Raw genomic sequence first — 103,239 nt, 5'->3', positions numbered from 1 at the left:
TCTCATCTTCGCTTCCTTTGAATGAGCTACGATGAGCCGAAAATCCTCTCTTCTCAATTAAACCAATTCTGTCTCATGGGCGCTGATGTCGGACAGTTCGCGATGAAATTTGATGAACTCCTCGTTCCGCTTTATCCGCTGCTCAATAGTCATCGGCCACCCTCCTCTTCCGCGCGGTAGTCTTTACGTTCTTATGATTTCATTTCGAGAGGGTTAGGTTCAATAGAGAATATGGATGCGGTATGTCCCCGTCTTTCACCCTTGCTCCTCCTAGAAGTTAGAAGAACGCAACTCGGCCAATTCCCTGAGAACGAGTGCGGGAGGCAGTTCCATTAGGTCAAACAGGGCGTAGAGCGGCTCTAGGAACGGAACCACAATCTCGGGCAAGTTCGTCTCGATCGATTGCCCGTCAATCGTGGTAACCAACTCGATAGCATCTTGCCGTGCAACTCGCTCCGTCACATAGCGGCTTCCATCAATACTTGTCAGCTTTCGCCCGGCGAGGCCGTCGAAACGCGCTCTGAAAGTGATGGAAGTTGGCCCCTCGAACATATTCTCCGCTAGGCGCGAGGCGTGAAGAAGTATCTCTCCAAATCGCCAAACAGGAAGGGTAATATCGAACAGCTTAGCTCCACCCCTCCGCTCTTTAATTTCCGGGTTGTCTTCTTGATAACCCCTCATCAAGAAAGCTAAGCCATCGGGGGATATTCGCCAAAAATCACAGTGCGCGGCGTCAGTAAAGCTTGTCGACGTGGTGGGATCGCCCAACCAACACTGCATCGCGTCGTTCATCCAATAGGGCGCAATTTCCGGGCGAGTGGGGTACCAGAAAGGCGGCCATCCCGTATGGCGAACAACGCTCTTCTGGAGGAGATGCGCCATCTGCGCTGGCGTAAACGAGGGGCGATCTCCGCTGATCTCATAGGAATACCAATATTTCCCCTCCGGGAAACGGGCTGGCGAGTTGGGCGGCAAGGGCGCAACGAGTTTCTCCCATTCAGAGAGGCTCGCCTCAATGAAACGTTGCAGCGTGTCGGCTTTCGGCTGCATGTCGCCAACAAGTGTGGCGAGCGTAGTCCCTGAGAGTACAGCCCGGAGGTGATCCGCAAGTTCGTCACGACGATTTGCAATGCACCGCGCCAGAACCTCGTCCCATTCAGCTGAGGTCAAGGGGATCTCACTCTTAGGCCCCGGCTTGCGCATGTAGATTGCGTGGTTGTGGACTGTGTTTCCATTCGGCCCGGCACGGCGGGCCTTCACAGGCACTTTGTGCCCCCCTGGGACAATTACGATAGGATAGTGCAGTCCTGTCGAATGGCGAAGAACAACATAAACTTGGCAGTGGAAATGCGGATCCGCGTAGTTCTTAACGATCCCATTTATCAAATCTTGCGAATACCTATCGAACGTAGCCGGCCGTCCGATAGCCTCAATCATTTGACCGTTTTCTTCGGAAAGTCCTAGTATGACTACGCCGCCGCCGTGATTAGCTAGTGCAAGGATCGCTTTAGCCAAGTTGGCCTTATCTTCTCCGTTATCGGAAAGATCGAGCCAGTTTTTGATTTCAACTCCAAGGTGTTCAACGGGATCAATCAAAAGATCCTCTAACCGCTGACGCGTGAATTCGCTCATGCCCTACCCCTCTATAAGCTAGCGTCAGCGTATATCGACTTCGACGCGGAAAACATCCCCGCTATCCGCGCTGTCCCTCGTTCCTTTAAACGACGCGTGCCTTAGTATTCCGTCATGGGTCCATGCCCGGAACTCTACTTCGGCGACAATCGTCGGCGGCACGAACACGGCCTTGCGTTTCCCGACATCGATCGCGGGCTTCGGGATCGCGATTGCGTCCAGCTGCCGGCGCAGCGCTGCGCCCGAGCGCGCGGTGAAGCCGGTCCCGACCCCGCCCACGTAAACGAGGCTGTCCCCTTTCCGCGCAGCGAGCAACAGCCGGCCGATCCCGCCGAGAGCGTTTCGCGATGGCTCATAGCCGACGATCGCGAACCCCTCGCTCTGCACGCATTTGACCTTCACCCAATCCCCCAGGCGACCGGAGCGGTACGGCTTGTCGCCGTTCTTGCCTATGATGCCTTCGAGCCCCAGCCCGCACGCGGTCTTGAGGAGTTCGGCACCGTCGTCACCGATGTCCTCGGAAAACCGAATGGAGCCGCCTGGCACGTGGAGGATAGCGTCGAGCATCGCCCGGCGTTCGGACTGCGGCATCCGCGTCAGATCGTGCCCGTTGAGGTAAAGGAGGTCGAAGGCGAGGAAGAGCGCGTCCCCTGCCAGGCGTTTGCCGCCCCGCCCGCCGAGTGATTGCTGCAAAGCCCCGAAGTCGGATCTCCCTTGCTCGTCGAGGACAACGGCCTCGCCATCCAAGATCATCGTGTCGCAATCCATATGGCCGGCCGCCGCCGCGATCGCCGGAAAGCGATCCGTCCAGTCGTGGCCGCCTCGGGTGATGACGCGCGCGCCGGTCGGCTCTTTATGGACCGCCAACCGGTACCCGTCCCATTTCACCTCGAATGACCACTGCGGACCCGACGGGGGCTTGCTCACCAGCAGCGCGAGACAAGGCTCGATGCGGGCCGGCATCGGGTCATGGTGGACGGACGATTGGGACGCGCTACGTTTTCCCATAGGAACATTATCGCGCGATGCCGCCTTTCGTTCCATGGAGGAGTTATGACCGATATTCGTTCGCCCAGGTCACCCGATACACCGGATCGCCTACTCGAATGCGAGGAAGCCCTCGAAGCTGCTTTTCAGCAACTCGTCTGGCACGCCGTGCAAGCCGGCTGGGATGAGGAGGAGGCTACCTCCGCGCTCGCGATGCTGGCTGACAACCACGTTCTGGCGATCGAGGAGAACCGTCAAGCCGAAGCCGCGTTCAGGCGCAGGCCGACGAAGCACTGACCCGGCGAAAAGCCGCCTGCTGCGCTCTTGACTTTCTAACCGAAAAGAGAACATTCGCGGAACATGAGCAATCATGAATACCGCATCGAAGTTTGGGATCGGGACGGCGGCGCGTTGCTTGAAACGTGCTGCCGGGCGAAGACAGACCGCCTCATCCGAGCCGCATGGCCGGCCGCGATCGAGGATTATCCCGGTCGCTTTCTCATCTGCTACAACGGAGCCCATGTCACAGACCGCGCCGAGGTCCCGCTAGCCCCCCGCAGCGATACCGAGCCGGCGCCGGTGGGGCGGATCTCCCTTTTCGACCTTCCCGAATGGTACCAGCTGTTCGCGTACTGCGCGGACTGCGGTCGCATGGAGGAGGTCGACAGGCGCTCCCCCAAGCTAGAGGAAATGAGACTGCGGCCACTCGCCGATCTGGCGATAAGGTTGAAATGCGGGTCGTGCGGATCGCACGGCCGGAGCAAGTTCATGGTGCGGAAGATACCGCGCTAGATCCGGAAGAACGCGGCCGGCCCGATGATCCGGTCGTAGCGCTCCCGGCGGAAGCCAAGCGCCGTGCAGATGGCATGGCACGGGAGCCCCTTCCGCCTCATTCCCCGAGCAGCGGACACCCTCTTCGGCCGGAACTGGAAGACGCGAACATGCATAGCGGATTTGCCGGCACGCTTGATAAAGATCGTCCGCATCAGTGCTGCCCCCTAACCACGCCATCGCGGGTAAGCCCCATAGCGATCGTCGCGAGCGCCTTATCCCGTCCCCGATATGCGGTAGCCCTGCTCCACCCACGGATCTCAACGGCCCTGTCGAACTTGAGCCCCTGGCTGATTTTGCAGCGAACCCACAGGTTGAGCACCCGCGTCGGCCCAGGGATCTTCCCGAGGTACAGCGTTGGCCAGCGGATCACGCGCTCCATTTGCGAGACCTTCGCAGGAGAATAGGACTTCGGCCGCTTCGGCGGATCGAGCTCACCGATCGTGGGCCAGCCTTCGAATTCCCGCTCGCCGGCGAACATTTCCAGGGCAGGCATGCCGCTCTTCATGTCAGCCGGCAGCACCCGCCCAGCGGCGTATTCCGACCAACGCACCGCCTCGACGAGGCATTCGCCGACGAATTTCGGCGTCCACGGCTCGCTATCGTGCGTCATCAATTCCCCCAAAGCTCGTCGCTCGGCTCGACAAAGTCGGAGCCGTCATGATGATTTTCCTCAGTGTTTGATTTCCGGGGCTCCGGCTGCGGTGCTGTCTGGCGGTACTCGGAGCGGTATCCCTTGATGCGACGGCCCGTGAGCCAGACATAAGGGTTATCGCGTCCGATGATGTTCTTCCGGAGTAGGTTTTCGCCCGAGCGTTTCAGCCGCTTGAGACGCGCATCGAGGCGCTTGTCGCGCTGCTCCGGGGTCTCGTCGTCAGGGACATCGTCGAATTCGATCTTGTCGAATTCGCTGATCACGTCTCGCCAAAGCACAATCCGAGCGCCAGCAGGGATGCCGCGGCCGGATGGATGCTCGTGGCTGCTGAAAAGCTCCGCGCGCTCGATCGCGCGGACAATATTCGCCTCATTGTTGGAAACGCCAGGGCGCTCAGGCGCGGGCTGATCGGACCCCTCGCCTTCTACGTTCGCCACCACGCACGATGTGATCGGATCGCCATCCTCGTCCGCGCCGATCTGCACCGATCGGAGGGTGAAGCGGAAGCGCGCGCCATCTTCGCCGTCCTTGTTCTTGTCGACGACCGCCTCTCGGATCTGCCGACCAGCGTCATCGCGAAGTCCCTCGCACTGCCGCACGATCAGCACGTTCTCAAGATTACCCAAGATGGAAGTGTGGCCGCGGACCTTCGAACCGTCGGCATTCATGTGGTGAACGATAAGTACCGCGGCGCCTGTTGCCTGCGACAGCTTGGCGGCGCGCTGTAAGACGACCGAGACATCCTTGCCGTCGTTCTCATTGGCGCCGGGCGTAGCCGTGGCCCACGTATCGATGACGATCAATTCAAGGGGCGCCCGGAAAGTGCCCGCCCAATGACGGCATTCTTCTATCAGCGCGTCGGTGTGGTCATCGGAATGATAGAGGTCGATGCGCGCAGGTAGCAAAACGAAGTCGAGCGGATCAGCGGGGGAGATCCCATTGTCCTCCCTATATGCCCTGATCCGCTTCTTGAGGCCCTTCTGCCCCTCACCGGCCTGATAAATCACGCCACCTTTGACGACGCGCCGGCCAAACCATGACGTGCCGCGCGCGATCGCAAGCGCCGCGTCGATCACGAGGAAAGACTTTCCGGATTTCGACGGCCCGGCGCACATGCCCACTTCGGCCCGGGTGAGAATGCCTTTGATCAGCCATTCGTGCTCCGGGCCAGGCTTGTCCATGTCAGCCCAAGTCACCGCGTGGAACCGGGACCGATAGGGCTCTCGCTCGAAGCGGGGGGCCGCCTTAGCGATCCGGTAAAGATCCTCGATCGTGCCGCCCTGATTTAGCCAGTCGACGACATCCTCTTTCATCTTGCGGTCGGTTAGTTGCACCATGCGGACGTCTTCGGCGATGCCCGACAGAGCGCTGGCGACAAATCGCGCGTGGTCGAGCCCGACGAAGATGGGGCGGCCATCTTCGTGGAAACGAAGCTGACCGTCTTTCGTCGCCGCCTGCGGGTCATCGTCCGCAAGGACAACTGCGCGGGCCCCGCGGAAGAACTCGTTCAGTTCTGGCGCCCACTTGCCGGCGCCGCGTGCGTTAGTCGTCGCCGGCACACCCAAATCGATCAAACGATCGGCTGCCTTCTCCCCTTCGACGATGAAGATGGGCAGGCCTTGTTGCAGCGCTTCGAGCAGATCCGGCAGCCGATACGGCACCTGCCGGACGCCCTTTGTCGACCAATCCCAGCCCCCGGCTTTGCTGGCATCTGGCCGTCGCTGCCGATAGGTCTTCTCCGGCTTGCCGTCTTTGCCTATCAGCCCGTTCTCCATCCGGACGACCTGAAAAAGCAATCCGCCGGTCTCGTCGACATAGTCCCAAGTCGCGACGGCTCGGAATGGCGGCCCGTCATCACGGCTGCGCGGGCTGTCGGTGTTGTCCGGCCCATAGTGCCGATTGCTGTCGCTCGCCCTGTCCTCGACAGAAAAGCCATGCTCTCGCAGCCATTCGACAGCTTCACGCCCCTTGCGGCCGGTCTGCTTCTCAATGAACCAAAGCACGCCACCGCCTTCGTCGGCGCCATGCTCGAAGAACGTCCCCTTTTTCAGATCGACCGATAGCGATCCCTTGTTCCCGAACCGGAGCTCATCCTTGGAGGATAGCTTCTTGTTGGGCTCACCAAGGATCTCGATCGCCACCGGCCCCGCGAACTTCGCGAACTGGTCGCCCCCACCTGCCATGTCCCGCCTCAATTCTCTGAATATTCATGTTCGGTTTCGGCGGGCGGGGCCGCTTCACGGTCCCGCTCGAATTTTTCGGCTGTGGCCATGGCTCTCATGACAGGTGCGAGCACTTCGCGGACGCGATCCGGAACATCCATGATCGCGATGATCAGCCGCTCGATGTCTTCGAAAACCTCGGCTCGGCGGATCTGCGTCGCGCTGGTTGCCGCCGCCCCGCCGTCCTTGGCGAGGGCGGCCTGCACCGTGCGGATACGGGAAGCCTCGGCCCCGGCAACTCGGGCCATTTCAGAAAGGCCGGCGCGCTTGCGGGGCCGGATCATTCTGCCGCCTCGCGCGCGCGGGCGAGATGCCCGCAGTTCGCCGCGACGAGGGCTTCGGCAAGATCGGGGGCGACCGAATTCCCGACGCATGAGCCCTGCTCAGTGGTGGTGAGCGGGCGGCCATCGACTTGGCAGTCGATCACGTAGTCGGAGCCGAACCCCTGGGCGAGGAACTTCTCCCGCTCGGTAAGCATCCGCATTCCGATATCGGCGATGAAGTAATTCGTGTCGTCGATCGTGACCGTAACAACTGCCTGCCGGTCCTCGACCGTGACAGTGTGGAGCGGCTCGCGAAGCGGCTGGCCAACAGCGGTGCCGTAATATTTGACCATAAAGGCGGAGACGAGCGCCGCATGGGTGGCCGATGCGCAGATCGTTGGGACAGGCGCCCGGATGTCTTTCGCCTGGCGCTCGCTGCCCTTCATGTTCAGGAGATGGCTGACAACGACGGCCTGCTGTGTGCCGCGAGCCGTCAGCGTGCTCAAAGGCTCCCGTGCGGAGCGACCGGGGTTGACGCCCCCGATCCGACGGCTGTCGTTGTTGTGCTGCGCGAGGAAGGCCGCCACGAGCGCGTGCTTCGAGCCGGAGGCCACTATCGTGCCGAGGGGCTTATGCAGATCCAGCACGCGGGGCGATTGCCCCTCCCGCTCGCCATACCCGGTTTGGATCAAGGTCGGTATGACCACCTGATTTTGATCTTTCGGACTAGCCGTGATCGTGTGAATTGGCGAAAAGCCGGAACGGACCGATCCGCCGTGCTGCGCGGCGGTCACGAAGAAGGGCTGACGATCGTCGATCACGTAGCGCTGAACGCCCCTGGCGATCCGGCGGAGAGTGTTGTCGGCGAGCGGCCGGATCGCCCGGAGGCCGTATTTCTCTTTGATCTGAGCGGAGGTGTCGAAGATTGAGGGGCACGGAAGCGAAAAGTCGATGATGTCGGCCGCCGTGCGCCACGGGCGCTTTCTCCCGGCAATCACATCGACGTCGTCGGCCGGCCCATGCGTCGGACGCGGCCAAACGATCGGCTTGCGATCGCGGCGAGCGATCACGAAAAGGCGCCTGCGGATGGTCGGGGCGCCGTAGTCGCACGCCCGGAGCTCGCGCCATTCGACCTTGTAGCCGGCGCGGCGAAGGCGCTTCACCCACTCGTCGAAGGTCTGCCCCTTCAACTGCGGAATGATCGCCCCGTCTTCATAAACCGGGCCCCAGGTCCGAAATTCTTCGACGTTCTCAAGAATAATGACGTCCGGCTGCGCCTCCTCCGCCCAGCGAACCACGACCCACGCCAGATCGCGGATATTCCGGTCGAGTGGCTTTCCACCCTTGGCTTTACTGAAATGCTTGCAATCGGGCGAAGCCCATAAAAGGCCGACGCGCCGCCCTTGGCAGACCGTCTGCGGCGAGACATCCCATATGTTGCTGTCCAGATGGATCGTCTCGGGGTGGTTCGCCGCGTGCATCGCAAGCGCTGCGCGATTGTGGTTGATCGCCACGTTCGGGGAGCGGCCGAGAGCCCGCTCGATCCCGGTCGATGCACCGCCGCCGCCGGCGAAACTGTCGATGATCAGGAGTTCGGGGGCCATGGTCAGAACCCCCGATACGGATCGTATTGCTCATTGGGCTGCCGGACATGGATCGGCCGGACAGCTTGCGCGGGGGCGATGATGCTGCACGAATAGAGCCAGCCTGCGAGGGCGTCGGCCGCATCGGGATCGCGCACGCCGTATCCGAGCGCCTGAAGCTTCGCGGTGACGAGTTGCTTGGCTTCCGCCTTCTTCGGGCGCTTGCCGATCAGAAATAGGCGAATGTCGTCCGCCCGGGCTTCGTGAAAATCGTAGACCTTGCAAAGGTAAGCGGCGGCCTCGATCACAGCGGGAAGGCCGATCAAGCGCAGGCCGGTGTCCCGCGTCGTTCGCCCACCCATATGCCGCGGATCAAGGGTGGCCTCGATCACGATCTGTCGGTAGGCCGTCGCCTGGCACCGCTGCGCCATCCATTTGAATGCTCCGCCGAAGACGGCGCCGCTGCCCGCGCCTTCCGGCGCAAAGCGTTCGCTGCCGAAGCTCGGCTCTCCGCCGGGGACGCCTTCGCACCACCCGAATTTCGTTGCGAGATCGAGGAAGAGGATCGGGCGGGGGTCAGCCATTGTGTCCGACCTCCTCAATCCACTTGTAGTCGAAGTGGCAGGGCGCGACGAAGGCGATCCCATTGAGGCCGACCACCATGGGAACACGCCGTGTGGCGACCTTTTCGCCGTCGGGGGTGTCCTCCGTCCAGATCCGCCAGCCCTTTATGCAGCCATCCTCGGCCAGAGCTTCATGGACCTCGTCGAGCGTGCGACCCGAAGCCTCGAAAGGGAACTGGATGTACTTGTAGGGATTGGATTTCGAGGGGACGACAGAGGTAACGAAAAGCTTGATAATTGCAGACTGATGCATTGAAGCGCTCCACAAAAAAAGTCGGAGCCGGTTTGACCCGGCTCCGTTCGTTGGGCGGCCGGCCCGTCCTTCGAACCGGCCGCCCCCTGCGTGGCGCTCACCGCGTTGACGGGAGCAGCCGATCAGTTGACCGTTTGGGAAACGACAGGGTCAGCGCTGCGCGCACCTCCCCGTTCGCGAACCTCGGTCACGATGTTCTCCATGCGATCGAGGATGTCGTCGAAGGCGTCGGTATCGGAGAACATGTCGAGCTTGTGCGCGTATTCGAGGAGGCAGCGGAGCGTCGTCTGGCGCTTCGCGGGGTCCATCTTGGCAAGGCCGAGCGTGAAGCGCAGGGCTTTGCGATTGAGGTTGTGGCGCTCGATGGCGCTTTTGACGACCTGGCCGGCCGCACCGGCCGCCTCGACTGCATCTGCGGCGTTGGACTGATAGTCGCGAAGGACGCGCTTGATCTCTTCTTTCGAGATCTCGCTCGTAGTCGTGACAATGCTCTTCTTGGGTCGGCCTCTGGCCATGCGCGGAACCTCCTCGGGTTACGACTGCGAGTTGACGGTCTCAGGCTTCGGGATGTCGGCGGGCCAAGGCACGCCCTCGGGCCATTCGGGGTGAATGGTGGGTTGCAGGCGTCCCCGGGCCGGTGCCTGCGCATCTATCGCAGGCGCCGGGCGATCCACGCCGTCCGGCCAGGCTGCCCCTTCGGGCCAGATCGCGGAGAAGCGCGAAGTGACCAAGTCATAGGTCCCCACGCGCATGTCCCTTTCCCGAAACGTCTTCACGAACTTGTTGTCGTTCGACACGGCGACGGACACGGCCGACGGCGAGGCGCCTGTTGCCGCGCAATAAGCGTCGAAGAGCCGAACGATGTTCGATCTAAGGATTTCGAGTTGAGACATTCCGAGCCCGATGGTTGCGAGTTCATGCCGAAGCAGCACGACGCAAACCATAATAGGGATTTAATCCCTAATCAAGATTTCAACGGATGTGATTTTGCGCGAAATCAAAAGACTTGAACTTTGAAATGTGTGGGGATAAGTCCGTCGCAGAGGGTTGAAAATCTCGGATTTTAGTACGGAGTGATGAGATGGGACAAAAGCTTCTTTCCCGCGTGCGCCGCAGAATGGCGGTGCTCGGCCTGAACAATACGCAGGTCGACAAGCAATCAGGACTTCCGGTTGGCTTCACTAGGGATTTGCTCGATGGACGCAAAGCGCAGCCTCGGGAAGCAAATCTCGCCAAGCTGGCAAAGGCTCTCGACTGCGATGTCGAATACTTGATGCTTGAACAGAGCGCACCCCGAAAGTTCGGCATTCCGGAGGACGGGCTGCCACTCCTGGGCACCTGCCGCGCAGGCGTTTTTCTCGAAGCCGTTCCGGAACAGGAAAACGACATTCGGACGCCCTTCGAGCCGGACCCACGGTTTCCCGCGGAATACCAGGGCGTTTATGAAGTTCGTGATAGCCACGCGGCCGGTCTGGGCATCCTGCAAGATAGCATGATCATTGTGCTGAGCTACCCCGGGATGCTCGCGATGAGCGTATCTCCCGACAGGCAAATCGTTGTCATCGGCAGAACCAAGGATGACGTTACCGAGATTTCCATAGCGCAGCTACGCGAAGATTATGACCCCGTTTATGCTGTTCGAAATTCGGGGGACAAGGAAACAATCATCGAGGGCAAGTGGGATGTTCTAGGACTGGTTCTCACGTCAATTAAAAGTTTCGCATAAACTTACACGAAAATCGCGTTTAACATTATCTATAATTAGTATCTCAATAAGAGACACATATACAACCATTTAGATATAGTATCACAATGGGCAGTCCTTAAAGGACTGCCCATTTGTGTATCTGAGGGAGTATATTATTAAGTTTATACAATAAACGCTGCGCGCAGATATCCCGAAACGGGGGAAATCGCAATCAAAAAATTTCCGCAAATTAGGGATTAAACCCCTAATTGGCACTTGAAAAGAGCATGGATTGCGGATTATTTCCCTATGCGTTGATTTGATCCACGCAACTCAAGGGACATCCGCCCATGCACAGCACAGCATTCAAGGTTGGAAATTTTGATAAAGGCATTATGCGCACAGATCTAACGCGCCAGTGGATGGCGCGGCCCGCAGACCAACGGTTCCTGTCCCTTTCATCCCTAAAGAGCTCCGTTCTAGCGCGAGCAGAACGCAGCGCGACGCTGACGATCGACACCCGCAAGATCGACGTAATCGCCCCTTCTGCCCCGAACACTGCCGCGGAAATGCATGATCTTTGGCTCGGCCTTCCCGGCGGCGATCAGATCGCGCCCTCGCATTGGAGTTTCGGCCAGCTATGCAGCCTCGCGAAGGCTCCCGCATCCCACTACCGCACCCTTCCCTCGCAGATCACGGCCGACGCCCTGGCATACGGCCTGCGCTACAACCGCAACGCGGATGAGGTGAAGCTCTACTCCAGCGACCAGAGCCTCCTTGCCGCTACCGGTCCAGACTACGGCCGGATCTTCGATCACGAGGTCGTCGATGCGGTAATGCAGGTAGCCGGCGACGGCATCGGCGATACGCGGTGGAAGGTGCCTGGCGTGTTGGATTGGGGCTCGATGACCTACAACCCGGAGCATCCAATCAGCCTCGATACCACGACGCTCTTCGCCAGTGATCGCGACGTCTTCATCTTCCTTGTCGACGATCGCAACCCGGTCGAAGTCGGGAAGCTTCCAAGCGGTGACCCGGATCTCATGTTCCGCGGTTTCTACATCACCAATTCCGAGGTCGGCTCGGGCTCCCTGCGCCTGGCGGCATTCTACCTTCGCGCGGTTTGCTGCAACCGCATCATGTGGGGCGTCGAAGGCTTCGAAGAGATCACGATGCGGCACAGCAAGCACGCGCCGAGCCGCTTTATGGAGCAGGCACGGCCCGCCCTGAAATCCTTCGCCGATGGCAGCGCACGCAAGCTCGTCGAGGGCGTCGAGAAGGCAAAGGCCGCAAAGATCGCGGCTGATGACGACGAGGCGCTCGCCTTCCTTTCTAGCCGCGATTTCAGCCGCAAGAGGGCGCTTGAAATCATGGAAACCGTCGAGCGCGAGGAGGGAAGAAAAGCCCGAACCGCGTGGGACTTCGCGCAAGGGATCAGCGCGTTCGCCCGCAACGTCGCCAATAACGACGACCGGGTACAAATCGAGGTCGAGGCGCGCCGCATCCTCGATAAAGTTTCTCGATAAATCAAAGTGTTGGCGCGGCATTGGGGGCCGCGCCAACGACCCCGTTATCCCCGCCCGTGGCCGGCGCCCATAGGTTGCGGAACAGAACAAATGCAGAATGCTTGAGGGAGTTTAAAATGATTGCACAGCGCAAACAGTCGGTTCGGGAATGGCACAACGAATTGCGCATCGGCCAGATGGCAGCGGCCCTTGTCGCCCGCCGGGTCGACCTGACGAGCGCCGGTGCTGTTCGCGCTGCGCTCCAAGCGGAGAGCTTTAGCGCTGACTGTATCGCCCGACTGACTGACGCCGCTGTAGATGAGGCTGCAATCCGCCTCACCGCTGTCTGAGGCCGCCATGATCGAAGAAATCAAGATCCGATCAACGGTCGACTGGCATCGGCAGCGCGCTCGGGATGTAACCGCATCCGTCGTTGGCGCACTGCTCGACTGCCATGAATTCGTGACCCGATTTGATCTGTGGGCGCAGAAAGCCGGCGTCGCGGGGGACGCTGATCTTGATGAAAACGAAGCGATCCGCCGCGGTCGCCTGCTTGAGCCCGTCGGCGTGCAGATCCTTCGCGAACTGCGGCCCGATTGGCAGATCACCCACAATACCGGTCGATCGACGGTCTATTTCCGCGATCGCGAATACCGCCTGGGGGCAACGCCCGACGTCATCGCGATCGACCCGGTGCGTGGCAAGGGCATTGTTCAGCTTAAGAGCGTCGAGCCATCGGCGTTCCGCCGGAAATGGCAGCCCGACGACGGTCCGATCGAGCCGCCGCTCTGGATCGCGCTGCAAGCCACGATCGAGGGATATCTAACCGGAAGCTCGTGGGCCGCGGTCGCCCCCATCGTGGTCGGCCACGGCATCAGAATGCCGATCATCGACGTCCCTATACTTCCCGGTGTCGTCGAGCGACTTCAAGACGAAAGCCTCGCCTTCTGGCAATCGGTTTCCGACGGCCAGGCGCCGGCGGCGAACTATAGCCGGGACGCCGATACGATCGAGCGGATGTATTCCAGCGATGACGGCGAGGAAATTGATCTCAGCCGGGACAATCGAGTTCTCGATCTGATCGCGAAGCACCACGAATTGCGGCAGGCGGCCAAGGCGACCGCCGCGGAGCTTGCCGCAGTCGACGCGGAAATCAAACACAAGATGGCCGGAGCCACCATTGGGCATCTGGCAGGCGGGCAGAAAATCACATGGCGCCAGCAGCGTCGTGCGGCCTTCCACGCGCCAGCCTCCTTGATCCGCGTCCTACGCGTGCCGCCGCCCGAGTAAGCGGCCAACAAGACGCCCGGCGGCGATCGGGCTGCAACCCATACGCACGCCGCCGGACGACAGCCGACCCAGCAACCTAGCAAGCCACAAGGAGGCCGCGTTGAACGTAGCCGCTGAGAATGAACGCGCCGTTATTGGCGGGAATAACCCACCAATCCCCGAGGTGCTCGCCGCACAATACGCGGACTTGATCTCAAAGATTGAGCCGATCGCAGAGCGCGCAAACGCACTGCCGAAGAAGATCCAGAGCGATCAGGATCTCGAAACGGTGGCGCCCGTCATCGTTGACGCGAACGAGCTTTCGAAAAAGCTCGAAGCCACCCGGAAGATCGAGAAGGAACCTCATCTCTCCGCTGGTCGCGAGGTGGACGCATTCTTCAATCCCCTCGTCGATCGCCTCGATCGCATCGCGGACACCTTCGAAGAACTGTCGACATCCTATCAGCGCGAGAAGATCGCACGAGAGCGCCGCGAGCGCGAGGCGGAAGCCGCCAGGCTTCGGGAGGCCGAGGAGAAGAAGCGCGCGGAGGCAGAGAAGGCGAAGCGGCCCGACACCGTCGAGCGCAAGCACGACGAGGCCGACGAGCTTTCTTTGCAGGCAGCCCAGGCGGAAGAAAAGGCCGCGGCTGCGAACAAGGATCTCGGCAGGATGCAGACGGCGACGGGGGTCAAGGTCGGCGTCCGGACTACTTGGGATTTCCGCATCACGGATTACGAGGCGATCCCGCTCGAAAAGCTCCGCCCTTACCTCAAGCGCGAGCACGTCGAGCAGGCGATCCGCTCCTTCGTGAAAATCCAAAAGGGTTCAACCGGCCTCGCGGGCGTCGAAGCCTTCGAGGATGTCTCCACCAATTTCCGCCGCTGATTGCGCGCGGGCATCCTGAAAGGATTGCCGCAGTGAATTATCTTGTCATCGATACAGAAACGAGCGGGCTCTTCGACTTCAAACAGCCGGCAGATGCCCCCGGCCAGCCCCGCCTCGCCCATCTCGCCATGATCCGCGTGAACGCCGATCTCGTCGAAGAGGATCGCACCGATCTTTATGTCCTGCCGCGGGGCTGGACAATGCCGCAGGGGCCGGGGTCTGCCGGCGCCGTCAATGGGCTCACGGACGAATTCCTTGAGGCTAATGGGCTTCCGATCAGCCACGTCCTCGACACCTACATCGACGAGATCCGGGCCGGTCGCGCCGTCGTTGCCTTCAATGCCCAATACGATTGCAAGGTAATGCGCGGGGAGCTTCGTCGCCTCGGCCTTCCCGATCTCTTCGAGGAGACGCCCAACATCTGCGTCATGCGCCCGCTGACCGGCATCTGCCGTATCCCGCGGCCGAACGGACGGGGCCTCAAGTTCCCGAACCTCACGGAAGCGCTCGACCACTTCAAGGTTCGCCCCTCGAAGTTCAAAGCACATGGCGCGGTGGACGACGCGCACGGCGCCCTCCTGATCATGCGGCAGCTGCATCGCATCGGAATGCTGCCTGATCCGGCCGTCCACTACGCCAAGGAAAAGCCGGCTGAAAAGCCCGCGGCTGCACCCAAGCGCGGGCGCCGGCTCGTGCCCAACGACCAACCTTTCTGATCCAGCCCCCTAGAGGAGCCACCGAACAATGGCAGAGAACGAAATCATTACCGCCGACGGGGAAATCATCACCGGCCCGGCAACCGAGCAGACCAGCCTGGCGATCGGCCTGACCCGTGCAGAGATCGACCAGCAAATTGCCACCGCGCATGCCTTCCCCAGGAGCATCGCAAAATCGTCGAAATCGATCTTCGAACTCGTCACGATCGATGAGCAATCCGCCGAGGAGTGCAATTATGCGCTTCCGCGCGGGGGGAAGCCGATCACCGGCCCTTCGATCCGCCTCGCCGAGATCATCGCCGGCCAGTGGGGCAATTGCCGCGTCGGCGCCCGCGTCGTCCATGTTGATCGCGCCGAGAAATACGTCGAGGCCGAAGGCGTCTTTCACGATCTCGAAACCAATGCCGCAACTACGGCCCGGGTCCGCCGCCGCATCGTCGACCGCAATGGCAAGCTCTACAACGACGACATGATCATCGTCACTGGCAACGCCGCGTGCTCGATTGCAAAGCGCAACGCCATCTTGTCAGCGGTGCCAAAAGCCGTCTGGCGCAAGGCATATGACGCCGCCCTTGCCACGATCAAGGGCGACATCAAAACCCTTTCCGAGCGCCGCGACAAAATGCTGAAAGCCTTTTCTGCTTTCGGCGTGAAGCCCGAGCAGATCTTCGCCGCCATCGAGGTCGGCGGCCTCGAAGACATCAACCTTGACCATATCGGCCTGTTGGCCGGCATGCATGCAGCCTTGAAATCGGGCGAGGCAACCGTCGAGGAAATGTTCGCCGTCGCCCCTGCCGCCGGCAGCGCAGGCGGCGAAAAGAAAAACCTCAAGGGCAAGCTCGACGACATCGCCGGGGGGAAGAAGGCCAAGGGCGGCGAGCAACCGGCGGATGACGCCGGGAAGAAGCAGAAGGAAGCCAATAAGCCTGCTGCCAGCGGCAAGCCAACCGAGAAGCCAGAGGGGCCCAACACCGGCGCCGGCGATGCGCGGGATGATGACGACGGCTTCCCCGGAGACACACCCGCGCCCAGCAGCGATGAGATCGAGGCCGCGCGCGACCGCGGTGCCACGGCCTACCATTCCGGTATGAGCCGGAAAGCCCTACCGGGCGAATACAAGGACGTCGCGGCGCTCGCCGAGGCCTGGCTCGCTGCCTACGACGAGGCCAAGGACGAGGAGGAAGGGGGCGACCAGAGCTAGTCGCTACCACCCCTCCTCCCCATCGATCCCGAGAACCCCCTGAGATAGGTGCACTTTGAAAACGGAACGCAACACCTTCGAGCGACTGCTTACCGAATGGCGCGATGCACAAGCGCGTGTCGACGCTCTCAAGATTTTTGAGGAAAATGGCGGCAGCCACCGGCTGCGCGTCATCGCCGATGATGAAAACCATCACATCCAGGCCGGCATTGTCAGCGATCTGATGCACGGTACCGGATACCGGGTTCTGCTCACGACGGCGATCAAGGAGGCCACACTGCGCGCCGAAAAGGCCCGCCAGAGGTTCCTAAACGAGGCAGCCTCCGAAGCCGTCGGCCTAAGCCTGGCCGACAACGGAAAGGCGGCCTGATCATGGCGGTCGTCCGTGTATTCGATACCGAGACGACAGGGCTTCCCGAGGAAGGGAAGCCCGCAGGTCTCCTTGAGGTTGGCTGGACTGACGTGGTCGTCGATGACGGCGGCGCGGTGGTGACCATCACCGATCCGATCGCCCATCTCTGCAATCCGTTCGTCGCAGCGCCCGGTTTGGAGATCGATCCGGGAGCGGCAGCCGCGCACCATATCGAGAAGGAAGATGTCGCCGGCTGCCCCACTCCGGAGGTGATACTGCGGCAGTTGATGGCGGGTGCCGACGTCTTCGCCTGCCACAATCGCGAGTTCGATCGCCAGTTTTTCACCGGCGGCGAGAAGCCGATGATCTGCACGCTCAAGGCAGCGAAGCGCATCTGGCCGACGATGGAGCGCCATTCAAACCAGTATCTTCGATATGCGCTCAAGCTCCCGGTCGACAGATATATCGCCTCCCTCGCCCATCGTGCGGGGCCGGATACGCACGTCACCGCGCATCTCCTTGCGCGCATGATCGAGGAAGGCGCCACGCTGCCCGAAATGATCCGCTGGGCAGACGCTCCGGTTCTACTCGTCCGGATGCCATTCGGCAAACACCGAGGCAGCCCCGTCATGGAACTGCCCGCCGACTATCTGCGATGGCTGAACGGCACCGAACTTGATCGCGACATGCGCCACACCCTACGCCACATCATGAAGCAGCGAGGGCTCGCCTGATGGAAACGACCAAGCCCAATAGGTTCTGGCTAGTCTGTGACGCCACGACAAAAGACGTCGTAAGCACCCACAACCGCGAGCGAGAGGCCGAGGATGCAGCAAAGCAATGCGCCTTGCAGGCAATCGGCACGACCTTTGTCGTGATGCAAGCACATGAGGCCTACGTCGCTTCGGCGGCGGTATCGCGCACCTTCCTTGAATATCCCACCACGGATGAGGAGGCGGCGAATGTCTAAGGCGACCGACACCGACATGCAGATAGCGCACCGCATCCGCGCAATGCGACTGTCGCGCAATATCTCGAAGCAAGAGATCGGCGAGGCGATCGGAACCGCGAAGCACACGATCACCCGGATCGAAGAAGGGCGATCGACGCTGACGGCCGCGCAGCTTGTCGCCGTGGCCGCCCTTTTCGGCGTCCTCGTTTCAGTCCTTGTCGGCGAATTGCCGGCCTCACCGGAAAGCGGCGACGCCGCGGGCTAGCCCAGTCTCCACCCCGAATTCGAATGCGCTGCCGCGCCACATCGGCGCGGCAAACGACCCCTTGCACCCCGAAACAAGAGGCGCATCCCTATGACCAACAAACTTGCCGGAACCCTGGAATATCTGAGGTGGGACCATCCCTGGAAAGTCACGAGCGCCGCCGGTGACCTCGATCTTTCGCCCCCTTTTTGGGAGGCCGCTCAGATCATGCAGGGCCACCCGGCGGTCCTATCCTACACCCGCGATAGCTTCACCCTCGCTCTCGACGAAAGCGCGGAACACATCATCACGATGAGGGCCGTCGGAGAAGGCATCCTCCTCACGCGGAAAGATGGCGATTTCGGCTTCCAGAACGTCCTTGCCTACGCCGAGGACGCCTTCATTCGGCTGAACGGCCGCCGGATCATCGCAACCATTGACGCCGACCGCTTCGACATCATTGCCGACCCGTTCGCGCCACCCGTGCCCGATGTGAACTACTTTGGCAGCGGAAACATGGGGCGCATCCCCGATCCCATGCCCTGCCGGCCTGGCGATGGCGCCGAGACCTGCATCTTTCTGGTCGGCGGCCCTTCCGGCTTCGAGTGCGCAAAGTTCTCTTCGATCGCGCGCACCGTTCTTTCGCGGAAGGCGGACGGCACCATGCGCGCCGGCCGCATCGGCAATTGCCGGCTCAACGGGCGGGAGGGCGCACATTGACCGCCGCCTTCCCCCTAGCATGGCCGGACACGATCCCTCGCTCGAAGGCGCGGGAAAAGGGCCAGTTCCGCACATCGCTCGCCGGCGCCCTCAAGAACGTGGAGACCTCGGTCACCGCATTCGGACGCGACAGCGGGAAAGCCGTCGCGAGCTTCGTGATCTCGTCGAACGTGACGCTCGGCGCTGTTCGACCGCACGACCCCGGCGTCGCGATTTGGTTCGTCTGGGACGGAATGCAGGTCTGCATCCCGGTCGATCGGTACCAGACCGTCGAAGCGAACTTGCAGGCGATCCACCTGATCATTGAAGCCAGGCGCACCGAACTCAGGCACGGCACGCTCGCGCTCGTCCGCGCAACCTTCACCGGCTTCCTTGCACTGCCGCCCGGCGCCAACAGGCGCCATTGGCGAGACGTTCTAGGTCTCAACACCTTTCACAAGGGCATCCGTAATCCGGTCAGTCGGAGCAGCATCGAGGAAGCCTTCCGGCGCCTTTCCAAAGAACGGCACCCCGACACCCCCACCGGCTCGCACGAGGCGATGGCCGAACTCAATCGCGCCCGCGACGAGGCGCTCGCAGAAGTAAGGATCTAGAACGATGGCTGGCAGCGTAAACAAGGTGGTTCTCGTTGGCCGCGTAGGCGCCGACCCCGACTATCATCGCTTTCAACATGGCGAATTGGTCGATTTCAGCCTCGCCACATCCGAAACATGGCGCGATCGCACGACAGGCGAGCGCAAGGAAAAGACGCAATGGCACAAGGTCAAGGTGTCCGCGGAAGGACTAGTCAAGATCGCCAAGGACTTCATCCGCAAAGGGTCGCACGTCTATGTCGAGGGCATGGTCGAATATGAAAGCTGGGAGAAGGATGGCGAGCGCAAGTATGCCACCAAGATCCATGTGAAAGCCTTTCACGGCTCGATCCAGCTGCTCGACAAGCGCGATGGCGACAACGGTGGGGAACGGCGGCAGTCCGACAGCCGCGGCTCTTCCTCTGGCGGCCGTTCCGCCAATTCGGGCGGGTCGAGCAACTACGGCGGCTCCGGCGGCAGCCCAGGCCGCGGATCCAGCTTCTCGCGCGATCTCGACGACGACATCCCGTTCGCGCCGGAATGGAGGTGACGCCATGACCAACGAGCAGAAGATTGCCCGCCTGGCCTGCTGTGTGCCGTTCTGCCGTCGCACGCGCCACAATCGCGAGGGTTACAGCGAATGGATCTGCGCTGTTCACTGGCCTCTGGTTTCGAAGACGCTGAAGCGACGTCGGATGAGGCTCGACCGGCGCTATCGTCGGCTTTTCGGGAGCAATCCTTTCTGGGCATACAAAGGCGGCTCACCGGAGCGCCTAGAGGCCGTGAAGCTTGATCGGCTGCGCGGTAAGGCATGGGACGCATGCAAGCGCCAGGCAATCGAGAGGGCGGCAGGGATATGAGCGAACTAACACAAGGACAAGAGCAGCTTTGCCAGCAATCGGCCGGCCTCGTAACCGCCTTCGAAGCCCTTTCGACCGGGGCGGATAGCCTAGCGGTCGATCTCGCACTCGCTACCGTCTTCGGCCGGAGGGCGGCAGCATCGGGGTGCCACTTCTCGACATCGTTCGCCATGTTCAAGGTCGCCTCTTTTGAGGCTTTCCTCGAAGCTCGTCGGGAGGCTCGCCGTGGCTGACCGCCCTATTCTCTTCTCCGCTCCGATGGTGCGCGCGCTCCTCGACGGCCGAAAGACCCAGACACGGCGGGTTATCAACTTCGCCAACATCGAGAAAGTGCTCGACTTCGTGAAGGTCGCCACCGACGCCGCCGGGCATGCCGTCTACGAGATGAAAGGTGCGGACGACCAGTTTGTCACCCGCCCCGCGAGCAAAGGCTTGGTCGACTATCATTTCTCGCCTCGCATCGCGGTCGGGGATCGCCTCTATGTTCGCGAGGCTTGGCGCGTCGCGCAGCGGTGGAACGGAACCGCTCCCCGGGATCTGTCACCGCGCACTATGACGGTATTCGGCGAAGCCGGCGGCTCGATCGCAAATCAGGACAGCCGCGACGACTGGCGCCCGTCCGCCTGGCCCGAGCTCGGGAACCTTCCAGCGTGGGCCGGAAAGTTCCGGCAGGCGATGCATATGCCCCGCTGGGCATCGCGGATCACGCTCCTCGTCGACGACATCAAGGTCGAGCGGTTGCAGGACCTCAGCGAGCAGGATGCTTTCGCAGAAGGCGTATGGCACGGCGGGACGTTCAACCGCTTCGCAGACGACCTCGCCGCGTCGGCAATCCCCGGGAGGTGGTTTCCTACCGCGACCGATTGGTATCGTGACTTATGGAAGCGACTGAACGGCCCCGGCTCGTGGGCTGCGAACCCGTGGGTCGTCGCCTACACCTTCCGCGTCGTAATGGGCAACATCGACGAGATCGGCTCGGGCGATGGCTAACCGCATCCTGCCGAACGGCACAGTGATCGTTGAGGAGAGGACGCCTGCGGAGGAAAAAGAATTCCTCGAATTCTACGCTGCCGTCCTTGAGCGGGAGGCGGGCGCCCGCATCTCCCGCCAACCCGATTTCGCCGCGACGCTGCAAGCCTGGGCGGACAAAGCCAGCGCGAAAGCCGCGGCGATCAATACCCGCCCGGCCCAGGGCGACCTTTTCGGAGATCCGCATTGAACCCGAAAGAACAACGTTCCGACCTTTGCCCCGTTCTGCTTAACATCATCGACGCCCTTGTGAAGATGCCCCTAGCTCCGGGCGATGAAGCAAAGAACGAAAATGACGAAAGCACTGAGCCATGCGAACAAATCGAAAGTCAGCCGCAGGAAAGCGAGCGGTCTTCTACGCCCGGTACTCGACGGACCTCCAAAAAGATCGATCGATTGACGATCAGGTGGCACTTTGCCGGGAATATGCGGGGAGAAACGGCCTGCTCGCTGGCCGCGTCTATTCTGACCGGGCGCAAACGAGCTCGTCGCTGATCGGCCGCGACGGGATAATGCAACTCATGGCGGATGCCCGGAACGGCGATTTTGATGTCGTCGTGGTCGAGGCGCTCGATCGCATATCGCGCGATCAGGAAGATCTGGCAGGTATCTTCAAGCGGCTGTCGTTCGGCGGTGTCGAGATTGTCGCCGTCCATGAAGGGGTCGCCGATGCGATGCAGATCGGCATCCGCGGCCTGCTTGGCACCATGTTCCTTGCCGATCTTAAGCATAAGGTCCGGCGTGGGATGGCCGGGGTCGTCGCCGACGGCCGCACGGCAGGCGGCAACGCCTATGGCTACGATCTCGTCCCCGGGAAGCCTGGCGAGCGGACGATCAATGAAGAGCAGGCCGCCATTATTCGCAGCATCTTCGAAATGTATCTCTGCGGGATGAACCCCCGGGAGATCGCGCGGCGCCTGAATGCGGACGGCGTCCTTCCGCCTCGGGGCTCGAAGTGGAATGCGAGCACCATCAATGGCAACAAGGGCCGAGCCTACGGCATCCTGCAAAACGCGCTCTACAATGGCCAGATCATTTGGAACCGCGTCACGATGGTCCGCGATCCGGATACCGGCAAGCGTGTGAGCAGAGAGAACCCACCCGAGGAATGGAAGTTTTCGGAAGCCCCGCACCTTGCGATCGTGCCGCGAGATGTCTTTGAGGCTGTCCAGAAGAGGAAAGCCGATAGGTCCATCGCCCACGGCGATCATCGGCGGGCGAACAAGCCGAAACGGATCTTTTCCGGCCTCCTTCGCTGCCGCAAGTGCGGCGGGGGCATGGGCTCCAAGGGGGTGCACGGCGGCGCCATCCGCATTCGCTGCTCCCGCTATTCCGAAAGCGGATCTTGCGACAACAAGAAATCCTACCGCCTCGATCGCATCGAGACCGGCGTGATCCACGGCATGCTCAACCTCTTGCAGAAGCCCGAAGCAACGCAAGAATATCTGGCTAGATTTTTCGCCCAGCAGCGCAGGACAAATGACGGCGCGGCCAAGCGCGCCGGCGAGATCGAGCGCCGGCTTATCAAGATGACCGGAGAGCAGGATCGCCTCATCTCGCTCTTCACCAATGGAACGCTCCCGATGGAACGCGTCGAGGGACGGCTCAAGGAATTGCAGGCGGAGCGGGATCGCTTGGGCGAAGAATTGAAGGACGCGCAGAAGCTCGTGCCCGCCGTGGAAATTCATCCGGCGGCCCTGCGGCAATTTGTTCGGAAGCTTGAGCGCGTGAAGCAGACGATCGAGAACGAGGGCACGATCTTCGATCCCGACGCATTTTCATCGTTTCGGGCTGCTGTCTCTCATATCGTCGTGGGCGATGGGAAGGATGACAGCGCTTATGAGGTCGATGTCGTTACCTATATCGCTGCGCTCACCGGCCAAACCGACCTCGTCGGTTATGGGGGGAGGCTGCTGGTAGCGGAGGAGGGATTCGAACCCCCGACACAAGGATTATGATTCCTCTGCTCTAACCTACTGAGCTACTCCGCCGCCGGGCGAAACGGAAAATTTGAGTTCGTTTTCCGTTCGGGACGGGCGGCTTATAAGGTGCCCTTCCCTTCAGTGTCAAGCGCCGTTTCCCGCAAAAATGCACGGCGGCGCAAAGGCTTGTGAATAGTTCCTCTTCAGGCAGCCGTCGGGATGGAAAGAACGCGCTTCAGCGCCGCTTCTGCCGACGATTCGCGCTCGGAGCGGGCGATGAAGCCGCCGCCATAGATGCGCGCGTCCTCGCCTTCGCCCGAATAGAGCGCGCAGGCCTGGCCCGGCGCCACGCCGGCCTCGCCTTCCTCCAGTTCGACGTAGAGGCCGCCCTGGTCGGCATTGAGCCGCGCCGGCCGCGGCGGGCGGGTCGAGCGCACCTTGGCAAAGCAGGAGAAGCCGGCAGCGGCAACCGTGTCGAGATCGCCGTCGCCCAGCCAGTTCACGTCGCGCAGATAGAGGCGGCGCGTGTCCAGCGCCTCCTTCGGCCCGACGATCACCCGGCGCGAGCGCGCGTCGAGATAGACGACATAGAGCGGCTCGCCGGTGGCGATGCCGATGCCGCGCCGCTGGCCTATTGTGTAGTGCAGGATGCCTTCGTGCTGTCCGAGCACGCGCCCGTCGATATGCACGATATCACCCGCCAGCGCTGCGTTCGGCTTCAGCTTGGAAACGATGTCAGAATATTTGCCCTGCGGCACGAAGCAGATGTCCTGGCTGTCCGCCTTCTTGGCGACGACGAGGCCCATCTCCTCGGCAAGCGCCCGCACCTCCGCCTTGCTGAGATGGCCGAGGGGAAAGCGCAGGTAGTCGATCTGTTCCTGCGTGGTGGCGAACAGGAAATAGCTCTGGTCGCGCTCGGCATCCACCGGGCGGTAGAGCGCGCGCCGGCCGGGATCGCCCGGGACGGGATTGGGTCTTGAGCGGATGTAGTGGCCGGTCGCAAGCGCGTCGGCCCCCAGTTCCTTCGCCGTGGCAAGCAGGTCGGCAAACTTGACCGTCTGGTTGCAGGCGACGCAGGGGATCGGCGTTTCGCCGGCGATGTAGCTTTCTGCAAAGGGATTGATGACCGTCTCGCGGAAACGCTTTTCGTAATCGAGAACGTAATGCGGAATGCCGAGCGTCTCGCAAACGCGGCGCGCGTCCTCGATGTCCTGACCCGCACAGCAGGAACCGGCGCGATGCACCGCCGCGCCGTGATCGTAGAGCTGCAGCGTGATGCCGAGCACATCGTAGCCTTCGCGCTTGAGAATGCCGGCGACGACGGACGAGTCCACGCCGCCCGACATGGCGACGACGACGCGTGTATCTTCCGGCTTCCTGTCAAAATCGAGACTGTTCACGACATCCATCCGATGGTTCTTGCGCGGGGCATTTGCGGCCGCGGCGGCGGCAACGACACAAGCGCAGCTCGGCGCCGCGCGGACGCCCGTCGCCGACATATAGAAACTTGCGCCCTTTTGGGCAAGGCGGGCGCGCATATGCGACGTCCGCCGCGCCTGCGAAAGCAGGCCTGCCGCTGATTTTCCGCCCGGAGCGCTGCACAGCGCCGTTGCACGCGGCCCGCAAATGCCGCGCGCAACCGCGGGCATCGTTGCGGCTACGACATGGGCCTAGATGATCTTCAACCGCAGGGCCGAGGCTATGGCCTGCATCCGATTGACCGCGTCCAGCTTCTTCGTCGCCGACTTGAAATAGCTGCTGACGGTATAGGCGGATATCCCCAAGATAATGGCGATCTCGTCACCGCTCTTGCCGGCCGCGGCCCAGCGCAGACACTCGATCTCTCGGCCCGACAGGCGTTCGCGCGCGGCGGGTCGCGGCGCAAAAGTCTGCTCCAGGCATTCGAACACCTGCACCGAGGTGAAATAGAGGCCAGGCAGCTTTTCCGGGTCCGGCTCGGCCGATTTCCCGGAGTAGACGACGATAAAGGGCTCGGCCGCGGTCGTGTGGAGGAAAAACGCGACCGACGTGGTAAAGCCGAAGCGTTCCGCAAGCCCCGATGCGGTGTCGGCGGCATGCCGGGGCGCCAACAGTTCCGCACCGCCTGTGACCGGCCGCTTCGTCTGCGCCACATCCGCGACGAGGCGGCTTTCATGGAACACGCCAAGGCCGTCATAGCTGCGCACCATCTCGGTCGGCCAGTTGCTGATCACCAGCCGTTCGGCAAAGCCCAGCCGTTCGCTCTCCGGAAACCGGGCGACAAGAAAGTGGCTGAAGCCGAAATGATCGGCACAGCGGCGAAAGAGGCGCAGCACCTCATACTCCGTGCGCACCCCTTCCAGCGAACGACCGCTCAGGAAATCGGCCGGACGCTGCTGGTTCATCAATAAATTGTCGACGTATGTCATCGATGGACCTCAAGCCCCGGCTCGGCTGAAGCTGCTCTGCACCGTTGCTCATGTTGAAAAGAAGGCATCTCCAGAAACCCCGGAAGGACAAGAGACATGACGCTTGCACGGCGACGATACGCAGCTACGACCGGCGCGGCACGGCCACTGATCACAAGGCATGTAGCAGAGGCAACATCTTGCTGGATATAGCGAATTCTCGTGGTGCAGACTTGTATAGCACGCCCCGGGCCGCAAGCTGCGGAGTGGATCCCGGCTACAGCGGCCACATGCATTGCCACAGTCTTGTTCCGCCGGATCGTTTCAATTGTTAGCGAATTGTTACGATTAGCTTAGGCAAATTTTAAATGTGGCAAACTACAGTCCGATCATATGGTCTTGTGTGTAGTAGAGAGTCCTATGACCGAAATGATACGACCCCGCGTTAAGTATGTCATCGGCCCCGATGGCAGCCCCTTGACGATCGCCGATCTGCCGCCCGCCAATACGCGGCGCTGGGTGATCCGCAGGAAGGCTGAAGTGGTGGCCGCCGTACGCGGTGGCCTGCTGAGCCTCGAGGAAGCCTGCGAGCGTTATACGCTGACGGTCGAGGAATTCCTTTCCTGGCAGTCTTCCATCAACGATCACGGTCTGGCGGGTCTGCGCACCACGCGCATCCAGCAGTACAGGCACTAGTCAGGCACTGGCCGCCTTGCACCCTCCCCTTCTTCACTGCGGCCGCACTCGTTGCGGCCGCAGTCGCATTTGCAGCAGCCCCGTCATGACCGCCGAGGCGGCATAGAACCACAGCCCCGGCTGCGTGAAGGCTTCCGCAACGCCGCTCGTCTTTGCTGCGAAGATGACGAGCGCGACCAGCATGACGTCCACCATCGACCACCGCGCCAGCAGCGGCAGAAGCCTAGCAAACAGCCGCTCGTGCGCTCCCCCTTCGACCGGCACCGTCGCCTCGAAGGCGATCGCGATCAGCTTGACCACCGGAAAGACGATCGACAGCAGCCCGACGATCGCGGCCAGAGCCCGGTTCTCCTCCGCCCAGAGATAGGCGATGATGCCGAGGAGCGACGGCGTCTCGCTGAAAAAGTAGAGCTTCTCGAACAGCACCAGCGGCAGAACGATGCCGAACGCCAGCGACAACGTCGAGAGAATGAGCAGGACGGGTACGATCAGCGTCATCGATTGCCTCGCGCGAATTTTCCGCCATGCATAACATTGCGCCATGACCGTTGCAGCATCAGCAAGCCCTCCCGCGGCGCCCGGGCCCATGCGGGATGCATTTTTTCTTGCGCGGGACTATGCGGAGGCGGGCCGCGCCCCTACGTCCCCCTGATCGATGGCGAGAAACAGACAGGGAGAATGCACGCGATGGAGATTCGCAGCACGGAAAACGGTTCACACGGGCGCTACGCCGTCACCGTCGACGGCCATGAGGCGGAAATGACCTATTCCCGCACCTCGCCGCAATTGGTCATCATAGACCACACCGGCGTTCCCGACGCGCTGCGCGGCCGCGGCGTCGGTCAAGCCCTCGCCCTGCACGCCGTCGAACAGGCGCGCGCCGGAGGCTGGAAGATCATGCCGCTTTGCCCGTTCTTCCGCGCCCAGGCGACGCGGCATCCGGAATGGAGCGATGTGGTAACCCTCTGATCCGTCGAACCTCTGTGACAAACGAGAAGAACCCTCAGGACCGCAAACTCGTTCGGTCATGAGGGTTCTTCCTGATGCCCGCGCGCAATGTCAATGCCGCAATGCGCGTCATCGGCATGAGCCGGCCTGATGGCCGGAGCAGACAGGTCGTATCGGCGTCAGGCGCGGATGCGCACCGCGTTGTCACGCTCCTCCAGCGCGGATGCCTTGGCAAAATCTGCCTCCGCCTCTTCGAGCGCCAGTTCGGCGGCGTCCTGCTGCACCTTCAGTTCCCGGATGGAAACCAGCAGGTTGTCGGCACGCTGGCGTGCGGCCTTGGCAAAGGTCGGATAGGCAAAATGACTCGGGTCCGAGATGCCGGACCTTTTTTCTTCGATAGCGATCTGGCTTTCCAGTTCCTTCGACATCCGCTCGAATTCGGACATCATCATCTGCAACTGGTTCAGCTGTCGCCTTTTTTCCTTCACCTGAAATTCCTTCAGGCGAACTAGGCTCTCACGTGACTTCATACGCAATACTCCCGTGGATAGCGAGACCCCGGCACTTGGCGGACGGTCGGCGCAGGCGCGCAAAACGTCCAACCAACAAGCTTAAGGCATGCTTCGCTTGGTAACAGAACGAAGCAGACCGACATTTTCACCCGACCAACGAACCGGTTGGACCGGAACCGGCAAAAAAATCTGCCGATATTAACGAAACCCTACCGCTGGTAACCTTTCGTTTACGGGCATCGTTAATCATAGGTCGCATGATTTAAGGGTCGGTAAATGCAAAACCCAAAATGCCGCATGCCTTGTAATCACGAGTCGAAAGAGTCGGTTAGCGCAATTTCCTCACAATGTGGGTGAGGTGTGTGCTTTCAAATTTCTTCATAAATTCAGGGAGCTGCTAAAATTATTTAACAATTTCGATACATCTTGCCAGAGTGAATCAGAATTTGTTAACCATTCGGTGGCAGCCTCAAATCAGGCAACGACTGGATCCGTATCGTGTAGAGGGGCCAGGACACCTTGAGCGGCGGAAAAGGGGACATAGATGCGGGTACTACTCATTGAGGACGATAGCGCGACAGCGCAGAGCATCGAGTTGATGCTCAAATCCGAAAGTTTCAATGTCTACACGACTGATCTGGGCGAAGAGGGCGTCGATCTCGGCAAGCTCTACGACTACGACATCATCCTGCTGGACCTGAACCTCCCGGACATGTCCGGTTACGAGGTTCTGCGCACGCTGCGCCTGGCCAAGGTCAAGACTCCGATCCTGATCCTCTCCGGCATGGCCGGCATCGAGGACAAGGTACGCGGCCTCGGCTTCGGCGCCGACGACTATATGACCAAGCCCTTCCACAAGGACGAACTGGTGGCCCGCATTCACGCCATCGTCCGCCGCTCCAAGGGCCATGCGCAATCGGTCATCTCCACCGGCGAACTCATCGTCAATCTCGACGCGAAGACCGTCGAGGTCGGCGGCCAGCGGGTTCACCTGACCGGCAAGGAATACCAGATGCTCGAGCTGCTCTCGCTGCGCAAGGGCACCACGCTGACCAAGGAAATGTTCCTCAACCACCTTTATGGCGGCATGGACGAGCCGGAGCTGAAGATCATCGACGTCTTCATCTGCAAGCTGCGCAAGAAACTCGCGAACGCCGCCGGCGGCGCCAATTACATCGAGACCGTATGGGGCCGTGGCTACGTGCTGCGCGAGCCCGACGGCGACTATCTCGAAAGCGCCTGATCGCGCTCACAACCACCCGCAGAATACAGAACCCGCCTGTCGAAGGCGGGTTTTTTGCCACCCGGGAGCCGGTCCGGAATTCATCGCATCGGTTGCTCCGGAGCCCATGGTGGCAACATGCAAAACGCGGCAGCGAGATCCGCTACCGCGTTCAGGATTTCCAGAGAACCGACCGGAGCGGTCAGGCTGCGATGGAGAGATTGGCGAAGACGCTCGTCAGGATCTTGCGGTCGAACGGCTTCAGCAGGAAATCGTCGGCCCCTGCCCGCTTGCCCATCATCATCTTCTTCAGATCGGCCTCGACGACGCAGTAGAAGATGCGCACCGTCTCGCCCTTGGGCAGCATGCGGATATTGCCGATCAGCTCCAGCGCGCCGTCCATGGTGGAATCGACGATGACGACGTTTGGCAGTTCGGCCTCGCAGCGCACCAGCGCCTCAAGCGAGTTCGACGCTTCGAGCACAAGGTAATCCAGGCCTGAGAGGATTCGTTTTCCGACCTTGCGGACGACGTCCGAGCCGTCCGCAATCATGATGCGCCGCATCGCCTGCTCCACTTCCCCGCTCGCGGGAGCGGTCAATCATGAACTAAGTGTAGCGGTATCTGGCAAATAAAAGGTTACCGCCCGGCGCAGCATGGCCGCCGGGCCGCTCCCTCAGCCGGCGACGACCTTCGCCACGAAGGTGATCTCCTCGGGCGAGGAGACGATGTCGAGTTGCATCCCGGCTTCATCTGCCAGAAGTACCGTGTAGTAGGGCTGGATGCTATGGGCGTCGACGGCTTCTTCCAGCTGGCCCGAAAGCATCTCGTTGAACTTCGGCGGCACGCGCAGCATGCGCCCCTTGGCGGTCAGGCGGAACTCGGCGTCGAGTTCCGGGCGCTCGAGCGTCACGTCGATCGAGCCGCCGCGCGGGATCGCGCCATAGGCGACAAGGAACAGGTTGAGAAGCAGCTTCACGCGGTTCTTGGCAATGATGGCGCGCGGCCCGCTCCAGGTGATTTCGGTCTTCTTCTCCGCTGCTGCAAAGTCGCGGGCGGCCTTCTCGGCTTCTCCGGTATCGATCGACGCCCCGACCGAACCGGAGGCGCCGAACGCAAGGCGCGCGAACTTCAACCGCACCGAAGCGTTCAGTGCGCTTGTGCGGATCAACTCCATCGCATCTTCGTCTGCCCCGCCCTCGTCGAGCAGTTCCAGACCGTTGTTGATCGCACCGACGGGCGAAATGACGTCGTGGCACACGCGGCTGCACAGCAGCGCCGCCAGGTCTGGACCGCTCAGAGTGAGGTTCGGATTCTTTGCCATGAAGGTCTCCAAAATGCCGGCAGCCGCCAAGGCTCCGTTTGCAACCGGCGGGCTTTGCGCACAGTCCCAATCGACACTTAACACGCGAAAATAACGCGAAGCAGTTTCAATTAGAAGTCAGCCATAAAGACACCACATTTGGTAAACCGATTGTTAACACGATCCGGTCAAATTGACAGTCATGACGATGTCCCGAACCACGACGAGGGAATAAACATGCGTGTTTCGAATTTGACCCGGCGCTCGGCGCTGCTTTCCGCAATCGGCGCGATGATGGCCCTCGCAATGCCGGCCGCCTCCCATGCCCAGGGCACCGGCGGCTCGACCTATAGCGTGCAGGAGATCGTCGATGCCGGCCACAGCTTCTTCGGCTCAACCACCGGGGGCCTTGCCAAGGTCGTCGAGCGCGCCTTCGAGTCCTATGGTCTGCCGAACGGCTACATTCTCGGCCAGGAAGGCTCGGGCGCCTTCGTCGCCGGCCTGACCTATGGCGAAGGCGAGATGAACACCAAGAACGCCGGCAGCCATCCGGTGTTCTGGCAGGGCCCGTCCCTCGGCCTCGACTGGGGTGGACAGGGCAGCCGCACCATGATGCTCGTCTACAACCTCCCCGACGTGAACGCGCTTTACACGCGGTTTGCCGGCGTCTCGGGCGCGGCCTATGTGGTCGCCGGCGTCGGCATGACGGTGCTGACCGAGCAGAACATGGTCATCGTACCGATCCGCACCGGCCTCGGTGCACGGCTCGGCGTCAATGCCGGCTATCTGAAGCTAACCCGTAACCCCACCTGGAATCCGTTCTGAGTGCAGTTTACCACCGTAACCGAAATTGCTCGCGCAGCCTCTGTGCAACGGGGCTGCGTCGGCTATAGTGGCCCAAAGTCACGGGAATGACCGAAGAACGGGATCTGCAGCGTCGTGATTGAATATGCCCTGCTATTCGCCCTCGGCTTCCTGGCAGCCACGCTGGTCGGGTTGCTCGTCGCGCCTGCGATCCAGCGCCGCATCGTCGCCTACACCGAGAACCGGATGAAGGCGACAACCCCGCTGAGCCCGCAGGAAGTCCGCGCCCAGACCGACATGGCCCGTGCCGCATTTGCGGCGGAGAACGCCCGGGTTTCGCAAAGCCTGGTTCGTGAACGGGAAAAGGGCACGCGCCTTGCCGTGCAGAACGAGGCGCTGAAGCGCGACGTCAGCCGGCTGGCCGCCGACAATGCCGACCTAAAGGCGCACATCGAGGACATGAACGTCGACGCCGGCGACCTGCGCTCGTCGCTCCGCCTGGATGAGCAGAAATTCGCGCAGTTGAAAGCCCAGCTTGACGCAGCCGACCGGGAAATCCTGCACAAAAAGCGCGAGATAGAGATCCTCAACGCCAATCGCGACCTCGTCCAGAGCGACCTGAACGACCATATGATCGCCCTTGCCGCGAAGGACACCGAGATCGAGAACCTCGGAAGCCGGCTGCTGGCCCTGCGCCACGAGCGCGACAAGCTGGTCGAGGGCCTGCGCGCCGCCCAAGCGAGCCTGAAGGAAACCAGCCTCAAGCTCTCGCGCGAGGAAAACAGGGCCCGACAACTCGAAACCAAGCTTGCCCGCGAGCAGAACCAGAGCGCCGGCACGGACGCAGCATTGGAACGCCCCGTTGCCGAAATCGGAAGGCTGCGCGAAAAGCTGAAAAACCCCAGTCCCGACATCAGGCCCCAGGCCCGCATTGCACGCACACCGGAAATGAAGCCTCTCCTCGCCGCCCCTGCCGAAATCCCTCTCATCGAACACGGCCGCGAAACGGCGTCTGGAAACGGCGAAAACGTTCTGGACCTGCTGTCCCTGGAAGCCGACGTACGCGACCGCAGTGCCGCAATCACCCAGCGCCTTTCAGAGGCGCCGTCTGCGGCAACCGATGCGGCACTGCGCGAGGAGATGGCAGTCGTTGCGGCCAAGATGATTGTCCTGACCGATGCGCACGAGGGCGACGCCTCGCCGATCCGCGGCCTGCTGGACCAGGCACCTCCGGCAAACGGAACGGGCAGGCTGAGCCTCGCCAGCCGCGCCAAGGATATGCTTCCGCCGCGGGGATAAACCGCCCCCGTCAGCCCCTCTCAGCCGATCCGCCCCTTTGACAGGGCCATCTGATAGAGCGCGATGCCGCAGGCTGTGGCGACGTTGAGGCTGTCCAGGCCGGGCGCCTGCGGCACCCTTGCGGTATGAAACTGCGACAGGATCGCATCGGGCAACCCTTCGCCTTCCGTGCCCGCAACCAGCGCCAGCCGTGCGCTCGGGGCAATCTGCCCAACGGCTGTCTCGCCGCGCGGCGAAAGCGCCCATATCGCAAATCCGGTCTCGGTGAGGGACTGCAGCAACTCCCGCGCTCCCTCGCCCTGCGCATAGGGCAGGCTCAGCACTGAGCCGACCGAGACCCGGATCGCCTTCCTGTAGAGCGGATCGCAGCAGGTTTCGTCGAGCAGGAAGGCGTCGACACCGAAGGCTGCGGCGTTGCGGAACAGGGCACCCATGTTGTCATGGTTGGAAATGCCGCAAGCGGCAAGCACGAGACTGTCGGCCGGCAGCGAGGCGATCAGCCCCGCGACCGAAGGCGGCTCCTCCCGGCGTCCGATCGCAACGACGCCGCGATGCATGTCGAATCCGGCGATCCCGTTGAAGATCGTCTTGTCCGCGACATAGCCCGGGACGTCGGCCGGAATATCCGCCAGGATGGCGGCGAGCCCTGCGAGCCTGTTCTCAAGGATCAGGATCGCTTCCGCGCGAAATCCCCCACCCCGGGTATGCGCCTGCGCCAGCATCCGCAGCACCACGGTTCCCTCGGCGACGAAGCGGCCCTCCCGCCCGACGAGATCGCGCTCGCGGATCGAGCGGAACGCCGCGATGCGGGGATCGTCGCTCTCGGTGATACGGATCGCTGCGCCGGCCACTGCCCCGTTACCGGCCGCTAACGTCGATATCGGCGATGACGCGTCCGGCGGCGATGTCGAACAGGATCGCCTTGCGGGCACCGTCGGAGAGGGTGCCGTAGAACAGGATCTGGCCATCCGACTGCGATACCGACGACACGGTGAAGCCGTCCGGAAGCGTTACTGAACCGCTGACGGGCGCATCGCTCGGAACGCTGAGGCCTGCGGAAATACGGCTTTCGGGCTTGCCATCCGTCCGCGTCACCTTATAGACAATGGCCGCAAGCACCGCCATGAACATGACGAGCATGATGCCACCGGAGACGAGCTGCAGGCGAACCATCTTGCGCCGGACATTCTCCATGGCCGGATCAAGCGGCTTTTCTTCCTGTTCATCTGCATCAAACTTCGACATAGGCGGTAGCGTCTCCGACAGTCAGGACAATCTTTGAATGAGCGCCCCCTTTAAACAAGCCGACGACACAAGGAAAGTCCTGACAGCGGACGAGGATGCCGCAGGCCGCATTGACGCGTGGCTTGCAGCGACCCTTGGTGGCGAATATTCGCGGAGCCGCATCAAGGCGCTGATCGAACAGGGCGCCGTGCTCGTCAACGGCGCCGCCGTGAACGAGCCGAAGCGCAAGATACATCCGGGCGATACGATCGCGATCGAACTGCCAGAACCGGAAGATCCCGAACCGCAGGGCGAGGACATTCCCCTGGAGGTTCTTTTTGAGGACGACGACCTGATCGTGCTGGTCAAGCCCGCCGGCCTCGTCGTGCATCCGGGCGCGGGCAACTGGACCGGCACCCTGGTCAATGCGCTGATCCACCACTGCGGCACCAGCCTTTCCGGCATCGGCGGCGTCCGCCGGCCCGGTATCGTCCACCGGCTCGACAAGGAAACGAGTGGCGTCATGGTCGCCGCGAAGAATGACGCCGCACACAGGCATCTGTCCGCCCAGTTCGCCGACCACGGCCGCAACGGGCCGCTGGAGCGCGCCTATCAGGCCGTCGTTTGGGGCCGGCCGCGCCAGTTGCGCGGCACGATCGACGCCCCGCTCGGCCGGTCCGGCGACCGCACGAAGCGCGCAGTCAAGCGGGAAGAGAGCGACGACGCCCGCGAAGCCATCACCCATTACGAGGTCATCGAGCGCTACGGCGAGAAACCGGACGCCACCTGCCTCGCCTCGCTGGTGGAATGCCAGCTGGAGACCGGGCGCACCCACCAGATCCGCGTCCACATGGCCCATATCGGCCACCCGCTGCTCGGCGATCCGGAGTATGGCGCCGCCTTCCGCACCAAGGCCAACCTCCTGCCCGATCAGGCGCGCGCCGTGGTCAACGGCTTCCACCGGCAGGCACTGCACGCCTACATGCTGCAGTTCGAACATCCGACGACCGGCGAGGTCATGCATTTCGAGGCGCCCGCCCCGGCCGATCTGGAGTCTCTTCTGGATGCCCTTCGGGCGATCGGCTGACCGCCGCAAAGCCTGGTTCCCCTTGAAAACGCTGGCTTTCGGCACGACATATTGCCGTGTCGCGCAAGGCTGCCCTCCTCCCTCCGGTTTTCACGGTCCCGTGAAAGCACCGGCGCTTGAACCATTGTTTCGCCATACCTATCTATCATCGTGGCGGGGTCGACATGTCTCGCCCCGGAGCCTGATCCGCAAACGGAGAACCATTGCGGGATAGGGCTCCGATCAAGGCTTGCCTGACAAGGAAGCCGCTTCAAGGAAGGGGTGCTCGATGGCCCGAAATACATTGCCGTCCATCACGGCCGGCGAAGGCGGTCTCAACCGCTATCTCGACGAAATCCGTAAATTTCCGATGCTTGAGCCGCAGCAGGAATACATGCTGGCCAAGCGTTACCAGGAACATGACGACCGCAACGCTGCCCATCAGCTTGTGACGAGCCACCTGCGCCTCGTCGCGAAGATCGCCATGGGCTATCGCGGCTACGGCCTGCCGATCGGCGAAGTCATTTCCGAGGGCAACGTCGGCCTCATGCAGGCGGTCAAGAAGTTCGATCCCGAGCGCGGCTTCCGCCTCGCCACCTATGCCATGTGGTGGATCAAGGCGGCGATCCAGGAATATATCCTGCGCTCCTGGTCGCTCGTGAAGATGGGCACCACCGCCAACCAGAAGCGGCTGTTCTTCAACCTGCGTCGCATGAAGGGCAAGATCCAGGCGATCGACGACGGCGATCTGCGCCCCGATCAGGTCACCGAGATTGCCACCAAGCTGCAGGTGTCCGAGGAAGAAGTCGTCTCGATGAACCGCCGCCTGTCGGGCGACGCTTCGCTGAACGCGCCGATCAAGGCGAGCGAGGGCGATTCCGGCCAGTGGCAGGATTGGCTGGTCGACGATCGCGACAGCCAGGAAGAGACGTTGATCGAACAGGACGAACTGGAAACCCGCCGCGCCATGCTGGCGCGTGCGATGAGCGTCCTGAACGACCGCGAACGCCGCATCTTCGAGGCCCGCCGCCTTTCCGAGGACCCGGTGACGCTGGAAGAGCTATCGACCGAGTTCGACATCAGCCGCGAACGCGTGCGCCAGATCGAGGTCCGCGCCTTCGAGAAGGTTCAGGAAGCGGTACAGAAGTTCGCTGCCGAACAGGCCGTGCGCGTGATCGAACAGGCTTAAGCCCCCTCGACATCCGCAAGCCGACACTAACGCAAAAGAGAACCCCGCACGGCGCTTGCCATGCGGGGTTTTTCTTGTCTGCCCGACGGGCGCTACTGGCTGTCTGCCGGGCCCAGCGCGTTCCAGGCGTTCATGACGGTGTTGAACACCTCCGCACCCGACGCGCCCTTCTCCAGCGTGATCAGCGCGCGACGGCCGTTGCGATAGGTGATCGGAATGTCGATCCAGTCGCGGCTTTTCAAAAGCTCGTTGTTGCGGCTGATCGCATCCGGAAAATCGTTCAGCGCGATCATGTGGAAGTCTTCCGTGATCTTGGCGGGAACCGCGATCAGCGGGTCGCCGCGATCCTGCTCGGTGCGCTTCATCGCCACGCGCTGGACGCTGTCGATGCTGCCGCCCTCGAAGTTCGGCGGCAGCGCGAAGACGATCTCCACCAAATGGCTTGCCGGCAACGACTTGTCGGCATTGCGGCGGATCGTCACCTGCGCCGTCAGGCCGTTGGAAGGTGCGTTGATCTGCGCACGGATCACCGGCTCGGCCTTGGCATCGCCACCGGGTGATTCTTCCGCCTGAGACCACACCACCGTTCCGTCGATCGCCGTCGGAGCGGACTGGCCGAGCCTTTCCTCATAGAGGAACATCTTCTGCGTCACGCCGAGCGGCGCCTGTTCCGCCGTCGGGTTGGCGGTCGGTCCGCCGGCCGAAGCCGGAGCGGTCTGCGCCGCATCCTGCGAAGGCGTCGGAGCCGGTTCCGTTCCAGAAGCAGCAGGCGCGGAAGCGTCGTCGGCCGCATTGGTACCGTCCGTCGCCGGCGTTGCGGCGCCGGGCTCGGCCGAGGCCACTTCGGTCGACTGCTCGGCCACGGACTTGCCCTCCTCAGAGGAGGCCTGGCCTACGACAGGCGCCGGGCCCTCGTCGGATTCCGTTCCGTCCGGCAGCAGTCGCTGCGTAAACTTGCTGCTGGTCGGCTCCGCAGAGGCAACTTCGGTGTCGCCCGGCTGGCCTGCACCGTTCGCGCCTGCCGTCGGCGTACCGGAACCATCCGTCGCGCCGTTTGCCGGTGCATCGTCAGTGGCGGCAGGTGCGGTGAGATCGGCAACCATCTGGTCCACCGCGTCCCGGTTCAGCCAGTAGGCAGCGCCAGCGCCGCCGACGACAGCGAGAACCGCGGCCAGCGCACCGATCTTGGCAAGGCTGACGCCGCGTTTGCGAGGTTCTGCCCGGTAAGGTCGCTGGCCGTTGCGCACGGCAGCCTCGGTAACGCCTGAAGCGTCAAACGTGTCCTCGACGGCAGCAGGCTTCTCCGGCTCTGCCGCGCCCCCCTTCGGCTGATACCCGATAAGGTCCTCGAGATCGCCCCAGGCGTTTTCGGCAGGCTTTTTCGCCTGATCCGGGGTCTTCGTCTCTTCCGGCCAGTTCCAGTCGTTGGCGAACTCGCCGCTGGCCTCGCCTGCGGTGGGAGCAGGCGCCGGCTCGCTGCGCGGGCTCTCTTCCCAAGCATTTTCGGAAGGCGGCGTTTGCGAGGGGAACTCGTGAAGCGTAAAGCCCGAATCGGACCGCTCCGCCGTCCAGTTCCCCGGTGCCGCAGCAGCAGGCATTTCGAAGGACGCCTCGACTGCCGGCGGTTCCGCCCGGTTGACCGGCGCGACGGCGTGCTCTTCCCGGTAAGCAGGTTCTTCGTATGCCGGTTCTTGGTAGGCAGGAGCGCCCGCCTGCTCGACGAACGCGGTATGATCGTAGGCCGGATCCTGAACGGGTTCGAGACCGATGTAGGCCGGCACCTCGGACGGCGCCTCCGCGACATCAGGATGGGCCGATGTCTCGACGAAAGTCTGATGCGGCGCCTCGACGGGCTCGGCCTGTTGTGCAGGAGGGGCCTCATGCACCGGCTCGTATGAAGTCTCCGCCTGCCAGCGCTCCTGCTCGGGTTCTGGCTCGACGGTCGCCGAGGTCGGCGGAACATATTCCACCGGCTCGTCATATTCGACGGCGGCAGGCGGCGCCTCGCGCGCAAACTCGGGTTCCGCTGCCGGATGAACGGCATTAACTTCTTCTGCAGGGCCGGTTTCAGTGGGGCCACTCTCGGCAGGGCCAGTCTCGGCAGGCCCAGTCTCGGCCGGCGTAGGTGCCGGAAACTCCGCGGGAGCGGCTTCGACGGTTTCGTCATAAGTCGCAGCAGGCGCAGGCTCCTCCGAGGAAGCGGCGGCAGCCTGCGGAGCCTCGGGCTCGGGCTCGGGCGGCGCATACGGAGCAGGCTCCTGGAACGCCGACGCATCGTCTTCGACGGCCAGATCCTCCGCTGGCAGGGCGATTGCGTGCTCGCTCTCGACCTCCGAGATCGCGGCTTCGAGCTTGTCCAGCTGGCGCTGCACAAGTTCGTCCGACGGACGGGGATTCATGGCCTCCAGCTGCCTGCGCACCGCGCCGCGAGCCTTGTCATAGACCTTGACGCGCATGTCCGGAGAATTGTCCGTGAGGCCATCAACGGCCCTACGAATGACTGCTACAAAATCCGCCATAAGAACTTTCTCGTGATCTCCGGCCTTATATGGTCGCGAATCCGGTCCGGAAGAAGTGTCAAATCAAATCTTAGTCCTCGAAGGGATCGGTCACAAGTATCGTATCGTCACGCTCGGGGCTCGTCGACAGCAGAGCGACCGGCGCGCCGATCAGCTCTTCGACCTGGCGGACATACTTGATGGCCTGCGCCGGCAGGTCGGCCCACTTGCGGGCGCCCACCGTCGATTCCTTCCAGCCTTCCAGCGTAATGTAGATCGGCTCAACCCGGGCTTGCGCGGCCTGGCTGGCCGGGAGATAGTCGATTTCCTTGCCGTCGAGCTTATAGGCGACGCAGATCTTCAGTTCGTCGAGCCCATCAAGAACGTCGAGCTTGGTGAGTGCTATGCCAGTGATGCCCGAGGTCTTCACGGTCTGGCGAACCAGAACCGAATCAAACCAGCCGCAGCGACGCGGGCGGCCGGTGTTGACGCCGACTTCGCGGCCGACGGTCGCAAGATGCTTGCCAATCTCGTCCTTCAGCTCGCACGGGAACGGCCCTTCGCCGACACGGGTCGTATAAGCCTTGGTAATGCCGAGGACATAGCCGATCGCCGTGGGCCCGAGGCCGGAACCTGCGGCAGCCTGCCCGGCGACCGTGTTGGAGGACGTCACGAAAGGATAGGTGCCGTGGTCGTTGTCGAGGAGTGCGCCCTGCGCGCCTTCAAACAGGATGCGGGCACCCGCCTTGCGCTGATCGTCGAGGATACGCCATACCTGATCGACATAGGGCAGCACCTGGTCGGCAACTTCGTTGAGTTCGGCCTCGATCGATTCAACGGAAATTTCCGGCAAGCCGAGGCCGCGGCGCAGCGCATTGTGGTGGGTCAGCAGCCGGTCGATCTTCCCCGGCAGCGCTTCCTTGTCGGCCAGATCGATGGCGCGAATGGCGCGGCGTCCGGCTTTGTCCTCATAGGCCGGGCCGATGCCACGCCGTGTCGTGCCAATCTTCGTACCGCTGCTGGAGGCGGCATCTTCACGGAAACCGTCCAGATCGCGGTGGAGGGAAAGAATGAGCGGTGCATTGTCGGCGATGCGCAGGATCTCCGGCGTGATGTTTACACCCTGCCCGCGCAGCTTCTCGAGTTCGGCGACGAAGTGATGAGGATCGACTACCACGCCGTTGCCGATGACGCTGAGCTTGCCGCGGACGAGGCCGGAGGGCAGCAAGGCGAGCTTGTAGCTCGTGCCGTCGATGACAAGGGTATGACCCGCGTTGTGGCCGCCCTGATAGCGGACGATGACATCCGCCCGCTCCGAAAGCCAATCGACAATCTTGCCCTTGCCCTCGTCACCCCATTGCGATCCGACCACCACGACGTTCGTCATTTCTTATTTCCTGCTTCTTGCGCACGGCATGGCGCGCACTGTGAAAACCCGCGCATCTATACTGTGTAGTTTTGGCGAAAGCGACCCTGTTGTACCGCCGCAACCTGCTTTTTGCATGGCGTTCACGGCGATTTCGGCCTATTCCTGCGCTTGCCTCAAGCTCCGCCTGTCCTCAACGCTTCCCGCAAGATGCATCTGAACCGAAAAGCTTACGCCTATCTCAGCATCACGTCGCTCTTCTGGGGCGCGAATTCCGTTGCCGGCAAGATCGCCGTCGGCCACGTCAGCCCGATGATGCTGACGACGCTACGCTGGGTAGTCGCCCTTTGCGTCATTCTTGCGTTCATGACCCCGCAAATCAGGCGCGACTGGCCGAAGATCAAGCAGCACTGGCTCCAGCTCTTTCTCTACGGCGCCTTCGGCTTCACGCTCTTCAATGCCCTGCTTTACTCGGCGCTTAACTATACCAGTGCCATCAACGCCGTCATTGTCCAGGCGGGCATCCCGATGCTCATCTTCGTGATGAACTTCCTGCTCTTCCGCATCCCGGCGTCGCCAGCACAGATCATCGGATTTTCGGTCACTCTCATCGGCGTGCTGGTCACCGCCGCGCATGGCAACTTCGCGACGCTGATGCAGCTGGAATTCAATTTCGGCGACGTGCTCATGCTTTTCGCCTGTCTCGTCTATGCCGGTTATACGGTGTCGCTGCGCTGGAAGCCGACGCTGCACTGGCAAAGCTTCATCGCAGCCCCCGCCTTCGGCGCCCTGCTAAGCTCGCTGCCGCTGCTGTGGTGGGAGATCGGCTCGGGCCACGCCATCGCGCCGGACGGGCTCGGCTGGATGATCGTGCTCTATGCCGGGATTTTCCCCTCGCTGATGTCGCAGGTGCTCTATGTTCGCGGCGTGGAGATGATCGGGCCGAACCGCGCTGGCCTCTTCATCAATGCGATACCCGTCTTCGGCACGCTTCTCTCCGTTGTCCTGATCGGCGAAGACTTCCACCTTTTCCACTTCGTCGCACTGCTGCTGGTGCTCGGCGGCATCGCCATTGCCGAGATCGGCCGGCCCAAGCAGGGGTGAGAGCCGAGGCTGACAAGACGGGAAAAAGGGGCTGGTCCGTCCCCCCCCCCCCGCCGGCCATTTGTTCCAGCCCGGCAAAGGTCATTGTGCGTTCTGCAGCGTGCCGCTTTGCAGACCTGCACGTTATTCTGGCCACCACAGAACAGGAGACTGCCATGACCAGCTATAGAGAAACCATCACGCTTAGCCACAAGGGCGCCCTGGACATGCTTGGCGCAGCCGTGGCGCATGCCGAACAGATCGGCGTGCCGCAGTGCGTCTTCATCGTCGATGCGAGCGGGGAGACGATCGCCAGCATCCGCATGGACGGCGCCAAGTATCTCAGCATGCACACCGCTCGCTCGAAGGCGCGCACCGCCGCCTCGATCAACAACGCCACGGGCGCCATGCCGGCGGAATTCGGCGTCGCCGCCGGCATCGCTTCGCAGGGCGGCGTCACCCACCTTCCCGGCGGCCTGCCGATCCGCTTCGGCGGCAAGCTCGCCGGCGCCATCGGCGTCGGTTCCGGCACCGGCGACCAGGATTTCGAAGTCGCGCGTGCCGCGCTGAAGGCGGTCGGTGCGGACGCCGTTTGACAGCGACAACATCTGTCGACTACTGGCGAATGCCCCTTCTCCGGTTCCGCCATTCGCCAGATTATGTGACCGCATCTCGACCGGCCCTGCCACGATCACCCCGTCCCCCTCATGCAGAAAGCCCGCCCCGGATCGCTCCGGCGCGGGCCCCTGTTATCGTCTTGGGAGGAGACGAGATCAGTCGACGTTGAAGACCAGCGGCTTGGCCTGGCGGATCGCCGGATTGGCGCGAAGCTTGTCGAGCACGTCCTCGGATACGGGGCCGTCGACATAAAGCAGCGCGATCGCGTCGCCGCCTTCCTTTTCACGGCCGAGCTGGAAGTTGGCGATGTTGACGTTCGCCGCACCCAGCGTCGTTCCGATGAAGCCGATCATGCCGGGAACGTCGGTGTTGGTCAGGTAGACCATGTGGCTGCCGACGTCGGCGTCGAGGTTGATGCCCTTGATCTGGATGAAGCGCGGCTTGCCGTCGGAGAACACCGTGCCGGCGACCGAGCGGGTCTGGTTGGCGGTCTTGACCGTCAGCTTGATGTAACCGTCGAACACGCCCGACTTGTCGCGCTTGACCTCGGAGAGGATGATGCCCTTTTCCTTGATCATGATCGGTGCGGAGACCATGTTGACGTCGGCCACCTGCGGACGGATCAGGCCGGCGAGAACGGCACTCGTCAGCGCCTTGGTGTTCATCGACGCGGTCTGACCGTCGTAGAGGATCTCGATTTCCTTGATCGCGCTTTCGGTAACCTGGCCGACGAAGGCGCCGAGAACGTCGGCCAGCCGGATGAACGGCTTCAGGATCGGTGCTTCCTCTGCGGTGATCGAAGGCATGTTGATGGCGTTGGAGACGGCACCCTTGACGAGGTAGTCCGACATCTGCTCGGCCACCTGCAGGGCCACGTTCTCCTGCGCTTCCGTCGTGGACGCGCCGAGATGCGGCGTGCAGACGACGTTCGGCAGGCCGAACAGCGGGCTTTCGGTGGCGGGCTCGACCTCGAACACGTCGAAGCCGGCGCCGGCGACGTGGCCCGACTTCAGGGCCTCGGCCAGCGCCTTCTCGTCGACCAGGCCGCCACGGGCGCAGTTGATGATGCGCACGCCCTTCTTGGTCTTGGCGAGCGCCTCGGCATTGAGGATGCCGCGCGTCTTGTCGGTCATTGGCACGTGCAGGGTGATGAAGTCGGCCTGGGCCAGGAGCTCGTCGAGCTCGACCTTGGTCACGCCCATCTCCTCGGCGCGCTCCTTCGACAGGAAGGGATCGTAGGCGAGAACATGCATGCCCAGCCCGATCGCCTTCTTGCAGACGATGCCGCCGATATTGCCGGCGCCGATGACGCCGAGCGTCTTGCCGGTGATCTCGACGCCCATGAACTTCGACTTCTCCCACTTGCCAGCCTGGGTAGAGCTGTCGGCGGCGGGAAGCTGGCGGGCGACGGCGAACATCAGCGCGATCGCGTGCTCGGCGGTGGTGATCGAGTTGCCGAACGGCGTGTTCATGACGATGATGCCACGGCGGGAGGCAGCCGGGATGTCGACGTTATCGACACCGATGCCGGCGCGGCCGATCACCTTCAGGTTGGTTGCAGCCGCAATCAGCTTTTCCGTCGCCTTGGTGGCGGAGCGGATGGCGAGGCCGTCATAATTGCCGATGATCTCGGCGAGCTTTTCCTTGTCCTTGCCGAGCTGCGGCTGGAAATCGACTTCGACGCCGCGGTCGCGGAAGATCTGGACGGCGGTTTCCGACAGTTCGTCGGATACGAGAACGCGAGGTGCCATGGAAGGCCTCCTTGAAAGATCGGATCTGGAACGGGAAGCGGATTGGGGCCTCGCCCCTCGAAGGAGGCGAGGCAAGTCACGCAAAGATCAGGCCGCAGCCTTCGAAAGCGTCGCCTTCTGGGTCTGATAGGCCCAGGTCAGCCAGGGCATCAGCGCCTGCATGTCGGCGGTGTCGATCGTGGCACCGGCCCAGATGCGAAGGCCGGACGGCGCATCGCGGTAGGCGCCGATGTCATAGGCGACGCCTTCCTTCTCGAGCAGCGCCACCATGCCCTTGGCGAAGGCAGCCTGCGCTTCGGCGTCGAGTGCGAGCACGTCCTTGTCGGCGATCGTGAGGCAGACCGAGGTGTTGGAGCGGTTCGCCTTGTCCTTTGCGAGGTTGGCGATCCAGTCGTTCTTCTCGACGAAGTCGAAGATCACCTCGGCATTGGCGTCTGCGCGCGCCATCAGGCCCTTCAGCCCCCCGACGGACTTCGCCCACTGCAGAGCGTCGATGTAGTCCTCGACGCAGAGCATCGAAGGCGTGTTGATCGTTTCGCCAGTGAAGATGCCCTCGATCAGCTTGCCGCCCTTGGTCATGCGGAAAATCTTCGGCAGGGGCCAGGCCGGCACGTAGCTTTCCAGACGGGCGACGGCACGCGGGGACAGGATCAGGACACCGTGGCCGCCCTCGCCGCCCAGCACCTTCTGCCAGGAGAAGGTGACGACGTCGAGCTTGGCGAAGTCGAGGTTCTGCGCGAAAGCGGCAGACGTCGCGTCGCAGATCGTCAGGCCCTTGCGGTCGGCCGGGATGAAGTCGGCATTGGGAACACGCACGCCAGACGTGGTGCCGTTCCAGGTGAAGACCACGTCGCGGTCGAAATCGACGGCGGAAAGGTCGGGAAGCTCGCCATAGGCCGCTTCGAACTTGCGGGCGTCGAGCTTGAGCTGTTTGACGACGTCGGTGACCCAGCCGGCGCCGAAGCTTTCCCAGGCCAGCATGTCGACACCGCGCTCGCCGAGCAGCGACCACAGCGCCATCTCGACGGCACCGGTATCGGAGGCGGGCACGATGCCGATGCGGTAATCGGCCGGCACGTCCAGAATTTCGCGGGTGAGATCGATGGCCTGCTTGAGCTTGGCCTTGCCGACCTTGGCGCGGTGCGAGCGACCGAGTGGGGCATCAGCAAGGGCTTCGAGCGACCAACCGGGACGCTTCGAGCAAGGGCCAGAAGAGAAATGGGTATTGTTCGGACGCACGTCCGGAGCGGTGACGGTCTTCGTCATGTTGGCTATCCTTCCAGATAGAAAGCCCTTCGTTGGGGAAGGGTGTCCCGCCGCCGGAAATATGCGAGGTCGGAATCGAAGTCAAGCCGGATATGTCGCGCTTTGGAAAATATTGGGCGCAGCGTGGATGGTCGTGTGCGCTTGTCCGTTTGGACAACAGGTGCCCTGGGCAAGCGTTCGGAACGGTCGTCTTCGGAAGTCACCAGCATTTTCCTCCGTCACCCCGGCCTTGAGCCGGGGTCCAGCGGCGTCGCGTCTGCGACGCGGGAAGTGCCTTATCGCGCAAAGACTTGCGCGGCGGGATGCCGGATCAAGTCCGGCATGACGGGGCATTGTGGATGCGCCGGAGAAGCTGTCGAGGCTGCGGCATCGCCGAGACGTTACCGCATAGCTCCCGCAACCGTACCAAGGCATGAAAAAGATGTCGCGCGCGAGCCCTCAATCAGCCTTCGCCGATCCCGGTCCTACCACGTCGTAACGCGGATGCCGGCGCGGATCTCGTGGCGCTGGAAGCCGTCGTCGCGCGCCTTTGTGCCCGAGGCGCCCAGCGCCTTCTCGGCGCTGCTGTAGCCGAACATCTTGCCGCCATCCACGTCGGAATAGCGGTAGCCGATGTCCAGCTTGATGCGGTTGGTCAGGTCGTAAGAGGCGCCCGCCATCAGGGCGTAGGTGAAGCGCCAGCTCTCCTCGCCCGGGTTGCGGACGACATCGCCCTGCTCGGTGCTGCCGCAGGCGCCGGTCCCGTCGACGCAGGTCGCCCGCGTCTTCAGGTCGTCCCACTGCACGTTCGTCGCGCCGACGCCGCCGCCGATGTAGGGCGTGAAGCCGGCATAGGTGCCAAGATCGATATAGCCGTTGGCCATGACGCTGATGGCGTTGAAGCCGCTTTCATGGGTGAAGTCGCAGCCCGTTCCGGCATTCTCACCCGGGCAGGCGCGCCCGATCGACGAATCGGCGTCAAAGCTGGAATTGAAGAAGTCGGTCGTGAGATCCGTGCGCACGAAGTTGTTGAACTGGTAGCCCATGCCGACGCCGTAGGAGAACGGCTTGGAGAAGCGCGCGTCGTCGAAGCGCTCGCGGCTCTCGTCCGCCCCGCCCTCGCCGATGTAGTTGTAGCTCCCGTCGCCGCCCTTGATCGAGGCGGCATAGCCGAGGTCGCCGCGGATGTACCAGCCCTGCGCGACCGCCACGGTCGACATGTCGACTTCGGGCGCCTCGATGACCGGGTAAAGTTCGCCGCCGGCGAATGCGGTGCCGGCCGACAGGCTGGCCAGGAATGCAGCACCGAGAATTGTCTTTCGCACGATCATATCTCGCCCCCACGACGGCGGCCGGGATTGCGGCCGATTAACTGACGCGAGTATCGCAAGGGGAAGTTAAGACACGGTTAAGCATGTTTGTTAACCACGACGCCGGCGCCGATCAGGCAGTCTCGAACGCGGAAAGCCGCCCGGCGAGGCACCGGGCGGCTTTCTTGAAGGAACTTCGGACGAAGGGCTTACTTGTAGATGGCCGGCTCGACCGGTGGCGGAACGTAGGGCACTTCGCAGGTGTTGAAGGTGTAGCGCAGACCGACGCGGGCTTCGTGGACGAAGAAGCCGTCATCCTCGCCAGGGCCGCCGTTCATCGCATAGCCGAACATGTCGCCGCCGCTGATCTGGCGGAAACGGTAGCCGGCATCGGCCTTCCAGTTGCAGGTCAGATCGACGGAGGCGCCGGCCATCAGCGCGTAGGTGAAGCGCCAGCTGTCCTTGCCGTTGTGGCTGACGCTGTCGTCGCAATCGTCGGGATTGTCGACCGAGCAGGAGGTATTGCGCAGATTGCCCCAGTTGACGCGGGTCGCACCGATACCGGCGCCGACATAGGGCGTCACGCCGTAGTAGGTGCCGAGGTCGACATAGGCGTTGGCGAGCAGGCTGAGCGCCGACCACGAGGCGCGGTCGGTGGAAACGCAGTCGTCGGAGACGCCGCAGCTGCCGCTGGTGGAACCGTTGAAATCGCCGTCGAACAGATAGTCCAGTGTCACGTCCGTGCGGAAATAGTCGTTCCACTGGTAGCCGACACCGCCGCCGAGAACGACGCCGCCGTCGAGATCGGTGTCGTCGAAGTCGGCCTTGTAGCCGCCGGGACCGCCCTGGTAGTAGCTGGCACCGCGCATATGCGTCCAGCCATAGCCGACGTCACCGCGCAGGTACCAGCCGCTCGTTGAAACGGGCGCAACCTCCACCGGCGCCGGCTGGACCGGTTCCGGTTGAAAAACGTCAGCCGCATACGCCGAAGAGCTCGCAATCAGAGCTGCAAGGGCGCCACTCAAAAACTTCCGCATGGCCCGACTCCATAGTCATGTTGACCGGCACTGCATCAGCCCGCAGCGCCAAAATCCTCGATTGGCCATGGATAATGATCGGCAAAGGTTAAGTTGCAATTAACTACGACTATTTACTCTGGTTGTTAATCTTGGGGTAAGACTTGCGGCGCGCACCCTGCTTCTGGAAGCGGGCACAGCCTGTGATTCGCGTTCAGAATGACGGTCCTCGAAAGCAGGAAGGGCCTCGCACAGGATGCGAGGCCCTTCGAAACCTGTACGATCTTGCTCCCGGTCAGGCGGCGTTGCGCACCGATCCGATGACGGCGACGAGTTCGTCGACGATGCGCTCCACCATAGCCCGGTCGTCGCCTTCCGCCATGACACGGATCAGCGGCTCGGTGCCCGAGGGGCGGATCAGAAGACGGCCGGTCTTGGCAAGCGCATTTTGCGCCTCAGCGATCGCCGCTCCGACAGCGGGATCCTCCAGCGGCTTTCCGCCGGAATAGCGGACGTTCTTCAAGACCTGCGGCACCGGCTCGAAACGGTTGCAGACCTCACTGACGGTGCGACCGCTGCGCTTGACGCAGGCGAGGACCTGCAGCGCCGCCACGAGGCCGTCGCCGGTCGTGCCGAAATCAGAGAGCACGATATGGCCCGACTGCTCACCGCCGACATTGAAGTCGCGCTGGCGCATGTGTTCCACGACGTAGCGATCGCCGACCTGCGTCCGCTCCAGCCCGAGCTTCTTGCTCTTGAGGAAACGCTCAAGCCCGAGATTGGACATGACGGTCGCTACCAGTCCGCCACCCTTGAGCGTGCCGTCGGCCGCCCAGGTCTCGGCAATGACGGCCATCAACTGGTCGCCGTCAATCAGCTTGCCGTTCTCGTCGACGATCTGCACCCGGTCGGCATCGCCGTCCAGCGCGATGCCGATATCCGCCCGCACTTCGTCCACCTTGCGACGCAGCGCATCCGGGTGGGTCGAGCCGCATTCCAGATTGATGTTGGTGCCGTTGGGATCCGCGCCGATCGTCACCACGTCGGCGCCAAGTTCCCAAAGCGCTGCCGGTGCGACGCGATAGGCGGCACCATTGGCGCAGTCGATCACCACCCTCAGCCCATGCAGCGTCACGTCGCGCGGCAGGGTGCGCTTTGCGTGTTCGATGTAGCGGTCGTGCACGCCGTCGATGCGCTTTGCCCGGCCGATGTCGTGCGCCTTTGCCAGTTGCGGCACGATGTCGTCGTCGAGCATCGCCTCGATCTGCGCCTCGAGCTCGTCGGAGAGCTTGTAGCCGTCGAGCCCGAAAAGCTTGATGCCGTTGTCCTGGAAGGGATTGTGCGAAGCGGAGATCATTACGCCGATGTCGGCACGCAGCGAGCGCGTCAGCATGGCGACGGCAGGCGTCGGAATCGGGCCGAGGACGAAGGCATCGACGCCGGCCGCGGTGAAGCCGGCGACCATGGCGTTCTCAAGCATGTAGCCCGAGAGGCGGGTATCCTTGCCGATCACGACCCGATTGCGGTGGGTGCCGCGGCGGAAGATCGTACCGACGGCGATACCGACCCGCATGGCGAGATCCGGGGTCATCGGGAAAACGTTCGACTGGCCCCTGATGCCGTCGGTGCCGAAATAGCGACGCTTCATATGCGCTCCTGATATGTCTGGTTCGGACAGCGCGCGCAGGGCAAGAAAAGCTGCCTGCCGCAACGGCATGTCCCATTCCGTGCCTGTTTGCCACAGATCGCGCGGCAGAGCACCTGAAATTCGGTTCTTGCCCGTTACAGCCCGTTACCATTTCGAACGAAGAGGGCCGGCCGCATGAACGGCCGGCCCTCTTCGTTTGTCGTAAAGGCTTGTTATTGCGGCTGCGGTTCCAGGCCGCCTTCCGCCTCGCCGCCCTTCTTCTGGCCGGCCTTGGGCACGGCCGAGCCACGGTGCGGCGGGCTGTCGTCGCCGAGGTCGCGCGCGGGCTTCTCGCCGCGGATCAGCGCTTTGATCTCTTCGCCGGTCAGCGTCTCGTATTCCAGCAGCCCCTCGGCGAGCGCCACAAACTCGTGGTGCTTCTCGGTAATGATGCGTTTGGCTTCCGCATAGGCCTCGTCGATTAGGCGGCGGATCTCGTTGTCGATCTTCTGCGCGGTCGATTCCGACACGTTCTTCGACTGGGCGACGGAATGGCCGAGGAAGACCTCCTGCTGGTTCTCGCCGTAAGCGACCTGTCCGAGCTGGTCGGAGAAGCCCCACTGGGTGACCATCGCACGCGCAAGTTTTGTGGCCTGCTCGATGTCGGAGGAAGCGCCCGACGTGATGTTCTCCTTGCCGAAGGTGATCTCTTCTGCAACGCGGCCGCCCATCATGATGGCGAGGCGAGAGACCATCCACTTGTAGCTCATCGAGTAGCGGTCGCCCTCGGGAAGCTGCATCACCATGCCGAGCGCGCGGCCGCGCGGGATGATCGTCGCCTTGTGCAGCGGATCGGCCGCCGGAACGTTCAGCGCCACGATCGCGTGACCAGACTCGTGATAGGCGGTCAGCTTCTTCTCCGCCTCGGTCATCGCAGACGAGCGGCGCTCCGCGCCCATCATGATCTTGTCCTTGGCGTCCTCGAACTCCTGCATGGTGACGAGGCGCTTGTTGCGGCGCGCCGCCATCAGGGCAGCCTCGTTGACGAGGTTCATCAGGTCGGCACCGGAGAAGCCTGGCGTACCGCGGGCGAGCACCTTGAGGTCGACGTTCGGCGCCAGCGGCACGTTGCGCACGTGTACCTTGAGGATACGCTCGCGGCCGACGATATCCGGGTTCGGCACCACGACCTGGCGGTCGAAACGGCCGGGACGCAAGAGTGCCGGGTCGAGAACGTCGGGACGGTTGGTGGCGGCGATCAGGATGATGCCTTCGTTCGCCTCGAAGCCGTCCATCTCGACCAGCAGCTGGTTCAGCGTCTGCTCGCGCTCGTCGTTACCGCCGCCGAGGCCTGCGCCGCGGTGACGGCCGACGGCGTCGATTTCGTCGATGAAGATGATGCAGGGCGCATTCTTCTTGGCCTGCTCGAACATGTCGCGGACGCGGCTTGCGCCAACGCCGACGAACATTTCGACGAAGTCCGACCCCGAAATGGTGAAGAACGGCACGTTGGCTTCGCCGGCAACGGAGCGGGCGAGCAGCGTCTTACCGGTGCCCGGAGGGCCGACGAGCAGCACGCCGCGCGGAATTCGCCCGCCGAGACGCTGGAACTTCTGCGGGTCGCGCAGGAACTCGACGATCTCCTCGAGGTCCTGCTTGGCCTCGTCCACGCCCGCCACGTCGGCGAAGGTAACGCGGCCGTGCGCCTCGGTCAAAAGCTTGGCCTTCGACTTGCCGAAGCCCATCGCCCCGCGCGATCCACCCTGCATCTGGCGCATGAAGAAGAGCCAGACGCCAAGGATCAGCAGCATGGGCAGCAGCGTACCGATGTAGCTCAGGAAACTGTTGGAACCGTCGGTCTCCGGGCGCGCGTTGATGACGACGTTCTTGGCTTCCAGCCGCCCCGTCAGAGCATCGTCGATCGCCGGTGCGTAGGTCTGGAAGGTCGTGCCGGTTTCCACATAGCTGCCGACGATCTTGTTGCCCGTGATCACGACTTCCTTCACCCGGCTGCCGTCGACCTCTTTGAGGAACTGCGAGTAGGGAATGTCACGCGAACCGGTCTGGGCCGGGCTCGTCTGGAACATGCTGAAGAGAGCGATCAGCAGGAGCGCTATGATGGCCCACAGGGCGACATTGCGGAAGTTTGGGTTCATCGGGCTTTCCGGGCACTTTCTCGGCTGCAAGGTTACGCCGTTTCATTTGCACCTAACATAGGGTCGTCGTCACGCCTTGCCAAGGCAAACCGAACGCGGCGCGGGCATTTATCAGGATCATCGTTTACGCTTATGGCGGTTTTGCGGATCGCCAGGAACGCGCCTCGGCACTCACGCTTGCACTGCCGCTCAGTCGCTCTCCGCCATCATGGCGGGCGGCTCGGAAAACACAGGAAGCCCGAACAGTCCGGCAATGGCGTTTGCCAGCGGCAGATCGAACAGCGGCAGATGGCTGTCGAAGGGCGCCAGCACCGCTTCGGCCGAGAACCCCGACGTCACCGGCTCGCCGCTGCCGGAACGCAACCGCGGTCGCGTGCGGAACGCGCGGGCGACAACGCCGGCGGGCACGCCGTCCCAGCGAGATGTCGCCGTGCCCCCGTCCGCATCGACGAAGAGCGCAGAGCTGCCATGATTGCCGATGCGCCAGCGGCCGTCCCATACAGCCTCGCCGCCTGCAGCGATCTCGAGCGCACCGATCCCGCGCATCTCCCGATACATAAACAGCCCCTCGCGGCGGCGGTCGAACGCCACGCGGCCAGCCGTCATCCGTGTCGGCTCGCCCCCGCGCAGAAATGCGGCGAGACGATCTGCCGCAGCCCTTTCCAGCCGATGCTCGCGTCCGCCGAGCACGGCGACGACGCTCAGAAACGCCTGCCAGTTGGCCCGCTCCTCCAGTGCAGCGATCGAAGCAGACGGAAGCTGGGCGAGCGATGCGTCGAACACCTGCATGTGGCGGGCAAGGTAGGCCGCCCCTTCGCCTGCGTGCCGGATGCGCACTGCCGCGGCGGACTGCGCCGTCTTGTCCAGAAGCTCGTCCGCCCCGTCCTTCCGGATGCGGACGCGCTCGAAGGCGCGGTTCTCGTTGCTGGGATCCTCAAGCCAGGGCTGGTCAATGCCCTTCAGATAGGCCCGGATCTCCTCGCGCGAAACGCCGAGAAGCGGCCGCAGCACCCAGATGGAGCGAAAAAGCAGCGTCGCAGGCGCAATGCCCGCAAGCCCCGCCCCTTCGGTGCTGCGTGCCGCCCGCATGGCAACGGTCTCGCGCCGGTCATCGCGGTTGTGCGCAGTCAGGATGGCGTCGGCGCCGATGGCGCGGGCTGCCTCGGCAAGCAGCGCATGGCGCACAGCCCGCGCCGCCGCCTGGATGCCGCGTGCGGGCTTCTCGCCGGCCCAGCGGCGTGTGACATGCGCGATCCCGCGGCGCGCGCACACGTCCGCGACCCAGCGCGCTTCTTCCGCCGAGGCGTCGCGCAGCGCATGGTCGACGGTGCAGGCTGCGACCGTGAAGCCCGGATGCCGGCCGGACTGCAACGCCGCATCCAGCGCCATCAGCAGGCCAATGGAATCGCCGCCGCCGGACACGGCGACCAGAAGTTTCGCGGGTTTGGAAAAGTTGTTCAGAAAGCGGGCGATCGCATCGCCGATGCCCTGGCCTTGTGGGCGCATCGCGAAATCGCTCCGTGTGCGGTTCAGCAGGCCAGGCGGCTCTGTTCGCTGGAAACCTTCGCTTTCACGGCCTTGGAAGCATTGGGATAGCGCTTGCCGACTTCTCGCAGCGTCGCGCACGCGGTGTCGCGATTGTCGAGTGCGGCGAGCGACATGCCGAGCTTGAGCAGCATTTCCGGCGCCTTCTTCGACTTGCCGTAGGTCTGGTGGGCGTTCAGGAACGTCTTCGCAGCATCGTTGAAATTGCCCTGCGAATACTGTGCTTCACCAAGCCAGAAGCTGGCATCGGCGGCCTTGTCGCCTTCGGGGAAAATGTCGAGATAATCGCGGAAGCCCTTCTCGGCCTCCTGATAATCACCCTGCAGCACGTGCCCGTAGGCGGCGTTGTAGATGTCGTCCGGCCTGTCGAGCCCGCTTGTGGCCGTGCCGCTCGCAGACGGCAGGCTGGCGCTGAGGTCGGGAGCGGCACCACTGCCGATCGACGCGCTTTCGTTCATGTCGGTGCCGACCGGGTTGCCCTGCTCGTCGAAGCGGATCGAACCGAGCGTCGTCTCCTGCTTGCCGAGATCGTCCGCAGCCGCAGTGTCGGAGGTGCCCGCGGCGGATGTATCCGCCGGGAGCTGGTTTGCCGCCGTCTGGCTGTTCTGTCCGTCCTGGCCGAGCGGCTTCTGCAGCGCACCGCTCTTGCCCGAGCCCTTGCCGCTTTCGAGATCCTGGAAGCGGTACTCGTTGTCTTCCTGGGTCTTGCGAAGCTGCTCCTGCATTTGCAGCAGCTGGAAGCTCATTTCCTCGATCCGGCCGTTCAGCGAGCGGATCTGCTCCTCGAGCTGGCCGATGCGCATGAGCGAGTCATCGGATTGCGCCAGCACGATGGTCTTGTCCCCCTTCCCGCCGCCAGGCGAAAAATGGTTTGCCAGCGCCGAGAGCGGAGACGCGTGCAGCGCGCTCACCGGCCCTGCGAGGGCTGCCAAGCCGATGAGGCTTGCCGCGAAGATTTTCTTCATCCTTGCTTGTCCTGTTGGTCCAAAATCGCGCATCGGTGCGCCGCCGCAGGTTTTTCCATATGCTTTCAAAAAGCAACGGAGTTCGGCCAAAGTGTGATAAAAAACTGCGCCCGCAAGGGCAATGCCGCATTTCCCGCAAACCGCCCGGAGAAACGAAAAAAGCCCGCCATCTCTGGCGGGCCCTGCAGATCGACAGCGAGGCTGCCGGCCTGATTACATGCCCGCGCCACCGAGGACGGTGACGGCGCGCCGGTTCTGCGACCAGCACGAAATGTCGTCGCAGACGGCAACCGGCTTTTCCTTGCCGTAGGAGATCGTCTTCATGCGGCTGGCCGGGATACCACGGCTCGAAAGGTACTGCTTCGTCGAAGCGGCACGGCGCGCGCCGAGCGCGAGGTTGTATTCGCGCGTGCCGCGCTCGTCGGCATGGCCTTCGATCGTGATCGCATAGTTCGGGTACTTCTGCAGCCACTGCGCCTGCTTGTCGAGGGTCGCAGCCGCATCGGCCCGGATTGACGTCGAGTCGGTGTCGAAGAAGATGCGGTCACCGACGTTGACGGTGAAGTCCTGCGGCGAGCCCGGGGTCGCATTGTTCAGGCCAAGTTCGCCTGCGCTGTTGGGCATATTCTTCTTGTTGGCGCAACCTGCGAGCGCCAGGCCCATGAACAGGGCTATGATCGCGGGGTTGCGGGCGAGGGTCTGCATGCGGCCAGCGGCCGGGACTTCAGTGCGGCTCATGAGCCGGTCTCCTTAGCATCAGTTCAACAGGGCTTGGGTTTCAATCAGGGTTGCCAGACTGTAACCGCACGCGGTTAATCGGCATTCAACGATCATGGTTAATGAATGGTTACGCAAATACCCCCTGTCGTCCGCCTCAGAATGACGAACGCCGCCGAATCCCTCGTCTTCCAGCCCTGATTTAACGGACTTTGAGGCGAGAAAGCGGCGGCGACGTCACAATTGGTTGCAGCTGGTTACAATGCAGATCGATTACTCAAGCAGCGGCGACCATGCCGGGTCGGACGCGTAACCGGCAGTCGGGATCTGCTGCTCGTTGTAGCCGGTGAGGTCGATCGAGAAGAGCTGCGGGCCGCCGGCGCCTGCCGGCTGGCGGAAGAACATCAGCACGCGGCCGTTCGGCGCCCAGGTCGGGCCCTCGTTGTGGAAGCCCGTCGTCAGGATGCGCTCGCCCGAACCGTCCGGCTTCATCACGCCGATGGAAAACTTGCCGCCCGACTGTTTGGTAAACGCGATCAGGTCGCCGCGCGGCGACCAGACCGGCGTCGAGTAGGAGCCGTCGCCGAACGAGATACGGTTCTGCCCTGATCCGTCGGCGCCCATGACGTAAAGCTGCTGCCGGCCGCCGCGATCGCTTTCGAACACGATCCGCGCGCCATCGGGCGAATAGGACGGGCCCGTGTCGATCGCCGCCGTCGAGGTCAGGCGGGTGGTGGTGCGCGAGCGCAGGTCCATCGTGTAGATGTTGGCGTTGCCGTCCTGCTGCAGGCTCATGATGACCCGCTGGCCGTCCGGCGAGAAGCGCGGCGCAAACGTCATGCCGGGGAAATTGCCGACGACCTCGCGCTGGCCCGTCTCAAGCTGAAGCAGGTAGACGCGCGGCTGCTGCCCCTCGAAGGACATGTAGGTGATTTCCTGCCGGCTCGGCGAAAACCGCGGCGTCAGCACGATCTCGTTGGAGTTGGTCAGCGCGCGCGCATTGGCGCCGTCCTGATCCATGATGGCGAGCTGGCGCTTGCGGGCGTTCTTCGGGCCGCTTTCGGCGACATAGACGACGCGGGTGTCGAAGTAACCCTTTTCGCCGGTGATGCGCTCATAGATCGCGTCCGCGATGATGTGGGCGACGCGACGCCAGTTTTCCGGCTGGGTGTAGAACTGCTGGCCGGTCATCTGCTGGCCGGCAAAGGTGTCCCACAGGCGGAACTCGGCGCGAAGACGGCCGTCGCCTTCCTGCGAGACGCGGCCGGTGACGAGCGCCTGCGCATTGATGACCTTCCAGTCCTCGAAGCGCGGCGGCTGGTCGGGATTGCTGATCTTCTCGATGAAGGCCTGCTTGTTGACCGGCGCGAACAGGCCGGAGCGCTTGAGGTCGGCCGCGATCACGTCGGTGATCCGCTGGCCGAGGTCCCCGCCGGCGACGAAATCGGTCACGGCGATCGGCAGCGGCTCGACGTTACCCTTGTTGATGTTGATCTCGACGAGCGCCATGGCCGGCGACACGGTCGCCGCCAGGCCCGTCAGGCCGGCTGCGGAATGAAGAAAAGTGCGTCTCAGCATGCGTTCTAGGCCTTCCTAGTTTATGCCACCTGGCATCACATCATCTCGCTTGGATCGAAGTTCACCACGACTTCGCTCCAGGCGTCGTATTTGTCCTTGGGCAGCTTGTCGAACGGCGCGGACTTCAGGATCGCCCGGCGCGCGCCGCCGGCAAGCGCGCGACGCGCCGCCTCGGATCCGCCCGTCGCGACCACGTCCGGCTCACCGACGATATTGCCGTCCTGATCGAGCTGCATGGTCACCTTGATCCGCACCTCGGTCGCATCCGCCATGCCGGGGATGATCGACCAGTTGTTCTGGATCAGGCCGCGCAGCGCATCCATCTCGCTCATCGAGAGCTTGGAACCGCCGGTCGTCTTCTTGCCGCCGAGCGAGGCCGTCTCCGTCGAGCGCTTGGCGCCGCCACCCTTGCTTTCCGTCTTGTTCAGAAGGGCAGCCACCTCGTCGGCGTTGAAGTCACTTTCCTTGGCGGAAGCCGACTTCTTCTGCTCCTTCTTCTTTTCCTCGTTCTTGCGGTCCTCGGTCTTGGCCGTCTGCGCCTGGGCGGGCTTCGGCTTGGCCTCGGGAACGGGTCCCGTCTCCGGCAGGGCTTCGGCCTCGGCTACCTCGGCGGGGGCTTCTTCGGGCGGCTTTTCCTCTGGCGTGGCGTCCGGCTTCACGTCCTGCTTGGGCTCGGCCTCGGCGGCGACCTCCGTCGCCGGCGTCGTTGCCGGTTCGGTCTTCTGCACCTCTTCCACCGGTTCCTCGGCCGGCTCGGGCGTCGGCACCGGCTTGTCGGCCTTCGGCGGCGCGGCGGCCGTCTCCGTGCTTTGCGGCTTCTCGTCCGGCGTCGGCGGCGTCTTCAGGTCGATGTCGTTGTCGCCCGCGTTTTCAGCGTTCTCGACCACGTCCTGCCGCTTGGTCGGAACCGGCGCGGACTTTTCGGCCATCGGGGCCTTCTTGTCGCCCTGCTGGATCTGCGTGAGTTCCTCGATCGGCACGATGTCGACCGGCATCGCCTCTACGTCGGCGACGTCGAAACTTTCCGGGCTGCCGATCGATACCAGTGCCCAGGTGAGCACCAGTACGTGCAAGGCGGCGGATGTGGCGAGGCTGCCCTTCATCGCGGTCTTCAGTTATCCGGTTTCTGCTCTGTGACGAGGCCGATATTGGTGAAGCCAGCCGACTGGATCCGCGACATGACGTCGGCGATCACGCCGTAGGGCGCTGCGCCGTCGCCGCGAACGAAGATCCGCTCGGTATAGCCCGTCGTGGCGACCGCCTCGAGTTTGGCAGCGATCTCCTCGACCGGGATCGCGGTTTCCTGCAGGAACACCGCACCGTCCGCCTTCACCGAAATCGTGATCGGCTGCGTCTCGGAGTTCAGCGCCTTGGCCGAGGTCTTCGGCAGGTCGAGCGGCACACCGACAGTCATCATCGGCGCGGCCACCATGAAAATGATCAGGAGCACAAGCATAACGTCGACGAACGGCGTGACGTTGATTTCACTCATCACGGCCTTGCGACCGCCGCGCCTGCGGCGTCCGCCGCCGCCCTTAGCTCCACCGACTGACATGCCCATGGATGGATCTCCTGCTGAGGCCGGTTACTGCGCCGCCTGACGCGGCTGCAGCTTCTCGTCGATCTGGCGCGAAAGGATGGCGGAGAATTCGTCGGCAAAGCCTTCCATGCGTGCGGTCAGCTTGCCGGCGTCGGCCGTGAACTTGTTATAAGCGATAACGGCGGGGATAGCGGCCAGGAGGCCGATGGCCGTCGCCAGCAGCGCTTCGGCGATACCGGGCGCCACGACGGCGAGGTTCGTCGACTTCGAGCCGGCGATCGCCTGGAACGAGGTCATGATGCCGACGACGGTGCCGAAAAGACCGATGAAGGGACCGGCCGAACCGATCGTCGCGAGCGAACCCAGACGGGCTTCGAGTGCCTCGGATTCCCGTGCCAGCGTCACGTCCATGGCCCGGTCGATACGCATCTGCAGCCCGATCGGAGAACGCGCACCGCGCTCGAAGCTCTTCTTCCATTCCCGCATGGCCGCCACGAACATCGCGCTCATGCCGGAGGTCTGCCGGTCGGACAGGGTGCGGTAAAGCTCCTCGAGCGACTGCCCGGACCAGAACACCTGCTCGAAGCTGTCGAGTTGCCGGCGAGCCTTGCCGAATGCGAGCGTCTTGTCGACGACGATCGCCCAGGTCCAGACCGATGCCGCGATCAACCCGATCATGACCAGCTTCACGACGAAGCCGGCCTGCATGAACAGCGACCAGAGGCTCACGTCCGTCGATGCTGCTGCCAAACCTACCTGTTCCATAGACTTCCGTCCCCGAATCCAAACACCCGGCACGGGCTTCTGGCCATCGCACCGGGTCTTCATCCCTTTGCCGGACCGGCATCAGAACCACTTTCGGGTCTGCCGGGGCCGACGTTTCGCCAAGCCTGGGTACCTGCGTCCGCCTTAGTCCGCAGCGGTTTCCCGAGCTCTTCAAGAATGTCCGGTTGATGTTGCCGGCTGCCACGCCGATCCAACGCTTTCAACTGCCTTCTTGCCGTCAATTTTGGTTAAAGGATGACGTGCAGCGCACAAAATCCAGTGCGTTCAGTAAGACATCATTATGGTTAAGGGAGTATTACCGGCGGCGAATCTTCGGGGCCCGGCCGCTTCTTTGGTCGCCCGTCGCGGAACCTGTGCCCGCAAGGTGACGTCCCCCGGTTCAGCTTTCCGGCTTCGAAGCCCGCTGCAGGAACTGCTGTGCCAGCCCGTCCGGCAGCCGGCGCGGACGCCCTTTGGCATTAACGACCGCAATCACCACCTTGGCGGCGAGGAGGATCTGCTCGCCGCGCCGCACCTCCTGCTGCAGCACCATCTTGGCTCCGCCCGCCTTTTCCGTCCGTGTCAGGATGGTAACGATGTCGTCCATCTTCGCCGGCGCCTTGAAGTCGATTTCCATCCGGTGGACGACGAACATCAGGCCTTCCGAATCGCCTTCTATTGCAAGCGATCCCTGCTCGACGCCGAGGCAGCGCAGATAGTCGGTTCGGGCTCGCTCCATGAAATGGAGATAGCGGGCATGATAAACGAAACCGGAAAAATCGGTGTCCTCGTAGTAGACCCGCTGCACCAGCCTGTGGCCGTCCGTGGTCAGTTCGCCCGAAAGCGCATGGTCCAAGGTCGTCATTCAACCATCCGATGTCTGCCGGCCGATGCCGGCCAAATTTCGCCTTCTGTGAAGGAACCGGAAGACAAAATCAAGAATTGTACTCCTGTCACATTCGGTCACTATGAGGGGACCGGTCTCAACGCAGAGAGGAAATTCCATGGCGTCGGCGATGAAGATTGCGGTACTGGGCGGGGATGGTTTCGTCGGCTGGCCGACAGCGCTTCATCTTTCGAATGCCGGCCATGAGATCCACATCCTCGACAATCTCTCGCGCCGCTGGATCGATACCGAACTCGGCGTCCAGTCATTGACGCCGATGGATTCGATCCAGGAACGCACCCGCGTATGGCACGCCGTCACCGGCCGCCGCATCCACTTCCACCTGATCGATCTGGCTCGAGACTACGAGCTTCTGAAGAACTGGCTGCGCCAGGAACGGCCCGATGCCGTCATCCACTTCGCCGAACAGCGCGCGGCCCCCTACTCAATGAAGAGCGACCGCCACAAGAACTACACCGTCAACAACAACGTCAACGCGACGCACAACCTTTTGAACGCGCTCGTGGAAACGGGCATCGACGCCCATCTGGTCCACCTCGGAACGATGGGCGTATACGGCTACTCCACCGTGGGCGCCGCCATCCCCGAAGGCTATCTGCCGGTCGGCGTCCAGACGATGGGCGGCGAGACGGTCAACCAGGAAATTCTCTATCCCGCCAATCCCGGCTCCGTCTATCACATGACGAAGTGCCTGGATCAGCTGCTGTTTCAGTTCTACGCCAAGAACGACGGCATGCGGATCACCGACCTGCACCAGGGCATCGTCTGGGGTACGCACACGCGCGAGACGCGGCTGCATCCGCAGCTCGTCAACCGGTTCGACTATGACGGCGACTACGGCACGGTGCTGAACCGCTTCCTCATACAGGCGGCGATCGGCTATCCGCTGACCGTGCACGGCACCGGCGGCCAGACCCGCGCCTTCATCCATATCCAGGATTCGGTGCGCTGCATCGAGATCGCGCTCAACAATCCGCCCGCCCGCGGCGCGCGCGTCGAGATCTTCAACCAGATGACCGAGACCCATCGCGTGCGCGACCTCGCCCAGATGGTGGCCGGACTGACGGACAGCGACATCGCCTGGCTGCCGAACCCGCGCAAGGAAGCGGCTGAGAACGACCTCGTGGTGGAGAACGCGAAGTTCCGCGAGCTCGGCCTCGAGCCGATCCGCCTCGCCGACGGGCTGCTGGGAGAAATCGTGGATGTGGCGAAGAAATTCGCCTACCGTGTCGATCGTTCGCGGGTGCCGGCCGTTTCCGCCTGGACGCGGGACATCGCAGCCACCGTGAACCACGACCCCGAAGGCCGGAGACTAAAGTCCGTATCATGACGGAAGAAGAGCGCGCGCAGCATGGTATCCGACGGCATGACGCCGCGGGAGAAAAGCGCGCCTATGTGACGCTGGTCACCAACGACGACTATGGCAAGGGCGCCGTCGCCCTCATCCGCTCGCTGCGCATCACCAAAACGACGGCGGACATCGTCGTGCTGCATACGCCGGCGCTGGGCGAAGCAAGCCGCGAGACGCTTGCGAAGCTGGGAGCGCGCCTCATCGAGGCGGACCTGCTGCCGCTTTCGGACGCGTTCAACGCGCGTCACGCCCGTCGCACGCTGCACGAGGTGGCACCGTTCACAAAGGGTGGCAAGCCCGCCTTTCACACCCCGCTCGACAACTTCGTCAAGCTTCGGCTCTGGCAGCTCATCGAATACGAAAGCTGCATCTTCATCGACGCCGATGCGGTCGTGCTGCGCAACATCGGCCGGCTGTTCGCCTACCCCGAATTCTCCGCAGCACCCAATGTCTATGAGAGCCTGCGCGACTTCCATCGCCTGAATTCCGGCGTGTTCGTCGCCCGCCCGTCTGCGGCGACGTTTGCAGCCATGCTGCAGCGCCTGGACTGCCCCGACGCCTTCTGGCCGCGCACGGACCAGACGTTCCTGCAGGCCTTCTTCCCGGAATGGCACGGCCTGCCGGTGTTCATGAACATGCTCCAGTACGTCTGGTTCACCATGCCGGAACTTTGGAACTGGAAGAGCATTCATGTCCTGCATTACCAATATGAAAAGCCTTGGGAAGCGAATCATCCGAAGACGGAGGCGCTGATGCCGTTGATTGAGCTGTGGCATGCCTTCCATGAGGGAGACCCGTTGCCCGACATCGACAGCCTGCCCGATCCTGCAAGCCCTTTGCACCCGCAGCAACCGGCCGGCCAGGTCGGCGGATGACGCGGGTCCTCGTCTCGGGCGGTGCCGGCTATGTCGGCCGCTTCATCGTCGAGCACCTGCTTGCCAGCGGCTACAAGGTCACTGTGGGCGGACGCACGCCGCCACCAGCCGGGTTCTTCAGTCGTGACGTTGCCTTCGTCCCCCTCCATCTCGATCCCGATATCGACCAGATCGACGCTTTCGAGAACATCTACTACTTCGTCCACGCCGCCTTCGCGCACATCCCGGGCAAGTATCGCGGCGGCGAAGGCGACGACCCGCAGGGTTTTCGCCGGGCCAACCTGGACGGCTCGGTGCGTCTGTTCGAAGCCGCAAAGGACGCAGGCGTCCGCCGCTGTGTGTTCCTGTCCAGCCGCGCCGTCTATGGTCCACAGGCGCCGGGCGTGCCGCTTTCCGAGGACATGCAGGCAAGGCCGGATACGCTTTACGGCCGGGTGAAGCTCGACGGCGAACGCAGCCTGCAGGCGCTCTGTTCGCACAACTTCATCACTGCCTGCCTGCGGGTGACCGGCGTATACGGGCCGGCAGGCCCGGGTCGTCCGCACAAATGGCAGGCACTTTTCGAGGACTATCTGGCCGGGAGGCCCGTTCCCGTCCGTGTCGGCACAGAAGTTCACGGCGACGATGTTGCCTCTGCCGTCCGGCTGATGCTGGAGGCCGACCCGATGCGCATCAACGGCGAGGTCTTCAACGTTTCGGATGTCCTCGTCGACACCCGCGACATCCTGACATTCGTCAAGGCGGCACAGAACTGTCTGCATCCGCTACCCGCACCCGCAGAACGTGCAGGCTTCAATTCCATGGCAACAGACAGAGCCCGGATGCTCGGCTGGCAGCCGGGTGGAATGGAAAGGCTTGCGGCAACGGTTGAGACCCCGACGAACGGAGCTTAGAGCGCATTCCGCAAGGGGCGAACGGCTTCAGACTGCATTCCGCCTTCGGAAAGTCAGTCGCCGATATGCATCCGCACCGAGCCGATCCCCCTGTCGCCACACGGCAATTCGACTTCCGGAGGTGTCGGGACCCGGAAGCCGCCTTCCAACGGCAAACATCAGTCGTCTTCGGAAAACAGCCGGAACTGCGAAGCTTCCAGATCCTTCGGCGGCTGCAGGCCCAGATGTTTCCACGCATTGGCAGTGAGCACTCGGCCGCGCGGCGTGCGCTGGATGAAGCCCTGCTGGATCATGTAGGGCTCGATGATGTCCTCGATCGCGTCGCGTGGCTCAGACAGCCCGGCTGCGATCGTTTCGATGCCGACCGGCCCGCCGCCGAAATTATGCGCGATCATCGAGAGATAGCGCCGGTCGAGTTGGTCGAGGCCCATCTTGTCGACGAGAAGCCGTGTCAGAGCCTCGTCGGCGATCTCCTTGGTCACAGCTTCGGCGCGTGCGACTTCGGCGAAGTCACGCACGCGCCGCAGGAGCCGCCCGGCGATGCGCGGCGTGCCGCGTGCCCGGCGCGCGATCTCGCGGGCACCCTCGTCGGTCATGCCCAATCCCAGCAGCCGTGCGCCGCGGCGCACGATCGATTCCAGTTCCTCGACGGTATAGAAATTGAGCCGCACCGGAATGCCGAAGCGGTCGCGCAGCGGCGTCGTCAAAAGCCCGAGGCGGGTCGTTGCCGCAACCAGCGTGAACTTCGAAAGGTCGATCTTGACCGAGCGCGCCGCCGGCCCCTCGCCGATGATCAGGTCGAGCTGGAAATCCTCCATGGCAGGATAGAGAATTTCCTCGACGGCCGGGTTGAGCCGGTGGATCTCGTCGATGAACAGCACGTCGCGCTCTTCCAGATTGGTCAGAAGGGCGGCGAGATCGCCGGCCTTGGCGATGACCGGGCCCGAGGTCGAGCGGAAGTTGACGCCCAGTTCCTTCGCCATGATCTGCGCCAGCGTCGTCTTGCCGAGGCCGGGCGGACCGACGAACAGCACATGGTCCAGCGCCTCGCCCCGGTTCTTGGCGGCCTCGATGAAGATCTTCAGGTTGGCGCGCGCTTCAGCCTGGCCCGTGAAGTCGTCCAGCGTCTGCGGCCGCAACGCCGCATCCACGTCCTCGCCGCGCCGTTCGGAAGAAATGAGCCTTGCGGCATCGGTCATGAGAGCAGTTCCATTCCAGGGATCGCCTTCGCTGCCTTGCGATCAAACGTTAAAACTTTGCGGCAACCGGCCTTCAGGGCCGCCCAGGCGACGAGGTAATCAGCGAGATCGGAAATCGCCGCATCTGCCATCAGTAGCGTCGCCTCCAATTCTTCAGCGTACTCGACGATCACCTCGGCCGACACCAAAAGATGGCGCAGCATCTCCGTTATCTGCGGCTGCGGATAACCGAGCCTCCGCTGCAGGACCCACACCGTTTCGGCAAGAACGACCGCGCTCAGGTAGACCGGGTCCTCCTCGGTGCGCTCCGACAGGAACCGCCGCGCAACCTTGTTCTGTTCCACGTCGTCATCGACAAGAAAACGCAGCAGGACATTCGTGTCGACGCCAATCATTTGGAACCGTCGCGCCATTCGCGCACGATCCGCGCATCGTCTTCCGCCACCGCGTCCATGATCGCGTCGTCGACTTCTTCGATGCCTAAGCTCTGATCGTTTGGCGGGCGGCCAAGAAAACCTGCGAGATCGGCCAGGCGCCCGTTCTTCACCCGCAGATAGACCCGGTCACCGCTGATGACGTAGCGGATCTTGTCGCCCGGCTTGAGGTTCAGCGCCTCGCGGATCTCCGCCGGAATGGTCGTCTGGCCCTTCGAAGTCAGGGTACTGTCGTAAACGCCCATGGCCTTCTCCTTACTTTCTCAATCTTAGTAAGGAACCCTGCAGGAAACAAGGAATCACCGTGCCAGCTCCTTCAGGCCCAGCCTGATCAGCTTCGCGCTGTCAGCGCCCTCCCCACCGTTCTTGAGCGCCGCGGCGACGGCGTTCGCCGCCTGGTCGCGGGAATAGCCGAGATTGGTGAGCGCAGAGACGGCATCGGCCACCGGAGCCGAGGCCACGCCCTCGCCGATCTCCTGTTTCAGCCCGATCGCGCCCGCAGCCTCGCCGGCAAAGGCCGGAGCCTTGTTCTTCAGTTCCGTCACGATCCGAACCGCGACCTTCGGGCCGACACCCGGGGCGCGCGAGACGGACGTCTTGTCCTGCAGCGCGATCGCATTGGCGAGTTCTCCCGGCGTCAGCGTCGACAGCACCGCCAGCGCCACCTTGGATCCCACCCCTTGCACGCTTTGCAGCAGGCGGAACCACTCTCGCTCCAGTGCCGTCAGGAAGCCGAACAGCTTCAGCTGGTCTTCGCGCACGTAGGTTTCGATGAAGAGCACGGCCGCCTCGCCCACCGAACCGAGCTTCGACAGCGTCCGCGCCGAGCAGAAGGCGACATAGCCGACCCCGTGCACGTCGAGGACCACGTGATCCTCGCCGATCTCGTCGATGGTGCCCTTCAGCTTGCCGATCATAGGCTCTTCCTCGTCATGGATGGGTCTCCGGGCAAATCAGTTCGACGGTCGGGAAATAGTTGCGGTAGCCGGAGGGATCGCGCGTCAGGATCGTGTGTCCGCGCACCACCGCGTGTGCGCCGATCAAGAAATCCGGCAGCACCTTGTCCCTTCGGCCGCCGTTGGCGCGATAGACGCGAAACGCCTGCGCTGCAGCAAAGGCAGCCGGCCAGGGGAGCCCTTCGCGCATGAATTCCGGCTCAGGCAAGAGCGCCTCCACCTCTTCAGGTTTTTCGTAGCGAAAGGAGAACTCCGAATAGATGATCTGGTTGATGACGACGCTGCCGCGCCGGCCGGCGGCAAGCAAATGCCCCAGCGACCAGTCATGCCAGAGCGGATCGCGCACCGCCAGATCGACCAGAACGTTGGTATCGACGAGCGTCGCCATCAGTCGCGATCCCGCGTAACCCGCGCGAGCGCCTCGGCATCCATCGCCTGGTCGCCAGTCCCCTCAAGCCGCCGAAGTGCGGCCAAAAACCGATCGAGGCGCGCGCGCTCTTCCGCTTCTCGCTCCCCATCCTTCGGAGCGATCGTCAGCTTGCCTCCTTCGATCGAAAAGACGACCTCGCTGTTCGGCTCGATCCCGACCAGTTCGCGCATGTCGCGCGGTATCGTCACCTGCCCCTTCGAAGTCACGCGCATGGATCTATCTCCTTACTAAGTAAGGAATATTCCAACACATGAGAACATGTCAAGAACAAAACAGTCGCCACGTTATCCGGCGAGTGCTGCGATCCGGCCTTTCAGGCTCTGGCGATTGTGCGCGTGGCAGATGGCGATCGCCAGCGCATCGGCGGCGTCGTTGCCCTTGAATTCCGCCTTCGGCATCAGGACCTTCAGCATCATGTGGATCTGCTGCTTCTCGCCGTGGCCGACGCCGATCACGGCCTTCTTCACCGCGTTCGGCGCATATTCGGCAACGCGCAGGCCGGCGCGCGCGGGAACCAGCATGGCGATGCCGCGCGCCTGACCGAGCTTCAGCGTCGCCGTCGCATCCTTGTTGACGAATGTCTGCTCCACCGCCGCCTCGTCGGGCTGATAGGCGTGGACCACGTCGGCAAGCCCGTCGTGCAGCTGGCAGAGCCTGGAAGCAAGGTCCATGTCGCCGTCCGACGTAACCGTGCCCGATGCCACGAAGCGCAGCGAGTTTCCGAGCGTCTCGATGATGCCCCAGCCCGTGCGGCGAAGTCCCGGATCGATGCCGATGATGCGAATCGTGCCTTGCATTGCGTAATCCTATTGCCGACGACGCGAACCTGCCAGCGAAATGTGAACAAAAGCAAAACATCCAAAAACGTCCGGGCTCCGGATCGAAGTGTTCTTGGATTTCAAGAAATTGAACCTACATGGTACGACATTCAGATTCGCTCACACTGGGGTCCGTCATGGCGCGCTTCTCGATCCTCGATCTTTCTCCCGTCATCGAAGGCGGCACCGTCGCCCAGTCGCTGGCCAATTCCCGGCAGCTGGCGCAGGAAGCGGAAAAGGAAGGCTACCAGCGCTTCTGGCTCGCCGAGCACCACGGCATGCGCGGCATCGCAAGCGCGGCCACCGCTCTGGTGATCCAGCATGTTGCTGCGGGCACGGAGACGATCCGCGTCGGCTCCGGCGGCATCATGCTGCCCAACCACTCGCCTCTGGTCATCGCCGAACAGTTCGGCACCCTCGAGGCGCTCTTCCCCGGGCGCATCGACCTCGGGCTCGGCCGCGCGCCGGGCACCGACATGAACACCGCGCGCGCCCTGCGCCGCAATCTCGAGACCTCGGCCAACAACTTTCCCCAGGACGTGGTCGATCTGATGGCATTGCTGGGTCCGGTCCAGCCCGGCCAGCAGATCGTCGCCGTACCGGGCGCCGACAGCAATGTTCCCCTCTGGCTGCTCGGTTCCAGCCATTATTCCGCCCATCTCGCCGGCATGCTCGGCCTGCCCTTTGCCTTCGCCTCCCATTTCGCGCCCGACATGCTGCTGTCGGCACTGGAGATCTACCGCGAGCGCTTCACCCCGTCGCAGCATCTGGACAAGCCGCATGTCATGGTTGGCGTGATGGGTGTCGCAGCCGATACGGATGCCGAGGCGCAGCATCTCTTCACCTCGATGCAGCAGTCCTTCGTGGCCCTGCGGCGCGGCGCACCGACGGTGTTCCCGCCGCCCGTCGAAAGCATGGACGGCCTCTGGAGCGAGACGGAGAAGATCATGGTCGAGCACACGCTGCAATACGCCGTGGTCGGGGGGGGCGGACACCATCCGCGACAAGATCGCCGGCTTCCTGGAATCCACCGGTGCCGACGAACTCATCATCTCCATGCCCGTCTACCACATGGAGGCGCGGCTGAAGTCAGTCCGGCTATTTGCCGAAGCCCAGCGGTCACTTGCCGGGGCGGCATCAGCCGGAAGCGGCGTCTCCGCTCATGCCGTTCCGTAGACAATACCGACGATGGCAAGCAGCATCAGGGCGAGGCCTTCCAGAAACGTCACGAGTACGGTGACGAAGGCCCGCCCGGTCGGCATCCCGAGATCCGCCTTGAACCAGCGGGTCTCGACCGCGAGATACCAGCTGACGGATGCCGCGAAGAGCGCGAGTCCCGCCATCGCAGCCGCAGCCGTCTCGATCCTTGCGATCTGCCCTGCGAGGCTGACGCCAAGCGCGAAGGGCGCGGCGACGTAGCACTGGCTGTAGAACGGTGCTCGCAACGTCTCGCGGTCAATGGCGATCTTGCGGCGGCGCAGCAGCCGGACCGACATCAGGAGCGGAAAGATGCTGAACAGAATTGCCCGGAAGATGAGCAGGTTGGAATCACTTGCCAACAACGTTGGCCTGACCCATGTCCCCTCCCATCTTGCGAGCATCATCTCACTGCCATGGGCCAAAAAGAGGCTTAGCAGCAGGAAGAGCGGCGGGCTCAGGGTCTCGGTGTATTGCTCCGGCGGGTCATCGACGAGTTCGGTGTCCGCATAACGCATCATCGCCTTGGGATGGCGGATCGATCGCCACATCGTCAGCGGATAGAACACCAGCCACGAGACAATCTCGTAGAGCAATTCGTCCAGCGATTTCAGAAACTTCATAAGGTCCACGCAGAACCCCCGCGCGCGATCACCGAACAACGACCATATTTCGCATTCAAAGCAGCGACAAGCCGCCGATCCGGCACATAAAGAAGGGGCCACCGTCAGGCAGCCCCGTCAACAGTTCATCTCAGTCGTCGGGCAATCGAGGCCCGCCGAAAGAGGCCGTTCATCAGGCCGAAAGCTTCGCCATCACCTCGTCGGAGACTTCGAAGTTCGAATAGACGTTCTGCACGTCGTCGTCGTCTTCCAGCGTGTCGATGAGTTTCATCAGCGACTGCGCCTTCTCCTCGTCGACCGGAACCGTGTTCTGCGCCTTCCAGATGGCCTTGACGGTTTCGGCTTCACCGAGCGCGCCCTCCAGAGCCTTGGAGACTTCACCGATGGCTTCGAAGGCGCAATAGATGGTGTGAACCTCGTCGTCCGTCTCGACGTCGTCGGCACCGGCCTCGATGGCCGCTTCCATCACCTTGTCGGCATCGCCGACGGAAAGCTTGTAGGTGATTTCGCCGACCCGGTCGAACGAGAAGGAAACCGAGCCGGTTTCGCCGAGCGCGCCGCCCGCCTTGGTGAAGGTCGAGCGGACGGATGATGCCGTGCGGTTGCGGTTGTCGGTCAGCGCCTCGACGATGACGGCCACGCCCGCCGGGCCGTAGCCCTCGTAGCGGACTTCCTCGTAGTTCTCCGCGTCGCCGCCGGATGCCTTCTTGATCGCGCGCTCGATGTTGTCCTTCGGCATCGACTGCGCCTTGGCGTTCTGGATCGCCAGACGCAGGCGCGGGTTCATCGCGGGATCCGGCATGCCGGCCTTCGCCGCCACGGTGATTTCGCGTGCGAGCTTGGAGAACATTTTAGAGCGCACTGCATCCTGGCGCCCCTTGCGATGCATGATGTTCTTGAACTGTGAATGGCCTGCCATGGCACCCCTGCACTTGTTTGATGCGCCAGCGACTGCATCCTTGAGCAAGGCCGCGCGCAGTTTTCTGTTCGGGAGCGAACCTATCCGCGTCCAGTCCGGCAGGTAGCTCCGATGTAGGAAATGGCCGCCTTATAGTTTTTATGAAGCGCGCCGTCCAGCAGGGACGACGAAATCCTCTGACGATGGGCCTCACACGCCGCGCAGGACGACGATCGTCGGCCGTTTCGGCAGCGTACGGATCGAGACGTCGATGCTGGCATCGTCGGCAAAGGAAACGTCGAACCCCTTGTCGAACATCGACAGGAAACGATCGATCGGCGGGCCGCGCCTATGCATCGGCAGGATCAGGGCCGACCGCAGGCGCTCCACCACAACGCTCATGCTTTCCGCGCCCATCGTAAGCCCGCCGTCCACCGGCACCATCAAGACGTCGAGACGGCCGATCTCCGCATACTGCTTTTCCGTCAGCTCGTGGTGCAGGTGGCCGAGATGGCCGATGCACAGGCCTGCCACTTCGAAAATGAAGATCGAATTGCCGTTCGCCTCCATAGCACCTGCAAAACTGCGAATGTCGGTCGGCACGTTGCGGATATAGGCATCGCCCGCCACGACATCATGGTCGGCCGGCCCGCCGTCGTCCCGCCATCCGTGCAGCACGTGCGCGATATCGGGATCGGGCGTCAGCGTGTAGTGGCTGGAATGCGCCTTGTTCATCGTCACGACGGTGGGAAGCGAAGGCGGCTCGTACCAGCCATTGTAATCGGTCGCGATGCTGATGCCGCCCGGCGTCTCGAGGAAGAAGGTCGAATGGCCGAGATAGGTGATCCTGACCACTCCCTCGCCCGGCTCCTCGGCCATCGTGACGTCTGGCCCGGAGAAGCTCGCGAACGTCACCTGCGGCAGGGCCTGCGCGATCATCTGGCACTGGCTGACGGGCCGCGCCGCCTCCTGCGCAGCGGAGATGCGCGGCGCCAGCACGGCAGAACCACAAAGCAGAAGGACAGAAAGAACGATCCGGGCATGCATCATTTGCGGCTCCGACCATCGACCGGGCGAACTATGCCCGTCGTTTTCCCTCCGGTCGAGCCTCGCCACGCACGCGCCGTTCACAATAGCGTCAGCACCCGGATGCTGGCGGCCGCAACGACGGGACACCGGAACAATGCGACAGGGGGCACGTTGTCTTTGCATCAACCGATGCGAGAAAGGAGAGCAATGCGATGGCAAGCCTTGCAGAAGCGCGTGACAATCCGAAAAAGCAGCTGTTCGACGAGATCGACCGCATTCATGCCGGCATGCTGGGCCTGGAGAACGACCGCATGCACATTCAGCCCATGGCCCCTCACCTGGACCGGGAGGCGGCGACGATCTGGTTCTACACCAAGACCGACACCGATCTGGTGGAAGCGATCGGCGTGGGCGCCAGGGCGCATTTCTGCGTCGTCGGCAAGGACCACGACTACCACGCCTGCCTCGTCGGCCGGGTGACGGTGGAGAAGAACCCTGTCAAGATCGACGAATACTGGAACTCAGTCGTCGAAGCATGGTTCGACCACGGCAAGCAGGACCCGATGCTGACCATGCTGGCGCTCCGCCTGGATGATGCCGCCATCTGGGCCTCCACCGGAAGCACGCTCAAGTTCGGCTGGGAGATCGCCAAGGCCAACTTCAATCCGGACGAGGAGCCGGAGGTGGGCGTACGCGCCCACGTGGTCTTCGGCGACACGCCCGGAGAGATCCGCCGCCAGTGGCTGAGCTGACGAAATGAAAGAGGGTGGCGGGACCGATCCCGCCACCCTCATGCTTGTTCAGCTCCAGAAGGACGGGATCGTCTCCGCGAGCCGCGGACCGAGACGGAGCGGGGCGACATTTTCGGCAAGGCCGGTGCGGTCGGAAATTTCCACCCCGACGCCGCAGATGGTGGCCGGGCCGTTTGCCGCTTCGAACCGACCCTTCGGCATCTTCGAGATGAAGCGGTTCAGCGGTTCTTCCTTGTCCATGCCGAGCGAACTGTCATAGTCGCCGCACATCCCCGCATCCGACATGTAGGCGGTGCCGCTGTTGAGGATCTGGCAGTCGGCAGTCGGTACATGGGTGTGCGTGCCGACGACGAGGCTGGCGCGGCCATCGACGAAATGGCCGAAGCACTGCTTCTCGCTCGTCGCTTCGGCATGAAAATCGAAGACGATGGCATCGGCCTGCTCGCCGAGCGGGCAAGACGCAAGGATCGCCTCGCCGGCCTTGAAGGGGTCGTCCAGTTCGGGGTGCATGAACACCCGCCCCATGATGTTGGCCACAAGGACGCGCGCGCCGTTGCGGGCGAAGAACAGGTTCGCCCCCTTGCCGGGTGTCCCCGCCGGATAGTTGGCCGGCCGCAGGAACTGGTCGTGGCGGCCGGCAAACGTCACGGCCTCCTTCTGGTCCCATACGTGGTTTCCGGTGGTGACCACATCGGCACCGGCATTGATCGTTTCCTGAAAGATCTCCTCGGTAATGCCGAAGCCGCCGGCCGCATTCTCCCCGTTGACGATCACGAAGTCGAGCTTCAGGTCCGAGATCAGGCCCGGCAGCCGTTCCCAGACGGCGGTCCGTCCGCTCTTGCCCACCATGTCGCCCAGAAAGAGAAGCCGCATCAGCCCTGTCCACCTTGTTCGTTGAATATGCGAAAGCCGTCTTCTGTCAGAACCGCGTCGAGCGCCACGTCATGCGGCTCGAAGGGCACCTCCGCCACCTCCTGGCAGGCAAAGGCCACACCGATCAGCCGCGGCGACAAACCCTTTGCGCGCAACCGGTCGATGGCACGGTCGTAGTGTCCGGCGCCATAGCCGATCCGATGGCCGGTGCCGTCGAAGGCCGAAAGCGGAACGAGCAGGATATCGGGATCGAGCAATTCGGCTTCCGGACCCGGCCCGGTCGTGCCGAATCCCGTCTTCACCATCGGCGCCCCGCGCACGAGCTCGCGAAAGACGATCGTTTCCCGGTCCAGCACCACCGGCAGGCTGAGGCGGGCGCCGCGCTCGGCAAGCCGCGCCATCAGCGGACGGATATCGGCCTCCGAGCGGATCGGCCAGAAGCCGGAAATGACGGCGCCGGGCTCGAAGGCGATCACCTCGGCGGCATGATCCGCCATGGCGAGGCTTCCTTCGATACGGGCCTGTGTCGTCATGGCGTCGCGCAGCGCAAGCTTCTCGTTGCGCAGCTGCGCCTTCTTCTCCTTGGGCGTCACGTTGAGCGTCACGCGGTTCTCCGTGCCTGTTTCCCCTCCCATAGCGCCAAGAACGTGCCGGCCGCAACCATGCCTGAAAAGTACAGGCGTCGCATACAGCAGCCGTCGATACCGGCGAAACGGGCGGCGCCCCAATTTGGAACACTCTTCGCGCAAGCGATGAGGAAACGCCGGAGGCGCCGGAAATCCAGCCGCATCGGGCGGCGACAGGCTTCGGCCACCGGCCATTTCACTAAGATTTAATAAAGTATTTCCGCACGTTCTGGTGGTCCAAAACGCGCTACCACGTTATCACCGCCGCCCATGTCCATCGCCGATCCCCGATTCGCACGCCATCGCACGCTGGCGCCGCCCGACCTTTCGCCCATCCAGCTACGCTGCCTTTCGCTTGCCGCTGAAGGAAAGACGGCAGACCAGATCGTGATCGAGACCGACCTGCCGCTCGTGCGCGTGAGCTGTGCGCTGAGGCAGGCGATCGAGAAACTCGGTACCCGCAACATCACCGCCGCCATTTCACGCGCGGCCCTTTTGAGGCTCATCTAGGGACGCGCATGTCTCAGGCCGCCTGCGCCTCCACAAGCTGCAGCATCGCCGCCGCGGCGCCCTCGTCGGTAATCAGCGTGTTGCAGCCGACCCGGCGGATGGTGGCACGGATCGCCGGCGCCCGGTGCGCACCGCCCGAGACGAGCACGATGTGGTTGGCTTTCTTCACCGTGTCGAGGTCGATCGACATCACCTGGTCGCGAATGGGATGATCGATCGTGCGCCCTTCGGCATCGAGGAAATTGCACATCGTGTCGCAGACGCAGCCGGCGGCCACCAGTTCTTTCAGCACTGTCGGCGACAGGAATCCGCGCGACAGAGAGGTCGATTGAGGCCCGATATCGCCGCAGCTGACGACGGCGATGTCCATGTTCTCGGCCAGGTCGTAGAGCGGCTTCAGTCCGCATTTGTCGATCAGGTTGCGCTTTGTCTCGTAGCTGTCGACGATCAGGGGCGCCAGGAAGAGATAACATTCCGCGCCGAGCTGGCTTGCAATGCGCCAGCTGTATTCGATCGGGTTGATATGGTGCGCCTGGACGATACCACCCAAGAGCGATACGACCTTGACCCGTTCGCGCCGGGCCGGGCGAAAGCTTGCAAGGGAGGCCGTCAGCGTGCGTCCCCAGCCGACGCCGATCGTGCAGTCGTCGGGGATCGCTTCCGTCAGGAACTGGCCGAGCGCCAGCCCCACGCCCTTCGCCGTCCCCTCCGCCGTTTCGGCCGACGGAACCACGATCGCCTCGTCGAGCCCGTATGCCTTCTCGAGCCGCGTCGCCAGTTCGACGCAATCGCCGACGCTCTCGTCGATCCAGATCTGCACCTCGCCGCGCTTGAGGGCTTCGTCCAGCATGCGGATGACAGTGGTGCGGCTGACGCCCAGCTTCTCGGCGACATCCTTCTGGGTCATGCGCTGGTTGTAGTAGAGCCAGGCCGCACGAAGGCGCATCGACGCGCTCTCGGAATAGGCCTTGTGCGTATCGCGCCTCAATTTCACCAAGTGCCCTGCCCCTTGTTCTGCTGCAGCGATTCAGCGGCCGCCCGTCTCTCTTAGCATGGAACCAAAGTGATGCGACATATGTTTATCGGATTAAGCAAAAGTGCTTGACAGCGGCGCCGTCGCACGATGATAGTCGCGCAGCATCCACGGAGCGGCGACGCTCCGGCGGCTGTTGCATGCACGGACACGGCGAAACGGTAAAGGAAGCCCGCGACGCCGTGCCGGCATGCAATCCGACAACAGCCTCTAAGACGCGCGGCGCGAAACTGAACGCCACGGAACGGGATATCGAACATGACTTCAAAGCTTGAACAATTGCGTGCGATGACGACCGTCGTGGCCGACACGGGCGACATCGAGGCCGTGCGCCGCCTGAAGCCCGTCGACTGCACGACGAACCCGACGATCGTGCTGAAGGCGCTCGGCACGCCGATGTTCGCCGACACCGTCGCCGAGGCCGTGCGCTGGGGCCAGTCGCAGGGCGGAAACCGCGACGCGGTGATCGCAGCCGTTGCCGATCGCCTGGCGATCTCCGTCGGCGCAGCCCTTTCCGAACTCGTTCCCGGCCGCGTCTCCACGGAAGTCGATGCGGATCTGTCCTTCGACACCGCAGCTTCCATCGAAAAGGCCCATGGCATTATCAAGGCCTATGAGGCGCGCGGCATCGGCCGCGAGCGCATCCTCATCAAGCTCGCCTCCACCTGGGAAGGCATCCGCGCCGCCGAAGTGCTGCAGAAGGAAGGTATCGACTGCAACCTGACGCTGCTCTTCAACAAGGCCCAGGCGATCGCCTGCGCTGATGCCGGCGCCTTCCTGATCTCGCCCTTCGTCGGCCGCATCCTCGACTGGCACGTCAAGGCCAGCGGCAAGACCTTCACGGCGGAAGAAGATCCGGGCGTGCTTTCGGTCCGCGCCATCTACGACTACTACAAGTCGAACGGCATCAACACGATCGTCATGGGCGCCTCCTTCCGCAACACCGGCGAGATCGAGGCCCTGGCCGGTTGCGATCGCCTGACCATCAGCCCGCAGCTCCTGGAAGAACTCGACGCGGCCGAAGGCAAGCTGGAGCGCAAGCTGTCGCCGGAAACGGCCGGCCATGTCGCGCCGATCAAGGTCGACGAAAAGACCTTCCGCTGGATGCTGAACGAGGACGCGATGGCGACCGAGAAGCTCTCCGAAGGCATCCGCGCCTTCGCCAAGGACCTCGGCGCGTTGCGCGCCATGATCGACAAGGAACTGAAGGCCGCCGCCTGATCTTCCATGGATCGAACAAGACGACGGCCGCCCTCGTGGCGGCCGTTCGCATTTGCGGATGCCGCTCCGATCAGCGGAACAGCTGCACGATATTTTCCGCATTGCCATTGGCGATGGACAGTGATTGGACGGCCAGCTGTTCCTGTGTCTGCAGCGCTTTCAGCCGCGTCGACGCCTCGTTCATGTCGGCATCGACGAGACGGCCTATCCCGATGGAGATGGCATCGCGCAGCGCAAGTGCGAATTCCGACTGGAGCTCGACCCGTTTCTGTGCGGCACCCAGCGTGCTTCCGGCATTCGTGAGCTTCTTCAACATGCCTTCGATGCCGTAGAGGTAACGGTCAATATCGGCACCGGGCGCACTGATGTCGAGGTCCATCAGGTCGAAATCCGGCAATATGCCGACGTTGTCGACGATCTCCGAAATCGAGAAGTGCGAGCGGGTCCCGGAGTCCGGATAGATGCTCGGGTCGACGTCGAAGTAGACGGTGGAGCCTGCGGCGGAAACATCGAGACCCAATCCGCTCAGGGCGAGGTCAAGGACGGACGCCATGTCTCCCGCAGAGTTGATGAAACCGTCACTGGTGCCCAGCGCGCTGTCGACCAACGAACGGTCGACGGTCACCTCGATCGGCAACTCGGTGTTGATCTGGAATGTGAAAGTGAATTCCACGCCGTTGTGTACCCGGAACGGACCCGTGAAATTGAAACTGCCCTGCGCGTAACGGTTGGCCGATTCAGCCGCCGGCGCGTTTTCCAGGCCAAAGGCGGCATCTCCCGCGAACGTCGAATTGGTGACGACCACGTCAACGCTGGAACCGGTGTTAGCGGTGCCGTCATACGTAGAGATGCTGAACAGCTGTTGAATTGGTGGCCCGCTCCAGTTGAACGAGGCGACCCCGGCAGGCACGAAGTTCGATGTGAAAATGTGGGAGAGCACCAAAGCGAGGTCGCTGTTGTCGCTGACCACGCCGGTCGAGATGCCGAGGGCCGCGTCAACGGTGGCCTTGTCGATGGTGAGATTATAGCTCGTCCCGGGCGAGTAGGCATCGGCGTCGAGAACGACGGTGAAGTCTATGGAATCGGTGGCTCCGAAGGTCATTGGGCCAGTGAAAAATCGCGATTCAAAGCCGTTGGAGGAACCGACGCTTTGGGACGCGTATCGAAAGCCTCCGATCGTCCCGAGACTACGGATATCCGTCTGCAGCGCTCCACCGCCGCCGGTGTTCAACAGACTGATCCCGACGAGATCGACATCCACGGTCTTAAGCGCCACGGAGCTGTCGGCGGAGCGCACAAAGCCTCCAACGATGCTGGAATTGTAGTACGAGAGGTTCGCGAGATCGTCGTTGATATCGGTATTCAACCAGTTCACGCCGTTGAACGAGGCCGAAACGGCTGTGCTGACAGCCTGCTTTTTCAAGGCATCGATCTCGCTCTGGATCTTGGCCTTGTCGACCCCCTCCTCCTTCGCTGCGACCAGTCTTGCCTTGATCGCGTCCAGATTCTCAATGACGGATGCGACGCCAGCATAGGCGGTATCCGCTATCGCAGCACCGAGCCCCAACGCATCGGACACAGCAGAGATCGCCTTGTTGTCGGAGCGCATCGTGGTCGAGATCGACCAGTAGGCCGCATTGTCGGAGGCTGCGGAAATGCGAAGGCCGCTGCTCACCTGGTTCTGGGTCGTCTGCAGCGCGCTGCCGAGCGTGCGCAAAGCCTGGATCGCAGCCATCGCCCCGACATTCGTATGAATGCTGGTCATATGAAACCTGAAGATGAATGGATTGGTGCTCGTCATGAGCTAATTGATGGCGCCCATGTAAATGCCATCATGGTTAACGCGCGGTAAATTCTCCAGCGCGCGCGCGCCCGATGTCAAAAAATGACGATAGAAATCAATAGATTAGAATCTATATATATTCGATACTTGGAATATGGCTAGCGTGAACCCGGACACTGAGCCGACGATCAGAACCGTGACTTGATGAATAATGATCGCAACTATCGGTCGACAAAGGCCGTCACGGCAGGTTCGGAGGTCAGGCGACCATCTCCATTTCGATACGGGCGGCGACCTCGTCCCACGACAGGATGCCGTCGCGCCATACCGGTTCGTGCGGCGCAGTCGCAGCCTTTCCGACCTTGCCCGCCCAGTCCGCCTCGCCCTGTTGCGCATAGCAGACGAGATTGCCGCGCCCGCCTTCCAAAAGATCCGGGACCAGCACCGGCAACAGGCAGTAGCTGTACTGCTGCAGCTTGAGGCTGGATTCGGCCAGATAGAGTTCGCGCGCAGTCAGACGATAGGGCGCGATGCCGAAGTCGGCGAACTTGATGTAGGGCACGATCTCGCCGAACGGCCGCTCGCCGTAGAGGCGGACATTGGCCGGGTACTCCCCGGGGATGCCGGCACCAAAGAGATGGAAGGATATCGCCGGGCACGCCAGCGCCATCTGTCTGACCGCCTCGGCGTCGAACAGCATGTTTCCGACCGACACGCCGTTTTGCGATCCCGCCGGATAGGGCGAGGAGAGCGTCGCATCGAACATGTCCTTGTCGATGCCCTGCGGCACGCAGGAAAGCCTTGCTGCCCGCGGCATCTGTTCGGCCATCCGCGGGGACGGGACGATCACGCTGTCGAACTGCGGCCAGATGCGCCGCTCGAGGCCCTGCAGATATTCGGAAGCGCCGACAGAATCCAGCCGGTCGCGCTTGAAATAGAGAAGCCGCGCGGAAGGATTGATGCGCCGCACCGCATCGAAGAAGGCGATCGCCGTTCCCGACTCGATCGCCACCACATCGGCGGCTTCGATCGCTTCCTTGAGGAATGGCGGAAGCAGATTGCCGTAGAGCGGAAAGAACAGGCCGGTGACGGCGTTCAGGGCGGCGTTTCGCGAGCTGAACGGGTGAAGCGGCGGAAGATAGCAGGCCGCGCGCCGGCGCGGAGCGGTTTGGACAAAGCGGTTCCTTTGCGGCCCGGCCAGCTGCGCATAAAGGTCCGGCTTCTTGAATTTCGTGAGCGAGCTGAAGCCCACGCTCACCGTATCGACCTCGTGCCCGCGGGCGGCAAGCGCCTCGGTGACGAAATGCACGCTGGCCTTGCGCGTCGTCGGCAGGAACGCATGCGTCGATAGAAAGAGGACTCTCATCTCGTTTCAGCCCGTTGCCCGCAACCGTCCGGCCCTTCGCATCTCAGCGCGTATGGCGCGTCAGCTCCTGCTTCCACATCCTGCCCAGCGCCTCGTCGAACTGGTCGGGCACGCAGCCCTGGAACCCGCCGCCCGGATAGAGCGTCAGCTCGCCGACATAGATCTGCCCGTCGACCACGTAGAGATCGACGCGCATGAAATCGCTGTCGCCCGCCATCTTCCGCACGACCTCGAGCATCTCTTCGAACTTGTCGGGTCGCGGCAGAACGCCCGGATAGGGCTCGTAGTAAAAACCCTGATACTCCAGGGGCTGCCATTCTGACGAAAACCAGCTTTCGTAGCCGACGCCGTCGCGCCTGAGGCGCAGCTCGATGTGCGATATCTCGCCGGAAAAGACGAAAAAGCGATAATCGTCCGGCGCATCGTCGCCTTCCACCAGCATCTTCTCGATGATGATCAGGGGCTCGAACTCGCCATAGGCCCATTCGCGGTTGATGCGATGATGCTTCAGGGTCAGCCATTCGGGTCCGGGATTGCGCGCCAGAAGCGCATCGATATCGCTGCGCTCGCGCAGGAAGACGCCGCAACCCGAAGCATGCGTCGGCTTGACCACCGCCGGCAGCGGAATGGTCGACCAGTCGACGTCGTTCAGGTCACGCCCGACCCAGTAAGTGGGAACGACGTATTGCTGCCCGGCGCGCTCGGCGATCAGCGCCTTGGCAGCATGCTTGTCCACCATGCGCGCATAGATCGGCTTGCGGTCGTAGAGCTTGCGCGCCTGCACCTTCTCCGAAAACAGCTTCGGATCGTCGAGATCGGGAAACCGGCCAGCCATGGAGTAGTATTTCCAGCGCAGATAGGGGCGGTCCGGCAGGAAGGCGATAAGGCGCCAGAAGAGGTGCTGCAGCTTCAGCTTCAGGCCGCTGTCGTGACGCGCGGAAAGTGTGATATCCGGCATTGGCTACACCTGATGATGGAATAATCGGTTCAGTTTGGCCTAAACCAGTTTTCTTAAGTCCGGGTTAGCAGACCGAGGAATGCCGCGATCTGCGGCTGGATACCGAATGTTAAGCCGGTTGATCTAGGGCTCTAGCGGGGTCTGCGGTACAGGCATCTCCCGTTGCCGCCGCAGGACGAAGACGGTCGCCACATGAAATCCATGCTCGGGTCATCGCTGCTCAATGCCGCCGCCGGCCTTCTGTCGCTCTTTGCCGGCTTCGGCAGCAGCGTCGTCGTCGCCCGCGCGCTGGGCGTCGAAGGGGCCGGGATCGTCGCCTACGCGCTGTGGATCATGACGGTCGCGACCCTCATCTCCGACTTCGGCATGCCGCAGGCGATCCTGCGCTTCGTCGGCCAGAGTGATGGCGCCGATGACGGTGGCCGGCCCGGCCTCGTGCGCACCCTGACGCGCCGTTTCGTCGCGACCACAGGAACCCTTGCCGTGGCCATGCTCGCCTATGCGGGCTGGCTTGCACTGTCCGGGCGGGAAAGCGTCTCCCTGATCTGGGCTGCCACGACCGGCCTCTTCCTCGTCTATGCCTACTCGACGCTGTCGCTGGGTGCCGCCCAGGGGCTTGGCCGCTTCCGCGAAAGCAGCCTGAACACGGCGATCGGCTGCCTGCTGCAGCCGTTTCTGGTCCTGTTCGGCGCACTGGTGCTGGGACCGGCCGGCGCGATCTTCGGCCATATGTTCCGCCACCTCCCGCAGGCGCTGTCGCTGCGGAAATACCTCTCGCCCGCGAGGGAAGGCGTGCAGCCGGTGACGCCGGCCATGACCACGTATGCGCGAAACAGCTGGTTGTCCGGCGGCATGACCGCCCTGCTCGGCTCGCGGGTCGAACTGGCGGTCATAGGGCTCTTCTTCACCCTCACCGCTGTCGGGCACTACGCCATCGCCGCGACGATGACCGGCATGGTGATCCAGCTATCCTATTTCCTGGTGGCCCCGCTGGTGCCGCTGTTCTCCTACCACAGCGACCGCGGCGATCATGCCGGCCTGACGCAGTCCTACCAGAGAAGCCTGCTGGGCCTGTCGCTGGTGCTGGCCCCCATCTGCTTCGGCGGCGCCGCCATCTCGCCGGTACTCATCCCGGCGCTCTTTGGCGAAGACTTCCGCCCGGCGGTGGAGCTGTCGGTGGTTCTGCTCGCCTTCGGCTTCGCCGCCGCCATGGTGACGGTCCCCTATCGCATGATGCTGGCGCGGGAGCGAAGCGGGGCCGTCTTGCGCCTGTCGATATGGGAAGGACTGGCCTGTATCGGCCTGTTGCTCGTCATCGTACCGCGCTTCGGCACGATGGGGGCGGCCTGGGTCAAGGGACTGACGGGCACGGCTAGCTTCCTCTTCTGCCTGTGGTATTGCCACCGCTGCCTCGGCGTCGCCTGCAAACCGCTGGCACTCCTCAAGGTACTCCTTGCGGCGCTCTGCTGTGCGGCCGCCGCAAGCGCCTGCCTTTGGTGGATGCCGAACCTGCCCGGCATGCTGCTCGGGATCGTCGCAGGCGCGATCGCCTATCTTCTGGCTCTGACGATCCTCTCCGCCGTGCCGCTGGAGGAACGACGCATGGTCGCCGGATGGGCGCAAGACAAGCTGCCCGCGCCGCTCGCAGGTCTGCTCTCGCGGGCGATGCTGGCCACCCGCGTCTGAGGCGCCGCGAGGCCCAGCGCTATCGGCGGCAGCTTTCGCCGCCTCCGAAGAGGGCTCGCCACAACCGGCCTATTGAGCCTGCGCCGAAAAATCGCAAAACAGGATCATTCCAATCAGCTTTCCGGATCGTATCCATGCCCGCAATTGCCGCAGCACGCCCGCACGAAGAAGACGGATCGCCGATCCTTTCCCTGCGCAATGTCGGCTATTCCATCGGCGACTAGGTCCTGCTGAATCCGCTGACCTTCGACCTTCCGGCCGGGAAGTCGATTGCACTGGTCGGCCATAACGGCTCGGGCAAATCCACCCTGCTGAAACTGATCGGCCGGCAATTGCAGCCGACGGCCGGCGAGATCCGCTTCGAGGGTCAGGCGCTGGCGGATTGCGGCGCCCGCACCTTCGCCCGCAGGCTTGCCTATCTGCCCCGGCACACGCCGATAGCGCCCGGAATGCTCGTTCGCGCGCTGGTAGCACTCGGCCGCTATCCCTGGCATGGCGCTCTGGGGCGTTTCGGCGCGGCGGACCGGGCCAAGGTCGAGGAGGCCATCGAGCGCACCGAGATCGGGCCTTTTGCAGACCGGCTGGTGGATACGCTGTCGGGCGGCGAACGCCAGCGCGTCTGGCTCGCCATGCTGATCGCGCAGGACGCCGATTGCCTGCTTCTGGACGAGCCGATCTCCGCGCTCGACATCGGCCACCAGCTCGACGTCCTGACCCTGACGCGCGACCTCAGCCGGCATCACGGTGATTACCGTCCTGCTCGCCATCAACATGGCCGCGCGCTTCTGCGATGCGATCGTGGCGCTGCGCGGCGGCCGGCTCATCGCGCAAGGCGTTCCGGAGGAAATCATGACGCCGGAGACCCTGGAACTGATCTACGACGTGCGCATGGACGTGATCCGCCAGCCGGACAGCGACAGGCCGGTGGCCCTGGCGAAATAGCGGGATTTACGGAAGCGGATCGACTGCGGGCGGGGCAGAAGCGAGATCACTCGCCCAGCACCGCAGGAAATATCTATTGCGGCCAAATCCAGAATGTTTTTGAGTTCTGTATGACCCTCCGAGCGCCGCATAGATAAAGACCGCGAATACATCTTGCTGCGCCCCACAACATAGTGAGCCAGACTAAACTATTGAGAAAAGCAAATATTATCTGGACATGCTGTTGCGGTGCTTTGGGTGGCATCCAAACAAACATTGCCACTGCAATCAAGACTGCAACGACAAGGCTGAGCAATGCAATCGACGTCGTCCGATATTGAAACATATAGTGGCTTTGCTCAAAACCGGTGAGCTTGCGCCTTTTTCGCGCTATGAAATGCGCGACTATTACAAGCGGAAAGACGATGCCACCCACGAGAATGAAGGCATAGTTTCTTGCAACAGCTGAGCCATTTGCACCTGTGTCAATCGACGATTCTGCAGTACTCATAAGGCGTCCTTCTATCGGTTGCAGGAATGCAACCACAAGAAGTTAGAAAAATCTTTAGCATCGCCCGTCGGCACCCAATTTTATGAAGATCTCCTCACGGTTTGCTCGGCTGCCAATCTTGGTTACCCATAGTTCACCAGTGCGACTCTTGGTGTCACGTCGGCCAAAACATTGAATTTTAAGAGAGAAAGCGCGATCCACGGCGACCGATGGATTTTTACGATCCCGGGTGCCTACAAAGTAGGTGGGTGCCATATGTCCGAACCCACGGGTCCGAACAGGGACAGCTCCCTTGAGATCGTGTATGGCCCCGGGGAATGTTGATACCTGTCGGGAAGCGCAGATCGCAATTCAGATATAGGACGGAACCGGCGACTAATCCAGTGGCTATCGGTTGCTGCGGGAAGAGAAAGCGGTCGTCGCGGGTCAACCGGCAGGCGGCTGCGCTTGTCGCTTGCTGTTATGGAAGGCGCTGTCGCCGGCGTCCTGCACGCCACGCACCCTCGTCACGCCTGAAATCAGTTCGCGACAGGCTTTCCGACGAGTTTTGCCGTCATCCCCTGGATCTGGTTCGTCAGCTCGCCCAATGCGGCCGCAATGGCCGCCTCGTCCCGGGAGGCTTCAGCCATGACGTTCTCGCGGCCGTTGCGCAGTTGTTCCACCTCGGCCTGCAGCGCCTTCAGCCGCCGGCCGGTCTCGCTGAGCTCGTCCATGACCATGATCCCGGCCATGACGGTCAGGCGCAGATCGCCGATCTCGCCGAACTGCGACTTCAGATGGCTGACGTAGCGGTCGAAGCTGCCCGCGAGTTCGCTGAGGTGCTCTTCTTGCCCCTCCTCGCAGGCCATCCTGTAGGCCTTGCCGTCGATGAGAACCGTTACTTGCGCCATGGAATCTTCCGTGTCCCCCGAAGCAGGCCGCCGCACGCTTGCGTCAGCGGTCGAGTACTGCCCTGATCGTTTCCATTGCGGTCACCAGCCGGCGGGAAACCTCGCGGTTGACCTCCTCGAGACGGTTGGCCCGGAACTCGGACTGGTCCAGCTCCTGGGCAAGACGGGAGCGATCCGTGTTGACGCGGCGCACCTCGTTTTCGATCTCGCTGTGGTCGCGCTCGCGGTCGAAGCGCATGTCGAGTGCGTTGTCGAGGCCGGTCAAAGCCTTGCGCAACTCCTCGATCGCTACCCTGACTGTTTCTCCTGCCGCCATCACGCCTTCACCGGCATTTACGGTCGCGGACGAATCGCCGCGGTTCTCGCCGTCTTCAAGTCATTGACAATATTCAACAGCGATCGCCAGCGTCAACCGCGCGGCCCGGCATCGCCGCGCTCGTCTGTGGATGAGATTGCTGCGCCGCGGCAAAGAGGGCAAACCCGGCGCCGAAAAGACCTGCCGACTTCCGCGCCAAAGCGCCGCAAAACACGGCAAAAACGGCGCAATTCGTTGACTCCCGCAATGCACCTGCTATGTGTCAGCCGCTTCCTAACCGGTGACCCCGACAGGCATCGGCCCTGACACCCCGATTATTTGGAACAGTCATGATCTCTCGCGAAAAACACGACCGGATGGCGAATGCTATTCGCTTTCTTTCCATGGATGCCGTGGAGAAAGCAAACTCCGGCCATCCCGGCCTTCCCATGGGCGCCGCGGACATCGCAACGGTCCTTTTCACCCGCTTCATGACCTTCGACCCGAAGGCTCCGTCCTGGCCGAACCGCGACCGCTTCGTGCTGTCGGCCGGCCATGGCTCGATGCTGCTCTACTCGCTCCTCTACCTGACCGGCTATGAGGACATCACGATCGACGAGATCAAGAACTTCCGCCAGCTCGGCGCCAAGACCGCCGGCCACCCCGAGTACGGCCATGCCGCCGGCATCGAGACGACCACCGGTCCGCTCGGCCAGGGCATCGCCAACGCCGTCGGCATGGCGATTGCCGAGCGCAAGCTGCGCGACGAGTTCGGCTCCGACCTGATGGAGCACTACACCTACGTGCTCGCCGGCGACGGCTGCCTGATGGAAGGCATCAGCCAGGAAGCGATCGCGCTTGCCGGCCACCTGAAGCTCAACAAGCTGATCGTCTTCTGGGACGACAACAACATCTCGATCGACGGCCCGATCTCGATTGCCGACTCAACCGACCAGCACGCCCGCTTCCGCGCTTCGCAGTGGAACACGATCGCCGTCGACGGCCATGACCCGGACGCGATCGCAGCCGCCGTCGAGCAGGCCCAGAAGTCCGACAAGCCGACCATGATCGCCTGCAAGACGGTCATCGGCTGGGGCGCTCCGAACAAGGCCGGCACCCACAAGGTCCACGGCTCGCCGCTCGGCGCAGACGAAATCGCCGCCACCCGCAAGGCGCTGAACTGGGACGCCGAAGCGTTCTCCGTTCCCTCCGACGTGCTGGACGCCTGGCGCCTGGCCGGCCTGCGCTCGACCAAGGCGCACAAGGAGTGGCAGGAGCGCCTGGAAAAGGCCGACCCGGAGAAGAAGGCGCAGTTCGTCCGCCGCTTTGCCGGCGACCTTGAGAGCGGCCTCGATTCCGCGATCTCCGCCTACAAGAAGAAGTTGGCCGAGACCAGGCCGAACCCGGCGACCCGCAAGGCCTCCGAGGACGCGCTCGAGGTCATCAACGGCGTGCTGAAGGAAACGATCGGCGGCTCGGCCGACCTGACCGGCTCCAACAACACCAAGACCAGCCAGACGGCCTCCATCACGCCTGACGACTTCTCCGGCCGCTACATCCACTACGGCGTGCGCGAGCACGGCATGGCGGCGGCGATGAACGGCATGGCGCTGCACGGCGGCCTCATCCCCTACTCCGGCGGCTTCCTGATCTTCTCGGACTATTGCCGTCCCTCGATCCGCCTCGCCGCCCTGATGGGCATCCGCGTCATCCACGTCCTGACCCACGATTCGATCGGTCTCGGCGAAGACGGCCCGACGCACCAGCCGGTCGAGCAGATGGCAGCACTGCGCGCCATCCCGAACCTGATGATGTTCCGTCCGGCCGACGCCACCGAAACGGCCGAGTGCTGGCAGCTGGCCCTGGAACACAAGGACCGCCCCTCGGGCATCGCGCTCACCCGCCAGAACCTGATGGCCGTGCGCACCGAGTTCGAGGAAGAGAACCTCTGCGCCAAGGGCGCCTATGACCTGATCTCTTCTGCCGATGCCCAGGTGACGATCTTCGCCACCGGCTCGGAAGTCGAGATCGCAGTGAAGGCCCATGAGGCGCTGACGGCCAAGGGCATTTCCACCCGCGTCGTATCGGTTCCCTGCTTCGAGCTCTTCTACGAGCAGCCGGAAGCCTACCAGAAGGCGATCATCGGCAACTCGCCGGTGAAAATCGCCGTCGAGGCCGGCATCCGCCAGGGCTGGGACCATATCATCGGCTCGGACGGCACCTTCATCGGCATGTCTTCGTTCGGCGCGTCCGGCCCCTACAAGGAGCTCTACAAGCACTTCGGCATCACGCCGGAGGCGGTCGTCGCAGCCGCCGAAGCCAAGCTCGGCTGACCCGGGACGGCGCGCGGGCGACCGCGCGCCACCCGCACGTTTTATTCTGACAGGGAGAGACCCGAAATGACCGTAAAAGTTGCCATCAACGGATTTGGCCGCATCGGCCGCAACGTCCTGCGCGCAATCGTCGAATCCGGCCGCACCGACATCGAGGTCGTGGCGATCAACGACCTTGGTCCGGTCGAGACCAATGCCCACCTGCTGCGCTACGATTCGATCCACGGCAAGTTCCCGGCCGAAGTGAAGGTCGAGGGCGACACGATCACGGTCGGCGGCGGCAAGCCGATCAAGGTCACCGCGATCAAGGACCCGGCGACGCTGCCGCACAAGGAACTTGGCGTCGACATCGCCATGGAGTGCACCGGCATCTTCACCGCCCGCGACAAGGCGGCCGCCCACCTGACGGCCGGCGCCAAGCGCGTCATCGTCTCGGCCCCGGCCGACGGCGCCGACCTGACCGTCGTCTACGGCGTCAACGACGACAAGCTGACCAAGGAACACCTGGTCATCTCCAACGCCTCGTGCACCACCAACTGCCTGGTCCCGGTGGTCAAGGTTCTCGATGACGCGGTCGGCATCGACCACGGCTTCATGACCACGATCCACTCCTACACCGGCGACCAGCCGACGCTGGACACGATGCACAAGGACCTCTACCGCGCCCGCGCGGCAGCGCTCTCGATGATCCCGACCTCGACGGGTGCTGCCAAGGCCGTCGGCCTCGTCCTGCCGCACCTGAAGGGCAAGCTCGACGGCACCTCGATCCGCGTGCCGACCCCGAACGTCTCGGTCGTCGACTTCAAGTTCGTTGCCAAGCGCGACACCACGGTCGAAGAAATCAACGAAGCCATCAAGGCCGCCTCCAACGGCGCCCTCAAGGGCATCCTGGGCTACACCGAGGAGCCGCTGGTCTCCCGCGACTTCAACCACGACAGCCATTCGTCGATCTTCGCCATCGACCAGACCAAGGTTCTGGAAGGCAAGTTCGTCCGTATCCTCTCCTGGTACGACAACGAATGGGGCTTCTCCAACCGCATGGCCGACACGGCCGTCGCGTTTGCGAAGCTGATCTGATCGCAATCAAAGACACCCGGGCAGCAATGTCCGGGTGTCGACGTTTGAGGCCCTCGTGACGGGGCACACCTTGTTCTTCCGTCACCCCGGATTTGATCCGGGGTCCAGCAGCGCCGCGTCGGCGGCGCAATCGTGTTTATTGCGCTCAAGGACTTGAGCGCGCTGGATGCCGGATCGAGTCCGGCATGACGGCGAATGAGAGCTTTTCCGTCCGAGGACCTGAACTCTTCCGCCTTCCGACGTGAAGGCGGGAAATGCTAGTTTCACATCGCCAGCGCAGAGGCGCGCCATCCTGATCGGCGCGCGGCGCTTCAAGGCAGAATACGAGGAGCGGTGCCCATGACCTTCAAAACCCTAGACGACCTCACCGATATCGCTGGCAAGCGCGTGCTCGTCCGCGTCGACCTCAACGTCCCCGTCAAGGACGGCAAGGTCACCGACGCAACCCGCATCGAGCGCGTCGCCCCCACCATCCTCGAACTGTCGAAGAAGGGCGCGAAAGTCGTCCTGCTTGCCCATTTCGGGCGCCCCAAGGGCGAGCCGGTCGCCGACCAGTCGCTCGGCATGATCGTGCCGGCAGTCAAGGACGTGCTCGGCCAGCCGGTCGCCTTCGGCGAGGATTGCATCGGCGACAAGGCGAAGGCCGCCGTCGACGCGCTGAAGAACGGCGACATCCTGCTTCTCGAAAACACCCGCTTCCACAAGGGCGAGGAAAAGAACGACGCGGACTTCACCAAGGCGCTGGCCGCCAATGGCGACATCTACGTCAACGACGCCTTCTCTGCCGCGCACCGCGCCCATGCTTCCACCGAGGGCCTGGCGCACCTTCTTCCCGCCTATGCCGGCCGCACCATGCAGGCCGAGCTCGAGGCGCTGGAGAAGGGCCTCGGCAATCCGAAGCGCCCGGTGGTCGCCATCGTCGGCGGCGCCAAGGTCTCCACCAAGATCGACCTGCTGTCGAACCTGGTGAAGAAGGTCGACGCGCTCGTCATCGGCGGCGGCATGGCCAACACCTTCATCGCCGCCCGCGGCACCGATGTCGGCAAGTCGCTCTGCGAGCACGATCTCGCCGACACCGCCAAGCAGATCATGATCGATGCCGCCACCGCCGGCTGCGCGATCATCCTGCCCGAGGACGGCGTCGTCGCCCGTGAATTCAAGGCAGGCGCCGATAATGAGACGGTTTCGATCGAGGCGATCCCCGCGGATGCCATGGTTCTCGACGTCGGCCCGAAATCGGTCGAGGCAGTCAACGCCTGGATTTCCCGCGCTTCGACGCTCGTCTGGAACGGCCCGCTCGGCGCCTTCGAGATCGCCCCCTTCGATGCCGCGACCGTTGCCGCCGCCAGGCATGCAGCGGCCCGGACCAAGGAAGGCGCCCTGATCTCGGTCGCCGGCGGCGGCGACACGGTCGCGGCCCTGAACCATGCCGGCGTCGCGGACGACTTCACTTACGTCTCCACCGCCGGCGGCGCCTTCCTCGAATGGATGGAGGGCAAGCCCCTGCCTGGCGTCGAGGTCCTTCAGCAGAAGTAGGCCTCCGTCTTCACCGGAACCAACTGATGGCCCTCTCCATTCGATGGAGGGGGCCATTTTCGTTGACGCGACGGATCGCGGGATCGAAAATATCTCCAAGACGGCCACAGGGATCGTCGGTCAGAACATGCAGACGGGACAAAGGAAACACGGACTGGTCCAAGGAGGGAAGCATGAGCGAACGACTGGAAGACATCGCCGCCCGCATCGTCACCGCAGGCAAGGGCCTGCTCGCCGCCGACGAATCCACTGCCACCATCAAGAAGCGCCTCGACGGTATCGGCGTCGAATCCACCGACGCCTCCCGACGCGATTACCGCCAGATGCTCTTTACCGCCGACGAGGCGATGCGGAACTACATTTCCGGCGTCATCCTCTATGAGGAGACCCTGTTCCAGAAGACCGATGAGGGCCGGCCGCTCGCCGATATCATCACGGCAGCCAGCGCCGTTCCCGGCATCAAGGTCGACACCGGCGCCAAGCCTATGGCGCTTTTCAAAGGCGAGACGATCACCGAGGGCCTCGACGGCTTGCGCGAAAGGCTCGCCAGATACCACGCAGCCGGGGCCCGCTTTGCCAAATGGCGGGGCGTGATCGCGATCTCCGACACGCTTCCGAGCTTTGGCGCGATCAAGGCGAATGCACAAGCGCTCGCCCGCTATGCCGCGCTTTGCCAGGAGGCCGGCATCGTCCCGATCGTAGAACCGGAGGTGCTGATGGACGGAGAGCCCGGCACCCAGTCGATAGAGCGCGCGCAGGAGGTGACGGAAGAGACCCTTCGCATCACCTTCGAAGAACTGGCCGACCAGCGCGTCTCTCTGGAGGGCATGATCCTCAAGCCTTCCATGGTCATCGACGGCAAGAAGGCGCGGAAGGCCTCTGTGCAGGAGGTCGCCGAACGAACGCTACGCGTGCTGAAGCGGACCGTACCGGCGGCCGTTCCCGGCATCGCCTTCCTCTCCGGCGGCCAGTCGACGGAAGAGGCGACCGCGCACCTTTCCGCCATGAACGCCATGGGTCCGCTGCCCTGGAAACTGACCTTCTCCTATGGCCGCGCGCTGCAGGCGGAAGCGCTGGACGCCTGGGCCGGCAAGCCCGAAAACGTCGCCGCCGGCCAGCGCGCCTTCACCCATCGCGCCAAGATGTGCAGCCTCGCCGCGCGTGGGCAATGGAAGAAGGAGATGGAGAAGGCTGCGTAGGCCGGCCGGCTCAACGCTCGACAATAAAGTAGTGCTGATTTGTCTCCGCCCGCGTTTGCAGGTTGGCGGGAAACGCCACGCCCTCTGACGCCAAAGAGAAACCAGACTTTGTCATGTACATATCGATATGCGCTTTTATTTCCTCGCGCGTTCGATAGACGGCATTGTAGTTGTCGTTGAGCTCTTCAGAATAGAAATCTCTCAGAGTGAGACGGTGATCGAGAATTGATATCGTCTCACGGAGATACAATTTCGCCTTACTCGCCGCGATCGAATTAATCAGCTCGAACGTCTTCTCGACGGCCTCGTCGTTCAGATAGATCAATAGGCCAGTGACAATGACGAGATCGAACGGCGGCCGTATCAGCAATTCTTCCTGTGATATCCGTGGGATTTCGGCCACCTGGAAGCGAATCGTCTCCTGTCCCGCGAATGCGGAATTGGCAAGGCCGATGAGATTTTCGGAGAAGTCCAGCCCAAGGTAACTGTTGCCGTCTTTGTTGTAGTGCGACGCCAGTCGACCCGCACCGCATCCCAGTTCGAGGACCTTCCCGCCAGGATCAATCGAGGGAACGAGATGTTCCCGCTCGTATTTGTCCCGCTCGATCGCTACGCTTGAGCCTTCCTTTTGAAGCATGACCGCATTGATGGGATTGCTCTCCGCGCTGGCTCGCCGATCGAAGAAAGACTTCACCGAATTTGTGTCGATTGCGGCTATGTTACTGTAAATTCTGGACATCTGTACCACCGTTCTAGGTTTTGACGCGCCGAAGGCCATCTTCACGGTGCAAGGGCGCCCGCCGTGGCGGCGGTATCCAGGCAGAACAGATGACGATTTTGCTGAGCTTGAAGAAGATCTGTCTCGGTATCGATCTCATAAGAGGTCAGAATACCGGCTTCGATAGGCATGAACTGCGCCAGATGCTCGAACACCGGCGTATTCTCCAGATGCTCGAAGAAGCCGACCGGCAGCCAGGCGACATTGGCCCATTCGTATTCGGACGGCTCTCCGCGGCGCAGTCGCGTTACCATGTCCCCTTCAAGATCAAGGAACACCGCATCCTTCGTCTTGGTCTTGGTGATCGCAAGACGCGGTCTGTCGGGCTTGCACGTGGCGACAAATCTCTTGAAGCTGTCGGGTTCGAAAAGAATGTCGCCGTCCATGAACAGGCAATCGCCCTTCAAGTACCGAGCACCGGCGGCATAGCTATGCAGCGTCGTTGTCGACCGAAAATCGGGATTGCGAACCGCGATCACGTCCGGGCGAATGCGTTTGATTTCCGAAATGACCGCCCTCTCTTCGAAGCCGATGACGACCCGGACGTCCTCGACATCGTTAAGCAGCGAGAGGAGGTGGGAGAGAATACTCACCCCATCGATCTCGACCAGGCATTTCGGCTTGCCGTGACCCAGTCGCGAGCCGAGGCCAGCGGCGGCGATTACAGCGTTCTTAACAGTCGGCATAGGGATTTCCCGTCCAGGGCGACATAATTGGAAACGGAGATGAGCGCATCGGGCGCGGTATGGACGCCTTGATAGGCGATCCCGATCTCGGCAACATCGAACATCGGAATATCATTGAAGCCGTCGCCGACCGCTACCAAGCGCTCAAATCGATCCTTGAGCTTCAAGGCCGGCACGCTCTTGCGCATGACCTGATGGATGCCAGCGATCCGTCCTCCTTGCATGACGGCTGTGGACGCGAAGAACTCGCATCCAAGCTTGTCGGCCAGCGGGGCGATCCATAGATCAAGGTTGCCAGTTACAACGAAACATCTGCTTCGGTTCTCGCGGATAAACTCCACGATATAGGGATCCAGCTGGACTTCCGATACGATCGATTGGACACGCTCCAGACCGGCTGCCCTCAGGATTGCAAAGCGCAGGCGAAAGGAGTCCTCGAACGGGATGACGCCGTCCATCGTCAATCGCGTCAGGAGTGACATCTCGGTTTCGAGATTCAACTCTGCAGCGATGAGCGGAAGCAACTCTTCCGTCGTTATCGTGCCATCGAGATCGAAAGCGAAGCATGTTCCCGACGGGCGGCTTTCGGCCGCCGGCCCGTTGTACTCGTGGTCCTCGAGCCTGTAGGCATCCAGGTAATGCAGCTGCGTAGCCGTGTCACGCATTGTGCTTGGCACCCTCATTGAGAATATCTGCGGCGATGGTATTCAGGATAGTCGTTGCCGGGTCGTCGGTATTGGGCCTCAGGATGTCCAGGAGCTTGCTCACCTCCTTCTCCTTGTCCCAGGATTTTCCGTTCTTGTAGGCGATGACGGCTTTCTTCAGCTCTGCGAATGTCTGGACCCTATGCGCGCACGCCTCGGCGACCTTGCCCAGAGGATTGAAAGGTACGTGGTGGCCGGAATCAAAGAAGATCAAGGGTTTGTTGAAGACGTGGTACTCCGTCAGGAATGAAACCCCGTCCGTCACCATGATATCGGACGCGTCAAACAATTGGCCGTACAGCTGCTCCTCGATCGCGCAGTTGGGCATTGCGTTCCAGATCTTCTTGAATGCCGCAGCCTGTTCGGCACCCAGGACGCTAGAGAAAAGAGCCGGATGCGGCTTGAGGACGAACTGAATGTCCTTCTGCTCCCTGGCCCACTCGATCATGTCGCTGAAGATGAGGTTGAAGACGCCGAAGCCGACGCCGTTCTTGCCGAGCGAGTAATGCGGCGCCCAGACCACCCGGAAGGTCCTTCCCTTCGGTTCGGGAAGGGGCCACTTTCCTTTTCCTTTACACTTCACCAGGCTGCTGAGCTTGGGGTAACCGCTGAGACGGAACTTCGATGGATCGGAATGAGCGAATGACCGATAGTACGACTGGGTCATTTCGGTCTCGCAGAAGATCCTCCAGGCGGCGCGATGATAGGCCTGGTCGAACGCAAGCGGCGAGATTTCCGGACCTGAATTGCCGCCGAAGCGCGAGAGAATGTTGGTTCCATAGGGAACGACGCAGATGCGGGCGAATGTCAGCTCGGCTGTGTGGAATGCCGGCGGCAGGGGCGTATCCCACTGCTGCTGGCGGAATATGACGGCTGGCCGGAGAGCCTTCAGAATATCCAGGGCCGCATAGGAATCGTCCATGTTGAAGCGAAGGTGGGGTATGCCCATCGCATCGAAGGCGGCGCTCACCTTGTCCTCGCCCTCATAGGCGCCGCGCCCGAGTGGCGTGGAGTTCAGCGAGATCACGATCGGATCGAAGCGTTCGTCCGCCACCATCGCGCCATAAACATCAGAAAGCGCGTCCCACATGGGGATGGAATGCACAAGAAAGGCGCAGCGGACAGGCATCTTTCCGGCCGTCGCATCGCGAAGGGCGAGGTTCGCGGATTGCTTCAGGACATGAGTTTCAAGCGCACGCTTCTGGCCCTCATGCGTGATGACGGCTTCAAGCGCGGCTAGATCCTTTTTCGACACCACCTCTTCGCCGGGCACCGATTCCGCGATCGCGCCGAGCTGTTCCAGACTGACCTGCTGCTGCATCTGGATATGCTGCAACAGCTTGACCACCTCCAGCTGGATTTCACCATGCAGGGACTGGCTTTCGGCCAGCGCGCCGAGCTTCTCCTCGATCGCGTCGAATTTGGCCGACAGGCTGGTTACTCGGTCGGCGATCGTTGAAGAAACGCTGGTATCCATGGAGAATCTCGCAATGCATTTGTCGGGTGAGACCTGCGAGAAGCGTTTCCCCAGGGTCACGGATGATCGTCACATTCCGGGATTTAAATTAGCGATTTCAGCTTTAGCGAACCTTGCGCGTCAGCTGCGGCGCTTCAGCGAAGTACCGGGAAATCGACGCGACAGCCTTGCAGATCGAGTTCGAGTTCCTAGATTAGGTTTATCGTCAACGTACAGAAAGGAAGGTGATCCAATGTCTAATGAGATTTCGGACCTCGTGACGGCAGTGGGAAATGCGATGGTGGGAGCGAGGCAGCCCTCGTTCTGAACCACACCTTCCTTGAGCCCATAGGCTCAGGCTTGTCACAGAGCCAAACCTCATGGAGGGCCGCCTGGTGCGGCCCTTTTGTTTGTCCGCAAGAGGATCGTGCAAGACGACGTCAGCGGAAGCGATCAAGCCGCCGTGGCGAGCGGCATCGATCGCCTCGCCCTTATGGCCGGATCAGAACCGTCACCATCATCACTGCGATCGCGCCGACGGCGATCTTCCAGAAGTCCCGCCGACGGCGCAGTCCCGGCAGGTCGAGCGGCCGGATGACATGCAGCACCATCGCGACGAGCAGCAGGAGCGGAAGGACTTTCGACATCGGCGTTTCCTTTTTCGCGTTCCTGTCACAACGGCGACATTTTTCCAAGTCGAGGGTTTCGCGTAAGGCATGATTCATCCATCGGCTGTATTGCAGCTATGGAAATCATGCTCTTGTCGGCATAGTTCAGTTTGGTTGCAGAGTGGCAGGATACCCGATGCGAAAAAACCTTGTTTCCGTCTTCGCACTTCTCCTCGGCACCCTTTTTCTTTTCCTCGGCAACGGCCTGCATGGCCTGCTCCTGCCGGTTCGCGGCGCCCATGAGGGCTATCCGACCACGCTGCTGGGCCTGATCGGCACATCCTGGGCCAGCGGCTTCGTGCTGGGCTGCCTGCTGGCACCGAAGGTGGTCAAGCGCATCGGCCACGTGCGCGCCTTCTCCGGCTTCGCCTCCCTGATCGCCATCATCGCGCTTCTGACCGGCATCCTGGTGGATCCGTTCTGGTGGGTGGCGCTGCGCGCCGTCACCGGCTTCTCCATTGCCGGCACTTCAATGATCATCGAAAGCTGGCTGAACGAGCGGGCGACGAACGAGAGCCGCGGCGTCATCTTCTCGCTCTACATCGCCATCACCCTGTTCGGCGTCGTCGGCGGACAGATGATGGTCACGCTCGGCGACACCGGAACGCCGATCCTGTTCATGGTCGCCGGCATCCTCTACTGCCTCGCCATGCTGCCGACGACGCTGTCGACCGCTGCCTCCCCGCAGCCGCTGAAGCAGGTCAGCCTCGATATCCCCACCCTGTTTCGCACCTCGCCGGTCGCCTGCGTCGGCATCGTCCTCATCGGCATCGCCAACGGCGCATTCGGCACGCTGGGTGCCGTCTTCGGCGCCGAGGCCGGGCTCGCGTCCAGCACGATCGCGATGATGATGAGCGTGACGATTTTCGCCGGTGCCGTCATGCAGCTGCCGGCGGGTCGCGTCTCAGACCGCGTCGACCGCCGCTACGTGCTCGCCGCGCTTGCAGGCGTGGCGGCCCTTGCCGGCCTGGCGATGTTCCTCCTGCAACCGAGTTCCGTCATAGCCCTCCTGATCGTCATCGCCGTCTACGGCGCGGCGGCAAACGCCCTCTATCCGATCGCCGTTTCCCATGCCAACGACTTCGCCAACGCGGAAGATTTCGTGAAGGTGTCCGGTGGCCTGCTGCTTCTCTACGGGATCGGAACCATCATTGGCCCCACGCTGGGCGGCCCGGTGATGACGTCGGTCGGCCCTTACGCCCTGTTCCTGGTCACCTTCGGGGCGCATCTGCTGATCACCGCCTATTCGATCTTCCGCAGCCGGCGCCGCGCAGCCCTTCCCGCCAGCGCCCGCGAGAGCTATACCACTCTCAATCCCGGCACGATGACGACGCCGGAGAGCCTGCGCATGTCGCCGCGTGCCAGCCAGCAGGGAACCGCCGACGTGCCCTCCCAGACCATGACGGAGGATGAACGATGAGTATGTCGGACGACGACCGGCCGGTACGCAAGGTGACACACGAGATCGGTTGCGACCTCTCGATGCTTTCGGCGGACGAGCTTGCAAGCCGGATTGCGCTTCTGAAGGAAGAAATCTCGCGGCTGGAAGAAGAAGTCACCCGTAAGGGCAAAAGCCGCTCGGCTGCCGAGCAACTGTTTCGCTAGAATGCCGGTTTGCTACAGGCGGACATGTGCGGTTTCGCGACCGAACTATATTTGAGTTAACCGTCCGTTAAGCATCATCGGCTATTAATCGCATGCCCGGACCAGTCCGGACTCAGACATTTTCGCCGCTTGGGGAATGGGTCTGATTTTCTCCCTGTTTTACCTTGAGAGCCGCTTTCCCGCGGCTCTTTTTTTTTGTGCTTTCCACATCTTGTCCAAATTTGTAAAGAATTGTGGAGATTAACCCTTTGTTAAGATCACGCTTGCGCGAAATCAGCTAAGGCATCATTCTGCCCGCATGAAACGACCGGCGGAACAGACGTTCGGTCCGCGGGTTACCTGAATTGTGATGCGTTAAACAGGAATGGGGCCATGTCTGAAAGAGGATTGAACACCGTCAGCTTAGCTGGCCACGCCGCCACCTCGCCGCAGTTCAAGAATCTCTACGCTGAAGGCATGGGCCTCGTGGAAGAGACCGCAACCTATCTCGATGGTCCGGGCCGGCAGGCAGCAAAGGTGCTGCCCCGCATGGCATCGGTTCTCTACGCCGCCGAATCCATGCGGCTGACCACGCGTCTGATGCAGATGGCCTCGTGGCTGCTGCTGCAGCGCGCCGTCAACAACGGCGAAATGACGCGCGACCAGGTGATTTCCGAAAAGAGCAAGGTTCGCCTCGACGGGTTCAACGTCGACCGTGCCGCTCCCGGCTGGAACGAACTGCCGGAAGCCTTCCTCGATCTGATCGAGCGCTCGCTGCGGCTGCAGAACCGCGTTGCCCTGCTCGACCGCGAGGTCTATCGCCCGCAGGAGACGCAGAGCTTCGTCAACGATAACCAGAACAGCGTCCAGGCGCAGTTGAGCCTGCTGCACACCGCCTTCGGCAACAACTGATCCGCACACAGCCCGTGATCGACGTCGGACCCGGCCCCAGGCCGGGTTTTTTGTGTCTCTCGGTCGCCGTCACCGTATCGACGAGGGCATCCGAGGAAATCCGGGCAACAAAAAAGCCCGGGTAAACCCGGGCTTCGCAATCGCGTCTGGCAGGAGGCTTAGAGGCCGAGGCCTTCGAAGCGCTTCTTGAACTTGGAAACGCGGCCGCCGCGGTCCATGAGCTGCTGGTTGCCGCCCGTCCAGGCCGGATGGGACTTGGGGTCGATTTCGAGGTTCATCACGGCGCCTTCGGTACCCCAGGTCGAACGGGTTTCGTACTCGGTACCGTCGGTCATGACGACCTTGATGGTGTGGTAGTCGGGATGGATATCAGCCTTCATGACAATCTTCCTGCGTTCCGGGGACCTTTTGTCGCAAGCAGTTGCGGCAGCCGGGTCAAAGACGTAAATGAAGCCGCGACCGACCAGGCCAGCGGCTTCCCAATTCGATGGCGAGCCTATACATGAAGGCCGGCCGGATAACAAGAGCCCAAAAAGCAATCGCGATGCAGCGGCCCGCTGAAGAGGTAAACGTGAGCAACGAAATGCAAGCAGGCGCCGAACGCAGGAGCGAACGCAAGTCTCTCCGCCCGCTCGCAGCTTTGGCACCCTATCTCGGCCGCTACCGCGGCCTCGTCGCCGGCGCCCTTGCAGCCCTGGTGACCGCGGCAGTGACGACGCTTGCTTTGCCACTGGCCGTGCGCCGCATGATCGACCACGGTTTCTCCGAATCCGACGCGGGCTTCATCAATACCTATTTCATGATGCTGTTTGCGCTGGCGATCCTGCTCGCGCTTGCCAGCGCCTTTCGCTACTTCTTCGTCATCACGCTCGGCGAGCGCGTCGTCTCCGACCTGCGCCGCGCGGTGTTCGCACGCGTCACGGAACTGGCACCCGATTTCTTCGATCGCAGCCAGTCCGGCGAGATCGTCTCGCGCCTGACGGCCGACACGACCCAGATCAAGTCGGCCGTGGGTGCCACCGCTTCGGTCGCCCTGCGCAACCTGATCCTCTGTCTCGGCGCGATCGCGATGATGATCTACACGAGCCCGAAGCTTTCGAGCCTGGTGCTTTCTGCCATTCCTCTCATCGTCTTCCCGCTCGTCGCCTTCGGCCGGTCGGTTCGCCGTCGCTCCCGCCAGGCGCAGGATACGCTTGCGAATGCTTCCGCCTATGCAGGCGAGGTGATTTCGGCGGCCCGCACGGTGCAGGCCTTCAATGCGGAGCCGGCGGCGCGCGAACGCTTCGGCGCAGCGGTCGAGGCGGCCTTCGGCGCGGCTCGCTCCGCCATCCTCGCCCGTTCGCTGCTCACCGCCTTTGCGATCGCGATGATATTCGGCAGCGTCGTCGGCGTGCTCTGGTTCGGGGCGCAGGACGTGCTCTCGGGCAACCTCTCGGCCGGCACGCTCGGCCAGTTCCTGCTCTACTCGGTCTTCGCCGCCGGCAGCCTGGGCTCCCTGTCCGAGGTATGGGGTGAACTGTCTCAGGCCTCGGGTGCGGCCGAAAGGTTGACGGAGCTTCTGGACGAAAAGCCCTCGATCACCGCACCGCCGTCTCCCGTCGCTCTGCCCGTACCCGCCCGCGGCGCGGTGGAGTTTTCCGACGTCCACTTCGCCTATCCCTCCCGCCCCGGCTACCGCAGCCTCAACGGGCTGTCCTTCGCGATCCGTCCGGGCGAGACGATCGCGGTCGTCGGCCCCTCCGGAGCCGGCAAGAGCACCATCCTGTCGCTGCTTCTGCGCTTCTACGATCCGGTCAGCGGCAGCGTGAAGCTGGACGGCATCGACTTGCGCACCGCCGATCCGCATGAGGTCCGCGCCCGCATCGCGGTCGTGCCGCAAGACGTGACGATCTTCGCCGCGTCGATCGCCGACAACATCGCTTTCGGCATGCCCGGCGTCTCGCGCGAACAGATCGTTGCCGCCGCCCGCGCCGCCCAGGCCGAGGAGTTCATCAACCGGCTCGACAATGGCTTCGACACCGCCGTCGGCGAGCGCGGCGTGACCCTTTCCGGCGGCCAGCGCCAGCGGCTTGCCATCGCCCGCGCCATCCTCAAGGACGCACCGCTGCTTCTGCTCGACGAAGCGACCTCAGCGCTGGATGCGCAAAGCGAGAAACTCGTGCAGAAGGCGCTGGACGGCCTGATGGGGCAGCGCACCACGATTGTCATCGCTCACCGGCTGGCGACCGTCCTCAAGGCGGACCGTATCCTCGTTTTGGAGCACGGCCGCATCGTCGAGGAAGGCACGCATCAGTCGCTGGTCCGCAGCGGCGGCCTCTATGCCAAGCTGGCCCGCCTGCAGTTCAACGATGGTCAGGGCGAGGCGGGCGCGGAAGAGCAGACGACCGCGGCGCAATAACTGAAGGTTCGCGCGGCTGCGGCAATGTCAGGCCGCAGCCTGGCCGCCTTGCGGCAGAGGCAGCGCAGTAAACCACATCGGCCGCAGGCCCGCGCCACGAGCGCAGCGCCTTCACGCGCAGACGTTCCGGCCGGCGATCCGCCCGGAAAAGAGACAGCCGCCGAGGAACGTTCCTTCCAGCGCATTGTAGCCGTGCACCCCTCCTCCGCCGAAGCCGGAAACCTCGCCGGCCGCGTAGAGCCCCGGCACCGGCTTGCCAGAAAGTTCGAGCACGCGGCCGCCAAGGTCGGTCTGCAGCCCGCCCAGCGTCTTGCGCGTGAGAAGGTTGAGCCGCACCGCAATCAGCGGTCCCGCCGTGGGGTCCAGCATTCTGTGCGGCCGCGCCGTGCGCATCAGCAGATCGCCGAGATATCTGCGCGCACCCCGGATCGCGACCGTCTGCGCATCCTTGGAAAACGCGTTGTCGATTTCCCGGTCCCGCGCCTCGACCTGCGCGCGGACATGCGCCGCATCCAGCCTGCCCTCGCCCGTCAGCGCATTCATCGCGGCGACGAGGTCCTCCAACCGATCGCGGACGACGAAATCCTCGCCCTTGTCCATGAAGGCCTGCACCGGCCCCGGCGGATTTCGGCCGAGCCGCTTGAGAAGCAGGCGAATATCCTTGCCGGTCAGGTCCGGGTTCTGCTCCGATCCGGAAAGGGCGAACTCTTTCTTGATGATCGCTTTGGTGAGGATGAACCAGCTGTAGTCATGCCCCGACGCGGTAATCGCCTTCAGCGTTCCCAGCGTATCGAAGCCGGGTATGGCGGGGGCGGAAAAACGGTTTCCGTCAGCATCGAACCAGAGCGACGACGGCCCCGGCAGGATGCGGATGCCGTGGTTGGGCCAGATCGGATCCCAGTTCCGCAAGCCCTCCGTATAGTGCCACATTCGGTCGCCGTTGATGACGCTGCCGCCTGCTTCCTGCGCGATCGCCAGCATTCGCCCGTCGACGTGGTGCGGTACGCCGCTGACCATGCGGGCAGGCGCCGGCCCGAGCCGATCGACCGGCCAGTTGCGTCGCACCAACTCATGATTGCCGCCGATACCGCCCGACGCGACGACGACCGCATCCGCCGACACCGCGAAGGCCCCGACGGCGTCGCGTGAACTCCGCGCGCCCCGAGCCACGGGATCCGCAGCCAGAACCGCACCCTCCGCGCCGACGACGGCGCCCTTGTCGACAAGGAGGCGGTCGACACGATGGCGGAAGCGGAATGACAGCCGCCCCTTCGCCTCAGCCTCCCGCACCCGCCGAAGAAAAGGCGCTAGCACGCCCGGCCCGGTTCCCCAGGTGACGTGAAAGCGCGGCACGGAATTGCCATGGCCTGTGGCGAGCCCGCCGCCGCGCTCGGCCCAGCCGACGATCGGAAACCAGCGCATGCCCTGCGCATGCAGCCAGGCCCGCTTCTCGCCTCCGGCGAAATCGAGATAGGCGTCCGCCCACAGGCGCGGCCAGTGATCCTCCGGCCGGTCGAACTGCGCCGAACCGAACCAGTCCTGCCGCGCGAGCGCGCGGCTGTCGCGGATGCGCATGCGCCGCTGTTCGGGACTGTCGATGAAAAAGAGGCCGCCCAGCGACCAGAAGGCCTGGCCGCCCAGGTTCTGCTCCCCCTCCTGGTCCAGCACGGTGACCCGCAGGCCACGATCCACCGCCTCGCTCGCCGCCACGAGGCCCGCCAGCCCCGCGCCGATCACCAGCACATCGCAATCCATCCATGCCCTCCCAAGCATATCCCCGCGCGGAAGTTACGCGCACGTCAGAGTAAGGGCAATGCGGAAATGGTGGGAACGCCACCGCGACAAGGAGCGCCCGGTCGTCAGCGTTTGTATCCGTCGTTGCTGAAATCGCGCCGGACCCAAACGGCGGACATGTGGCGGTCCTGCTGGCTATTGCCGCGGCTTCTCTCCCGCGGGAAACGGTGCCTACTTCTCGGTAAGCTTCAGCTCGATGCGCCGGTTGGTCGCCCGCGCCTGATCGTCTTCGCCCGGTGCCAGCGGCTGGAATTCGCCGAAGCCTGCCGCGACCAGGCGGTCTGCCGGAACGCCGTTGGCGATCAGGAACTTCACGACCGATGTCGCACGGGCCGAGGAGAGTTCCCAGTTGTCCGCATAGCGCCCCGTTCCCGACAGCGGCACGTTGTCGGTGTGCCCGTCGACACGCAGCACCCAGTTGATTTCCGGCGGGATTTCCTTGGCGAGATCGAGAAGCGCTGCGGCGAGCTTGCGCATCTCGGCCTGCCCCTCGGGGTTCAGTTCGCTGCCGCCGGAGGGAAACAGCACTTCGGACTGGAAGACGAAGCGGTCGCCGACGATACGGATGTTCTCGCGATCGGACAGGATTTCGCGCAGGCGCCCAAAGAAGTCCGAGCGATAGCGGTTCAGTTCCTGCACCCGCTGGGCCAGCGCCACGTTGAGCCGGCGGCCAAGATCGGCGATCTTCGCCTGCGAGGAGGCGTCCTTCGCCTCCGAGGCCTGCAACGCACCCTCGACGGCGGCGATCTGGCTGCGCAGGGCGGCGATCTGCTGGTTCAGGAGTTCGATCTGGCTCATCGCACGCGCGCTGACCTGCTTTTCTGCATCGAGCGTTTCGTTGAGCGTGGAAATGCGGGCATCGGCGGCGTCCGAGGCGCCTGCGCCCTGGTTCAGCATCTGCTGCAGCCGCGAGCGTTCGCCTTCGGATTCGGCAAGCGAGGCCTGCAGGTTGGCCAGCGAATCCTCCAAGTCCTGCTTGCCGCTCTTTTCCAGCGCCAGCAGTTGCGTCAGTTCGTTCACCTGGCTGGTCAGCCGGTCGAGCACCTCGTCCTTGCCGCTGATTTCGCGGCTGAGAAAGAACTGCGCGAGCACGAAGACACACAACAGGAACATGATCGCCAAGAGCAGCGTCGACAGCGCATCGACGAAGCCGGGCCAGTAGTCGACGGTTCTGCTTGAGCGGCGGTTGCGGGCAAGCGCCATGGCTTACTCGCTCCCCGCCTGATCCCGCAGGCGCTCGGCGGCGCGTTCGCCGTTGAGCTCGCTGGCGCGCGCCGCAAGCCGGTCGAGCGTGCGGCGCAGCGCCTTCGCCTCGTCCTGCTGTGCCTCGATCCAGTCACGCAGCATCTGCTGCTCGTTGCGCATGTTCTTCACCAGCCCCTGGATGCCTTCGGCAAGGCTTGCCATTGCCGCCGTCGAGCGGCTGTGGCCGCCTTCGTGCGAAAGCTTCAGGATCTGCTCTGCGAGCGCCTTGATGTCCGCCTGCTCGCCGCCGGTGGAGATTGCGGCAGGAGAAAGTTCGGAGGAAACGTCGGTCACCGACGACAACCAGTTTTCAAGCTCCATGTAGAAGCGGTTCTGCGCCCGGCCGGCCTGCAGGTCGAGGAAGCCGAGGATCAGCGAGCCGGAAAGACCGAAGAGCGAGGTGGAGAACGCGGTCCCCATGCCCGATAGCGGCGCCGACAGCCCTTCCTTCAAGGCGCTCAGCACGTCGTTCGCCGTGCCCGCGCCTGCGTCGAGCGACTGGATGACCGTGTTGATAGAACCGATCGTGCCGAGCAGGCCCCAGAAGGTGCCGAGCAGGCCGAGAAAGACGAGGAGGCCGATCAGGTAGCGCGAGGTGTCGCGCGATTCGTCCAGCCGCGTCGCAATCGAATCGAGGATGGAACGCAGGGCCGAGGCCGACAGCGCGATGGAATGATGCCGTCCGATCAGGGCCCGCATCGGCGCAAGCAGAACCGGATCGCGCCCGACCTTTTCGGCGTTGCCCGCCGCGCGGAAGGAATTGAACCAGCGCACTTCCGGCCGCAGGGACAGCACATGGCTGAACACCAGCAGGATGCCGATGAGCAGAACGCCGAGAATCAGCCCGTTGAGGCCCGGATTGCTGACGAAGGCCGCATGCGCCTGACGAAACAGGATCGCGCCGACGAAACCGACGATGATCAGGAAGATGACCATCGTCCAGAAAAACGGCATGGGGCTCGACAGCTTGTGGGGATAGTCTTCCCCGGTCTCGGCCGGCCCCTCCCAACCCGACAGCGCCAGCTTTGCCATGGGACTCGCTTCTCCTGCTCTCACTTCGCGTGGAGCCTAGAGGAAGATTGCGCCGAATTGAAGGGCCGAATTTCGATGTGCGTCCATTGACTTGCGCCAGAAGAACGATGCCGCGCGGCGTGGAAATGCAGGGAGATCCCGCAGTGGAGGCTGCGGGAGGGATCGCGTCCCTTAGCGGGTCGGCACCGGCCGATGAACGACTTCGGAGAGCGCCTTGTGGATGTATTCGTTGCCGGCGACCAGCGTACCGGTCTGCAGCATCGCGTTGCCGCCTTCCAGATCGCTGACAAAACCGCCGGCCTCGCGGATGAGCAGGATGCCCGCCGCGATGTCCCATTCGGCAAGGCCGCGCTCCCACATGCCGTCAAAACGGCCCGCCGCGACATAGGCAAGATCGAGCGAGGCCGCACCCATCCGGCGGATGCCAGCGACTTCGCCCATCACGTGGCGAAGCTCGATCAGAAACTTGCCGTGGTTGCCGCGGCCGAGATGCGGCACGCCGCAGGCGATGACGCTGTCGGACAGTTCCTTGCGGGCGGCGACGCGCAGACGGCGATCGTTGAGGAAGGCCCCACCGCCCTTCTCGGCCGTGTAGAGTTCGTCCGTCGCCGGATTGAGAACCACGGCCGCCACGATCTCGCCGTTGCGCTCCAGCGCGATCGAGGAGGCAAAACAGGGAATGCCGTGCAGGAAGTTGGTCGTGCCGTCCAACGGATCGACAATCCAGCGATGGGCGCCGTCGGTCCCCTTGATCTCCTCGCCCTCCTCGCCAAGGAAGCCGTAGGTCGGCCGCGCCTTCATCAATTCCTCGCGGATCAGCTTCTCCGCCTTGCGGTCGGCCTGCGAGACGTAGTCGCCCGGCCCCTTGAGGGAAACCTGCAGGTTTTGCACTTCGCCGAAATCGCGCGAGAGCGATTTTCCGGCCTTGAAGGCGGCCTGGACCATCACGTTGAGTAGAGCTGAGCGAGCCATCGGGGCTTGTCCTTGTCAGTTTGTCGGCGGGCAAACGCGGTCGATGCCACGGCCGGCGGAATTTTGCGTGTCAGTCGGCGCGGCGAAGATAGGTGATTTCGTTGGTATCGACGAGAATGCGCTCACCCGCCTCGATGAAGGGCGGAACAAGCACGCGCACGCCATTCTCCAGGATCGCCGGCTTGTAGGAAGAGGCCGCCGTCTGCCCCTTGATCACCGGGTCGGCTTCCGCGACGGCAAGCACCACCTGATCGGGCAGCGAAACGCCGATCGGCTTTTCGTCATAGAGCTGGACCGTCACCATCATGCCATCCTGCAGGAAGGCGGCGCGATCGCCAACGAATTCCTTCTGCAGTTCGAGCTGGTCGTAGGAGTCGACATCCATGAACACCAGCCCATCACCCTGTTCGAACAGGAACTGGAAATCCTTCTTCTC

The 103,239-nt window shown here is 62.9% G+C and carries 109 protein-coding genes, 1 tRNA gene, 1 other RNA gene and 2 pseudogenes (1 of these 113 cut by a window edge); 47 read left to right on the top strand and 66 right to left on the bottom strand.

Features of this window, described 5'->3' with window-relative positions:
- Positions 1-270 precede the first annotated feature (270 nt).
- A complete protein-coding gene (locus CRO48_RS06565; protein WP_097137457.1) occupies positions 271-1,632 on the bottom strand; it encodes an AlbA family DNA-binding domain-containing protein in 1,362 nt (453 codons plus the stop codon).
- A gap of 24 nt (positions 1,633-1,656) precedes the next feature.
- Positions 1,657-2,676, bottom strand: a complete 1,020-nt coding sequence (gene ligD / locus CRO48_RS06560; protein WP_407071893.1) for a non-homologous end-joining DNA ligase — start codon at positions 2,674-2,676, stop codon at positions 1,657-1,659.
- A 9-nt stretch (positions 2,677-2,685) separates the two neighbouring features.
- Here ligD and CRO48_RS06555 point away from each other — a divergent pair, with 9 nt between their 5' ends.
- Both CRO48_RS06555 and CRO48_RS06550 read left to right on the top strand, forming a co-directional pair.
- Positions 2,686-2,916: a hypothetical protein gene (locus CRO48_RS06555; RefSeq protein ID WP_097137456.1), complete on the top strand. Its 231-nt coding sequence runs from the start codon at positions 2,686-2,688 to the stop codon at positions 2,914-2,916.
- 63 nt (positions 2,917-2,979) lie between these two features.
- Positions 2,980-3,411 (top strand): hypothetical protein, encoded by a 432-nt coding sequence (locus tag CRO48_RS06550; protein ID WP_097137453.1) that lies wholly within the window; start codon positions 2,980-2,982, stop codon positions 3,409-3,411.
- 193 nt (positions 3,412-3,604) lie between these two features.
- On the opposite strand, the gene CRO48_RS06540 is transcribed toward CRO48_RS06550, so the two are convergent.
- From CRO48_RS06540 to CRO48_RS06505, 8 genes are all read right to left on the bottom strand, one after another.
- Positions 3,605-4,063, bottom strand: coding sequence for a hypothetical protein (locus CRO48_RS06540; protein WP_097137449.1), 459 nt, complete (start codon positions 4,061-4,063; stop codon positions 3,605-3,607).
- Positions 4,063-6,288, bottom strand: a complete 2,226-nt coding sequence (locus CRO48_RS06535; protein WP_097137447.1) for an AAA family ATPase — start codon at positions 6,286-6,288, stop codon at positions 4,063-4,065. The genes CRO48_RS06540 and CRO48_RS06535 overlap by 1 nt, the downstream gene beginning before the upstream one ends.
- 8 nt (positions 6,289-6,296) lie before the next feature.
- A complete protein-coding gene (locus tag CRO48_RS06530; RefSeq protein WP_097137444.1) occupies positions 6,297-6,611 on the bottom strand; it encodes a hypothetical protein in 315 nt (104 codons plus the stop codon).
- Positions 6,608-8,194: a DNA cytosine methyltransferase gene (locus tag CRO48_RS06525; protein WP_097137443.1), complete on the bottom strand. Its 1,587-nt coding sequence runs from the start codon at positions 8,192-8,194 to the stop codon at positions 6,608-6,610. The genes CRO48_RS06530 and CRO48_RS06525 overlap by 4 nt, the downstream gene beginning before the upstream one ends.
- Positions 8,195-8,196: 2 nt before the next feature.
- Positions 8,197-8,757: a hypothetical protein gene (locus CRO48_RS06520; protein WP_097137441.1), complete on the bottom strand. Its 561-nt coding sequence runs from the start codon at positions 8,755-8,757 to the stop codon at positions 8,197-8,199.
- Positions 8,750-9,049 (bottom strand): hypothetical protein, encoded by a 300-nt coding sequence (locus CRO48_RS06515; protein WP_097137439.1) that lies wholly within the window; start codon positions 9,047-9,049, stop codon positions 8,750-8,752. Before CRO48_RS06515 ends, CRO48_RS06520 begins: the two co-directional genes overlap by 8 nt.
- A gap of 122 nt (positions 9,050-9,171) precedes the next feature.
- Entirely contained in the window at positions 9,172-9,564 is a 393-nt protein-coding gene (locus CRO48_RS06510; protein ID WP_097137437.1) for a hypothetical protein, read from the bottom strand.
- Between the two features lie 18 nt (positions 9,565-9,582).
- On the bottom strand, positions 9,583-9,942 hold the full coding sequence (locus CRO48_RS06505; RefSeq protein WP_141402018.1) for a hypothetical protein: 360 nt from the start codon (positions 9,940-9,942) through the stop codon (positions 9,583-9,585).
- Between the two features lie 188 nt (positions 9,943-10,130).
- Here CRO48_RS06505 and CRO48_RS06500 point away from each other — a divergent pair, with 188 nt between their 5' ends.
- The 19 genes from CRO48_RS06500 (at position 10,131) to CRO48_RS33445 (ending at position 23,000) form a co-directional block, all read left to right on the top strand.
- Positions 10,131-10,775 carry a helix-turn-helix domain-containing protein gene (locus tag CRO48_RS06500; RefSeq protein WP_097137433.1) on the top strand — a complete coding sequence of 215 codons (645 nt, stop codon included), beginning with the start codon at positions 10,131-10,133 and terminating at the stop codon, positions 10,773-10,775.
- Between the two features lie 356 nt (positions 10,776-11,131).
- Complete coding sequence (locus CRO48_RS06495; protein ID WP_245423442.1) at positions 11,132-12,262, top strand: DUF932 domain-containing protein; 1,131 nt, start codon at positions 11,132-11,134, stop codon at positions 12,260-12,262.
- Positions 12,263-12,378: 116 nt separating this feature from the next.
- Positions 12,379-12,591: a hypothetical protein gene (locus CRO48_RS06490; protein WP_097137429.1), complete on the top strand. Its 213-nt coding sequence runs from the start codon at positions 12,379-12,381 to the stop codon at positions 12,589-12,591.
- Between the two features lie 7 nt (positions 12,592-12,598).
- The gene (locus tag CRO48_RS06485) at positions 12,599-13,531 is read left to right on the top strand and encodes a YqaJ viral recombinase family protein (protein ID WP_176526673.1); all 933 of its coding nucleotides are present in this window, start codon (positions 12,599-12,601) and stop codon (positions 13,529-13,531) included.
- 100 nt (positions 13,532-13,631) lie between these two features.
- Positions 13,632-14,396, top strand: coding sequence for a hypothetical protein (locus CRO48_RS06480; protein WP_176526672.1), 765 nt, complete (start codon positions 13,632-13,634; stop codon positions 14,394-14,396).
- Between the two features lie 32 nt (positions 14,397-14,428).
- A complete protein-coding gene (locus CRO48_RS06475) occupies positions 14,429-15,112 on the top strand; it encodes a 3'-5' exonuclease (RefSeq protein WP_097137423.1) in 684 nt (227 codons plus the stop codon).
- Between the two features lie 28 nt (positions 15,113-15,140).
- The gene (locus CRO48_RS06470) at positions 15,141-16,313 is read left to right on the top strand and encodes a hypothetical protein (RefSeq protein ID WP_097137421.1); all 1,173 of its coding nucleotides are present in this window, start codon (positions 15,141-15,143) and stop codon (positions 16,311-16,313) included.
- A gap of 55 nt (positions 16,314-16,368) precedes the next feature.
- Positions 16,369-16,683 carry a hypothetical protein gene (locus tag CRO48_RS06465; RefSeq protein WP_097137420.1) on the top strand — a complete coding sequence of 105 codons (315 nt, stop codon included), beginning with the start codon at positions 16,369-16,371 and terminating at the stop codon, positions 16,681-16,683.
- A 2-nt stretch (positions 16,684-16,685) separates the two neighbouring features.
- Entirely contained in the window at positions 16,686-17,399 is a 714-nt protein-coding gene (locus tag CRO48_RS06460) for a putative quorum-sensing-regulated virulence factor (RefSeq protein ID WP_097137417.1), read from the top strand.
- Positions 17,399-17,635, top strand: a complete 237-nt coding sequence (locus CRO48_RS32085) for a hypothetical protein (protein WP_176526671.1) — start codon at positions 17,399-17,401, stop codon at positions 17,633-17,635. The genes CRO48_RS06460 and CRO48_RS32085 overlap by 1 nt, the downstream gene beginning before the upstream one ends.
- Positions 17,628-17,882, top strand: a complete 255-nt coding sequence (locus CRO48_RS06455) for a helix-turn-helix domain-containing protein (protein WP_176526670.1) — start codon at positions 17,628-17,630, stop codon at positions 17,880-17,882. Before CRO48_RS32085 ends, CRO48_RS06455 begins: the two co-directional genes overlap by 8 nt.
- A gap of 90 nt (positions 17,883-17,972) precedes the next feature.
- A complete protein-coding gene (locus tag CRO48_RS06450; protein WP_097137413.1) occupies positions 17,973-18,581 on the top strand; it encodes a hypothetical protein in 609 nt (202 codons plus the stop codon).
- Positions 18,578-19,174, top strand: a complete 597-nt coding sequence (locus CRO48_RS06445; protein WP_097137411.1) for a molecular chaperone DnaJ — start codon at positions 18,578-18,580, stop codon at positions 19,172-19,174. The genes CRO48_RS06450 and CRO48_RS06445 overlap by 4 nt, the downstream gene beginning before the upstream one ends.
- Positions 19,175-19,178: 4 nt before the next feature.
- Positions 19,179-19,703 carry a single-stranded DNA-binding protein gene (gene ssb, locus CRO48_RS06440; protein WP_097137409.1) on the top strand — a complete coding sequence of 175 codons (525 nt, stop codon included), beginning with the start codon at positions 19,179-19,181 and terminating at the stop codon, positions 19,701-19,703.
- A 4-nt stretch (positions 19,704-19,707) separates the two neighbouring features.
- Positions 19,708-20,013 (top strand): hypothetical protein, encoded by a 306-nt coding sequence (locus tag CRO48_RS06435; RefSeq protein ID WP_097137407.1) that lies wholly within the window; start codon positions 19,708-19,710, stop codon positions 20,011-20,013.
- Positions 20,010-20,246, top strand: coding sequence for a hypothetical protein (locus tag CRO48_RS06430; RefSeq protein ID WP_097137405.1), 237 nt, complete (start codon positions 20,010-20,012; stop codon positions 20,244-20,246). The genes CRO48_RS06435 and CRO48_RS06430 overlap by 4 nt, the downstream gene beginning before the upstream one ends.
- The gene (locus tag CRO48_RS06425; RefSeq protein WP_097137403.1) at positions 20,239-21,003 is read left to right on the top strand and encodes a hypothetical protein; all 765 of its coding nucleotides are present in this window, start codon (positions 20,239-20,241) and stop codon (positions 21,001-21,003) included. Before CRO48_RS06430 ends, CRO48_RS06425 begins: the two co-directional genes overlap by 8 nt.
- Complete coding sequence (locus CRO48_RS06420) at positions 20,996-21,232, top strand: hypothetical protein (RefSeq protein ID WP_097137401.1); 237 nt, start codon at positions 20,996-20,998, stop codon at positions 21,230-21,232. Before CRO48_RS06425 ends, CRO48_RS06420 begins: the two co-directional genes overlap by 8 nt.
- A gap of 121 nt (positions 21,233-21,353) precedes the next feature.
- Positions 21,354-23,000 (top strand): recombinase family protein, encoded by a 1,647-nt coding sequence (locus CRO48_RS33445; protein WP_407071896.1) that lies wholly within the window; start codon positions 21,354-21,356, stop codon positions 22,998-23,000.
- Here CRO48_RS33445 and CRO48_RS06405 read toward each other — a convergent pair.
- From CRO48_RS06405 to CRO48_RS06395, 3 genes are all read right to left on the bottom strand, one after another.
- A tRNA-Met gene (locus CRO48_RS06405) sits at positions 22,957-23,033 on the bottom strand. The genes CRO48_RS33445 and CRO48_RS06405 overlap by 44 nt on opposite strands.
- Before the next feature lie 134 nt (positions 23,034-23,167).
- Complete coding sequence (gene mnmA / locus CRO48_RS06400; RefSeq protein ID WP_176526669.1) at positions 23,168-24,373, bottom strand: tRNA 2-thiouridine(34) synthase MnmA; 1,206 nt, start codon at positions 24,371-24,373, stop codon at positions 23,168-23,170.
- A gap of 261 nt (positions 24,374-24,634) precedes the next feature.
- Positions 24,635-25,372 carry a helix-turn-helix transcriptional regulator gene (locus CRO48_RS06395; RefSeq protein WP_097137398.1) on the bottom strand — a complete coding sequence of 246 codons (738 nt, stop codon included), beginning with the start codon at positions 25,370-25,372 and terminating at the stop codon, positions 24,635-24,637.
- 399 nt (positions 25,373-25,771) lie between these two features.
- On the opposite strand from CRO48_RS06395, the gene sciP reads away from it, so the two are divergent.
- On the top strand, positions 25,772-26,047 hold the full coding sequence (gene sciP / locus CRO48_RS06390) for a CtrA inhibitor SciP (RefSeq protein ID WP_018327815.1): 276 nt from the start codon (positions 25,772-25,774) through the stop codon (positions 26,045-26,047).
- A 33-nt stretch (positions 26,048-26,080) separates the two neighbouring features.
- On the opposite strand, the gene CRO48_RS06385 is transcribed toward sciP, so the two are convergent.
- Complete coding sequence (locus CRO48_RS06385; protein WP_097137396.1) at positions 26,081-26,545, bottom strand: paraquat-inducible protein A; 465 nt, start codon at positions 26,543-26,545, stop codon at positions 26,081-26,083.
- Between the two features lie 189 nt (positions 26,546-26,734).
- Between CRO48_RS06385 and CRO48_RS06380 the strand changes: the two genes are divergently transcribed.
- A complete protein-coding gene (locus CRO48_RS06380) occupies positions 26,735-27,016 on the top strand; it encodes a GNAT family N-acetyltransferase (RefSeq protein WP_097137394.1) in 282 nt (93 codons plus the stop codon).
- Between the two features lie 158 nt (positions 27,017-27,174).
- On the opposite strand, the gene CRO48_RS06375 is transcribed toward CRO48_RS06380, so the two are convergent.
- On the bottom strand, positions 27,175-27,525 hold the full coding sequence (locus CRO48_RS06375; RefSeq protein ID WP_097137392.1) for a flagellar export protein FliJ: 351 nt from the start codon (positions 27,523-27,525) through the stop codon (positions 27,175-27,177).
- 526 nt (positions 27,526-28,051) lie between these two features.
- Between CRO48_RS06375 and ctrA the strand changes: the two genes are divergently transcribed.
- Positions 28,052-28,750: a response regulator transcription factor CtrA gene (ctrA, locus tag CRO48_RS06370; RefSeq protein ID WP_097137390.1), complete on the top strand. Its 699-nt coding sequence runs from the start codon at positions 28,052-28,054 to the stop codon at positions 28,748-28,750.
- A gap of 181 nt (positions 28,751-28,931) precedes the next feature.
- Here the strand turns inward: ctrA and CRO48_RS06365 are convergent, their stop codons facing one another.
- The gene (locus tag CRO48_RS06365; RefSeq protein ID WP_097137388.1) at positions 28,932-29,294 is read right to left on the bottom strand and encodes a response regulator; all 363 of its coding nucleotides are present in this window, start codon (positions 29,292-29,294) and stop codon (positions 28,932-28,934) included.
- 111 nt (positions 29,295-29,405) lie between these two features.
- The gene (chpT, locus tag CRO48_RS06360) at positions 29,406-30,053 is read right to left on the bottom strand and encodes a histidine phosphotransferase ChpT (RefSeq protein WP_097137526.1); all 648 of its coding nucleotides are present in this window, start codon (positions 30,051-30,053) and stop codon (positions 29,406-29,408) included.
- A gap of 270 nt (positions 30,054-30,323) precedes the next feature.
- Here chpT and CRO48_RS06355 point away from each other — a divergent pair, with 270 nt between their 5' ends.
- Together CRO48_RS06355 and CRO48_RS06350 are read left to right on the top strand one after the other, a co-directional pair.
- Positions 30,324-30,857, top strand: coding sequence for a DUF1134 domain-containing protein (locus CRO48_RS06355; RefSeq protein ID WP_245423450.1), 534 nt, complete (start codon positions 30,324-30,326; stop codon positions 30,855-30,857).
- Positions 30,858-30,971: 114 nt separating this feature from the next.
- Positions 30,972-32,135 carry a coiled-coil domain-containing protein gene (locus CRO48_RS06350; RefSeq protein WP_097137385.1) on the top strand — a complete coding sequence of 388 codons (1,164 nt, stop codon included), beginning with the start codon at positions 30,972-30,974 and terminating at the stop codon, positions 32,133-32,135.
- A gap of 20 nt (positions 32,136-32,155) precedes the next feature.
- Here the strand turns inward: CRO48_RS06350 and CRO48_RS06345 are convergent, their stop codons facing one another.
- Together CRO48_RS06345 and CRO48_RS06340 are read right to left on the bottom strand one after the other, a co-directional pair.
- Entirely contained in the window at positions 32,156-32,986 is an 831-nt protein-coding gene (locus CRO48_RS06345; protein WP_245423440.1) for a TrmH family RNA methyltransferase, read from the bottom strand.
- A 7-nt stretch (positions 32,987-32,993) separates the two neighbouring features.
- Entirely contained in the window at positions 32,994-33,380 is a 387-nt protein-coding gene (locus tag CRO48_RS06340; RefSeq protein ID WP_097137381.1) for a hypothetical protein, read from the bottom strand.
- A gap of 37 nt (positions 33,381-33,417) precedes the next feature.
- On the opposite strand from CRO48_RS06340, the gene CRO48_RS06335 reads away from it, so the two are divergent.
- Positions 33,418-34,446: an RluA family pseudouridine synthase gene (locus CRO48_RS06335; RefSeq protein WP_097137379.1), complete on the top strand. Its 1,029-nt coding sequence runs from the start codon at positions 33,418-33,420 to the stop codon at positions 34,444-34,446.
- Positions 34,447-34,714: 268 nt separating this feature from the next.
- Positions 34,715-35,614: an RNA polymerase sigma factor RpoH gene (gene rpoH / locus CRO48_RS06330; protein ID WP_097137377.1), complete on the top strand. Its 900-nt coding sequence runs from the start codon at positions 34,715-34,717 to the stop codon at positions 35,612-35,614.
- A 92-nt stretch (positions 35,615-35,706) separates the two neighbouring features.
- Here the strand turns inward: rpoH and CRO48_RS06325 are convergent, their stop codons facing one another.
- Both CRO48_RS06325 and CRO48_RS06320 read right to left on the bottom strand, forming a co-directional pair.
- Complete coding sequence (locus CRO48_RS06325; protein WP_097137376.1) at positions 35,707-38,133, bottom strand: hypothetical protein; 2,427 nt, start codon at positions 38,131-38,133, stop codon at positions 35,707-35,709.
- 70 nt (positions 38,134-38,203) lie between these two features.
- Positions 38,204-39,499, bottom strand: a complete 1,296-nt coding sequence (locus CRO48_RS06320; protein WP_097137374.1) for an adenylosuccinate synthase — start codon at positions 39,497-39,499, stop codon at positions 38,204-38,206.
- Between the two features lie 195 nt (positions 39,500-39,694).
- Between CRO48_RS06320 and CRO48_RS06315 the strand changes: the two genes are divergently transcribed.
- Positions 39,695-40,582: a DMT family transporter gene (locus tag CRO48_RS06315; protein ID WP_097137525.1), complete on the top strand. Its 888-nt coding sequence runs from the start codon at positions 39,695-39,697 to the stop codon at positions 40,580-40,582.
- A 155-nt stretch (positions 40,583-40,737) separates the two neighbouring features.
- Positions 40,738-41,157, top strand: a complete 420-nt coding sequence (locus tag CRO48_RS06310) for a GlcG/HbpS family heme-binding protein (protein ID WP_097137372.1) — start codon at positions 40,738-40,740, stop codon at positions 41,155-41,157.
- A 177-nt stretch (positions 41,158-41,334) separates the two neighbouring features.
- Here CRO48_RS06310 and serA read toward each other — a convergent pair whose 3' ends face one another.
- The 14 genes from serA to ybgC form a co-directional block, all read right to left on the bottom strand.
- Positions 41,335-42,930 carry a phosphoglycerate dehydrogenase gene (serA, locus tag CRO48_RS06305; RefSeq protein ID WP_097137371.1) on the bottom strand — a complete coding sequence of 532 codons (1,596 nt, stop codon included), beginning with the start codon at positions 42,928-42,930 and terminating at the stop codon, positions 41,335-41,337.
- Between the two features lie 87 nt (positions 42,931-43,017).
- Positions 43,018-44,196 (bottom strand): phosphoserine transaminase, encoded by a 1,179-nt coding sequence (locus tag CRO48_RS06300; RefSeq protein ID WP_097137369.1) that lies wholly within the window; start codon positions 44,194-44,196, stop codon positions 43,018-43,020.
- Between the two features lie 464 nt (positions 44,197-44,660).
- A complete protein-coding gene (locus CRO48_RS06295; RefSeq protein WP_097137367.1) occupies positions 44,661-45,506 on the bottom strand; it encodes an outer membrane protein in 846 nt (281 codons plus the stop codon).
- A 188-nt stretch (positions 45,507-45,694) separates the two neighbouring features.
- Positions 45,695-46,522 (bottom strand): outer membrane protein, encoded by an 828-nt coding sequence (locus tag CRO48_RS06290; RefSeq protein WP_097137366.1) that lies wholly within the window; start codon positions 46,520-46,522, stop codon positions 45,695-45,697.
- A 274-nt stretch (positions 46,523-46,796) separates the two neighbouring features.
- Positions 46,797-48,149, bottom strand: a complete 1,353-nt coding sequence (gene glmM, locus CRO48_RS06285; RefSeq protein ID WP_097137523.1) for a phosphoglucosamine mutase — start codon at positions 48,147-48,149, stop codon at positions 46,797-46,799.
- A 212-nt stretch (positions 48,150-48,361) separates the two neighbouring features.
- Positions 48,362-50,284, bottom strand: a complete 1,923-nt coding sequence (ftsH, locus tag CRO48_RS06280) for an ATP-dependent zinc metalloprotease FtsH (RefSeq protein ID WP_097137364.1) — start codon at positions 50,282-50,284, stop codon at positions 48,362-48,364.
- Positions 50,285-50,473: 189 nt separating this feature from the next.
- On the bottom strand, positions 50,474-51,790 hold the full coding sequence (gene tilS / locus CRO48_RS06275) for a tRNA lysidine(34) synthetase TilS (RefSeq protein WP_097137362.1): 1,317 nt from the start codon (positions 51,788-51,790) through the stop codon (positions 50,474-50,476).
- Positions 51,791-51,813: 23 nt separating this feature from the next.
- Positions 51,814-52,794 (bottom strand): tol-pal system protein YbgF, encoded by a 981-nt coding sequence (gene ybgF, locus CRO48_RS06270; protein ID WP_097137359.1) that lies wholly within the window; start codon positions 52,792-52,794, stop codon positions 51,814-51,816.
- Between the two features lie 213 nt (positions 52,795-53,007).
- The gene (gene pal / locus CRO48_RS06265) at positions 53,008-53,532 is read right to left on the bottom strand and encodes a peptidoglycan-associated lipoprotein Pal (RefSeq protein WP_097137357.1); all 525 of its coding nucleotides are present in this window, start codon (positions 53,530-53,532) and stop codon (positions 53,008-53,010) included.
- 252 nt (positions 53,533-53,784) lie between these two features.
- On the bottom strand, positions 53,785-55,089 hold the full coding sequence (tolB, locus tag CRO48_RS06260) for a Tol-Pal system beta propeller repeat protein TolB (RefSeq protein WP_176526668.1): 1,305 nt from the start codon (positions 55,087-55,089) through the stop codon (positions 53,785-53,787).
- Between the two features lie 35 nt (positions 55,090-55,124).
- A complete protein-coding gene (locus tag CRO48_RS06255; protein WP_097137355.1) occupies positions 55,125-56,192 on the bottom strand; it encodes a hypothetical protein in 1,068 nt (355 codons plus the stop codon).
- 8 nt (positions 56,193-56,200) lie between these two features.
- Complete coding sequence (tolR, locus tag CRO48_RS06250) at positions 56,201-56,650, bottom strand: protein TolR (RefSeq protein WP_097137353.1); 450 nt, start codon at positions 56,648-56,650, stop codon at positions 56,201-56,203.
- A 24-nt stretch (positions 56,651-56,674) separates the two neighbouring features.
- A complete protein-coding gene (gene tolQ, locus CRO48_RS06245) occupies positions 56,675-57,394 on the bottom strand; it encodes a protein TolQ (RefSeq protein ID WP_097137351.1) in 720 nt (239 codons plus the stop codon).
- 400 nt (positions 57,395-57,794) lie between these two features.
- Positions 57,795-58,259, bottom strand: coding sequence for a tol-pal system-associated acyl-CoA thioesterase (ybgC, locus tag CRO48_RS06240; protein WP_097137349.1), 465 nt, complete (start codon positions 58,257-58,259; stop codon positions 57,795-57,797).
- 151 nt (positions 58,260-58,410) lie between these two features.
- Between ybgC and CRO48_RS06235 the strand changes: the two genes are divergently transcribed.
- Genes CRO48_RS06235 through CRO48_RS06225 form a run of 3 tightly spaced genes read left to right on the top strand, consistent with a single transcriptional unit; the run spans position 58,411 to position 61,420 of the window.
- Positions 58,411-59,631: an NAD-dependent epimerase/dehydratase family protein gene (locus tag CRO48_RS06235; RefSeq protein ID WP_097137521.1), complete on the top strand. Its 1,221-nt coding sequence runs from the start codon at positions 58,411-58,413 to the stop codon at positions 59,629-59,631.
- Positions 59,628-60,527 carry a glycosyltransferase gene (locus CRO48_RS06230; protein WP_097137347.1) on the top strand — a complete coding sequence of 300 codons (900 nt, stop codon included), beginning with the start codon at positions 59,628-59,630 and terminating at the stop codon, positions 60,525-60,527. The genes CRO48_RS06235 and CRO48_RS06230 overlap by 4 nt, the downstream gene beginning before the upstream one ends.
- Positions 60,524-61,420 (top strand): NAD-dependent epimerase/dehydratase family protein, encoded by an 897-nt coding sequence (locus CRO48_RS06225; RefSeq protein ID WP_097137345.1) that lies wholly within the window; start codon positions 60,524-60,526, stop codon positions 61,418-61,420. Before CRO48_RS06230 ends, CRO48_RS06225 begins: the two co-directional genes overlap by 4 nt.
- Positions 61,421-61,578: 158 nt before the next feature.
- Here the strand turns inward: CRO48_RS06225 and ruvB are convergent, their stop codons facing one another.
- The 7 genes from ruvB to ruvC all read right to left on the bottom strand — a co-directional run bounded on the left by ruvB (position 61,579) and on the right by ruvC (position 65,236).
- Entirely contained in the window at positions 61,579-62,619 is a 1,041-nt protein-coding gene (gene ruvB / locus CRO48_RS06220; RefSeq protein WP_097137343.1) for a Holliday junction branch migration DNA helicase RuvB, read from the bottom strand.
- Positions 62,616-63,014: a PIN domain-containing protein gene (locus CRO48_RS06215; RefSeq protein WP_176526667.1), complete on the bottom strand. Its 399-nt coding sequence runs from the start codon at positions 63,012-63,014 to the stop codon at positions 62,616-62,618. Before CRO48_RS06215 ends, ruvB begins: the two co-directional genes overlap by 4 nt.
- Positions 63,011-63,298: an AbrB/MazE/SpoVT family DNA-binding domain-containing protein gene (locus CRO48_RS06210; protein WP_097137339.1), complete on the bottom strand. Its 288-nt coding sequence runs from the start codon at positions 63,296-63,298 to the stop codon at positions 63,011-63,013. Before CRO48_RS06210 ends, CRO48_RS06215 begins: the two co-directional genes overlap by 4 nt.
- Before the next feature lie 54 nt (positions 63,299-63,352).
- Entirely contained in the window at positions 63,353-63,970 is a 618-nt protein-coding gene (gene ruvA / locus CRO48_RS06205) for a Holliday junction branch migration protein RuvA (protein WP_097137337.1), read from the bottom strand.
- Between the two features lie 13 nt (positions 63,971-63,983).
- Positions 63,984-64,397: a type II toxin-antitoxin system VapC family toxin gene (locus CRO48_RS06200; RefSeq protein WP_097137335.1), complete on the bottom strand. Its 414-nt coding sequence runs from the start codon at positions 64,395-64,397 to the stop codon at positions 63,984-63,986.
- Positions 64,397-64,651, bottom strand: a complete 255-nt coding sequence (locus CRO48_RS06195) for an AbrB/MazE/SpoVT family DNA-binding domain-containing protein (RefSeq protein ID WP_097137333.1) — start codon at positions 64,649-64,651, stop codon at positions 64,397-64,399. Before CRO48_RS06195 ends, CRO48_RS06200 begins: the two co-directional genes overlap by 1 nt.
- Positions 64,652-64,723: 72 nt before the next feature.
- Complete coding sequence (ruvC, locus tag CRO48_RS06190) at positions 64,724-65,236, bottom strand: crossover junction endodeoxyribonuclease RuvC (RefSeq protein ID WP_097137331.1); 513 nt, start codon at positions 65,234-65,236, stop codon at positions 64,724-64,726.
- 158 nt (positions 65,237-65,394) lie between these two features.
- Between ruvC and CRO48_RS06185 the strand changes: the two are divergent.
- Positions 65,395-66,433 (top strand): annotated as a pseudogene (locus CRO48_RS06185) (LLM class flavin-dependent oxidoreductase).
- On the opposite strand, the gene CRO48_RS06180 reads toward CRO48_RS06185, so the two are convergent.
- The 3 genes from CRO48_RS06180 to CRO48_RS06170 form a co-directional block, all read right to left on the bottom strand.
- Entirely contained in the window at positions 66,418-67,086 is a 669-nt protein-coding gene (locus CRO48_RS06180) for a hypothetical protein (protein WP_176526666.1), read from the bottom strand. The pseudogene CRO48_RS06185 and the gene CRO48_RS06180 sit on opposite strands and share 16 nt — an antisense overlap.
- A 163-nt stretch (positions 67,087-67,249) precedes the next feature.
- The gene (locus CRO48_RS06175; RefSeq protein ID WP_097137327.1) at positions 67,250-67,996 is read right to left on the bottom strand and encodes a YebC/PmpR family DNA-binding transcriptional regulator; all 747 of its coding nucleotides are present in this window, start codon (positions 67,994-67,996) and stop codon (positions 67,250-67,252) included.
- A 189-nt stretch (positions 67,997-68,185) separates the two neighbouring features.
- Positions 68,186-69,025 carry an MBL fold metallo-hydrolase gene (locus CRO48_RS06170; RefSeq protein WP_097137325.1) on the bottom strand — a complete coding sequence of 280 codons (840 nt, stop codon included), beginning with the start codon at positions 69,023-69,025 and terminating at the stop codon, positions 68,186-68,188.
- Between the two features lie 191 nt (positions 69,026-69,216).
- Here CRO48_RS06170 and CRO48_RS06165 point away from each other — a divergent pair, with 191 nt between their 5' ends.
- On the top strand, positions 69,217-69,756 hold the full coding sequence (locus CRO48_RS06165; RefSeq protein ID WP_097137323.1) for a pyridoxamine 5'-phosphate oxidase family protein: 540 nt from the start codon (positions 69,217-69,219) through the stop codon (positions 69,754-69,756).
- A 48-nt stretch (positions 69,757-69,804) separates the two neighbouring features.
- Here the strand turns inward: CRO48_RS06165 and CRO48_RS06160 are convergent, their stop codons facing one another.
- Both CRO48_RS06160 and CRO48_RS06155 read right to left on the bottom strand, forming a co-directional pair.
- On the bottom strand, positions 69,805-70,629 hold the full coding sequence (locus CRO48_RS06160) for a TIGR00282 family metallophosphoesterase (RefSeq protein WP_097137321.1): 825 nt from the start codon (positions 70,627-70,629) through the stop codon (positions 69,805-69,807).
- Positions 70,629-71,222, bottom strand: coding sequence for a 5-formyltetrahydrofolate cyclo-ligase (locus CRO48_RS06155; protein WP_097137519.1), 594 nt, complete (start codon positions 71,220-71,222; stop codon positions 70,629-70,631). The genes CRO48_RS06160 and CRO48_RS06155 overlap by 1 nt, the downstream gene beginning before the upstream one ends.
- Before the next feature lie 303 nt (positions 71,223-71,525).
- On the opposite strand from CRO48_RS06155, the gene CRO48_RS06145 reads away from it, so the two are divergent.
- A complete protein-coding gene (locus CRO48_RS06145) occupies positions 71,526-71,765 on the top strand; it encodes a helix-turn-helix domain-containing protein (RefSeq protein WP_097137317.1) in 240 nt (79 codons plus the stop codon).
- Between the two features lie 13 nt (positions 71,766-71,778).
- Here CRO48_RS06145 and CRO48_RS06140 read toward each other — a convergent pair whose 3' ends face one another.
- On the bottom strand, positions 71,779-72,762 hold the full coding sequence (locus CRO48_RS06140; RefSeq protein ID WP_097137315.1) for a sugar-binding transcriptional regulator: 984 nt from the start codon (positions 72,760-72,762) through the stop codon (positions 71,779-71,781).
- A gap of 294 nt (positions 72,763-73,056) precedes the next feature.
- On the opposite strand from CRO48_RS06140, the gene tal reads away from it, so the two are divergent.
- Entirely contained in the window at positions 73,057-74,019 is a 963-nt protein-coding gene (tal, locus tag CRO48_RS06135) for a transaldolase (RefSeq protein WP_097137313.1), read from the top strand.
- Between the two features lie 70 nt (positions 74,020-74,089).
- On the opposite strand, the gene CRO48_RS06130 is transcribed toward tal, so the two are convergent.
- From CRO48_RS06130 to CRO48_RS06120, 3 genes are all read right to left on the bottom strand, one after another.
- Complete coding sequence (locus tag CRO48_RS06130) at positions 74,090-75,784, bottom strand: flagellin N-terminal helical domain-containing protein (protein ID WP_176526665.1); 1,695 nt, start codon at positions 75,782-75,784, stop codon at positions 74,090-74,092.
- 277 nt (positions 75,785-76,061) lie between these two features.
- Entirely contained in the window at positions 76,062-77,168 is a 1,107-nt protein-coding gene (locus CRO48_RS06125) for a GumK N-terminal domain-containing glycosyltransferase (RefSeq protein WP_097137309.1), read from the bottom strand.
- Between the two features lie 43 nt (positions 77,169-77,211).
- Positions 77,212-78,126: an ATP-grasp fold amidoligase family protein gene (locus CRO48_RS06120; RefSeq protein ID WP_097137307.1), complete on the bottom strand. Its 915-nt coding sequence runs from the start codon at positions 78,124-78,126 to the stop codon at positions 77,212-77,214.
- 192 nt (positions 78,127-78,318) lie between these two features.
- Here CRO48_RS06120 and CRO48_RS06115 point away from each other — a divergent pair, with 192 nt between their 5' ends.
- Both CRO48_RS06115 and CRO48_RS06110 read left to right on the top strand, forming a co-directional pair.
- The gene (locus tag CRO48_RS06115) at positions 78,319-79,812 is read left to right on the top strand and encodes a lipopolysaccharide biosynthesis protein (RefSeq protein WP_097137305.1); all 1,494 of its coding nucleotides are present in this window, start codon (positions 78,319-78,321) and stop codon (positions 79,810-79,812) included.
- A gap of 227 nt (positions 79,813-80,039) precedes the next feature.
- Positions 80,040-80,754 (top strand): annotated as a pseudogene (locus tag CRO48_RS06110) (ATP-binding cassette domain-containing protein).
- Between the two features lie 73 nt (positions 80,755-80,827).
- Here the strand turns inward: CRO48_RS06110 and CRO48_RS31730 are convergent.
- The 4 genes from CRO48_RS31730 to CRO48_RS06095 form a co-directional block, all read right to left on the bottom strand.
- Positions 80,828-81,244 (bottom strand): hypothetical protein, encoded by a 417-nt coding sequence (locus CRO48_RS31730; RefSeq protein ID WP_141402015.1) that lies wholly within the window; start codon positions 81,242-81,244, stop codon positions 80,828-80,830.
- Positions 81,245-81,434: 190 nt separating this feature from the next.
- A non-coding RNA gene (gene ssrS / locus CRO48_RS06105) (6S RNA) lies at positions 81,435-81,593 on the bottom strand.
- A 169-nt stretch (positions 81,594-81,762) separates the two neighbouring features.
- Positions 81,763-82,134, bottom strand: coding sequence for a cell division protein ZapA (locus tag CRO48_RS06100; RefSeq protein ID WP_097137303.1), 372 nt, complete (start codon positions 82,132-82,134; stop codon positions 81,763-81,765).
- Positions 82,135-82,177: 43 nt separating this feature from the next.
- The gene (locus tag CRO48_RS06095; protein ID WP_097137301.1) at positions 82,178-82,450 is read right to left on the bottom strand and encodes a DUF4164 domain-containing protein; all 273 of its coding nucleotides are present in this window, start codon (positions 82,448-82,450) and stop codon (positions 82,178-82,180) included.
- Positions 82,451-82,779: 329 nt separating this feature from the next.
- Here CRO48_RS06095 and tkt point away from each other — a divergent pair, with 329 nt between their 5' ends.
- From tkt to CRO48_RS06075, 4 genes are all read left to right on the top strand, one after another.
- Complete coding sequence (tkt, locus tag CRO48_RS06090) at positions 82,780-84,762, top strand: transketolase (RefSeq protein WP_097137299.1); 1,983 nt, start codon at positions 82,780-82,782, stop codon at positions 84,760-84,762.
- Between the two features lie 66 nt (positions 84,763-84,828).
- A complete protein-coding gene (gene gap, locus CRO48_RS06085; RefSeq protein WP_097137297.1) occupies positions 84,829-85,839 on the top strand; it encodes a type I glyceraldehyde-3-phosphate dehydrogenase in 1,011 nt (336 codons plus the stop codon).
- 339 nt (positions 85,840-86,178) lie between these two features.
- Positions 86,179-87,375: a phosphoglycerate kinase gene (locus tag CRO48_RS06080; protein ID WP_097137295.1), complete on the top strand. Its 1,197-nt coding sequence runs from the start codon at positions 86,179-86,181 to the stop codon at positions 87,373-87,375.
- Between the two features lie 173 nt (positions 87,376-87,548).
- Positions 87,549-88,574: a class I fructose-bisphosphate aldolase gene (locus CRO48_RS06075; RefSeq protein ID WP_097137293.1), complete on the top strand. Its 1,026-nt coding sequence runs from the start codon at positions 87,549-87,551 to the stop codon at positions 88,572-88,574.
- A 10-nt stretch (positions 88,575-88,584) separates the two neighbouring features.
- Here the strand turns inward: CRO48_RS06075 and CRO48_RS06070 are convergent, their stop codons facing one another.
- From CRO48_RS06070 to CRO48_RS32080, 5 genes are all read right to left on the bottom strand, one after another.
- Positions 88,585-89,313, bottom strand: a complete 729-nt coding sequence (locus CRO48_RS06070; protein ID WP_176526664.1) for a class I SAM-dependent methyltransferase — start codon at positions 89,311-89,313, stop codon at positions 88,585-88,587.
- A gap of 41 nt (positions 89,314-89,354) precedes the next feature.
- Positions 89,355-90,038: an NTP transferase domain-containing protein gene (locus CRO48_RS06065; protein ID WP_097137289.1), complete on the bottom strand. Its 684-nt coding sequence runs from the start codon at positions 90,036-90,038 to the stop codon at positions 89,355-89,357.
- Positions 90,014-90,703, bottom strand: a complete 690-nt coding sequence (locus CRO48_RS06060; RefSeq protein ID WP_097137517.1) for an HAD-IB family phosphatase — start codon at positions 90,701-90,703, stop codon at positions 90,014-90,016. Before CRO48_RS06060 ends, CRO48_RS06065 begins: the two co-directional genes overlap by 25 nt.
- A complete protein-coding gene (locus CRO48_RS06055) occupies positions 90,696-92,219 on the bottom strand; it encodes a CDP-glycerol glycerophosphotransferase family protein (RefSeq protein WP_097137287.1) in 1,524 nt (507 codons plus the stop codon). The genes CRO48_RS06060 and CRO48_RS06055 overlap by 8 nt, the downstream gene beginning before the upstream one ends.
- Before the next feature lie 470 nt (positions 92,220-92,689).
- Positions 92,690-92,845: a hypothetical protein gene (locus CRO48_RS32080; RefSeq protein ID WP_097137286.1), complete on the bottom strand. Its 156-nt coding sequence runs from the start codon at positions 92,843-92,845 to the stop codon at positions 92,690-92,692.
- A gap of 157 nt (positions 92,846-93,002) precedes the next feature.
- Between CRO48_RS32080 and CRO48_RS06045 the strand changes: the two genes are divergently transcribed.
- The 3 genes from CRO48_RS06045 (at position 93,003) to rcdA (ending at position 95,362) form a co-directional block, all read left to right on the top strand.
- The gene (locus CRO48_RS06045; RefSeq protein ID WP_097137284.1) at positions 93,003-94,286 is read left to right on the top strand and encodes an MFS transporter; all 1,284 of its coding nucleotides are present in this window, start codon (positions 93,003-93,005) and stop codon (positions 94,284-94,286) included.
- Entirely contained in the window at positions 94,283-94,471 is a 189-nt protein-coding gene (locus tag CRO48_RS06040; protein WP_097137282.1) for a DUF1192 domain-containing protein, read from the top strand. Before CRO48_RS06045 ends, CRO48_RS06040 begins: the two co-directional genes overlap by 4 nt.
- A 372-nt stretch (positions 94,472-94,843) precedes the next feature.
- Positions 94,844-95,362, top strand: coding sequence for a protease adaptor protein RcdA (rcdA, locus tag CRO48_RS06035; protein ID WP_097137280.1), 519 nt, complete (start codon positions 94,844-94,846; stop codon positions 95,360-95,362).
- Between the two features lie 158 nt (positions 95,363-95,520).
- Here rcdA and rpmE read toward each other — a convergent pair whose 3' ends face one another.
- Positions 95,521-95,742: a 50S ribosomal protein L31 gene (gene rpmE / locus CRO48_RS06030; RefSeq protein ID WP_097137278.1), complete on the bottom strand. Its 222-nt coding sequence runs from the start codon at positions 95,740-95,742 to the stop codon at positions 95,521-95,523.
- A gap of 203 nt (positions 95,743-95,945) precedes the next feature.
- Here rpmE and CRO48_RS06025 point away from each other — a divergent pair, with 203 nt between their 5' ends.
- Positions 95,946-97,760, top strand: coding sequence for an ABC transporter transmembrane domain-containing protein (locus CRO48_RS06025; protein WP_245423448.1), 1,815 nt, complete (start codon positions 95,946-95,948; stop codon positions 97,758-97,760).
- A gap of 111 nt (positions 97,761-97,871) precedes the next feature.
- On the opposite strand, the gene CRO48_RS06020 is transcribed toward CRO48_RS06025, so the two are convergent.
- From CRO48_RS06020 to efp, 5 genes are all read right to left on the bottom strand, one after another.
- Positions 97,872-99,515 carry an FAD-binding dehydrogenase gene (locus CRO48_RS06020; RefSeq protein ID WP_097137274.1) on the bottom strand — a complete coding sequence of 548 codons (1,644 nt, stop codon included), beginning with the start codon at positions 99,513-99,515 and terminating at the stop codon, positions 97,872-97,874.
- Between the two features lie 210 nt (positions 99,516-99,725).
- Positions 99,726-100,757, bottom strand: a complete 1,032-nt coding sequence (locus CRO48_RS06015) for a peptidoglycan -binding protein (protein ID WP_097137273.1) — start codon at positions 100,755-100,757, stop codon at positions 99,726-99,728.
- A 3-nt stretch (positions 100,758-100,760) separates the two neighbouring features.
- Positions 100,761-101,831 (bottom strand): MotA/TolQ/ExbB proton channel family protein, encoded by a 1,071-nt coding sequence (locus CRO48_RS06010; protein ID WP_097137271.1) that lies wholly within the window; start codon positions 101,829-101,831, stop codon positions 100,761-100,763.
- A gap of 171 nt (positions 101,832-102,002) precedes the next feature.
- Positions 102,003-102,803 (bottom strand): inositol monophosphatase family protein, encoded by an 801-nt coding sequence (locus CRO48_RS06005; RefSeq protein WP_097137269.1) that lies wholly within the window; start codon positions 102,801-102,803, stop codon positions 102,003-102,005.
- A gap of 70 nt (positions 102,804-102,873) precedes the next feature.
- On the bottom strand, positions 102,874-103,239 hold the 3' portion of the coding sequence (efp, locus tag CRO48_RS06000; RefSeq protein ID WP_097137267.1) for an elongation factor P. The gene runs 198 nt beyond the window's last position; only the last 366 of its 564 coding nucleotides appear in the window; its start codon lies off the right edge, out of view; its stop codon occupies positions 102,874-102,876.

The sequence above is a fragment of the Rhizobium subbaraonis genome, from assembly GCF_900220975.1.
Lineage (GTDB): Bacteria > Pseudomonadota > Alphaproteobacteria > Rhizobiales > Rhizobiaceae > Mycoplana > Mycoplana subbaraonis.
This window is presented reverse-complemented; position numbering and strand designations above follow the sequence as displayed.

Excerpts from the sequence above, each read along its gene's own strand:
- CRO48_RS06565 (WP_097137457.1), bottom strand. The coding sequence starts at position 1,632 with ATGAGCGAATTCACGCGTCAGCGGTTAGAGGATCTTTTGATTGATCCC.
- ligD (WP_407071893.1), bottom strand. The coding sequence starts at position 2,676 with ATGGAACGAAAGGCGGCATCGCGCGATAATGTTCCTATGGGAAAACGT.
- CRO48_RS06555 (WP_097137456.1), top strand. The coding sequence starts at position 2,686 with ATGACCGATATTCGTTCGCCCAGGTCACCCGATACACCGGATCGCCTA.
- CRO48_RS06550 (WP_097137453.1), top strand. The coding sequence starts at position 2,980 with ATGAGCAATCATGAATACCGCATCGAAGTTTGGGATCGGGACGGCGGC.
- CRO48_RS06540 (WP_097137449.1), bottom strand. The coding sequence starts at position 4,063 with ATGACGCACGATAGCGAGCCGTGGACGCCGAAATTCGTCGGCGAATGC.
- CRO48_RS06535 (WP_097137447.1), bottom strand. The coding sequence starts at position 6,288 with ATGGCAGGTGGGGGCGACCAGTTCGCGAAGTTCGCGGGGCCGGTGGCG.
- CRO48_RS06530 (WP_097137444.1), bottom strand. The coding sequence starts at position 6,611 with ATGATCCGGCCCCGCAAGCGCGCCGGCCTTTCTGAAATGGCCCGAGTT.
- CRO48_RS06525 (WP_097137443.1), bottom strand. The coding sequence starts at position 8,194 with ATGGCCCCCGAACTCCTGATCATCGACAGTTTCGCCGGCGGCGGCGGT.
- CRO48_RS06520 (WP_097137441.1), bottom strand. The coding sequence starts at position 8,757 with ATGGCTGACCCCCGCCCGATCCTCTTCCTCGATCTCGCAACGAAATTC.
- CRO48_RS06515 (WP_097137439.1), bottom strand. The coding sequence starts at position 9,049 with ATGCATCAGTCTGCAATTATCAAGCTTTTCGTTACCTCTGTCGTCCCC.
- CRO48_RS06510 (WP_097137437.1), bottom strand. The coding sequence starts at position 9,564 with ATGGCCAGAGGCCGACCCAAGAAGAGCATTGTCACGACTACGAGCGAG.
- CRO48_RS06505 (WP_141402018.1), bottom strand. The coding sequence starts at position 9,942 with ATGTCTCAACTCGAAATCCTTAGATCGAACATCGTTCGGCTCTTCGAC.
- CRO48_RS06500 (WP_097137433.1), top strand. The coding sequence starts at position 10,131 with ATGGGACAAAAGCTTCTTTCCCGCGTGCGCCGCAGAATGGCGGTGCTC.
- CRO48_RS06495 (WP_245423442.1), top strand. The coding sequence starts at position 11,132 with ATGCGCACAGATCTAACGCGCCAGTGGATGGCGCGGCCCGCAGACCAA.
- CRO48_RS06490 (WP_097137429.1), top strand. The coding sequence starts at position 12,379 with ATGATTGCACAGCGCAAACAGTCGGTTCGGGAATGGCACAACGAATTG.
- CRO48_RS06485 (WP_176526673.1), top strand. The coding sequence starts at position 12,599 with ATGATCGAAGAAATCAAGATCCGATCAACGGTCGACTGGCATCGGCAG.
- CRO48_RS06470 (WP_097137421.1), top strand. The coding sequence starts at position 15,141 with ATGGCAGAGAACGAAATCATTACCGCCGACGGGGAAATCATCACCGGC.
- CRO48_RS06460 (WP_097137417.1), top strand. The coding sequence starts at position 16,686 with ATGGCGGTCGTCCGTGTATTCGATACCGAGACGACAGGGCTTCCCGAG.
- CRO48_RS32085 (WP_176526671.1), top strand. The coding sequence starts at position 17,399 with ATGGAAACGACCAAGCCCAATAGGTTCTGGCTAGTCTGTGACGCCACG.
- CRO48_RS06455 (WP_176526670.1), top strand. The coding sequence starts at position 17,628 with ATGTCTAAGGCGACCGACACCGACATGCAGATAGCGCACCGCATCCGC.
- CRO48_RS06450 (WP_097137413.1), top strand. The coding sequence starts at position 17,973 with ATGACCAACAAACTTGCCGGAACCCTGGAATATCTGAGGTGGGACCAT.
- ssb (WP_097137409.1), top strand. The coding sequence starts at position 19,179 with ATGGCTGGCAGCGTAAACAAGGTGGTTCTCGTTGGCCGCGTAGGCGCC.
- CRO48_RS06435 (WP_097137407.1), top strand. The coding sequence starts at position 19,708 with ATGACCAACGAGCAGAAGATTGCCCGCCTGGCCTGCTGTGTGCCGTTC.
- CRO48_RS06430 (WP_097137405.1), top strand. The coding sequence starts at position 20,010 with ATGAGCGAACTAACACAAGGACAAGAGCAGCTTTGCCAGCAATCGGCC.
- CRO48_RS06420 (WP_097137401.1), top strand. The coding sequence starts at position 20,996 with ATGGCTAACCGCATCCTGCCGAACGGCACAGTGATCGTTGAGGAGAGG.
- CRO48_RS33445 (WP_407071896.1), top strand. The coding sequence starts at position 21,354 with ATGCGAACAAATCGAAAGTCAGCCGCAGGAAAGCGAGCGGTCTTCTAC.
- mnmA (WP_176526669.1), bottom strand. The coding sequence starts at position 24,373 with ATGGATGTCGTGAACAGTCTCGATTTTGACAGGAAGCCGGAAGATACA.
- CRO48_RS06395 (WP_097137398.1), bottom strand. The coding sequence starts at position 25,372 with ATGACATACGTCGACAATTTATTGATGAACCAGCAGCGTCCGGCCGAT.
- sciP (WP_018327815.1), top strand. The coding sequence starts at position 25,772 with ATGACCGAAATGATACGACCCCGCGTTAAGTATGTCATCGGCCCCGAT.
- CRO48_RS06385 (WP_097137396.1), bottom strand. The coding sequence starts at position 26,545 with ATGACGCTGATCGTACCCGTCCTGCTCATTCTCTCGACGTTGTCGCTG.
- CRO48_RS06380 (WP_097137394.1), top strand. The coding sequence starts at position 26,735 with ATGGAGATTCGCAGCACGGAAAACGGTTCACACGGGCGCTACGCCGTC.
- CRO48_RS06375 (WP_097137392.1), bottom strand. The coding sequence starts at position 27,525 with ATGAAGTCACGTGAGAGCCTAGTTCGCCTGAAGGAATTTCAGGTGAAG.
- ctrA (WP_097137390.1), top strand. The coding sequence starts at position 28,052 with ATGCGGGTACTACTCATTGAGGACGATAGCGCGACAGCGCAGAGCATC.
- CRO48_RS06365 (WP_097137388.1), bottom strand. The coding sequence starts at position 29,294 with ATGCGGCGCATCATGATTGCGGACGGCTCGGACGTCGTCCGCAAGGTC.
- chpT (WP_097137526.1), bottom strand. The coding sequence starts at position 30,053 with ATGGCAAAGAATCCGAACCTCACTCTGAGCGGTCCAGACCTGGCGGCG.
- CRO48_RS06355 (WP_245423450.1), top strand. The coding sequence starts at position 30,324 with ATGATGGCCCTCGCAATGCCGGCCGCCTCCCATGCCCAGGGCACCGGC.
- CRO48_RS06340 (WP_097137381.1), bottom strand. The coding sequence starts at position 33,380 with ATGTCGAAGTTTGATGCAGATGAACAGGAAGAAAAGCCGCTTGATCCG.
- CRO48_RS06335 (WP_097137379.1), top strand. The coding sequence starts at position 33,418 with ATGAGCGCCCCCTTTAAACAAGCCGACGACACAAGGAAAGTCCTGACA.
- rpoH (WP_097137377.1), top strand. The coding sequence starts at position 34,715 with ATGGCCCGAAATACATTGCCGTCCATCACGGCCGGCGAAGGCGGTCTC.
- CRO48_RS06325 (WP_097137376.1), bottom strand. The coding sequence starts at position 38,133 with ATGGCGGATTTTGTAGCAGTCATTCGTAGGGCCGTTGATGGCCTCACG.
- CRO48_RS06320 (WP_097137374.1), bottom strand. The coding sequence starts at position 39,499 with ATGACGAACGTCGTGGTGGTCGGATCGCAATGGGGTGACGAGGGCAAG.
- CRO48_RS06310 (WP_097137372.1), top strand. The coding sequence starts at position 40,738 with ATGACCAGCTATAGAGAAACCATCACGCTTAGCCACAAGGGCGCCCTG.
- serA (WP_097137371.1), bottom strand. The coding sequence starts at position 42,930 with ATGGCACCTCGCGTTCTCGTATCCGACGAACTGTCGGAAACCGCCGTC.
- CRO48_RS06300 (WP_097137369.1), bottom strand. The coding sequence starts at position 44,196 with ATGACGAAGACCGTCACCGCTCCGGACGTGCGTCCGAACAATACCCAT.
- CRO48_RS06295 (WP_097137367.1), bottom strand. The coding sequence starts at position 45,506 with ATGATCGTGCGAAAGACAATTCTCGGTGCTGCATTCCTGGCCAGCCTG.
- CRO48_RS06290 (WP_097137366.1), bottom strand. The coding sequence starts at position 46,522 with ATGCGGAAGTTTTTGAGTGGCGCCCTTGCAGCTCTGATTGCGAGCTCT.
- glmM (WP_097137523.1), bottom strand. The coding sequence starts at position 48,149 with ATGAAGCGTCGCTATTTCGGCACCGACGGCATCAGGGGCCAGTCGAAC.
- ftsH (WP_097137364.1), bottom strand. The coding sequence starts at position 50,284 with ATGAACCCAAACTTCCGCAATGTCGCCCTGTGGGCCATCATAGCGCTC.
- tilS (WP_097137362.1), bottom strand. The coding sequence starts at position 51,790 with ATGCGCCCACAAGGCCAGGGCATCGGCGATGCGATCGCCCGCTTTCTG.
- ybgF (WP_097137359.1), bottom strand. The coding sequence starts at position 52,794 with ATGAAGAAAATCTTCGCGGCAAGCCTCATCGGCTTGGCAGCCCTCGCA.
- pal (WP_097137357.1), bottom strand. The coding sequence starts at position 53,532 with ATGAGCCGCACTGAAGTCCCGGCCGCTGGCCGCATGCAGACCCTCGCC.
- tolB (WP_176526668.1), bottom strand. The coding sequence starts at position 55,089 with ATGCTGAGACGCACTTTTCTTCATTCCGCAGCCGGCCTGACGGGCCTG.
- CRO48_RS06255 (WP_097137355.1), bottom strand. The coding sequence starts at position 56,192 with ATGAAGGGCAGCCTCGCCACATCCGCCGCCTTGCACGTACTGGTGCTC.
- tolR (WP_097137353.1), bottom strand. The coding sequence starts at position 56,650 with ATGGGCATGTCAGTCGGTGGAGCTAAGGGCGGCGGCGGACGCCGCAGG.
- tolQ (WP_097137351.1), bottom strand. The coding sequence starts at position 57,394 with ATGGAACAGGTAGGTTTGGCAGCAGCATCGACGGACGTGAGCCTCTGG.
- ybgC (WP_097137349.1), bottom strand. The coding sequence starts at position 58,259 with ATGACGACCTTGGACCATGCGCTTTCGGGCGAACTGACCACGGACGGC.
- CRO48_RS06235 (WP_097137521.1), top strand. The coding sequence starts at position 58,411 with ATGAAGATTGCGGTACTGGGCGGGGATGGTTTCGTCGGCTGGCCGACA.
- CRO48_RS06230 (WP_097137347.1), top strand. The coding sequence starts at position 59,628 with ATGACGGAAGAAGAGCGCGCGCAGCATGGTATCCGACGGCATGACGCC.
- CRO48_RS06225 (WP_097137345.1), top strand. The coding sequence starts at position 60,524 with ATGACGCGGGTCCTCGTCTCGGGCGGTGCCGGCTATGTCGGCCGCTTC.
- ruvB (WP_097137343.1), bottom strand. The coding sequence starts at position 62,619 with ATGACCGATGCCGCAAGGCTCATTTCTTCCGAACGGCGCGGCGAGGAC.
- CRO48_RS06215 (WP_176526667.1), bottom strand. The coding sequence starts at position 63,014 with ATGATTGGCGTCGACACGAATGTCCTGCTGCGTTTTCTTGTCGATGAC.
- CRO48_RS06210 (WP_097137339.1), bottom strand. The coding sequence starts at position 63,298 with ATGGGCGTTTACGACAGTACCCTGACTTCGAAGGGCCAGACGACCATT.
- ruvA (WP_097137337.1), bottom strand. The coding sequence starts at position 63,970 with ATGATCGGCAAGCTGAAGGGCACCATCGACGAGATCGGCGAGGATCAC.
- CRO48_RS06200 (WP_097137335.1), bottom strand. The coding sequence starts at position 64,397 with ATGGCGACGCTCGTCGATACCAACGTTCTGGTCGATCTGGCGGTGCGC.
- CRO48_RS06195 (WP_097137333.1), bottom strand. The coding sequence starts at position 64,651 with ATGCGCGTGACTTCGAAGGGGCAGGTGACGATACCGCGCGACATGCGC.
- ruvC (WP_097137331.1), bottom strand. The coding sequence starts at position 65,236 with ATGCAAGGCACGATTCGCATCATCGGCATCGATCCGGGACTTCGCCGC.
- CRO48_RS06175 (WP_097137327.1), bottom strand. The coding sequence starts at position 67,996 with ATGGCAGGCCATTCACAGTTCAAGAACATCATGCATCGCAAGGGGCGC.
- CRO48_RS06170 (WP_097137325.1), bottom strand. The coding sequence starts at position 69,025 with ATGATGCATGCCCGGATCGTTCTTTCTGTCCTTCTGCTTTGTGGTTCT.
- CRO48_RS06165 (WP_097137323.1), top strand. The coding sequence starts at position 69,217 with ATGGCAAGCCTTGCAGAAGCGCGTGACAATCCGAAAAAGCAGCTGTTC.
- CRO48_RS06160 (WP_097137321.1), bottom strand. The coding sequence starts at position 70,629 with ATGCGGCTTCTCTTTCTGGGCGACATGGTGGGCAAGAGCGGACGGACC.
- CRO48_RS06145 (WP_097137317.1), top strand. The coding sequence starts at position 71,526 with ATGTCCATCGCCGATCCCCGATTCGCACGCCATCGCACGCTGGCGCCG.
- tal (WP_097137313.1), top strand. The coding sequence starts at position 73,057 with ATGACTTCAAAGCTTGAACAATTGCGTGCGATGACGACCGTCGTGGCC.
- CRO48_RS06130 (WP_176526665.1), bottom strand. The coding sequence starts at position 75,784 with ATGACCAGCATTCATACGAATGTCGGGGCGATGGCTGCGATCCAGGCT.
- CRO48_RS06125 (WP_097137309.1), bottom strand. The coding sequence starts at position 77,168 with ATGAGAGTCCTCTTTCTATCGACGCATGCGTTCCTGCCGACGACGCGC.
- CRO48_RS06120 (WP_097137307.1), bottom strand. The coding sequence starts at position 78,126 with ATGCCGGATATCACACTTTCCGCGCGTCACGACAGCGGCCTGAAGCTG.
- CRO48_RS06115 (WP_097137305.1), top strand. The coding sequence starts at position 78,319 with ATGAAATCCATGCTCGGGTCATCGCTGCTCAATGCCGCCGCCGGCCTT.
- CRO48_RS31730 (WP_141402015.1), bottom strand. The coding sequence starts at position 81,244 with ATGAGTACTGCAGAATCGTCGATTGACACAGGTGCAAATGGCTCAGCT.
- CRO48_RS06100 (WP_097137303.1), bottom strand. The coding sequence starts at position 82,134 with ATGGCGCAAGTAACGGTTCTCATCGACGGCAAGGCCTACAGGATGGCC.
- CRO48_RS06095 (WP_097137301.1), bottom strand. The coding sequence starts at position 82,450 with ATGGCGGCAGGAGAAACAGTCAGGGTAGCGATCGAGGAGTTGCGCAAG.
- tkt (WP_097137299.1), top strand. The coding sequence starts at position 82,780 with ATGATCTCTCGCGAAAAACACGACCGGATGGCGAATGCTATTCGCTTT.
- gap (WP_097137297.1), top strand. The coding sequence starts at position 84,829 with ATGACCGTAAAAGTTGCCATCAACGGATTTGGCCGCATCGGCCGCAAC.
- CRO48_RS06080 (WP_097137295.1), top strand. The coding sequence starts at position 86,179 with ATGACCTTCAAAACCCTAGACGACCTCACCGATATCGCTGGCAAGCGC.
- CRO48_RS06075 (WP_097137293.1), top strand. The coding sequence starts at position 87,549 with ATGAGCGAACGACTGGAAGACATCGCCGCCCGCATCGTCACCGCAGGC.
- CRO48_RS06070 (WP_176526664.1), bottom strand. The coding sequence starts at position 89,313 with ATGTCCAGAATTTACAGTAACATAGCCGCAATCGACACAAATTCGGTG.
- CRO48_RS06065 (WP_097137289.1), bottom strand. The coding sequence starts at position 90,038 with ATGCCGACTGTTAAGAACGCTGTAATCGCCGCCGCTGGCCTCGGCTCG.
- CRO48_RS06060 (WP_097137517.1), bottom strand. The coding sequence starts at position 90,703 with ATGCGTGACACGGCTACGCAGCTGCATTACCTGGATGCCTACAGGCTC.
- CRO48_RS06055 (WP_097137287.1), bottom strand. The coding sequence starts at position 92,219 with ATGGATACCAGCGTTTCTTCAACGATCGCCGACCGAGTAACCAGCCTG.
- CRO48_RS32080 (WP_097137286.1), bottom strand. The coding sequence starts at position 92,845 with ATGTCGAAAGTCCTTCCGCTCCTGCTGCTCGTCGCGATGGTGCTGCAT.
- CRO48_RS06045 (WP_097137284.1), top strand. The coding sequence starts at position 93,003 with ATGCGAAAAAACCTTGTTTCCGTCTTCGCACTTCTCCTCGGCACCCTT.
- CRO48_RS06040 (WP_097137282.1), top strand. The coding sequence starts at position 94,283 with ATGAGTATGTCGGACGACGACCGGCCGGTACGCAAGGTGACACACGAG.
- rcdA (WP_097137280.1), top strand. The coding sequence starts at position 94,844 with ATGTCTGAAAGAGGATTGAACACCGTCAGCTTAGCTGGCCACGCCGCC.
- rpmE (WP_097137278.1), bottom strand. The coding sequence starts at position 95,742 with ATGAAGGCTGATATCCATCCCGACTACCACACCATCAAGGTCGTCATG.
- CRO48_RS06025 (WP_245423448.1), top strand. The coding sequence starts at position 95,946 with ATGCAAGCAGGCGCCGAACGCAGGAGCGAACGCAAGTCTCTCCGCCCG.
- CRO48_RS06020 (WP_097137274.1), bottom strand. The coding sequence starts at position 99,515 with ATGGATTGCGATGTGCTGGTGATCGGCGCGGGGCTGGCGGGCCTCGTG.
- CRO48_RS06015 (WP_097137273.1), bottom strand. The coding sequence starts at position 100,757 with ATGGCGCTTGCCCGCAACCGCCGCTCAAGCAGAACCGTCGACTACTGG.
- CRO48_RS06010 (WP_097137271.1), bottom strand. The coding sequence starts at position 101,831 with ATGGCAAAGCTGGCGCTGTCGGGTTGGGAGGGGCCGGCCGAGACCGGG.
- CRO48_RS06005 (WP_097137269.1), bottom strand. The coding sequence starts at position 102,803 with ATGGCTCGCTCAGCTCTACTCAACGTGATGGTCCAGGCCGCCTTCAAG.